The sequence below is a fragment of the Streptococcus equi subsp. zooepidemicus genome (genome assembly GCF_015689395.1).
In the GTDB taxonomy this organism is placed as follows: Bacteria; Bacillota; Bacilli; order Lactobacillales; family Streptococcaceae; genus Streptococcus; species Streptococcus equi.
Map to the genome: position 1 here is coordinate 346,029 of NZ_CP065054.1, position 115,343 is coordinate 461,371.

Annotated in this window: 102 protein-coding genes (2 of these 102 cut by a window edge); 76 read left to right on the forward strand and 26 right to left on the reverse strand. The window is 43.5% G+C overall.

From position 1 onward, the window contains the following. The 6 genes from glnA to I2432_RS01815 all read left to right on the forward strand — a co-directional run. On the forward strand, positions 1 to 1,040 hold the 3' portion of the coding sequence (glnA, locus tag I2432_RS01790; protein WP_206158964.1) for a type I glutamate--ammonia ligase. 307 nt of this gene lie to the left of the window's left edge; 1,040 of the gene's 1,347 nt are visible here — the last part of the coding sequence; the start codon falls outside the window, past its left edge; its stop codon occupies positions 1,038 to 1,040. A gap of 232 nt (positions 1,041 to 1,272) precedes the next feature. After that, entirely contained in the window at positions 1,273 to 2,931 is a 1,659-nt protein-coding gene (locus I2432_RS01795) for a peptide ABC transporter substrate-binding protein (RefSeq protein ID WP_206158965.1), read from the forward strand. A 167-nt stretch (positions 2,932 to 3,098) separates the two neighbouring features. Further along, positions 3,099 to 4,013, forward strand: a complete 915-nt coding sequence (locus tag I2432_RS01800) for an ABC transporter permease (protein ID WP_115250569.1) — start codon at positions 3,099 to 3,101, stop codon at positions 4,011 to 4,013. A 9-nt stretch (positions 4,014 to 4,022) separates the two neighbouring features. After that, positions 4,023 to 5,054: an ABC transporter permease gene (locus I2432_RS01805; RefSeq protein ID WP_012678545.1), complete on the forward strand. Its 1,032-nt coding sequence runs from the start codon at positions 4,023 to 4,025 to the stop codon at positions 5,052 to 5,054. Positions 5,055 to 5,066: 12 nt separating this feature from the next. Further along, on the forward strand, positions 5,067 to 6,113 hold the full coding sequence (locus I2432_RS01810; RefSeq protein ID WP_012678544.1) for an ABC transporter ATP-binding protein: 1,047 nt from the start codon (positions 5,067 to 5,069) through the stop codon (positions 6,111 to 6,113). Then, a complete protein-coding gene (locus tag I2432_RS01815) occupies positions 6,113 to 7,048 on the forward strand; it encodes an ABC transporter ATP-binding protein (RefSeq protein ID WP_012514940.1) in 936 nt (311 codons plus the stop codon). Before I2432_RS01810 ends, I2432_RS01815 begins: the two co-directional genes overlap by 1 nt. Before the next feature lie 629 nt (positions 7,049 to 7,677). On the opposite strand, the gene rnjA is transcribed toward I2432_RS01815, so the two are convergent. Both rnjA and I2432_RS01825 read right to left on the reverse strand, forming a co-directional pair. Beyond that, positions 7,678 to 9,360 carry a ribonuclease J1 gene (gene rnjA, locus I2432_RS01820; protein ID WP_012514941.1) on the reverse strand — a complete coding sequence of 561 codons (1,683 nt, stop codon included), beginning with the start codon at positions 9,358 to 9,360 and terminating at the stop codon, positions 7,678 to 7,680. Position 9,361: 1 nt separating this feature from the next. Next, a complete protein-coding gene (locus I2432_RS01825; protein WP_014622279.1) occupies positions 9,362 to 9,592 on the reverse strand; it encodes a DNA-dependent RNA polymerase subunit epsilon in 231 nt (76 codons plus the stop codon). Between the two features lie 284 nt (positions 9,593 to 9,876). Here I2432_RS01825 and tsaB point away from each other — a divergent pair, with 284 nt between their 5' ends. The 4 genes from tsaB to I2432_RS01845 are packed head-to-tail and all read left to right on the forward strand — an operon-like array spanning position 9,877 to position 13,059. After that, entirely contained in the window at positions 9,877 to 10,575 is a 699-nt protein-coding gene (gene tsaB, locus I2432_RS01830; protein ID WP_206158966.1) for a tRNA (adenosine(37)-N6)-threonylcarbamoyltransferase complex dimerization subunit type 1 TsaB, read from the forward strand. 2 nt (positions 10,576 to 10,577) lie between these two features. Next, complete coding sequence (rimI, locus tag I2432_RS01835; protein WP_115250574.1) at positions 10,578 to 11,003, forward strand: ribosomal protein S18-alanine N-acetyltransferase; 426 nt, start codon at positions 10,578 to 10,580, stop codon at positions 11,001 to 11,003. Next, positions 10,993 to 12,009: a tRNA (adenosine(37)-N6)-threonylcarbamoyltransferase complex transferase subunit TsaD gene (gene tsaD, locus I2432_RS01840; protein WP_115250575.1), complete on the forward strand. Its 1,017-nt coding sequence runs from the start codon at positions 10,993 to 10,995 to the stop codon at positions 12,007 to 12,009. Before rimI ends, tsaD begins: the two co-directional genes overlap by 11 nt. A 21-nt stretch (positions 12,010 to 12,030) precedes the next feature. After that, positions 12,031 to 13,059 (forward strand): YdcF family protein, encoded by a 1,029-nt coding sequence (locus I2432_RS01845; RefSeq protein WP_043030445.1) that lies wholly within the window; start codon positions 12,031 to 12,033, stop codon positions 13,057 to 13,059. A gap of 392 nt (positions 13,060 to 13,451) precedes the next feature. On the opposite strand, the gene rpsN is transcribed toward I2432_RS01845, so the two are convergent. Together rpsN and aao are read right to left on the reverse strand one after the other, a co-directional pair. Beyond that, complete coding sequence (gene rpsN, locus I2432_RS01850) at positions 13,452 to 13,721, reverse strand: 30S ribosomal protein S14 (RefSeq protein WP_012678537.1); 270 nt, start codon at positions 13,719 to 13,721, stop codon at positions 13,452 to 13,454. A 196-nt stretch (positions 13,722 to 13,917) separates the two neighbouring features. Further along, positions 13,918 to 15,087, reverse strand: coding sequence for an aminoacetone oxidase (gene aao, locus I2432_RS01855; RefSeq protein WP_115250576.1), 1,170 nt, complete (start codon positions 15,085 to 15,087; stop codon positions 13,918 to 13,920). A gap of 125 nt (positions 15,088 to 15,212) precedes the next feature. Between aao and I2432_RS01860 the strand changes: the two genes are divergently transcribed. The 3 genes from I2432_RS01860 to I2432_RS01870 all read left to right on the forward strand — a co-directional run bounded on the left by I2432_RS01860 (position 15,213) and on the right by I2432_RS01870 (position 17,191). Further along, positions 15,213 to 15,743, forward strand: coding sequence for a DUF536 domain-containing protein (locus I2432_RS01860; RefSeq protein ID WP_115250577.1), 531 nt, complete (start codon positions 15,213 to 15,215; stop codon positions 15,741 to 15,743). 44 nt (positions 15,744 to 15,787) lie between these two features. Beyond that, positions 15,788 to 16,378 (forward strand): 3'-5' exonuclease, encoded by a 591-nt coding sequence (locus I2432_RS01865; protein ID WP_115250578.1) that lies wholly within the window; start codon positions 15,788 to 15,790, stop codon positions 16,376 to 16,378. A gap of 90 nt (positions 16,379 to 16,468) precedes the next feature. Then, entirely contained in the window at positions 16,469 to 17,191 is a 723-nt protein-coding gene (locus I2432_RS01870) for a MerR family transcriptional regulator (protein ID WP_115250579.1), read from the forward strand. 41 nt (positions 17,192 to 17,232) lie between these two features. Here the strand turns inward: I2432_RS01870 and I2432_RS01875 are convergent, their stop codons facing one another. After that, positions 17,233 to 17,532 (reverse strand): YbaB/EbfC family nucleoid-associated protein, encoded by a 300-nt coding sequence (locus I2432_RS01875; protein ID WP_012678533.1) that lies wholly within the window; start codon positions 17,530 to 17,532, stop codon positions 17,233 to 17,235. Positions 17,533 to 17,926: 394 nt separating this feature from the next. On the opposite strand from I2432_RS01875, the gene I2432_RS01880 reads away from it, so the two are divergent. The 3 genes from I2432_RS01880 to I2432_RS01890 all read left to right on the forward strand — a co-directional run bounded on the left by I2432_RS01880 (position 17,927) and on the right by I2432_RS01890 (position 20,250). Then, positions 17,927 to 18,379 (forward strand): hypothetical protein, encoded by a 453-nt coding sequence (locus tag I2432_RS01880; RefSeq protein ID WP_234991596.1) that lies wholly within the window; start codon positions 17,927 to 17,929, stop codon positions 18,377 to 18,379. Positions 18,380 to 18,518: 139 nt separating this feature from the next. Then, the gene (locus I2432_RS01885; protein WP_206158967.1) at positions 18,519 to 19,205 is read left to right on the forward strand and encodes a response regulator transcription factor; all 687 of its coding nucleotides are present in this window, start codon (positions 18,519 to 18,521) and stop codon (positions 19,203 to 19,205) included. Between the two features lies 1 nt (position 19,206). Next, on the forward strand, positions 19,207 to 20,250 hold the full coding sequence (locus I2432_RS01890) for a sensor histidine kinase (protein WP_115250581.1): 1,044 nt from the start codon (positions 19,207 to 19,209) through the stop codon (positions 20,248 to 20,250). Positions 20,251 to 20,627: 377 nt separating this feature from the next. On the opposite strand, the gene I2432_RS01895 is transcribed toward I2432_RS01890, so the two are convergent. Further along, positions 20,628 to 22,268, reverse strand: coding sequence for a thioester-forming surface-anchored protein (locus I2432_RS01895; RefSeq protein ID WP_249093326.1), 1,641 nt, complete (start codon positions 22,266 to 22,268; stop codon positions 20,628 to 20,630). A gap of 253 nt (positions 22,269 to 22,521) precedes the next feature. Between I2432_RS01895 and I2432_RS01900 the strand changes: the two genes are divergently transcribed. Next, a complete protein-coding gene (locus I2432_RS01900; protein WP_115250583.1) occupies positions 22,522 to 24,033 on the forward strand; it encodes a helix-turn-helix domain-containing protein in 1,512 nt (503 codons plus the stop codon). Positions 24,034 to 24,349: 316 nt separating this feature from the next. Then, the gene (locus I2432_RS01905) at positions 24,350 to 25,027 is read left to right on the forward strand and encodes a CPBP family glutamic-type intramembrane protease (protein ID WP_206158969.1); all 678 of its coding nucleotides are present in this window, start codon (positions 24,350 to 24,352) and stop codon (positions 25,025 to 25,027) included. 321 nt (positions 25,028 to 25,348) lie between these two features. On the opposite strand, the gene I2432_RS01910 is transcribed toward I2432_RS01905, so the two are convergent. After that, positions 25,349 to 25,717 (reverse strand): helix-turn-helix domain-containing protein, encoded by a 369-nt coding sequence (locus I2432_RS01910; RefSeq protein ID WP_115250585.1) that lies wholly within the window; start codon positions 25,715 to 25,717, stop codon positions 25,349 to 25,351. A 178-nt stretch (positions 25,718 to 25,895) separates the two neighbouring features. On the opposite strand from I2432_RS01910, the gene I2432_RS01915 reads away from it, so the two are divergent. Then, the gene (locus I2432_RS01915; RefSeq protein WP_200831601.1) at positions 25,896 to 26,117 is read left to right on the forward strand and encodes a helix-turn-helix domain-containing protein; all 222 of its coding nucleotides are present in this window, start codon (positions 25,896 to 25,898) and stop codon (positions 26,115 to 26,117) included. A 184-nt stretch (positions 26,118 to 26,301) separates the two neighbouring features. Then, the gene (locus tag I2432_RS01920; protein ID WP_115250587.1) at positions 26,302 to 26,694 is read left to right on the forward strand and encodes a pyridoxamine 5'-phosphate oxidase family protein; all 393 of its coding nucleotides are present in this window, start codon (positions 26,302 to 26,304) and stop codon (positions 26,692 to 26,694) included. A 127-nt stretch (positions 26,695 to 26,821) separates the two neighbouring features. On the opposite strand, the gene I2432_RS01925 is transcribed toward I2432_RS01920, so the two are convergent. Both I2432_RS01925 and I2432_RS01930 read right to left on the reverse strand, forming a co-directional pair. Next, positions 26,822 to 29,122, reverse strand: a complete 2,301-nt coding sequence (locus I2432_RS01925; RefSeq protein ID WP_115250588.1) for a Xaa-Pro dipeptidyl-peptidase — start codon at positions 29,120 to 29,122, stop codon at positions 26,822 to 26,824. Between the two features lie 20 nt (positions 29,123 to 29,142). Continuing rightward, positions 29,143 to 29,802 (reverse strand): Crp/Fnr family transcriptional regulator, encoded by a 660-nt coding sequence (locus I2432_RS01930; protein ID WP_012514975.1) that lies wholly within the window; start codon positions 29,800 to 29,802, stop codon positions 29,143 to 29,145. A 168-nt stretch (positions 29,803 to 29,970) separates the two neighbouring features. Here I2432_RS01930 and I2432_RS01935 point away from each other — a divergent pair, with 168 nt between their 5' ends. From I2432_RS01935 to I2432_RS01955, 5 genes are all read left to right on the forward strand, one after another. Continuing rightward, entirely contained in the window at positions 29,971 to 31,170 is a 1,200-nt protein-coding gene (locus I2432_RS01935) for an MFS transporter (protein ID WP_115250589.1), read from the forward strand. Between the two features lie 19 nt (positions 31,171 to 31,189). Next, positions 31,190 to 31,642 (forward strand): universal stress protein, encoded by a 453-nt coding sequence (locus I2432_RS01940; protein WP_012678520.1) that lies wholly within the window; start codon positions 31,190 to 31,192, stop codon positions 31,640 to 31,642. A gap of 100 nt (positions 31,643 to 31,742) precedes the next feature. Further along, positions 31,743 to 32,591 (forward strand): aquaglyceroporin Gla, encoded by an 849-nt coding sequence (gene gla / locus I2432_RS01945; RefSeq protein ID WP_037580303.1) that lies wholly within the window; start codon positions 31,743 to 31,745, stop codon positions 32,589 to 32,591. A 489-nt stretch (positions 32,592 to 33,080) separates the two neighbouring features. After that, the gene (locus tag I2432_RS01950) at positions 33,081 to 33,833 is read left to right on the forward strand and encodes a CppA family protein (RefSeq protein ID WP_043038541.1); all 753 of its coding nucleotides are present in this window, start codon (positions 33,081 to 33,083) and stop codon (positions 33,831 to 33,833) included. After that, positions 33,830 to 34,771 carry a serine hydrolase domain-containing protein gene (locus tag I2432_RS01955; RefSeq protein ID WP_115250590.1) on the forward strand — a complete coding sequence of 314 codons (942 nt, stop codon included), beginning with the start codon at positions 33,830 to 33,832 and terminating at the stop codon, positions 34,769 to 34,771. The genes I2432_RS01950 and I2432_RS01955 overlap by 4 nt, the downstream gene beginning before the upstream one ends. A gap of 163 nt (positions 34,772 to 34,934) precedes the next feature. Here I2432_RS01955 and I2432_RS01960 read toward each other — a convergent pair whose 3' ends face one another. Both I2432_RS01960 and pflB read right to left on the reverse strand, forming a co-directional pair. Further along, positions 34,935 to 35,213, reverse strand: a complete 279-nt coding sequence (locus I2432_RS01960) for a hypothetical protein (RefSeq protein WP_115250591.1) — start codon at positions 35,211 to 35,213, stop codon at positions 34,935 to 34,937. Between the two features lie 292 nt (positions 35,214 to 35,505). Then, positions 35,506 to 37,830, reverse strand: coding sequence for a formate C-acetyltransferase (gene pflB / locus I2432_RS01965; protein WP_012678516.1), 2,325 nt, complete (start codon positions 37,828 to 37,830; stop codon positions 35,506 to 35,508). Between the two features lie 208 nt (positions 37,831 to 38,038). On the opposite strand from pflB, the gene dinB reads away from it, so the two are divergent. Next, on the forward strand, positions 38,039 to 39,142 hold the full coding sequence (dinB, locus tag I2432_RS01970) for a DNA polymerase IV (RefSeq protein WP_043025192.1): 1,104 nt from the start codon (positions 38,039 to 38,041) through the stop codon (positions 39,140 to 39,142). A gap of 75 nt (positions 39,143 to 39,217) precedes the next feature. Then, a protein-coding gene (locus tag I2432_RS01975) for an IS3 family transposase (protein ID WP_115250806.1) occupies positions 39,218 to 40,566 on the forward strand; the annotation gives its coding sequence in 2 pieces (ribosomal slippage) (positions 39,218 to 39,659 and positions 39,659 to 40,566; 1,350 coding nt in all). Positions 40,567 to 40,720: 154 nt separating this feature from the next. Here I2432_RS01975 and I2432_RS01980 read toward each other — a convergent pair. The 4 genes from I2432_RS01980 to rnhC all read right to left on the reverse strand — a co-directional run bounded on the left by I2432_RS01980 (position 40,721) and on the right by rnhC (position 45,462). Continuing rightward, entirely contained in the window at positions 40,721 to 41,206 is a 486-nt protein-coding gene (locus I2432_RS01980; protein WP_115250592.1) for a hypothetical protein, read from the reverse strand. A gap of 95 nt (positions 41,207 to 41,301) precedes the next feature. Beyond that, positions 41,302 to 43,701 carry an SF1B family DNA helicase RecD2 gene (gene recD2 / locus I2432_RS01985; protein WP_115251467.1) on the reverse strand — a complete coding sequence of 800 codons (2,400 nt, stop codon included), beginning with the start codon at positions 43,699 to 43,701 and terminating at the stop codon, positions 41,302 to 41,304. Positions 43,702 to 43,929: 228 nt separating this feature from the next. Beyond that, complete coding sequence (gene lepB, locus I2432_RS01990) at positions 43,930 to 44,529, reverse strand: signal peptidase I (RefSeq protein ID WP_012514985.1); 600 nt, start codon at positions 44,527 to 44,529, stop codon at positions 43,930 to 43,932. Between the two features lie 24 nt (positions 44,530 to 44,553). Then, on the reverse strand, positions 44,554 to 45,462 hold the full coding sequence (gene rnhC / locus I2432_RS01995) for a ribonuclease HIII (protein ID WP_115250593.1): 909 nt from the start codon (positions 45,460 to 45,462) through the stop codon (positions 44,554 to 44,556). Between the two features lie 117 nt (positions 45,463 to 45,579). Here rnhC and I2432_RS02000 point away from each other — a divergent pair, with 117 nt between their 5' ends. The 3 genes from I2432_RS02000 (at position 45,580) to I2432_RS02010 (ending at position 48,846) form a co-directional block, all read left to right on the forward strand. Next, on the forward strand, positions 45,580 to 45,891 hold the full coding sequence (locus tag I2432_RS02000) for a hypothetical protein (protein ID WP_037580269.1): 312 nt from the start codon (positions 45,580 to 45,582) through the stop codon (positions 45,889 to 45,891). Continuing rightward, the gene (locus tag I2432_RS02005; RefSeq protein ID WP_200831602.1) at positions 45,891 to 46,436 is read left to right on the forward strand and encodes a CvpA family protein; all 546 of its coding nucleotides are present in this window, start codon (positions 45,891 to 45,893) and stop codon (positions 46,434 to 46,436) included. Before I2432_RS02000 ends, I2432_RS02005 begins: the two co-directional genes overlap by 1 nt. 73 nt (positions 46,437 to 46,509) lie before the next feature. After that, complete coding sequence (locus tag I2432_RS02010) at positions 46,510 to 48,846, forward strand: endonuclease MutS2 (RefSeq protein WP_115250595.1); 2,337 nt, start codon at positions 46,510 to 46,512, stop codon at positions 48,844 to 48,846. A gap of 330 nt (positions 48,847 to 49,176) precedes the next feature. Here I2432_RS02010 and I2432_RS02015 read toward each other — a convergent pair whose 3' ends face one another. Continuing rightward, positions 49,177 to 50,496 carry an FAD-containing oxidoreductase gene (locus I2432_RS02015; RefSeq protein ID WP_115250596.1) on the reverse strand — a complete coding sequence of 440 codons (1,320 nt, stop codon included), beginning with the start codon at positions 50,494 to 50,496 and terminating at the stop codon, positions 49,177 to 49,179. A gap of 180 nt (positions 50,497 to 50,676) precedes the next feature. Between I2432_RS02015 and trxA the strand changes: the two genes are divergently transcribed. Next, on the forward strand, positions 50,677 to 50,991 hold the full coding sequence (gene trxA / locus I2432_RS02020) for a thioredoxin (RefSeq protein WP_115250597.1): 315 nt from the start codon (positions 50,677 to 50,679) through the stop codon (positions 50,989 to 50,991). A gap of 243 nt (positions 50,992 to 51,234) precedes the next feature. On the opposite strand, the gene I2432_RS10275 is transcribed toward trxA, so the two are convergent. The 4 genes from I2432_RS10275 to mutY all read right to left on the reverse strand — a co-directional run bounded on the left by I2432_RS10275 (position 51,235) and on the right by mutY (position 54,096). After that, positions 51,235 to 51,651, reverse strand: coding sequence for an LPXTG cell wall anchor domain-containing protein (locus tag I2432_RS10275; protein WP_249093331.1), 417 nt, complete (start codon positions 51,649 to 51,651; stop codon positions 51,235 to 51,237). 119 nt (positions 51,652 to 51,770) lie between these two features. Continuing rightward, on the reverse strand, positions 51,771 to 52,157 hold the full coding sequence (locus I2432_RS10280; protein ID WP_249093334.1) for a hypothetical protein: 387 nt from the start codon (positions 52,155 to 52,157) through the stop codon (positions 51,771 to 51,773). 217 nt (positions 52,158 to 52,374) lie between these two features. After that, on the reverse strand, positions 52,375 to 52,659 hold the full coding sequence (locus tag I2432_RS02030; RefSeq protein WP_115250599.1) for a hypothetical protein: 285 nt from the start codon (positions 52,657 to 52,659) through the stop codon (positions 52,375 to 52,377). A 288-nt stretch (positions 52,660 to 52,947) separates the two neighbouring features. Further along, positions 52,948 to 54,096, reverse strand: a complete 1,149-nt coding sequence (mutY, locus tag I2432_RS02035; RefSeq protein ID WP_115250600.1) for an A/G-specific adenine glycosylase — start codon at positions 54,094 to 54,096, stop codon at positions 52,948 to 52,950. A gap of 1,376 nt (positions 54,097 to 55,472) precedes the next feature. Here mutY and rpsF point away from each other — a divergent pair. The 3 genes from rpsF (at position 55,473) to rpsR (ending at position 56,668) form a co-directional block, all read left to right on the forward strand. Beyond that, positions 55,473 to 55,763, forward strand: coding sequence for a 30S ribosomal protein S6 (rpsF, locus tag I2432_RS02040; RefSeq protein ID WP_012678504.1), 291 nt, complete (start codon positions 55,473 to 55,475; stop codon positions 55,761 to 55,763). 18 nt (positions 55,764 to 55,781) lie between these two features. Beyond that, complete coding sequence (locus I2432_RS02045) at positions 55,782 to 56,270, forward strand: single-stranded DNA-binding protein (RefSeq protein ID WP_038674547.1); 489 nt, start codon at positions 55,782 to 55,784, stop codon at positions 56,268 to 56,270. A gap of 158 nt (positions 56,271 to 56,428) precedes the next feature. After that, on the forward strand, positions 56,429 to 56,668 hold the full coding sequence (gene rpsR, locus I2432_RS02050; RefSeq protein ID WP_002983142.1) for a 30S ribosomal protein S18: 240 nt from the start codon (positions 56,429 to 56,431) through the stop codon (positions 56,666 to 56,668). Between the two features lie 266 nt (positions 56,669 to 56,934). Here rpsR and I2432_RS02055 read toward each other — a convergent pair whose 3' ends face one another. After that, complete coding sequence (locus I2432_RS02055) at positions 56,935 to 57,585, reverse strand: DUF1129 domain-containing protein (RefSeq protein WP_111689846.1); 651 nt, start codon at positions 57,583 to 57,585, stop codon at positions 56,935 to 56,937. Positions 57,586 to 57,839: 254 nt separating this feature from the next. Continuing rightward, a complete protein-coding gene (locus tag I2432_RS02060; protein ID WP_014622324.1) occupies positions 57,840 to 58,784 on the reverse strand; it encodes a magnesium transporter CorA family protein in 945 nt (314 codons plus the stop codon). A gap of 195 nt (positions 58,785 to 58,979) precedes the next feature. Here I2432_RS02060 and uvrA point away from each other — a divergent pair, with 195 nt between their 5' ends. The 11 genes from uvrA to I2432_RS02110 all read left to right on the forward strand — a co-directional run bounded on the left by uvrA (position 58,980) and on the right by I2432_RS02110 (position 67,970). Next, positions 58,980 to 61,802, forward strand: a complete 2,823-nt coding sequence (gene uvrA, locus I2432_RS02065; RefSeq protein ID WP_115250601.1) for an excinuclease ABC subunit UvrA — start codon at positions 58,980 to 58,982, stop codon at positions 61,800 to 61,802. Between the two features lie 289 nt (positions 61,803 to 62,091). After that, on the forward strand, positions 62,092 to 63,168 hold the full coding sequence (locus I2432_RS02070) for a M24 family metallopeptidase (protein ID WP_111710310.1): 1,077 nt from the start codon (positions 62,092 to 62,094) through the stop codon (positions 63,166 to 63,168). Positions 63,169 to 63,211: 43 nt separating this feature from the next. After that, positions 63,212 to 63,673: a deoxycytidylate deaminase gene (locus I2432_RS02075; protein WP_012678498.1), complete on the forward strand. Its 462-nt coding sequence runs from the start codon at positions 63,212 to 63,214 to the stop codon at positions 63,671 to 63,673. Between the two features lie 93 nt (positions 63,674 to 63,766). Continuing rightward, positions 63,767 to 64,324, forward strand: coding sequence for an elongation factor P (gene efp, locus I2432_RS02080; RefSeq protein ID WP_012515004.1), 558 nt, complete (start codon positions 63,767 to 63,769; stop codon positions 64,322 to 64,324). Between the two features lie 42 nt (positions 64,325 to 64,366). After that, a complete protein-coding gene (locus tag I2432_RS02085) occupies positions 64,367 to 64,756 on the forward strand; it encodes an Asp23/Gls24 family envelope stress response protein (RefSeq protein WP_012515005.1) in 390 nt (129 codons plus the stop codon). After that, positions 64,749 to 65,201 carry a transcription antitermination factor NusB gene (gene nusB / locus I2432_RS02090; RefSeq protein WP_115250602.1) on the forward strand — a complete coding sequence of 151 codons (453 nt, stop codon included), beginning with the start codon at positions 64,749 to 64,751 and terminating at the stop codon, positions 65,199 to 65,201. Before I2432_RS02085 ends, nusB begins: the two co-directional genes overlap by 8 nt. A gap of 233 nt (positions 65,202 to 65,434) precedes the next feature. Beyond that, positions 65,435 to 65,716, forward strand: coding sequence for a TIGR04197 family type VII secretion effector (locus I2432_RS02095; RefSeq protein ID WP_115250603.1), 282 nt, complete (start codon positions 65,435 to 65,437; stop codon positions 65,714 to 65,716). Next, entirely contained in the window at positions 65,698 to 66,072 is a 375-nt protein-coding gene (locus I2432_RS02100; protein WP_231146773.1) for a hypothetical protein, read from the forward strand. Before I2432_RS02095 ends, I2432_RS02100 begins: the two co-directional genes overlap by 19 nt. Next, positions 66,063 to 66,200, forward strand: a complete 138-nt coding sequence (locus I2432_RS10500; RefSeq protein ID WP_231871326.1) for a hypothetical protein — start codon at positions 66,063 to 66,065, stop codon at positions 66,198 to 66,200. Before I2432_RS02100 ends, I2432_RS10500 begins: the two co-directional genes overlap by 10 nt. 199 nt (positions 66,201 to 66,399) lie before the next feature. Continuing rightward, positions 66,400 to 67,473, forward strand: a complete 1,074-nt coding sequence (locus I2432_RS02105; protein ID WP_249093338.1) for a polymorphic toxin type 44 domain-containing protein — start codon at positions 66,400 to 66,402, stop codon at positions 67,471 to 67,473. Next, positions 67,470 to 67,970 carry a hypothetical protein gene (locus I2432_RS02110; protein WP_115250604.1) on the forward strand — a complete coding sequence of 167 codons (501 nt, stop codon included), beginning with the start codon at positions 67,470 to 67,472 and terminating at the stop codon, positions 67,968 to 67,970. The genes I2432_RS02105 and I2432_RS02110 overlap by 4 nt, the downstream gene beginning before the upstream one ends. Positions 67,971 to 68,344: 374 nt before the next feature. Here the strand turns inward: I2432_RS02110 and I2432_RS02115 are convergent, their stop codons facing one another. Beyond that, on the reverse strand, positions 68,345 to 69,310 hold the full coding sequence (locus I2432_RS02115) for a LacI family DNA-binding transcriptional regulator (RefSeq protein ID WP_115250605.1): 966 nt from the start codon (positions 69,308 to 69,310) through the stop codon (positions 68,345 to 68,347). A gap of 4 nt (positions 69,311 to 69,314) precedes the next feature. Continuing rightward, positions 69,315 to 70,754, reverse strand: a complete 1,440-nt coding sequence (locus tag I2432_RS02120) for a sucrose-6-phosphate hydrolase (RefSeq protein WP_115250606.1) — start codon at positions 70,752 to 70,754, stop codon at positions 69,315 to 69,317. A 277-nt stretch (positions 70,755 to 71,031) separates the two neighbouring features. Between I2432_RS02120 and I2432_RS02125 the strand changes: the two genes are divergently transcribed. The 19 genes from I2432_RS02125 (at position 71,032) to recG (ending at position 100,319) form a co-directional block, all read left to right on the forward strand. Beyond that, a complete protein-coding gene (locus tag I2432_RS02125) occupies positions 71,032 to 72,915 on the forward strand; it encodes a sucrose-specific PTS transporter subunit IIBC (RefSeq protein ID WP_206158970.1) in 1,884 nt (627 codons plus the stop codon). Between the two features lie 229 nt (positions 72,916 to 73,144). After that, positions 73,145 to 75,652, forward strand: coding sequence for an EndoS/ChiA family endoglycosidase (locus I2432_RS02130; protein WP_115250608.1), 2,508 nt, complete (start codon positions 73,145 to 73,147; stop codon positions 75,650 to 75,652). Between the two features lie 306 nt (positions 75,653 to 75,958). After that, the gene (gene scrK, locus I2432_RS02135) at positions 75,959 to 76,843 is read left to right on the forward strand and encodes a fructokinase ScrK (protein ID WP_115250609.1); all 885 of its coding nucleotides are present in this window, start codon (positions 75,959 to 75,961) and stop codon (positions 76,841 to 76,843) included. Positions 76,844 to 76,959: 116 nt separating this feature from the next. Then, entirely contained in the window at positions 76,960 to 77,904 is a 945-nt protein-coding gene (gene manA / locus I2432_RS02140; protein WP_115250610.1) for a mannose-6-phosphate isomerase, class I, read from the forward strand. A 375-nt stretch (positions 77,905 to 78,279) separates the two neighbouring features. Further along, positions 78,280 to 80,808, forward strand: a complete 2,529-nt coding sequence (gene secA, locus I2432_RS02145) for a preprotein translocase subunit SecA (protein ID WP_115250611.1) — start codon at positions 78,280 to 78,282, stop codon at positions 80,806 to 80,808. 113 nt (positions 80,809 to 80,921) lie between these two features. After that, positions 80,922 to 81,278: a holo-ACP synthase gene (acpS, locus tag I2432_RS02150; protein ID WP_037580207.1), complete on the forward strand. Its 357-nt coding sequence runs from the start codon at positions 80,922 to 80,924 to the stop codon at positions 81,276 to 81,278. Continuing rightward, positions 81,275 to 82,375, forward strand: a complete 1,101-nt coding sequence (alr, locus tag I2432_RS02155; protein WP_115250612.1) for an alanine racemase — start codon at positions 81,275 to 81,277, stop codon at positions 82,373 to 82,375. The genes acpS and alr overlap by 4 nt, the downstream gene beginning before the upstream one ends. 269 nt (positions 82,376 to 82,644) lie before the next feature. Then, on the forward strand, positions 82,645 to 84,060 hold the full coding sequence (locus I2432_RS02160) for a CHAP domain-containing protein (protein WP_115250613.1): 1,416 nt from the start codon (positions 82,645 to 82,647) through the stop codon (positions 84,058 to 84,060). 200 nt (positions 84,061 to 84,260) lie between these two features. After that, positions 84,261 to 88,010, forward strand: coding sequence for an NEAT domain-containing protein (locus I2432_RS02165; protein WP_115250614.1), 3,750 nt, complete (start codon positions 84,261 to 84,263; stop codon positions 88,008 to 88,010). Between the two features lie 252 nt (positions 88,011 to 88,262). Next, complete coding sequence (locus tag I2432_RS02170; RefSeq protein ID WP_231191928.1) at positions 88,263 to 89,144, forward strand: heme-binding Shp domain-containing protein; 882 nt, start codon at positions 88,263 to 88,265, stop codon at positions 89,142 to 89,144. Then, on the forward strand, positions 89,128 to 90,012 hold the full coding sequence (gene isdE, locus I2432_RS02175) for a heme ABC transporter substrate-binding protein IsdE (RefSeq protein ID WP_037580194.1): 885 nt from the start codon (positions 89,128 to 89,130) through the stop codon (positions 90,010 to 90,012). The genes I2432_RS02170 and isdE overlap by 17 nt, the downstream gene beginning before the upstream one ends. A 1-nt stretch (position 90,013) precedes the next feature. Further along, positions 90,014 to 91,036 carry a FecCD family ABC transporter permease gene (locus tag I2432_RS02180; RefSeq protein ID WP_115250616.1) on the forward strand — a complete coding sequence of 341 codons (1,023 nt, stop codon included), beginning with the start codon at positions 90,014 to 90,016 and terminating at the stop codon, positions 91,034 to 91,036. Continuing rightward, positions 91,033 to 91,815 (forward strand): ABC transporter ATP-binding protein, encoded by a 783-nt coding sequence (locus I2432_RS02185; protein ID WP_115250617.1) that lies wholly within the window; start codon positions 91,033 to 91,035, stop codon positions 91,813 to 91,815. Before I2432_RS02180 ends, I2432_RS02185 begins: the two co-directional genes overlap by 4 nt. Before the next feature lie 45 nt (positions 91,816 to 91,860). After that, entirely contained in the window at positions 91,861 to 93,624 is a 1,764-nt protein-coding gene (locus tag I2432_RS02190; protein WP_115250618.1) for an ABC transporter ATP-binding protein/permease, read from the forward strand. After that, positions 93,617 to 95,299 carry an ABC transporter ATP-binding protein gene (locus tag I2432_RS02195; protein ID WP_115250619.1) on the forward strand — a complete coding sequence of 561 codons (1,683 nt, stop codon included), beginning with the start codon at positions 93,617 to 93,619 and terminating at the stop codon, positions 95,297 to 95,299. The genes I2432_RS02190 and I2432_RS02195 overlap by 8 nt, the downstream gene beginning before the upstream one ends. Next, the gene (locus I2432_RS02200) at positions 95,280 to 95,873 is read left to right on the forward strand and encodes an MptD family putative ECF transporter S component (protein WP_012679055.1); all 594 of its coding nucleotides are present in this window, start codon (positions 95,280 to 95,282) and stop codon (positions 95,871 to 95,873) included. The genes I2432_RS02195 and I2432_RS02200 overlap by 20 nt, the downstream gene beginning before the upstream one ends. Beyond that, positions 95,870 to 96,550 (forward strand): energy-coupling factor transporter transmembrane component T, encoded by a 681-nt coding sequence (locus I2432_RS02205; protein ID WP_115250620.1) that lies wholly within the window; start codon positions 95,870 to 95,872, stop codon positions 96,548 to 96,550. Before I2432_RS02200 ends, I2432_RS02205 begins: the two co-directional genes overlap by 4 nt. Then, a complete protein-coding gene (locus I2432_RS02210) occupies positions 96,487 to 97,941 on the forward strand; it encodes an ABC transporter ATP-binding protein (RefSeq protein ID WP_196820084.1) in 1,455 nt (484 codons plus the stop codon). The genes I2432_RS02205 and I2432_RS02210 overlap by 64 nt, the downstream gene beginning before the upstream one ends. Positions 97,942 to 98,303: 362 nt before the next feature. Then, complete coding sequence (gene recG, locus I2432_RS02215) at positions 98,304 to 100,319, forward strand: ATP-dependent DNA helicase RecG (protein ID WP_206158971.1); 2,016 nt, start codon at positions 98,304 to 98,306, stop codon at positions 100,317 to 100,319. Positions 100,320 to 100,437: 118 nt separating this feature from the next. On the opposite strand, the gene I2432_RS02220 is transcribed toward recG, so the two are convergent. Then, entirely contained in the window at positions 100,438 to 101,403 is a 966-nt protein-coding gene (locus tag I2432_RS02220) for an asparaginase (protein ID WP_154804109.1), read from the reverse strand. A 71-nt stretch (positions 101,404 to 101,474) separates the two neighbouring features. Here I2432_RS02220 and I2432_RS02225 point away from each other — a divergent pair, with 71 nt between their 5' ends. Then, positions 101,475 to 102,863 (forward strand): Cof-type HAD-IIB family hydrolase, encoded by a 1,389-nt coding sequence (locus I2432_RS02225; RefSeq protein WP_012678470.1) that lies wholly within the window; start codon positions 101,475 to 101,477, stop codon positions 102,861 to 102,863. 286 nt (positions 102,864 to 103,149) lie between these two features. On the opposite strand, the gene I2432_RS02230 is transcribed toward I2432_RS02225, so the two are convergent. Next, complete coding sequence (locus I2432_RS02230) at positions 103,150 to 103,602, reverse strand: universal stress protein (RefSeq protein WP_041785288.1); 453 nt, start codon at positions 103,600 to 103,602, stop codon at positions 103,150 to 103,152. A gap of 275 nt (positions 103,603 to 103,877) precedes the next feature. Between I2432_RS02230 and I2432_RS02235 the strand changes: the two genes are divergently transcribed. The 11 genes from I2432_RS02235 to I2432_RS02285 all read left to right on the forward strand — a co-directional run. After that, entirely contained in the window at positions 103,878 to 105,092 is a 1,215-nt protein-coding gene (locus tag I2432_RS02235) for a pyridoxal phosphate-dependent aminotransferase (RefSeq protein WP_037580165.1), read from the forward strand. A 171-nt stretch (positions 105,093 to 105,263) separates the two neighbouring features. Then, positions 105,264 to 106,046 carry a GTP-sensing pleiotropic transcriptional regulator CodY gene (codY, locus tag I2432_RS02240; RefSeq protein ID WP_012678467.1) on the forward strand — a complete coding sequence of 261 codons (783 nt, stop codon included), beginning with the start codon at positions 105,264 to 105,266 and terminating at the stop codon, positions 106,044 to 106,046. A 627-nt stretch (positions 106,047 to 106,673) separates the two neighbouring features. Further along, on the forward strand, positions 106,674 to 107,231 hold the full coding sequence (locus I2432_RS02245; protein ID WP_206156410.1) for a cysteine hydrolase family protein: 558 nt from the start codon (positions 106,674 to 106,676) through the stop codon (positions 107,229 to 107,231). 474 nt (positions 107,232 to 107,705) lie between these two features. After that, positions 107,706 to 108,008 carry an Asp-tRNA(Asn)/Glu-tRNA(Gln) amidotransferase subunit GatC gene (gene gatC / locus I2432_RS02250; protein ID WP_043052757.1) on the forward strand — a complete coding sequence of 101 codons (303 nt, stop codon included), beginning with the start codon at positions 107,706 to 107,708 and terminating at the stop codon, positions 108,006 to 108,008. Then, a complete protein-coding gene (gatA, locus tag I2432_RS02255) occupies positions 108,008 to 109,474 on the forward strand; it encodes an Asp-tRNA(Asn)/Glu-tRNA(Gln) amidotransferase subunit GatA (protein ID WP_206158972.1) in 1,467 nt (488 codons plus the stop codon). The genes gatC and gatA overlap by 1 nt, the downstream gene beginning before the upstream one ends. After that, the gene (gatB, locus tag I2432_RS02260) at positions 109,474 to 110,913 is read left to right on the forward strand and encodes an Asp-tRNA(Asn)/Glu-tRNA(Gln) amidotransferase subunit GatB (RefSeq protein ID WP_165622797.1); all 1,440 of its coding nucleotides are present in this window, start codon (positions 109,474 to 109,476) and stop codon (positions 110,911 to 110,913) included. Before gatA ends, gatB begins: the two co-directional genes overlap by 1 nt. 228 nt (positions 110,914 to 111,141) lie before the next feature. Next, on the forward strand, positions 111,142 to 112,086 hold the full coding sequence (locus I2432_RS02265) for a DMT family transporter (protein WP_206156408.1): 945 nt from the start codon (positions 111,142 to 111,144) through the stop codon (positions 112,084 to 112,086). Between the two features lie 50 nt (positions 112,087 to 112,136). Beyond that, positions 112,137 to 112,376 carry a GlsB/YeaQ/YmgE family stress response membrane protein gene (locus I2432_RS02270; protein WP_014622354.1) on the forward strand — a complete coding sequence of 80 codons (240 nt, stop codon included), beginning with the start codon at positions 112,137 to 112,139 and terminating at the stop codon, positions 112,374 to 112,376. A gap of 220 nt (positions 112,377 to 112,596) precedes the next feature. After that, a complete protein-coding gene (locus tag I2432_RS02275; protein ID WP_206156407.1) occupies positions 112,597 to 113,820 on the forward strand; it encodes a KxYKxGKxW signal peptide domain-containing protein in 1,224 nt (407 codons plus the stop codon). Between the two features lie 264 nt (positions 113,821 to 114,084). After that, positions 114,085 to 114,351: an ACT domain-containing protein gene (locus I2432_RS02280; RefSeq protein ID WP_014622356.1), complete on the forward strand. Its 267-nt coding sequence runs from the start codon at positions 114,085 to 114,087 to the stop codon at positions 114,349 to 114,351. Between the two features lie 14 nt (positions 114,352 to 114,365). Further along, a protein-coding gene (locus I2432_RS02285; protein WP_206156406.1) for a PFL family protein crosses the window boundary here: on the forward strand, positions 114,366 to 115,343 show its 5' portion. It continues 360 nt past the right edge of the window; the window shows 978 of its 1,338 coding nt (coding positions 1-978); its start codon is at positions 114,366 to 114,368; its stop codon lies off the right edge, out of view.

The window sequence follows — 115,343 nt, forward strand, 5'->3', positions numbered from 1 at the left end:
AGCCCTTTGCTGGTGACCCACGTGGAAACCTAAAAAGAGCCTTGAAGCATATGAATGAGGTTGGCTATCAGTCCTTTAACCTTGGTCCAGAGCCAGAATTTTTCTTGTTTAAAATAGATGAAGCTGGAGAACCAACGCTTGAGGTCAATGACAAGGGAGGCTATTTTGACCTTGCTCCGATTGACCTAGCAGACAATACACGTCGTGAAATTGTTAATGTCCTGACTAAAATGGGCTTTGAGGTCGAAGCCAGCCACCATGAGGTAGCTGTCGGTCAGCATGAAATCGACTTTAAATATGCAGATGTCTTGAAGGCTTGTGATAATATTCAAATCTTTAAGCTTGTCGTCAAGACAATTGCTCGTGAGCATGGGCTCTATGCTACCTTTATGGCAAAGCCAAAATTTGGCATTGCTGGATCTGGTATGCACTGCAACATGTCCTTATTTGATAAAGAGGGCAACAATGCCTTTTATGATGAAAATGATAAGCGTGGCATGAAGCTATCAGACGATGCCTATTATTTCTTAGGTGGGCTGATGAAGCATGCTTACAATTACACCGCTATTACAAATCCAACAGTTAATTCTTACAAGCGCTTGGTTCCTGGCTATGAGGCTCCTGTTTATGTTGCCTGGGCAGGAAGCAATCGTTCACCTCTTATTCGTGTTCCTGCTTCTCGTGGTATGGGGACTCGTTTAGAATTGCGCTCGGTTGATCCAACAGCCAATCCTTATTTAGCACTTGCAGTTTTACTAGAGGCAGGCTTAGATGGAATCATTAATCGCATTGAGGCACCAGCACCGATTGAGGCCAACATTTACATGATGACAGCAGAGGAGCGTAATGCTGCTGGTATTGTTGATTTGCCATCAACACTCCATAATGCTCTAAAGGCTCTTCAAAAGGATGAGGTCATTCAAAAGGCTTTAGGTGACCATATTTACACCAACTTTTTAGAGGCCAAACGGATTGAATGGTCCTCCTATGCGACCTTTGTTTCGCAATGGGAGATTGATAATTACTTACACAACTATTAGAAAAACAAAACTCACTCAGCTTTTTGAGTGAGTTTTTTATGCTTTTATTCAGTAAATATGGTTATTTATGATTATCGTTCCTTTTATACGCTATGATGACAGAAGTGTCTGGTTTATCTATTTATAAAAATAAAATCAAAAATTTTCAGATAAATCTATTTCCTTTTTTCAGAATTATGGTATAATCTAATTTAATTATTTTAAATAACTATTTTGTTAGGAGGAAGGTTATATGACAGTACTAGGAACAAAAGCATGTAAGCGTCTGGGCTTAGCGGCAGTTACGCTAGCCTCTGTTGCTGCCTTGATGGCTTGTGGAAGTAAGCAATCAGCGTCAACAGACAAAAAGAGTGAGATTAATTGGTATACGCCAACTGAGATCATCACACTTGATATTTCAAAAAATACAGATACCTATTCTGCTTTGGCTATTGGTAATTCTGGCAGTAACCTTTTGCGTGCTGATGCTAAAGGGAAATTACAGCCTGATTTGGCTGAAAAGGTTGATGTGTCAGAGGATGGCTTGACCTATACAGCAACCCTGCGAGATGGCTTGAAATGGTCTGATGGTAGTGATCTAACAGCAGAGGACTTTGTGTACAGCTGGCAGCGAATGGTCGATCCTAAGACAGCCTCAGAGTACGCTTACTTGGCAACTGAGTCACATCTGAAAAACGCAGAGGACATTAATAGTGGGAAAAATCCTGATCTAGACTCTCTAGGGGTAAAGGCTGATGGAAATAAGGTTATTTTTACCTTAACGGAGCCAGCACCACAATTTAAGAGCTTGCTGTCCTTCTCTAACTTTGTTCCTCAAAAAGAATCCTTTGTCAAGGACGCTGGCAAGGACTATGGGACAACATCAGAAAAACAAATTTATTCTGGTCCTTATATTGTCAAGGGCTGGAATGGCACTAGCGGAACCTTTAAGCTAGTAAAGAATAAAAACTATTGGGACGCCAAAAACGTCAAAACTGAGACAGTTAATGTTCAAACGGTTAAAAAGCCAGATACAGCTGTTCAACTATACAAGCAAGGTAAGCTAGACTTTGCGAATATTTCTGGTACGTCAGCTATTTACAATGCTAACAAAAAGCATAAGGACGTTGTTCCAGTTCTTGAGGCAACAACAGCTTATATCGTATATAACCAGACAGGAGCTATTGAAGGTTTGAGCAGTCTTAAAATTCGTCAAGCCTTGAATTTGGCAACAGACCGTAAGGGAATTGTATCTGCGGCTGTTGATACAGGATCAAAGCCGGCTACAGCGCTTGTTCCTACAGGTCTTGCTAAATTATCTGACGGAACAGATCTAACAGAGCATGTAGCACCTGGCTATAAATACGATGACAAGGAGGCAGCAAAGCTCTTCAAGGAAGGCTTAGCAGAGCTGGGCAAGGATGCCTTGACAATCACCATCACAGCTGATGCTGATGCGCCGGCTGCCAAGTCTGCAGTGGATTACATCAAGGAAACCTGGGAAACAGCTCTTCCTGGCTTGACCGTTGAAGAGAAATTTGTTCCTTTCAAGCAACGTCTTGAGGATACTAAAAACCAAAACTTTGAGGTTGCAGTTGTTCTTTGGGGTGGTGATTATCCAGAAGGGTCTACCTTCTATGGCTTGTTTAAATCAGGGTCTGCTTATAACTATGGTAAATTTACGAATGCAGACTACGATGCGGCCTACAACAAGGCTCTAACAACAGATGCCTTGAATATTGATGCGGCTGCTGATGACTATAAGGCAGCAGAAAAAGCCCTTTATGACAATGCCCTTTACAATCCCCTTTACTTCCGTAGTGGTGAGGGCTTGCAAAATCCAAGCATCAAAGGTCTTATCCGTAATTCAACTGGTCTAAATGTTGACTTTACTTACGCTTATAAGGAATAACAATAATATTATCGTAAGCTTATACTGACCTAGCAAGGCCACAGCTCCTTGATGGGAAGTGTTTAAGAGAAGCTTAGGGCTAGCTAGGAGTGTCTATCCTGTAGGCCTTGGCAAGCATATTGCAAGAATTGGTCTTAACCAGTTCTTGTTTTGGTTAGAGGAAAAATATGATTAAATATCTTTTGAAGCGAGTTGCTATTTTAGTAGTGACACTTTGGGTGGTGATCACCTTGTCCTTCTTTTTGATGCAGGTGATGCCTGGAACACCCTATAACAGTCCTAAATTAACTGATGACATGATTGCTATGCTGAATCAGCAGTACGGCTTAGATAAGCCTCTTTGGCAGCAATATTTAAAGTATTTGTTTGATATTCTTCATGGTGATTTTGGCACCAGCTATCAGTCGATTAACCAATCAGTGACAACCCTGATCTCGCAGCGTCTGGGGGTATCTGTACACTTAGGAGTACAGGCGCTTATTGTTGGTATTAGCTCTGGTTTAGTTGTTGGTGCTGTCTCAGCGCGGAATAAAAATAATATCATTGATGCCATTTTAAGTGTTATCTCAACGCTTGGTATTTCTATGCCGTCCTTTATCATTGGTTTACTGCTGTTGGATTATTTGGGCTTTAAATGGAATTTGCTTCCCTTGTCTGGCTGGGGAAGCTTTGGGCAAACGATTTTGCCGACGCTTGCTTTAGCTATTCCGGTCTTTGCTCAGGTGACCCGTTTTTTCCGTAGCGAGATGATTGAGACCTTATCGACAGATTATATTCAGCTAGCTAGAGCGAAGGGCTTGACTAAGCGTCAGGTGACTCGTCGGCATGCTTACCGCAATTCGATGATTCCTGTGTTAACCTTGGTTGGTCCGATGGCTGCTGGTATTTTGACGGGATCAGCCCTGATTGAGCAGATTTTTTCCATTCCGGGGATTGGGCAGCAGTTTGTGACCTCTATTCCCACCAAGGATTACCCGGTGATTATGGGAACAACGATTGTCTATGCGCTAATGCTGATGGTTGCTATTTTGGTAACTGATATGATCATTAGTATCGCAGATCCACGTGTTCGTTTGGGATAGGAGAGTGCTATGCTAGAAGAAACAAAATCATTTAAGCTTGTTGGAGCAGGGAGCTTAGCGACACAAGAAAAAATTGAAAAGCCGGCGCTTTCCTTTCTTCAGGACGCTTGGCGTAGGCTAAAGCACAATAAACTAGCTGTTATAGCGATGGGGTTTTTAGCTGTGCTGCTTTTGTTTTCTATTGGTTCTTTATTTGTTGTGTCTACAGATGATGCCAATAGCTTTAACAGTAAGGAGGTAAGCATATACCGTAACCTGCCGCCAAAGCTAAGCAGCAGCTTGCCATTTTGGAATGGGACCATTACCTACGCTGGTAATACAGAGCCCAATGACGCTTATGCGGATCAAGGGGTCCCAGAGGACAAGGCCTTCTTACTCGGGACGGATAATCTGGGGCGCAGTATTGGAAAACGTATTACGGTAGGGATTCGTATTTCTCTTTTGATTGCTATTGTCGCAACCCTGATTGATCTAGTGATTGGGGTAACCTATGGCTTGGTCTCAGGCTTTGTTGGTGGCAAGACTGACATGGTGATGCAGCGGATCATTGAGATTATCTCCTCTATTCCAAACCTTGTTATTGTGACCATGCTTGGTCTTTTGCTTGGCAATGGTGTGACTTCAATTATTATTTCAATTGCGATTGTAGGCTGGACCTCAATGGCTAGGCAGGTCCGCAACCTAACCCTGTCCTATCGAGAGCGTGATTTCGTCCTTGCTTCTCGTGCCTTGGGAGAAAGTAATATCAGGATTGCCTTTAAGCATGTATTGCCAAATATTTCAGGGATTATTATTGTTCAAATCATGATGACTGTTCCGAGTGCTATCATGTATGAGTCAGTGCTATCTGCGATTAATTTAGGTGTTAAGCCACCGACAGCTTCGCTTGGTTCATTGATTACTGATGCACAAGAAAGCCTGCAATATTATCCTTATCAGGTGCTGCTGCCGGCTTTTGCCTTGGTGCTAATTTCGTTGGCCTTTATTCTGTTGGGTGATGGCCTACGTGACGCTTTTGACCCAAAATCAAGTGATGAGTAGAGGGGAGATAAAATGACGAATGAAACCATTTTAAGTGTCAAAAACCTCCATGTTGATTTTAAAACCTATGCTGGAGATGTTAAGGCGATTCGTAATATCAGCTTTGAGCTAAAAAAGGGAGAGACTCTTGCTATTGTGGGAGAATCAGGCTCAGGGAAATCTGTAACCACTCGCACGCTGATGGGGTTGAATGCTAAGAATGCAAGTATTTCTGGAGACATTTGCTTCAAGGGCAAGCAGCTCAATGAGCTGAAGGAGGAGGAATGGGTGAAGGTGCGTGGCAATGAAATTGCGATGATCTTCCAGGATCCGATGACCAGCCTTGATCCTACCATGACAATTGGCATGCAGATTGCAGAGGCAATAATGATTCATCAAAGTATTCATAAGACAGAAGCCTTGAAGCGTGCTTTAGACCTGATGCGTCAGGTTGGTATTCCAAATGCTGAGGAGCACCTTAAGGATTACCCACATCAGTGGTCTGGGGGCATGCGGCAACGGGCTGTTATTGCCATTGCTCTAGCTGCCAATCCTGATATTTTGATTGCAGATGAGCCGACAACAGCTCTTGATGTTACCATTCAGGCCCAGATTTTGAAGCTGATGAAGGATATTCAGTCTCAGACCGCATCATCGATTATCTTTATTACGCATGACCTTGGTGTTGTTGCTGGAATGGCAGATCGCGTTGCTGTCATGTATGCTGGAAAAATTGTTGAATATGGAACGGTTGATGAGGTATTTTACCACCCACAGCACCCTTATACCTGGGGATTGCTCAATTCGATGCCTACAACAGCTACTGCAGCAGGTAGCTTGAGGTCTATTCCCGGAACGCCACCAGATTTATTAAACCCTCCAAAGGGTGATGCATTTGCTGCCCGGAATGAGTTTGCCCTAGACATTGACCATATCAAAGAGCCTCCAATGTTCAAGGTAAGTGACAGCCATTACGCGGCAACCTGGCTGCTAGATGAGCGCGCTCCTAAAATAACCCCTCCATTACCAATCCGCAAGCGTTGGGCAAAATGGCAGGAAATGGAAGAGAGGAAGGCTTAATGACAGAAGCTCGTAAAAAATTAATCGAAGTAAAGAATGTTTCCTTAACCTTTAACAAGGGGAAGAAAAACGAGGTTAAGGCTATTGATCGCCTTAGCTTTGACATTTATGAAGGGGAAGTATTTGGCCTTGTTGGGGAATCAGGCTCAGGCAAGACAACAGTTGGTCGAGCTATTTTGAAATTGTATGATATTAGTGATGGCGAGATTATCTTTAATGGAGAAAACGTCTCCCAATTAAAGGGGAAAAAGCTGCATAGCTTTCGTAAGCATGCGCAAATGATCTTCCAAGATCCTCAGGCTAGTCTGAACGGTCGCATGAAAATCAGAGACATTGTTGCAGAGGGCTTAGACATTCATGGCTTGACAGCCTCAAAGGCAGAGCGTGAGGCAAGAGTCCAAGAGCTGTTAAAGCTTGTTGGGCTTAATCAGGATCATTTGACGCGGTACCCACATGAATTTTCTGGTGGCCAACGCCAGCGGATTGGCATTGCGCGTGCCCTGGCTGTGAAGCCGACCTTTATTATCGCAGATGAGCCGATTTCAGCGCTTGATGTGTCGATTCAAGCACAGGTAGTGAGTCTCATGCAGCAATTGCAAAAGAAGCGCGGCTTGACCTATCTCTTTATCGCACACGATTTGTCTATGGTCAAATACATTTCAGACCGTATTGGTGTGATGCATTGGGGCAAAATGCTTGAGATTGGAACATCTGATGAGGTTTACAATCACCCGATTCACCCTTATACGAAAAGCTTGATCTCGGCCATTCCTGAGCCGGATCCTGAAAAGGAGCGTAGGCGCATTGCAGAGGTTTATGATCCTAGTCAAGAGCTAGATGGCCAAGAGCGGCAAATGTATGAAATCACTCCTGGGCATTTTGTCTTAGCGACGCAGGCCGAAGCCGATCAGTATCGAGCAGAGCGTGGCCTCTAAGGCATTAGCATAACAGTAGCCTGCTAAAAAGCTGATGTGATCTGGTCTTTTTAGACTTGACCGACCAAAAGTTGTATGACCTTTGCCGATCAAAAGCAGGTGCCATGCGATTTTGTTGGTATGGTGGGGCTTTGTCAGCCAACCTAGACTGTACAAAAAACTCCTTATGATAGAATTTGTAGCATGAGGCTGGGACACAAGTCTACCCTAAAATAAACCAAAATAAAACAACCGAACAGGTCTAGCTTTCTGAGATTTTAAAAGCCAGACCTGTTCGCTTTTTAATGAATGAGACTAGATCATAAAGTATCTTAGTTAAGATTGTCTAAAGTGCAGCTCTTTTTGCTGTGCTTGCTGCTGTTTTTATAAAATGACTTGTGGGAATCAATCAGCCTGTAGTCAAATGTTATCGCTCTCTTTTTGAGGTGTGGTTTGACAGGTTTGCTAAGCTCAGCAGGCTATTTTTAGTAGTATAGCTAGACAAGGCTCTTAAGCTAGCTCAGCACGTCACTCTGTTAAGCTTAGCTAACAGCACGTGTTGGGCAAGTAGTATGCCTCATAGCCTTGTACATCAGTCATTGACGTTGACGCAACAAAAAAACACGAGCCTCTAAGCTCGTGTCAAAGATCTATTGGCTATCAGGTGTTAGAACCATTGGAATGATAATGGGCTCGCGCTCTGTCTTTTCGTAAAGGAAGGGACGAAGCGCATTAACGATAGCACCATTGACAGACTGGATACTAGCGTCCTTATTTTTCAGAGCGATACGAATCGCATTGAAAAGCACACGCTGACTCTCTCTGATGAGCTCGCCTGACTCGCGCATGTAGATAAAACCGCGGCTGAGAATATCTGGTCCGGCCAAGATCATCTGTGTCTCAAAATCAACAGTCGCCACTGCAAGGACAACCCCGTCTTCTGAAAGATCACGACGATCGCGAAGAACCGCTGTCCCAATATCTCCAATGCCATTGCCATCTACGTAAATGTCCTGAGCATTGAAATGACCGGCTATACGAGCGCTATCGCTGGTCAAGGCCAACACGTCACCATTTTCCATGATAAAGATATTTTCTTCTGGAATCCCAATGTCAACAGCAAGCCCAGCATGAACCTTCTGCATACGGTACTCACCATGAACAGGCATAAAGTATTTTGGCTTAATAAGGCTAAGCATCAGCTTTTGCTCCTGTTGGCCACCATGACCGGAGGTGTGGATATTGTTGACCTTTCCATGAATAACGTCAACTCCAGCCTCCTGAATCGTATTGATTAGCTTATTGACGCTGACGGTATTACCAGGAATTGGACTTGATGAAAAGATAACAGTGTCTCCAGGCTGTAAGCTGACCTGTCTGTGGGTACCATTGGCAATCCTAGCAAGGGCGGCCATAGATTCCCCTTGACTGCCGGTACACATGATCAAAATCTCACTAGCGTGGTAATGTTTAATCTCATTAGGCTCAATAAAGGTTCCCTTTGGGACCTTGATGTAGCCAAGCTCAATACCGTTAACAATAGCCTTTTCCATTGAACGACCAAATACGGCAATCTTACGCCCTGTCTTAACAGCGGCTTCTGCAGCCTGCTGCAAGCGGTAGATATTTGAAGCAAAGGAAGCAAAAATGATACGTCCATGAATGCCTTCAATAATGTTCATGATTGACTGACCAACGACCTTTTCAGAATTCGTAAAGGTTGGTATCTCGGCATTTGTCGAATCGGACAATAGACAAAGAACTCCGTCCTTACCAAGAGCAGCCATGCGATGTAGATCAGCCGGATCACCAACAGGTGTAAAGTCAAACTTGAAGTCGCCAGTACAGATGACCTTCCCTTGTGGGGTGTGGATAACAATCCCAAGTGGCTCTGGAATAGAGTGAGTTGTTTTAAAGAAGGTAACGCTCATATGCTTAAAGGTGAGCTCGGTATTGTGATTGATCTCATAGAGCACAGCATCGCGTAAGAGACCATGCTCCTCCAGCTTTCCTCGGATAAGAGCTAGGGCTAAGGGGCCTGCATATATAGGCACATTAGCTTGCTTTAGTAAAAAAGGAATACCGCCAATATGATCCTCATGACCATGAGTAATCACAAGAGCCTTGACACGCTCCAAATTGTCAACAATATAAGAGTAATCGGGGATAACATAGTCAATCCCTAGCAAATCGTCCTCTGGGAATTTGATACCGGCATCAACAATGATGATTTCATCTTGATACTCAATACCGTAGGTGTTTTTGCCGATCTCTCCCAGACCACCAATCGCATAAACCCCAACCTCATTAGGCCTTAAACTGATATTTGTCATGTTAAAACTCCGTTAATGTGAAAACACCAGTTTCTTTTTCGTAGTCTAGGTGCTTGTCTGAGAGCAGCTCGATGAATTCGACATTGTAATTGGTGTGCTCTTCAACCATCTTGCGGGCCTTGATACGCCCCTCAAGCTCACTTGCAGCGTCTATATCTAGGTATAGGGCCTGTGTGTTTTCACGACGCGGACTGCGTTCCTTTGTTTCTTGGTAGAAAACTTTATAGATCATTGATGATATCTTCCTTTCATGATGAATCGATTATCCAAACAATAACAAATAGGTCAAAACGAGAAGGCCTCTGTTTTGACGATTACCTATCATGTGATTATTGTGTAATAGATTTAAACCTGATTCTGTGCAATTACTAAGATTATATCATACTATCAGCTTTTAGTAAAAAGTTTCGATAAAATTATTCGCTTGACCTGTGATGAGACTGTAGGTGTCTCTTTTTCATGGCCTTTATTTTATGTTATAATTGTGGAATAGAAATGACTTGAGAAGGACTTAATATGAAGACACTTGCATTTGACACATCAAATAAAGCATTATCTGTTGCTTTATTAGACGATGACACATTATTGGCTGATCTTGCGATTAATATTAAGAAGAATCACAGCATTAGTCTGATGCCGGCTATTGATTTTTTAATGTCCTCAGTTGGCTGGAAACCAAAGGATCTTGATCGGATCGCAGTAGCAGAAGGACCAGGCTCATATACTGGCTTACGTGTTGCCGCTGCTACAGCAAAAATGCTTGCCTATAGCCTAAGTATTGACCTTGTTGGCATATCAAGCCTCTATGCTCTAGCGGCCTCTGTTTGCCGCGAAAATCCTGACAGCTTGGTTGTTCCTTTGATTGATGCTAGACGACGCCATGTTTATGTGGGCTATTATCACCATCAAAAAGCTGTGAAACAGGATAAGTATGCGTCCTTTGATGCTGTCTTAGCAGATTTGGTCTCTTATAACAATGTAATTTTTGTTGGAGAGGTGGAGGGCTTTGTAGAGGATATTCGAGTGGCCTTGCCAGAGGCTAAGATAAAGCCAAGTCTGCCATCAGCCTTTGAGCTTGGTCTGCTAGGTAGCAATCTTTCAGCTGATAATGTGGCAGCCTTTGTCCCACAATATTTGAAGCGGGTTGAGGCAGAGGAAAATTGGCTCAAAACTCATGCTGTCGGTGATGACAGCCAGTATGTCAAGCGAGTTTAGCGATGATTTCTATTCAAGAAAAAGCAGCAGCTGTCTATCAGGTGCTAAAAGAGGTCTATGGTCAATCCCCTTGGACCTTAAAGCAGATACTGTCTGATATGCAACAGGAGCATGTTGATTATTTTACCTTTTATCATCAAGAAACCCTGCTTGGTTTTTTAGCGATTCAACAGCTGCCAGGAGAAATGGAAATCACTAATCTAGCTGTTTTGCCAAGCTATCAGGGGCAGGGTATTGCCTCTTGGCTCATGGGACAGCTAGATGGCTTTGAGGGAAGGATATTTCTTGAGGTTAGAGCGTCAAACCACAGGGCGCAGCAGCTTTATCTCAAGCATGGCTTTGAGGTGATAGGCCAGCGTAGCAATTATTACCATGATCCAATAGAAGCAGCCTTGATCATGAGGCGGGAAGGAAAGAATGACAGATAGATATATTTTAGCAGTAGAGAGCTCTTGTGATGAGACAAGTGTTGCTATCTTAAAAAACGATAACGTCTTATTGACCAATATTATTGCTAGTCAGGTTGAAAGTCACAAGCGTTTTGGTGGGGTGGTTCCTGAGGTAGCAAGTCGTCATCATGTGGAGGTGATTACGACTTGCTTTGATGACGCACTCAAGGAGGCTCAGCTTGAGGCTGCTGACTTGACTGCGGTTGCGGTTACCTATGGACCAGGTCTGGTGGGGGCATTACTAGTCGGCCTAGCAGCAGCCAAGGCCTTTGCTTGGGCTAATGATTTGCCCTTGATTCCGGTCAATCATATGGCAGGTCACCTGATGGCGGCCCGCGAGCAAGGAGAGCTGGAATACCCTCTTATGGCCCTCTTGGTTTCCGGTGGGCATACAGAGCTTGTCTATGTGACAGAGCCAGGAGAGTATCATATTGTCGGAGAAACACGTGATGACGCAGTTGGTGAAGCCTATGACAAGGTAGGACGCGTGATGGGCTTGACCTATCCTGCTGGTCGTGAGATCGATCAGCTAGCGCATCAAGGGACAGATACTTATCATTTTCCTCGTGCCATGATTAAAGAGGAGCATTTGGAGTTTTCTTTTTCAGGCCTAAAATCAGCCTTTATCAATCTGCACCATAATGCGCAGCAAAAGGGTGAGGAGCTTGTGCTTGAGGATCTCTGTGCTTCCTTTCAGGCTGCGGTGTTAGATATATTATTAGCAAAAACCAAGAAGGCACTCAAGCAATACCCATCAAAAATGCTAGTCGTCGCTGGTGGAGTAGCAGCCAATCAGGGGCTTCGTGAGCGTTTAGCCAAGGAAATCAAGGACTTAGATGTGGTTATGCCTCCTTTAAGATTGTGTGGGGATAATGCTGGTATGATTGCCTTAGCAGCAGCTGTTGAGTACGATAAAGGGCATGTGGCAGGCTTGGACCTAAATGCTAAGCCAAGTCTAGCCTTTGAGAGCTTTCATCAGCAGTAGCATTGGTATGAGGAGATTGTCATGTTTTATTTATTGCTTCTTCCATTGATTTGCAGCGTGGTGTTTTTGGCTGTTTATGTTAAGGAGCCAAGAACCCTGTGGCTAGGAGCCAGCTTTGTAGCAACACTAGGTGTTAGTCTCTTGTGTGCTATGATTTACATTTTTTCAATCGAAAACAGGCTTCAGGGTGTTGGTATCCTGGTGCTAGGTGTCATTGGCTTTCTTGCGATTGTATGGTTGATGTCAAGTCCCTTTATACTCTTGCTCTTTCTAAGCTTTAATGGCATTAGGCTCATCAAAAGAGAAGGACTTTCCTTGCGGAATTTATTGCTGATTGGCTCAGCGGTCTTGTTGTTTGTGCACCCTTTTGTCAGCAGACTATTGTTAGAGAGTATCGGTGACTCAAAGCTTTTAAGGATCATGTATGAGACTAGTGATTTGTTAATCCTTTACCTCTTGCTAATCGTATCAGCCTACACCATCTCAAGCATACTGAATACCTTTTACCTCAGAAAAACCAAGGAAGACTATATTATTGTGCTGGGGAGCGGTCTAAATGGAGACCAGGTCACTCCCTTGCTAGCCAGCCGTATTAATAAGGGCATTCAGGTTTACCGGAAAAATCCTGGCAGCAAGCTGATCATGTCTGGTGGCAAAGGGGCTGATGAGCTAATAGCTGAGGGTGAGGCGATGTGTCGCTATGCAGTCCAGCAAGGAATCAAAAGCGAAGATATATTAGTTGAAAACCAATCCAGAAATACCAGAGAAAATATCCTGTTTTCTAAGCAATTAATACCAGCTGGGGCTTCCTTTTGCTTGGTCACCAATCGTTATCACCTGTTTAGAGCCTTATTGCTGGCCAAGGAGCTAGCCTTGCCTTGCAGGGGCTACGGGGCAAAAACAAAGCTCTACTTTAGTATGAATGCCTTTATCAGAGAGATTGTTGGCTATCTCCAATTAAAGAAAAAGCAGCACCTACTGGCAATGCTCATCTTAACAGTAGGCTATATAGCCATAAGAGTGGTGATGATCTATATGCTGCATATTTGATGTCATTGGCAAAAAAGCTAAGGCTAGTCACCTCGTCTTGGGCTGAAAAAGTCTCTCTTAGGTCCTTTTCTTAGATGCTATGAGCAAGCAGCCTTTTTAAAAAGGCTACATCTAGGATTTTATGGAGCTTTAGAGCTTGTTGTAGGAGATATTCACTGGAACCAATCACTGCTGTCACAGCAAAAACAGGCCTTTAGGAGCGTTTGCTTTGCTTGAGGGCTCTTTTCCTTGCAGAGGCTAACTGTACCAGTCAAAGGCTAAGGTAAGTGATTTAGCCTGTGATGATTAAGGAGTTTTAAGACGTAAAAAAATAGCTCGGTATCTTGGCATACCGAGCTATTATGATAAATTGGCTTCTATGATTACTAAATCTTAAACAAGGTGAGTCAAGCTTACCAGCTAGCCTTAGTGATTCCTGGTAGTTGGCCTTTGTGAGCTAGCTCACGAAAATTGATACGGCTGACACCAAACTTACGCATGTAAGCATGGGGACGACCATCAATTCTATCACGATTTTTCAAGCGATTTGGGTTTGAATCACGTGGCAATTTGCGCAGTGCTTCATAATCACCCTTTGCTTTAAGCTCGCGACGAAGGTCAGCATACTGTTCAATCAGTTGGAGCTGCTTATGGTATTTAGCAATTTTTGACTTCTTTGCCATTGCTTTCTCCTTCTTAATATTTAATAATCTCAGAGCGTTATCAGCGCCCTGAATTTCCTCAACTAGTCATTAACCAGTTAAGGAAACATAGTCTTATTATACACCAATTTCAGCCAAATGCAAGAAAAAGATGCCCTGATTAAGGGGATAATGACAAATAAGCCTATCAGTCAATCAGCTAATAAGCTTATCTTAATCAATGTGGGCTTCCTGCCACCCAGCCAGAGCAGAGAGCAGCTGTAATGTTAAAGCCACCTGTATGAGCATTAATATCTAAGACCTCACCAGCAAAGTAAAGTCCCGCGACCTTCTTGCTTTCGAGGGTTTTAGGGTTGATTTCTTTTAAGTCAATGCCGCCCTTGGTTACAAAGGACTTGGCCAGAGACATTTTTCCTGTGATTGGAATCGGTAATTGCTTAATCTTGTTGACGAGCTCCTGGGTCTGTGTGGGAGTTAGCTGCTTTCCTTTTTCCGGATAGCCCTTTGTTAAAAAGTCAGCAACTCGCTCAGGCATTAGAACCTTGAGTGCATTTTTTAGGGCTTTTTCCCGGTGCTGCGCCAAATAGCTGAGCAGCTCAGCTACAGAGGTTTGCGGCAGCAGGTCAAGCTCTGCTATGTCACCTCCCTTAACAAAGGAAGAAAGCCTTAGAGCAGCAGGACCTGACAGCCCAAAATGGGTAAAAAGCAAATCGTGGGTGATCTGATGCTTCTCATAGCTAAAGGTCACATCATCAAGGGAAATTCCCTGTAAGGCCTTATGTGGAAAGTCTGTTAATAAGGGACTTTCGGCAGCCTCTAGCTCGGTGACAGCTATGTTGAAGTGGCGAGCAATATCATAGCCAAAGCCTGTCGATCCAGTAGATGGATAGGATTTGCCTCCTGTTGCCACGATAAGTCTCTCGCAGCTGAAGGTCTGATCAGCTGATTTGAGGTAAAAAAGGTTGTCTCGCTTTTTGACCGAGACAATCTCGGTACTGGTCAGCACCTGAGCTCCCAGCGACTTGATTTTTTGCTCCAGCGCATTAATAATCGTCTTTGATTGATCGGTTGTAGGAAACATGCGTCCATGATCCTCTTCTTTGAGGGTCACGCCGTTTTCTCTAAAAAAAGCAATGATGTCATGATTATCAAATTGGGAAAAGACGCTATAGAGAAAGCGGCCGTTACCTGGAATGCCAGCGATTAGCTCATCAAGGCTTCCGCTGTTGGTGACATTGCAGCGTCCTCCTCCAGTCCCAGCCAGCTTTTTGCCTAGGCGTCTGTTTTTGTCAAGCAGGAGTGTCTTGTGGCCATAGTAGCTGCTAGAGATGGCTGCCATCATACCAGCAGGACCACCTCCAATAATAATCGTATCGTATGGTATCATGTGCTTATTTTAGCATAACATCAAGCGATTTAACAGTAATGTAAACTAGGCTAAATTGACAGAATTCTGGTATTGTGTTACTATTTTTAATAAGAATATTCAGTTACAGTAATAAAGAGGAAATTATGGCAATAGAAAAGACAGTTAGTGAACTAGCTGACATTTTGGGAGTGAGCCGTCAGGCTGTCAATAATCGTGTCAAGTCCTTACCAGAGGAGGACCTTGATAAAAATGATAAAGGAGTCACTGTCGTTAAACGTAGTGGCTTAGTTAAGCTAGAGGAAATCTACAAGAAAACGATTTTTGATGATGAGCCAATTAGTGAAGAGACCAAGCAGCGTGAGCTCTTAGAGATTCTGGTTGACGAAAAAAACACTGAAATCACTCGCTTATATGAGCAGCTAAAGGCAAAGGATAGCCAGCTGGCTGCTAAGGACGAGCAGATGCGTATTAAGGACGTTCAGATTGCCGAGAAGGACAAGCAGCTGGATCAGCAGCAGCAGCTGACAGCCAAGGCTATGGCAGACAAAGAGACCTTGAAGCTGGAGCTTGAGGAAGCAAAGGCTGAGGCTGATCAGGTACGATTGCAAGCAGAGGAGATACAGTCTGAGATGGGACCTAAAAAAGGTTTTTTTAATCGTTTATTTGGTAAATAACAGCATACCAAGACCCTCTAAGGGTCTTTTTTGAGGAGATAAGAATGAAACAATTAGAAGCTTATATTGCCTTTGATATGGAATTTAATACTGTCAATGAGGTTAGTCATATCATTCAGCTTTCAGCGGTCAAATGGCACAAGCATCAGGAGGTTGACAGCTTTGACAGCTATGTTTACACTGCTGTTCCCCTGCAAAGCTTTATTAATGGCTTAACAGGCATTACCTCAGATAAGATTGTATCAGCACCCAAGGTTGATGAGGTGCTTGCTGCTTTTAAGCAATTTGTTGGTGATACACCTTTGATAGGCTATAATGCACAAAAGTCTGATTTGCCTATTTTAGCAGCAAATGGCTTGGATCTGTCAGCGCAATATGCAGTCGATGTCTTTGATGAAGCCTATGAGAGACGCAGTAGTGACCTAAATGGAATTGCTAATCTTCGCCTGCAAACAGTTGCTGATTTTTTAGGGATAAAAGGAAGAGGACATAATAGCTTAGAGGACGCTCGTATGACAGCGCGTGTCTATGAGGCATTTGTGGAATTTGACGATAACAAGTCTTACCTAGATAAGCAAAAAGAAGCGATTACAGACAACCCCTTTGCAGCTTTGGGAGGGCTTTTTGACGAATAGCCTTTGCCATGCTCTAAAAAGTTTAGCCTTAGGGCTTGCTTGTGACCTTGGGTCATGTCCTATAATGAGGACAGAAAGGAGGTGACAAGAATGTCTGATATCTATTCAACCGGTGAGCTAGCAAAAGCAGCAGGTGTCACTATTAGGACGGTGCAATATTACGATAACAGAAACCTCCTATCCCCATCTGCTATCACAGAGGGAGGAAGACGCCAGTACACGAGTGCTGACTTGAGCCAGCTCAAGCGTATCCTCTTTCTTCGAGAGCTAGATTTTTCAATCGAGAGGATCAAAAGGATCTTTGCCGAGGATAATACAGACCAGGTCTTAGAGCTCTTGCTTCAGGAGCACATCAGGCAGCTAAGAGCAGAAGCTGCTGATAAAAAGGCTAAGCTTGACAGGGCTGTCAAGCTCTTAAAAGAGGTTGAAAAGGACGCTTGTCAATCACTTGACGATCTTTCAGACCTTGCCTTGAGGATAGAAAATCAAGAAAGCTGGCGTCAGCTCCAGCGCAGAACTTGGCCACAACTCATTTTGGCAATCATAAGCTATGTTCTAGTCATGGTATTAGCTACTTGGCTTCGTCAGATCTGGTTGATCTGGCTTGGAATGTCACTGTTTATCTTGGCAGTGAATGGTCTTGTTTGGCATTACAAAAAGCAGGTGCTCTACCTTTGTCCCAACTGTCACAAGATCTTTGAGCCTACCTATAAAGCCTTTAGCTTGGCAGGACACACTCCAAAAACCAGAAGATTACGCTGTCCTCATTGCCAGCAAAAATCTTTCTGCCTTGAATTGGCCAAGGAAAAATAATTAAAAATCTCCGCTGGATACCCAGTGGAGATTTCTTGCTATTAAAATGGTAGCTTGCCGGCAAAGGCCCCCAAGCTTTTCTTGGTTGCCTCATCAATTTGAGTAAGGGCGTCATTGATGGCTTGAGTGGTCATGTCTTGAAGCGTTTCGATATCCTCTGGATCCACAACAGCCTCCTTAAAGGTGATATTGACCAGGCGTTTGTCACCAGTAAAGGTTGCTGTTACCAGCTCTTGGGCAGATTTGCCTGAAAATGAGGTAGCAGCTAGATCAGCTTGCTTTTGTTCCATTTGCTTTTGAAGCTTTTGCGCTTGCTTCATCATGTTTTGCATATTCATCATAAGTTCCAATTCTCCTAAGTTTTGATACTTAACTATTATAACACATCAGACAAGACTTCAAAAATGTGACCTCTTAAAGCTAGCGAAAAGGCTGTGCTGGTCTGCAATGCTTTGATGAGCTAGTGATTAACAAATAGGTCATCTTTTTTAAATAGTGTTTTCTTGTTGGGGGTTATAGCTGGTGCTTGTTTTTGTGATGAGCTTACGTGAAGCTGTCCTTAGCCTTGTCATCATTTTTGAGGTAGTTTGATGTCATTATTAATCAAAAAAGATCATTTTATACTTTTATAATAACAACTTAAGAATTAGTTTAACTTTAGCTTAATGTTGTTTTATATTTGATTGCTATACTTAGTCCATAACATTGATAATCAAAAAGAAAGAGGTAATTGTTATGACAACAATGACTACAGGAAAACAATCAAAAACAACTTTAGCTGCTAACGCTTTGAAGCTTGGTCTTACTTCAGCACTGTTTGCTGGAGGTGCCTTTCTAGCTCTGGGCCAAGCACCGGCCGTCTCTGCATCCACCCATGCTGGTAATGAGCAGTCAGTAACTCAACGCTTAACTGACCAAGAGATCTATGAACGCGCTCAAAAGCTTGAACTACCAGACTACATCAGCGGCTCAATCTACGGTATCCTTAACCAAAACTCAAGTATCACTTATCCAAAGGATATAGCTGGTCAAGCGCAGCCGATAGCCTATCAATCAGAAGAACGACCATTAGCTGATCAAGAGATCTACGAGCGTGCTCAAAGGCTTGAACTGCCAGACTACATCAGCGGCTCAATCTACGGTATTCTCAATCAGAATTTAAGCACTATTTATCCGAGCGATTATTAAGCACCTAAGATGATTAAGGTGCGACAATCGACGATTAAAATGATTGATGAGTTAATGAGATTAGAATTATTTGGCTAAGTTAAGAATTAGTGTTATACTTGAGAGAGTGTAGCACTAATTTTTTAATCAAGGAGGAAGCATGACCTACAAGATATTATTAGTGGACGATGAACCGGAAATCACTGATATTAACAAACGTTATTTGCAACAGGCCGGCTATAGTGTGACCGTCGCAAGCGATGGTCGTCAAGCCTTGGGGCTCTTTGCCAAGGACCAGTATGCTTTGATTATCAGTGATATCATGATGCCCAATATGGATGGCTATGATTTTATTGGGGAGGTGTTGCTGGAAAAGTCTGACCAACCCTTTCTTTTTATCACAGCAAAGACATCTGAGCCTGACAAGATTTATTCGCTGAGCTTAGGGGCAGATGATTATATTTCCAAGCCCTTTAGTCCACGTGAATTGGTCTTACGGGTCACCAATATTTTACATCGGATTTATGGCAAGGCTAACCAAGACCAGCCCTTAGTTATTGGGGATTTGCTCATGGATCATAGCACCCGGAGGGTGACGGTAGCCAATCAAGACCTTAATCTGACCAATAAGGCTTTTGATTTGTTGTGGATTTTGGCCAATCATCTGAATCATGTCTTTTCAAAAACAGAGCTATATGAGCGTGTGTGGGAGGAGGAGTATCTGGACGATACCAATACCTTGAATGTTCACATTCATTCCCTGCGCAATGACTTAGCAAGATACAGTACTGACCAAACACCAACCATTAAAACGGTTTGGGGACTGGGCTATAAATTAGAGGGGTAATATGCGACTAAGAACATACATTGTGATCGGCTATGTCATGTCTATGCTGATTACCATTGCAGGCCTGATTGTTGGTTTGAACCAAATGCTCATTACAGTTGAGGACATTTCCTATATTTTGGTAATAGCTCTGATTGCCTCAATGGCAGGAGGGGTAGTGAATATGATCCTCTTGAGTAATGTCTTTTCATCACTTAATACCTTAAAGAAAAAGATACAGGCTATTTCTCAACGAAACTTTGACAGTGGTCATCTTATCACATGCCCTTTGGAATTTAAAGATTTGGAAGAAAGCTTTAATCAGATGTCATTGGAGCTGGAAGCCAGCTTTGCGTCACTGAGTGAGAGTGAGCATGAGAAATCCATGATGATTGCTCAGCTGTCGCACGATATTAAGACACCCTTGACCTCTATTCAAGCAACTGTAGAGGGGATTTTAGATGGCGTTATTCCAAGGGAAGAGGAGAGGCACTATCTAAACACCATCTCACGACAGACCAACCGTTTGAATCAATTAGTTGAAGAATTGCATGTGGTCAGCCTGAATAATCAGCAGCAAGAACAGCGCCCCCTTCAAATCATCTATCTTGAAGAGCTTTTGATTAACATTTTATCAGAATTTCAATTGACCTTAGAGCAAGAAAAGCGTTCCGTCCACATTGAAGTGGCACCAGAAGTGGTTAAGATCAGCAGCAGATATGATGCCTTGTCTCGGATTATGCTGAATTTAGTCAGCAATGCGCTTAAATATTCAAAGTCCAATACTGCCTTGACCATTAAGGCCTACCGACAGGCTCAGTCTATTCGAGTTGATGTTATTGATCAGGGGCAAGGGATCAGAGCGGAGGATTTGCCCTTGATTTTCAAGCGCCTCTACCGCGTCGAAGCCTCTCGCAATATGAAAACCGGTGGTCATGGGCTGGGGCTCTATATTGCTAGGCAGTTGGCTCACCAATTAGGTGGGGATATTGCTGTTGAGAGCCAGCTTGGAAAGGGGAGCTGCTTCTCCCTGCTTTTGCCAGCTAGCCCGCTATTAGGAGACTAGACCCTCAGGTAAAAGGCATGTGGTTATACAGCTAGGACATCACAAAAAATGTATCAGTAGGTTCGGAGCAAGCATCAGCAGCAAGGCTGGTGCTTGTTTTTTGTATCAGCTTTTCTCTAGGGCTGCACGACGAGTTGATAGCTTATGGTAGCTGCGCATACCGCTAGTGTCAGTAGAGATAGGGCAAAAAGGAAGCGGTACTGTTTAGTGTCTTCTATTATAATGTAAGTGTCAAAAAAGCCCCCCAAGAGTTAGAGCGCTTGTCTAATCTTTGGGGAGCAGTTTATTTCTAGGCATTTTTGTTGTAAGGTGTTCTAAGAGGGTGTGAAGCCCACTTGAGATGGACCTTAATGCCTTATGCCACCTGTCAGTGTGGGTTAGTCTTTTTTAGATGGTCGCTTGAACAGTGAAAGGCCTAGAACCAGTAGCATTGACATGGCGCCGATGATGCTTAGGGTTAATTGCTTGAACTCACTTGTCTGTGGCAGATGAGTGCCTTTGTTAGGCTTTTCGTCATTAACAATTGGTGCAGGTTTAGGCTTAGGTGTAGGCTTCTTGGTGTCTTCGACAATTGTAGTGTCACCAGACTGTCCAGACATACCCGGTTGGGTGTTTTCAGAGAAGTCGATGATTTGCCCTTGCCCGCCAATGATTATCTCAGACTTCTTGGTGTCTTCAACAATCGTAGTGTCACCAGACTGCCCAGACATACCTGATTGGGTGTTTTCAGAGAAGTCGATGATTTGTCCCTGACCACCAATCATGACCTCAGGTTTCTTAGTGTCCTCTGACTCGATAGTACCGCCAGATTGTCCAGACATGCCTTTTTGTGTGTCCTCTGTTGTCTCGATGGTTTGTCCCTGACCACCAATCATGACCTCCGGCTTTTTGGTGTTTTCTGACTCGATAGTACCACCAGATTGTCCCGACATGCCTTTTTGTGTATCCTCTGTTGTCTCGATGATTGGTCCATGACCACCGGTTTGTCCTGGTAAATCAGGTTGTTCTCCTTCAAGCCCATTTAATGGTTTATCATTTTTACCAAAGGTACCAGGTTTATCAGGCGCTCCGGCCTCACCGCCTGATTCTGGTAAATTAGGTTGCCCTCCTTCAAGCCCATTTAATGGTTTATCATTTTTACCAAAGGTACCAGGTTTATCAGGCGCTCCGGCCTCACCGCCTGATTCTGGTAAACTAGGTTGTCCTCCTTCAAGCCCATTTAATGGTTTATCATTTTTGCCAAAAGTACCAGGTTTATCAGGCGCTCCAGCTTCACCACTTAATCCTGGTAATTCTCCTTTAAGACCATCTAATTTATGGTGATTCTGACCACCAAAACCATCTACTTTAGGAATTAAGGTAGAGCCAAGAAGATTTTGGTATCCACCACTATATCCTGTTCCACCTGATTTATAAATATACAAATCTAAAGTCTGTTTCTTTTGAGCTTCACTTAAATCAGGATTTTCTCCAGCCTTTATTAAGTTTTGTAGTGCTTGATCTTCTTCAGAAGTTAAACTATAAGTTGTTCTAAAATGTTCTTTTGAAAAGCTGTCACTAAAATACCAGATAGCTAATTGGGTAATCTTTCTACTTTGATCTTCGCGAAGATTCTCGATATGCTTAACGTTAGGATAACCTTTGCTTAAAACAACTATCAATGATTCTATTAGCTTATCGCTTTTCTTAGGTGTAGTTGCTGTTTTTTTAAATAATTCGTTTGTACCTACTTCTTTATTGTATAGTGGTAAAGAAGTAGGTGAAGTTCTGCTAGACTCCCAATTGTCTGGCCAATGATTGTTTCTATTAAAACAGTATACAATAGTTTCTAGTTTTCTTTGGCTTTCAGTAGTAGGCGTTGCATATAAAAAGAACGGTGAATCTTGTCTCGTTCCATCATTCCACCCATAATAAAGCTGCTCTGCCCAGACGCGTAGGGTTCCTCCGGCAAAGCTTGTTGCCAGCACAATACAGGTAGCTGACGTCGTCAGTACCTTTCTAAATGATTTTGTTTTCAACTCTCTTCTCTCCATTATTAAGTTTTTAATGTGTTTTCCGTTAGGAAACCTGAATAACTATATCATATGAGATGAGAATGTGTAATAGTTTTAAGCTGATTTCTTTATCGTTTTACCTGGCTCAAGCTTTTGTGTTATAATAAAGGGTATCAGAAAAATCGTCCTGACATTAAATATTTTTTGTCGCTTTTTTTTTGGTGAAAACTGTTATGATAATGACGCTAACAAAATGGTTTGAGGAGGGAAAAGTGTTTTGCTTGAAGAGTATTTGGAACCAGTGATTAATCATCAGGCTTTGCTGCTGACCATACTACTTGCTAAAAAAAGGATCAGTTTCCACGCCATTCAGCAAAAAACAGGCTTTAGCCTAGCTAACATAAAGCGCTATATCCACCAATTAGAGGAGCTTTTCCAAGGAGATATTGCTTTTGAGTGGGATAGCACTATTGTCCGCTGCACCGTTTTGAAAAGGGGCAAGCCGTTTTTGAAGACGATTTACCGCCAATCGGTACGGCTTCACATTCTTAAATTTCTCTTGATGAAGGCACCTTGCTATAAGGTTAAATCTGTCTCAGGCTTTGCTAAGGAGCATTTTATTTCCACACCGTCAGCTTATCGGCTGATTCAGCACATGAAGCCCTTTGTTGAGGAGTGCGGCTTGGCCTTAGAGGATAATAGTGTTGTTGGCGAGGAGTGGCGTATCCGCTATTTGATTGCCTTATTGCATGACAAGTACGGGATTGTCATCTATGAGCTGACTGATCATGATTTGGATATTGTGCATGATGTTATCTTCACCATTAAGCAGCAAAAAACGCCTCACCCGTTACTGGATAAGAAGTTTCGCTTTTTTGATGTGCTCTTGTCGCTGTCTTGGAAGCGTAGAGAGTTTGACATTGCTATCCCTCAGGAAGGGATTTTTAAACGTTTAAAGGCCTTAACGCTCTATAGGGATTTGGAGGACTTTTTCAAACGCAAGGGGAAATTACTGCTTGATATGGACTTTCCCAGTAGCGAGATTGATTATCTTTTTCTTGTTTATCTGACGGTTAACAACTCTTTTTCGATCACAGAATGGTCCGAGGAGGATTCTTCGGCCTTATTGACGATCATTCAGGAGGATCCTGCTTACCAAGAGCTGCTGGGTGAGCTACGCCACTTATTTGACCACTATATCGTCTTTGACAAGGCCTGTATCCAGACCTTGATTCCTTATTTTCGTAAGACCCTGTTTGATTTGCAGCTGCTTATCCCGCAAAAATATTATTATGCTGAGGAATATCAGGGCAGTAAGCCCTTAGCTAATCGTATCGAAGGCCTGATTAATAGCTGGGCAGATCGGGTCTCTGGTCGAGGTCGGCTGACAGGCTCTAATTTGCATTTGCTTTGCACGCGACTTGAGCAGCTTGTTAGAGAAGGGCTGCCGCCTTTAGCCATAGCAGTGATCGAAATCAATAAGAAAAACATTGATATTTTATATAGCTTGGTCCTGCAACAGGTGAGTCCTTGTGTTGCAACGGTCTGTCGCTTTAATATTTTGTCAGAGGCTGAATTGCTTTGGGCAACTGATTTTGACTTGATTGTGACAACAGCTGAGATGACTGCTTTTATCAAGGAGAAGCTATCACTGAATGATAACACCAAAATTCTGGATTTCAATTTTGACTTTGTGATGTATCAGGCAGAGTATCTATCGCAGGTGATCAGAGAATTACGAGACAAGCAATATCAAGAGTCCTTGGTGGCGTCTGATTGGTGTTTTTAAGCTGCTTTTTTGCTGTTAGTACTCAAATAGGTCAGGTTAGGGGCTTTTATAGTTGGCAGGGATATGGTAAGATGGTCTTGTTCTGTGTGATGTTGGATTGATAAGTCTGTTGACTCAGCTGGGTCAGGCCTTTGACAGTTCTGATGAGCGCAAGGACTATTAGAAGATAGCTTTGTTGAAGCTAGAGTAGGGCTGTCTGTCAGCTTTACCAATTCAAAAGTTGAGTGCTTGTAAATTAGTCACATTTAAGATCAAGATTAGCTGATGGCAATACAGCCTAACTAATCTGACAATTATTAGAATTGAGGAAGAGTAATTGGATACCATAAAACGTCATCGTGCAGCTGTACTGGTCGTGCTGTATATCATTGCTGTGTACCTTTACAGACAAGTTAGCAATGCAATCGAGCTTCCACCCGTATTGAATACCTTTTTATTTTACGGGCGCCATTTGCTTATGTTTGCGCTTGGGATCTGTTGGCTTTATCGGGCAGATTATCAGAGGGACTGGCAGCAGTTTTCAAAGAAATGGGTCAAAAATACCCTATGGGTCTTGGTGATTTTTGCGGTGCTTTATGCTGCAAATATTGTGCTTAGCAGCCTTTCCTTGCAAGCAAGCAGCAATGCGGCTGTTTTAGCTAATCGCTACAATGCTAGTGAGGGCTTAGAGACTGTTCTCTTTATTTTGGTGGTGAGTGTTATTGGCCCCTTTAATGAAGAGCTTATTTTCCGCAAGATTATCATTGGTGAGGAAAAGACCAGCACAGGCTTGGTGCTTGCCCGCCTGTTGCTATCAACACTCTTATTTGGTTTGGTTCATATTTATTCCTTTGCTGATCTGTCATCTATTGTGGTGTACAGTGGCTTGGGGCTTTTACTAGGCTTGGTTTACATTTGGAAGAGAAATATCTATTTTTCAACAGCAGCTCATATCTTAAACAATGGCATTGCTTATGTCTTTGTCTTACTAGAGCTGTTGGGTGTCCTTAGATAAGCTTGCTAAAGCTCGCAGCGCAGCTAGCTTATCGCAAAAGGCTTAGCTGATCTATTTGATCAATATGAAAAAACAAAAGGCTGTATCAGACTAATGCATTTAAAGCATTAATCTGGTACAGTCTTGTTATGTGTGCTGGTATGGCAGGTGTGCGTGTAAGTCTTAACATCGGCTAAGCAAGAATGAGCAGTGAGGGGAAATAGGCAGACAGCCCACCAAGAGCATAGCCTGTTGTGTCTGGGATTGAACACTAAGCAAGTAAGCCTAGGTGCCAGCCTAGCTAATCTTCAGATCCCCTCAAAAGGGCTATAGTGATCAGGATTAGTCCTTGCTCTTTTCTTCTTTATCCTGATGAGATAAGAGATCCTGACCAAAATCCAGCCATTTGTTATAGTTGTTTTCAGATAGCTGCTCTGAAATCATTACTAAATCTCTTTGGGGAAGCTGATAAGTCACTCCCTTATTTTCCAGTGTTAAATCCTTTTCCATGAGGTCTGTCAGGCTGACATCAAAGATGGCAGCAATATCACTCAGGAGACCAGATTTTGGAGTGTACTTTCCTCTTTCCCATTCGCTGATTGAGGAAGAGCTTTTTCGTCCTAAAAGGTTAGCAAGTTCTAATTGTTCCATATTCTTTTTTAGCCGAAGATATTTTAAATTAGTTGCAAAAAATGTTTTCTTTTCGGACATTTCCATTCTCCTTTATTTCTATATAGGATATGATACCACAAATCAAGCTAAATCAAAAGATTTAGAAAAAGAAGTGGGGAAAGTGCTGTAAAAGACTTGACTTCATAAAAACCGAAGTCTATAATAAACTTATCATCTGTCATTAATATTACCTGAGATGAGAGGCGGAGGAAAAATATTGTCAAAAGCAACGTTAAAGGAATTGAGGATTGCTCAAAAAAAGACCCAAAAGGAACTGTCAGCTTTAACTGGGATTTCTGTTAGAACACTAGCCAGATATGAAAAGGATATTCAAAAGCTTAGGCGAGCTAAGTATGAAAAATTAAGAGGTATTGCAGAGGCATTGACCATATCAGTTGATGATATTTTTTTGGGCGACGATTCGGATTTTATGAAATAAAGAGTGCTTGCTAATCGCTTTTTTACTGTGATCAAGGATGATGGCTAGATAGCGAGAATCATTCTAATCTTAAGTAAACTGTAAAACTTTTTTAAGCTAACCTATTTTTGTCGGCTTTTCTGCTTAACTATGCTATAATCAAAGCGTAGTCAGCTGACTATAGTAACGATTAAGAGGAGATTATATGTTAACAGAGGAAATGAAAGACATGATTGCTGAGCAATTAGCAATGGTCGCAACTGTGGATAATGATGGTAATCCCAACATTGGTCCAAAGCGTTCGATGAGACTATTAGACGATGAAACCTTGGTTTACAATGAAAATACTGGCGGCCAAACCTATTCAAATATTCAGGCTAATGGCAAAATTGAGGTCGCTTATGTCAATCGTGAGCAATTGCGTGGTTATCGCTTTGTAGGACGTGCGGAAATCATTACAGAGGGTCCTGTCTTTGAGGCTGCCAAGGAATGGGCAGAAGGTAAGATGGGCGCACCAAAGGCAGCCGGCTTGATTCATATCGAGTCAGTCTATAGCCTGCATTCTGGTGCTGAGGCCGGTAAAAAGGTTTCCAAATAAGGAAAAGAGCCTAGAGACTTTTGTGTAGAGCTCCCTAAGAGGTTAGACAGGAAATCTAACGTTTTTGGGGGGCAGGTCACTTTTGTCTCTGGCCTCTTTTTTTATGGTTGGCTAAAGGGCTGCTGACTTAGACGCTTTGTCTTGAGGAGTCCTCATCGGTAGGGATTAGGAGATATGATTGCTCCAAATCTAGGGTTAGGGCATAGTTGCTATTGTCGCGGATTGTATGCTCAAAATCAGTCGTGTAAAGAACGACTCTTAGGGTGTCTCCCTTGGCCATATGATAGATGGTTGGCTGCAAGTGGAAGGTTATGCTTATCCATTGGTCATTTGGAATATCCTCGATGGTCAATAGGCCGCTGCGGTGCTGTAGGTTTAGGACACCCTTGGTAACCACACGATAGGGACTGTCCTTGAAGGGAAGCTCCTTGAGGGCTTCACGCGCAAATTGTTGCCCGTTGTCAATACTGTCTAGCTCAAGAATGGCAGGTAAATCACCAAAGCGCTTTTTCTTGCCATAATCTAGGAGCTGTGCAGATAAAATCCCTTTGTTTTCACTTGATTTTAGCTTAAGCTTAAGGCAGGCTTGCCCGTTGATTGGTAGATCCTCTTCTAACAGAATATCAATGACTGCTTGATTTGCCTTGCCTTCAAAAAGCTCAGCTTTAAAGGCACGAAAATCCTTGCCATAGCGCTTAAAGTCCTCTTCGCCATAGTGATTGTCAATCAAGACATGATCCTCGCCTAGGGCAATCTGACGCTTGCTGTGACCGCCAAAGGCTGTTAGCTCTTTCCAGGTTTGTTCTTTTTGGTTATCCTGCCAGATGATTGTTGGTAGGGTAAAGCCATTATTTTGTCCTAGCATTTTTTGACAGAGCAGGGCATTCATGGCCTCACGAAAATCAATTGACTGCCAGTTGTGCATGTAGACATGCTCACCATGATGTAGGAAAAGGTGCTTTCCAAGGCTATCAGGCAGGGCATTGAAGATATTGTAGACCTGTCTAGGCTTCACATTCCAGTCCTGTAGGCCATGCGTGTAGACGACCTCACACTTGATGCGATCAGCCTGTGGCAGGTAGTTGCGGTCATGCCAAAATTGATTGTAGTTGCCTGATTGGCGCTCGAGAGCTTGAGATTGTTGGCTCAGCAGCTGTTGATAATGGTCGTTGTGACGTAAGTAATCACCTGGCAGCAGGTTACGCGAGTAGGTGAGCTCTGTCAGCACATCGAGATCCTCTCCTGGGTAGCCACCAGGACTGCATACCAGCCCATTTTCACGATAATAATCGTACCAAGAAGAAATGGCAGCTTCAGCAATGATGACTGCTAAGCCATCAACACCTGTTGTAGCCAGTCCTGTTGACATGGTACCAAGATAGGATTTTCCAGTTGTTGCGACTAAGCCATTTGACCAATCAGCCTTGATTTGATAGTCACGCTTGTGGCTCGTGTAAGCAGTAGCTCTGCCATTTAGCCAATCGATAACAGCCTTAAAGCTTTCGATCTGGGCGTAGTCACCACTTGTCATAAAGCCAGTTGAGCCTGCTGTTCCCACTCCTGAGACATAGAGATTGGCAAAGCCACGCGCTAGAAAATAATCATTTAGTGTGTAGGAGCTGATATGGCTGAAGGTCTCTTGGCACTCATTGACAGGAAGCCTTGAGGGCTTGGTGGCAAGCGGCTGAAAATCAGTTGGCTCAACGGTAATCCTACGAGGAGCCTTAGGGCTAAGCTCACCTTCCATGCTATGGAGCTTTTTATCGTTGGCGGTCTCATTAATTCCTTGGTGATAAGGGCTGGCTGTCATCATGCTTGGTATAGCAGTGCTGGCCTTGGGGCGGATAATGTTGACCTTGATAAGGTCCAGCTGTCCGTCTTGGTCGGTGTCTAGTGGAGCTTCGACATAGACCACCTCGCGAATGAGGCTAGTAGTGTCAAAGGTTGCTAGGGCTTTTCCATTGAAGTAGTGGTAGCAATTATCCATAGGAAGCAAGCCCTGACTAACAAGGCTATCAATCAAGGTCACACCGGACTTCTGCCGGGTTGCAAGCAGCTGATGTAAATTGAGTAGTAATTGCTGGCTGTCAAAAACAATCGGAAAGCCAATCTTTTGTATAAAGTCCTGTGTATCGGTAAAGTCAACAGCAGGAATAAAGCCAAGGACCTGTAAGGCCACTAAATCAAAAACCTCTTTTGTCAGCGTTGCATCAGATGTTAAAAAGGTCAAGAGGTCGAGATCCTTGCTTGCAATCATATGGCTCAAGGGATAATCGGTATCCTGAAAATGAAAAAATAGCTTTCTAAGGAAAATAGCGAAGCTCTCCTTGGGTGCTTGCTTTTGCTGGACAGCAAAGCCCAGGGCCTGAAGCTCAGCTACAGCTGTTTCTAGACTGGTGGGAATGTAAGATAATTGATTATAGCGCATGGGACGTCCTTTCTAAATCATTAAAAAACAATATTATCCTTTAGCTTCTCTAAATTGGTAATGATGATATGCTGGTCATTGATTTGAATAATGCCCTCTTTTTTGAGCTGCTTTAGGAGACGACTGACACTGCTGGCAGTCGAAATGCCGCAGAATTTGCCCAGCTCCTCATTTGTGATGATAAAATCAATAAGGATATGGCCATTAGCCAAGGGGCGTCCAAAAAGGGTCATTAAATCGTAAATCTGAGTAGAGATAGCGCCGATACGGCCATTTGTCAGCATACACTGCATTTTTTTCATTGATTTTTGGAGGCGGTAGTGATAAAAGTCCTTGACATAGCCCTGCAGCTCGATATCCTCGCTAATATCCCTTAAAAAGGTAGAATGACGAACCTTATAAAAGCTGGCAGTCTCAGATTCGATGCGAACATTGTAGGGCTCTCTCATGTCCTTGGAATAGCCGGTATTAAGCACAGAGGTGATCTCAAGGCCTGTGACGTACCTGAGGTTAAATTCCATGCCATATTTTGACAGAACGCTTTGCTTGACAATGCCCTCCTTTAGGATATACGTAAAATCCTCCTCTAAGCTTTCAAAGGTCAGGTATTTGTGGTAGCCCTTTTCGATAATAGGAAAGTTATGACTGTCAATATAACGCTGTAAGATTTGATGGTTCACGCTTTTCTCCTAGAGGTGTTTCTGATATCATTATATAATTTGTTGTTGCAGCAATGCTTAGCATTTGCTAATGTCGTTTAATAGTATCACCTATATTATACCATTGAAATGGGGCATTATCTGATTTTTTTGTAAAATGTTAATGAAATAGAGAGGAGCTCATTTTCAGTGGAAGACAAATTATTTAACAAGCATTTTATAGGGATCACAGTATTAAATTTTATTGTGTATATGGTCTATTACTTGTTTACGGTGATCATTGCCTTTGTTGCGACTAAGGAATTAGGAGCTAAGACCAGTGAGGCAGGTCTGGCGACGGGGATTTATATCCTAGGAACCCTGCTGGCTCGACTGATCTTTGGCAAGCAATTGGAGGTTTTTGGACGACGCTTAGTGCTAAGAGGGGGCGCCATTTTTTACCTCTTGACCACTTTGGCCTACTTTTTCATGCCAACGATTGGCATGATGTATCTTGTCAGGCTGCTAAACGGCTTTGGCTATGGTGTTGTCTCAACAGCGACCAACACTATTGTTACGGCCTATATTCCAGCTAGAAAGCGTGGGGAGGGGATCAATTTTTATGGCTTATCAACTAGTCTAGCAGCAGCTATTGGTCCTTTTGTGGGTACCTTTATGCTGGATAATCTGCACATAGATTTTCGATTGATTATTGTCTTGTGTAGTGTCTTGATTGCAGTGGTTGTGGCGGGGGCTTTTGCCTTTCCTGTGACAAATATTAACCTTAACTCAGAGCAGCTAGCTAAAACGAAATCCTGGACGGTTGATAGCTTTATTGAGCAGAAGGCTCTGTTTATTACCCTCATTGCTTTTTTGATGGGGATTGCCTATGCGTCTGTCCTAGGCTTTCAAAAATTATACACAACAGAGATTCATTTAACGACGGTAGGGGCTTATTTCTTTGTGGTTTATGCCTTGATCATCACGATAACTCGCCCTGCTATGGGACGCTTGATGGACCTAAAGGGAGACAAATGGGTGCTATACCCTAGCTATCTCTTTTTGGCGCTGGGGCTTTTCTTGCTTGGTAGTGTGACAAGCAGTGTCCCTTATTTGCTTTCAGGTGCTTTGATAGGCTTTGGCTATGGGACCTTTATGTCCTGTGGGCAGGCTGTGTCCATTAAAGGGGTTGAAGAGCATCGCTTTAATACAGCTATGTCTACTTATATGATTGGGCTAGATTTGGGCTTGGGTGCGGGACCTTATCTGTTGGGACTCATCAAGGATATGCTTCTTGGGTCTGGTGTGCAGTCATTTCGCCAATTGTTCTGGCTAGCAGCGGTCATTCCAGCTGCCTGCGCAGTCATGTATTTCCTAAAGACACAAGCAAAGGCTATTGAGAAAGGCTAATCAACGAAAGGAGACAAAGATGATAAGCAAATATAAACGGATTCTGGCTGCTGTAGATGGCTCTTACGAATCAGAATTAGCTGTTGAGAAGGCCATTAATGTTGCCCTTCGCAATGATGCGGTCTTACTGCTGGTTCATGTTATTGATGTTAAGGCCTATCAGGGTGATGCAATGGTTAGTGACTATGTCTTTGACACACAAGAGGAGCACGCCAAGGAGGTGTTGCGCTATTACGAGAAAATGGCTAGGGATCGGGGCGTTAGCAGCATTAAAAAAATCATCGAAAGAGGTAACCCTAAAAAGCTCTTAGCCAGTGACATTCCTGAAAAGGAAGAGGCTGATTTGATCATGGTAGGAGCAACTGGCTTAAATACCTTTGAGCGGCTACTGATTGGATCGACCTCAGAGTATATCCTGCGGCATGCTAAAAAAGACTTATTAGTTGTCCGTAATTGTGAAAAAACACTGTAAAAATTAAGTAGGGAATATCTTAATAATAGGCTTTACAATAACTAGTATCCTTGATAAAATGGTATCTGTTATACTTATCATTTGGAGGAAACTAGAGAATATGGAAATAACATGGACTGTGAAATACATCACAGAGTTTATTGCCACTGCATTTTTGATTATTTTGGGAAATGGAGCAGTTGCCAATGTTGACCTAAAGGGAACAAAGGGCAATCGCTCAGGCTGGCTTGTTATTGCCTTTGGCTATGGCCTTGGTGTGATGATGCCGGCACTTATGTTTGGTAATGTATCTGGAAATCATATTAACCCAGCCTTTACCTTTGGCTTGGCAGTTTCAGGCTTGTTCCCTTGGGCACACGTTTTACAATATGTTCTTGCTCAATTGCTAGGGGCCATGTTTGGTCAATTAGTGGTTGTTGCAGTGTACAAGCCTTATTTTGTTAAGACAGATAACCCTAACAATATTTTGGGATCCTTCTCAACGATTTCAGCTGTTGATGATGGTGACAAGAGCAGCCGTAAGGCAGCCTATATTAATGGCTTTTTGAACGAGTTTGTTGGTTCCTTTGTCCTCTTTTTTGGAGCAATGGCCTTAACAAAGAATTACTTTGGGGTGGAGCTTGTTGGTAAGCTAGTAGAGGCTGGTTATGACCAAACAACAGCTGCAACGCAAATCTCTCCTTATGTGACAGGCTCACTTGCAGTAGCTCACTTGGGGATTGGTTTCTTGGTGATGACCCTTGTGACCTCTCTTGGTGGTCCTACTGGTCCAGCGCTCAATCCAGCGCGTGACTTGGGTCCTCGTTTGGTTCACCACTTCTTACCAAAATCAGTCCTTGGACCAGCCAAGGGCGACTCAAAATGGTGGTACTCATGGGTACCGGTTGCTGCCCCAGTGCTAGCAGCAGTAGCAGCAGTAGCAGCATTCAAATTCCTTTATATCAAGTAAAAAAGAAGGCTTAGGCCTTCTTTTTTGTGATAAAAGCTTGCCAGCAAGAGCCAGCTGAATCTGGTCTGAGCTAAGCTGGTAGTATCCTTACTAATGCTGAAGATAAGGTGCTTTTGAAGTTGCGCGTGGATAAGAAAATCTGGGCAATTTCAGTTATCATCTGTTATTGAGGAGAGCGAAATCACATTTCAAGAGTGTGATTGTTACTGTGAGAACTAAAAAAGGTTCTCACTTTTGGTTAAGGAAAAGTCAGATTAAAGAGATACTTCATGTGCTATTTTGAAAAAGTCGCATTTACCAATATGTGCATGAGTTACGCTAAGAAAAGGTGCTTGTGATAGAGCGCACGAAGAAAGAGTGGACTGGCTAAGCCTGGTGGTTATGAGCTCTATCTTGCCTTAGTAGCGCGTGATAGGCGGTTAGAAAGCATATAATTCCTTGTCAAAAATTGGAATTTTGTCTATAATAGCAGAGGATTAGGAGGAATATATGACTTTATTTGACAATATTGTCTTTAAAACCCCAGTATTACGTGTTAACAATCGCGACCTTAATATTGCCTTTTACCAAAAAAATTTAGGCTTAAGGCTAGTGTCAGAGGAAAACGCGATATCAATTTTTTCATCTTGGGGTCAAGGACAAGAACGCTTTGTAATTGAAGAATCTCCAGCAGCAAGAACACGCGCTGTAGATGGTCCTAAGAAAGTAAACACGATTGTTATCAAAACAACTGCCCCTAAGGACATTGAGCAGCTCCTGGCTCATGGCGCTGACTATGATCTGGTTTTCAAGGGGAAAAAAGGCTATGCCTTTGAAGTCACCTCACCAGAGGGAGATCGCTTCTTACTCCATGCAGAGGACGATATTAAAGAGCTTGACATTATTGATTTCCCTGCAATTGACAAGGAAGCTGACTTTAGAGGGCTGAGTCAATTTAGCTTTGATCTGATTGCCTTAAATGTTTTAGATGATGAGCAGTCCAGAGCCTTTTACCAGTCTATTTTTGGCGATTGCCTACCAATCACGCTTGAGTTTAATAAGGAGACTGGTCAGGATTTGACCATTGCACCGCATGTCACATGGGATTTGGAGATTTTAGAATTTCAGGTGCCAGACAGCTATGACTTACTTGCCTTAAAGACCTATCTTGAGGACAAGGGGTGTCAGGTTTATTTAGACAAAAAGGCTAGAGTGCTTGTCTTTTCAGACCCAAGTCAGCTCGAAATTTGGTTTGTCAAATGACACTAGAGGTCATAGAGAAAGTAAGCCAGCAGATTCAGAAAGGCTTGTATCATGGGGCTAGCTTAGCCCTTTTTCGCTCGGGCAGCTGGCAGGAGCATTATATCGGCACTCTTGATGGTCAAAGACCTGTTACCAAAGGCTTGGTTTATGATCTAGCCAGTGTCTCTAAGGTTGTTGGAGTAGCGACTGTTTGTGTAGATATGATCAATAGTGGTGCTTTAGCTCTTGATAGTCCCCTAAGGCATTATTATCCTGACGCTCAAAAGCTAGAGGTCACACTGCGGCAGCTACTCACCCATACTAGTGGCCTTGACCCTTATATTCCCAATCGAGACCAGCTCAATGCCCAGCAATTAAGACGAGCGATGCATCAGCTCCAGGTCAAGGAGGATAAGACCTTTCATTACACAGATGTGAATTTTTTACTGCTTGGCTTTATGTTAGAGTACCTTCATGGAAAGTCTCTTGATAAGCTCTTTCAGGAGATGGTTTTTACCCCCTTTGGAATGACTGAGACCTCCTTTGGTCCAAGGCCAGAAGCAGTTCCAACAGTCAAGGAAGTGACTGGTGGAGAGGTACATGATCCCAAGGCTAAGGTTTTAGGGACAGCCGCAGGATCAGCAGGCCTATTTTCAACCCTGAGAGATTTGGAGCTGTTTATTGAGCATTACCTGAGGGAGAGCTTTTCAGATAGACTTTTTCAAAGCTATAGCAGACAGGAAAAGCCTAGATCTCTGGGCTGGAGCCTAGAGGGTGACTGGATTAGTCATACAGGCTATACAGGCCCCTTTATCATGCTCAACAAAAAAGAGCAGCTGGCAGCGATTTTTCTGACCAATAGAACCTATGACAAGGATGACAGGGCTTTGTGGATCAAAGAGAGACGACAACTTCGGGACGTTATTTATAGGGCCTTTGACACCGATAGTCCAAAATAAGAACGAGAGCACAAGCAGGCTTTTCAGGTGATATACTTGATAGGCCTGCTTGTTTTTGGTGTGCTTGTCTCTTGGTTTTTACTTATCAGAATAGCAAAAAGCCCTTAGAGCTTAGTTCTCTAAGAGCTTATTTTTGCTATTTGAGGATTAATTGAGCTAAAGCTTAAAAAAGCCTACTTATAGCTCCCCATAGAGACAAAGCAAAGCCCAACAATCCTCCCAAAAAGGACTGCTGATTTGACTTATAATTTTCGTCAAAATGCCAAGTCCACCCTCCATGTCCATCGGGACATTTAAACCATCCGTTACCAGTGTTCGTACAAAGATTTTGATGGTTTTCACTAGCATATACGGTCTGTGTTGTTGTCTGGCTTGTGCTGATAGGAGCTAGGGTTAGGGTTATAGCAGTAGCTAACAAGTATAGGGTTTTTAGTCGTTTCATTGTTATTCTCCTTAATAGATAATTGTTTAGCTTAGCAGTTAGTTATTGTTAACGCTTCCTAAGAAGAATTTAACATGTTGACTGATAGCCTTAAAGAGCTCCTCATCAGCTTTTCTCCGTAGTTTCGTTTTTTTTTTTTTTAATGAAAAGGTTAATCGTCTGATTTTCACAATGATAATGATAGGCTTGCTAGTAGTTTCAACCAGCTCTGCTGGTTATTTAGCTGCTGAGGTGCATGTGTGATAAAAAAAGAACCTGTCAACAGACAGGCTCTTAGCTAGCTAAGATTAGCTTATTTTCCTGAAATAGCTTCAGCGGCATCGTCCATTGAAAGCACTTCGTGGAAGACACGTTGAGTTAATTCAGTTTTTTGTTCTGGTGTAAGGTATTTGGTATTGACACAGTATCCAGAGATACGGACAATAACGTCTTCACCAGCCATGATTTTATCGTAAACGTCGTTTAAGTCCATAACGTTTAGGTTGACGTGTTGACCACCATTTTCAAAGTAACCATCAAGGATAGTAACAAGGTTTTCAACCTGTTCGTCATGTGTCTTACCAAGCGCACGAGGTGATACCTGAGTAGTTAGTGAGATACCATCTGCGGCATATGAGAAGTCAAGGCTTGCAAGTGAGTTCAAGTTTTGCAGCCAGCCACCCTTAGCCTTGTTAGATGGGTTAGCACCTGGTGAGAAGAATTCAAGCTGTGATAGGTTAGTTGTACCATCTTCGTTGAGGTAAACACCGCGGTGAACCGGAGAGTTACCAGTTTGCTTAGAGTAAGCAACGTTTGAAGTGATGGTAAGCAATGACACAGTTGCTTCAGCGTTTTTGTAAAGCTTGTGGCTGCGTAGGCGTGTAGTGTAAGCCTCAATCAACCACTCAGCTAGCTCGTTTGAGCGAGGGTCGTCTTCACCCCAACGTGGGTAGTCGCCGATTGTTTCGTAGTCATAGATGTAACCATCTTCGTCACGAATTGGCTTAACAGTTGCATACTTAATAGCTGATAGGGTATCAACAGTATTTGCGAAGCCACAGATACCAAATCCCATGTTAGCACGTTGATGTGATGGTAAGAATGCCATTTGAACAGCTTCGTAGTTGTACTTGTCAGTCATGTAGTGAATGATATTAAGCGCATCTACGTAAGTATCAGTCAACCAATCAAGTGATTTTTCAAAGTTAGCCTTAACAGTATCAAAGTCAAGGACATCATCAGTAACAGGGTCGATGTCAAATACCTTGTAGTCCTTGTGCACATCATCGTAACCACCGTTAAGTCCAGTAAGAAGGGCTTTAAGCACGTTCACACGAGCACCGAAGTACTGAATGTTATGACGTTGCTCTTCATTTTCTGGGTCAAGTGGTGACACACAGCATGAGATACATGACATTTCACCGTAGCCGTCCTTAGCCATTGTTGTCACACCCTCATATTGGATTGAAGAGTGCTTGTGACTCATGTGCATACAGTAGCGACGGAAAGCATATGGTAATTTATCAGTCCAAAGAACGGTTAGGTTTGGCTCTGGAGAGTTACCAATATTGTCAAGTGTGTTTAAGAAGCGGTAGTCCATCTTTGTAACGCGGTGACGACCGTCATTACCCATACCAGCCATAGAGGTTGTGATGAAGGTTGGGTCACCTGAGTAAAGAGCGTCGTAAGCTTTTGTACGAGCAAACTTAACGGTACGAAGCTTGAGGACAAAATCATCAACGAATTCTTGAATTTCTGATTCGGTGAAGGTACCACGCGCAAGGTCACGCTCAGCAAAGATATCAAGAACGATCGGCACACGTCCAAGAGAGGTAGCAGCACCATTGATCACGCGGCAAACAGCCATAAAGGCAATGTTAACCCATTGGATAGCTTCTTTGACATTTTCAGCAGGACGACGAACATCAACACCGTAAAGATCACCTAACTTAACCACTTCGCCAAGTGCTTGGTATTGCAGGTTGATTTCTTCACGTAGGCGGATTGATTCTTCGTCGATTTCAGTGATGGCATTCCAGTCGTTGACCTTTTCTTGCATCAGGTAGTCTGCTCCGTAGAGGGCAAGACGTGCGTAAACACCGATGATACGACCACGTGAGTAAGCATCTGGCAGACCAGTTACAGTGTGGGCATGGCGCGCACGACGAATGTTTGACGTGTAAGCGCGGAAAATACCGTCATTAACCGTTGTCACATGCTTAGTGAAAATCTCATGTACAGCAGGATCTGGCTCATAGCCGTTTTCCTTAAGCGTTGTTTCCGCCATACGGATACCACCCTTTGGCATGAAGTTCAATTTGAATAGCTCATCGTTTTGGATACCAAAGATTAATTCCTTATCCTTGTCAATAAATCCGGCAGGAATGTCAGCAATTGAGGTTGGACGAGTATCGTATGGGAAGCGTGTTGCTTCGTAGTGAGCTTTAGTCTCCTCAATGACCTTTTTGATGTGCAATGAACGCTCAGTAACACCTGCTAGGAATGACTCATCACCATCATAAGGTGTGTAGTTAGCCTGTACAAAACGAGATATACTTGCTTTTTCCTTCCAGTCAGTTCCCTTAAAGCCTTCCCAAGCTTTTTCAAAAACATCTGCATTAGTTTTAACAGTTGCCATAAGTTTCTCCTTAAAATCTAGTAACAAGTCCAATCTGTTACATTTACAATCTAAGTTTACCATAGGGGAAACGTTTTCCCAAGCAAAAATCTTGACAAATACAAGATTCTTTTATATTACAGTTTGCTGAAACAGTTGAAAACTGTAATACAATGCGCTATCTTGGCTTTAAAGGCCTAAAGGAGTATAATGTAGGAGGGAGGGACCTATGCTTATTTTTCCGCTGATTAATGACACCTCACGCAAGATTATACACATTGACATGGATGCTTTTTTTGCTGCGGTGGAAGAAAGAGATAATCCCGAATTAAAGGGCAAGCCGGTGGTGATCGGTAAGGACCCTAGAGAAAGTGGTGGACGGGGCGTTGTATCAACCTGTAACTACGAGGCAAGAAGGTTTGGCATTCACTCTGCAATGAGCTCAAAGGAGGCCTATGAGCGTTGTCCTCAGGCTATTTTTATCTCTGGAGATCATGCTAAGTACCGTAGGATTGGCTATGATATCAGAGAGATTTTCAGGCGTTATACGGATCAGGTGGAGCCTGTGTCTATTGATGAGGCTTATTTAGACGTGACAACCAATAAGCTGGGCATCAAGTCTGCCTTAAAGATTGCAAGGCTGATTCAGTATGATATTTGGAACAGTCTGCATTTGACCTGCTCTGCAGGTGTTTCCTATAACAAATTTTTAGCCAAGCTGGCTAGTGATTTTGAAAAGCCACATGGTCTGACCCTAGTGCTTCCTGATGATGCTCTGCCATTCTTAGAAAAGCTTCCGATTGAAAAGTTTCATGGCGTTGGTAAGCGAACAGTTGAAAGGCTGCATGAGATGGGGATTTACACTGGGCAGGACCTCTTGCGTGTTCCTGAGATGACCCTGATTGATCAGTTTGGGCGCTTTGGCTATGAGCTTTATCGAAAGGCTAGGGGGATTAGTCATTCGCCAGTCAAGCCTAATCGTATGCGCAAATCCATCAGCAGTGAGCGTACCTATGCTAAGCTCCTCTACCAGGAGGCTGATATTAAGGCAGAGCTTTCTAAACATGCAAGACGGGTGGCTGATTTGCTTGAGGCGAATAAAAAGCTAGGAAGGATCATTGTTTTGAAGGTTCGGTATGCGGACTTTACCACCTTGACCAAGCGAGTCAGCCTACCTGAGTTAACAAGAGATGCTAGGATCATTGATCAGGTGGCTAGAGAGCTTTTTGATAGCTTGGAGGAGCATAAGGAAGGAGTCCGCTTATTAGGAGTCACAATGACCGGACTAGAGGACAAGGTGACAGATATTTTGTTGGACCTGTCATTCAACTAACAAAAAAAGCAAGAGGACATTATGAACTGCACCCCAAAAGTTAGACAATAAATCTAACTTTTGAGGTGTTTTTCTATGAAATTAAGTTATAACGATAAAATTGAAATCTATCAAATGAGACAATTAGGGTGGACTTGGTCACGTCTCAGTCAAAAATTTGGTGTCCATGACTCTCTTCTTAAATACATGATCCGTCTTATTGATAAGCACGGACTAGAAATTGTTCACAAAGGGAAAAATAGGTACTATCCTCCCGAACTAAAGAAGCAAATGATTAATGAGGTCTTAATGAATGGGAGGTCAAAATTAGAAGTTGCTCTAGATTATGGTTTACCTAATTGGGGGACACTTGTCAATTGGATAGCGCAATACAAGAAAAATGGGGATACTATTGTTGAGAAAACAAGAGGGAGAGCTGCTAAAATGGGACGTCAACCAAAGAAAACTTTAGAAAAGATGACAGAATTGGAGCGTCTCCAATATGAAAATGAATACCTTAGAGCGGAGATTGCTGTGCTAAAAAAGCTGAGAGAATACCGCTTGAGGGACGAGGCAAAGCTCGAAGAGCAACGGAAATCATTCAGGGATTGATCAAAGAATTTAACCTAAGAATATTGCTTGATATTCTGAATCTATCTCGTTCAACGTATTATTACCACCTTAAACGGTTAGCTCAAAAAGATAAAGATAGCGACTTAAAAGAAACAATTCAAGATATCTATGCCGAGCACAAAGGGAGATATGGCTACCGTAGAGTACATCTTGAGCTTAAAAATCGAGGGCTTTATGTTAATCATAAGAAAGTTCAGCGTTTAATGACTGAACTTGGTTTGAAAGCTCGGATTCGTGCGAAACGTCGCTATAATTCCTATAAAGGAGAAGTTGGTAAGAAAGCTGATAATCTGATTAAGCGTCAATTCAAAGCTACACAACCACTTCAGAAGTGCTACACAGATGTGACTGAATTTTCCATTCCTGCTAGTGACCAGAAGCTCTATCTCTCACCAGTTCTTGATGGCTATAACAGTGAAATTATTGCTTATAATCTCTCTGTATCACCGAACTTACAACAACTACAAACAATGCTTAACGAAGCCTTTCCTGAAAAAACTTATCAAGATACTATTTTGCATAGTGATCAAGGTTGGCAGTATCAACATGTTTACTATCATAATTTTCTTGAGAACCGTGGAATGAAACCTTCAATGTCTCGTAAGGGAAACAGTTTAGATAACGGTATGATGGAATCATTCTTTGGAACGCTGAAGACAGAAATGTTTTATGGATTTGAGAAAGAGTTTACTTCTCTTGAGGATTTGGCAATAGCTATTTCAGAGTATATTGATTATTACAACAACAAACGAATCAAACTAACATTAAAAGGACTGAGCCCTGTACAATACAGAACTCAATCCTTAGCTTAACTATTTTGTCTAACTTTTGGGGGTCATTTCATTATCAATTTTCCTCTTGCTTTTTTAGTGGTTAAAAAAGACCCTTTGTCAACCGTAGTGGGCTGACAAAGAGCCATATTTGAAGGCAGACAGGAAGTCTTGTTATCATACCTTTATGGCCTGCTTATTCTTCAATGCTTTGGGGCTTGTCCTTGTCTTTTTCATTAAGGGTTTTAGCCTTGTAAAAGGCAAAGCCGTAAAGCGCAAGCTCAGCTAGGACAATGATTATTGAGACAGGCTCAATTTGGCTAAATAGTTGGCTTACGATACTAATAAGATAGAGCACAATCCCTATAATGTAAGGAACATAGCTGACAGTGGTGCCTTGTTTGATTTTTGAGAGGTTAAAGCCACAAAGCACAGTGGTCAAAACAACCAATCCAAGGCTAATCACTGACATAAAAATAGTAAAGGGTGATATGCCAACCTCAAATAGGCTTAGCTGCTCAGCTGAAAATTGTGCACGAAATTCAGGTTTATCCAATTGAGACTTCAAAAAGAAAATGCCAGCAAGTCCAAACAAGGTGATAACCATGCTGATAGCATTGATGATAATGATCGTAATAGTTGATGTTCTGAGTGCTTGTCGTACTTGTTCGTATGAAATCATATAAGTCTCCTTGAATGTTATGTTATTGTACTTTTAAGATGATACATGGATATTATAGCATAGGAATAAGGATTGTGCCTTACTTTTTTAATATATTATGATTTTTTCTTAAAAAAGGTTAACATATCATCTTCGGTTAGACCAATCATGGGGTCTATAGCTAGGAAATTATGAGGGGTGAGCAGATAAGGAGGCTGCTCTTGTTCCTTTTGTGGGCTGGTAGCTGGCATTACAGATAGGCTAGACTCATTTGATTCATTTGCTGAAGCAGCTGCTATATGGTTATCAGCTTCCTCAGCTTGAAGCCTTTGTACGAGATAGGTGTGTCGCTTGTCGCCTTCTTTTTTGATAGCCTCCTCAAAGGCGGCTATTTCTCCAAGCATGATGAGCTTACTTTTTGATCTGGTGATGGCAGTGTAGATGAGATTTCTCTGCAAGAGCCGACCACTCTGGCGGGTGACAGGCAGGATCACCACCTGAAATTCACTGCCTTGAGATTTGTGAATACTCATGGCATAGGCAAGGGTGATTTTTAACCATTCATTTCTTGGGTAGACAATCTCTGTACCATCAAAGTCCATGACAATTTCGTCCTGTTTGGATTCGGTATATTTGGCTGGAATGAGGTCTGTGATATAGCCAATATCACCATTGAAGACATTAAGCTGAGCGTCATTGACAAGGTGAAGTACCTTGTCTCCCTTACGAAAGGCCGTCTCGTTAAAGAGAAATTCTGTCTGATCAGCTAGAGGATTCAGGAGATTTTGCATGAGCTGGTTGAGGCTGTTGATGCCTGCTAGTCCTTTGTACATAGGGGCTAGGATTTGAATTTCCTCAGCTGGGATGCCACTTTTTAGGGCAGCCTGTACGATCTTTGTCATCATGCCGGGAATGAATGGCGCTTGCGCTTCAAAGTAGGAGCGATCAGCCTTTTTCTGACAAAAGTCAGGGGCAAGAATGCCTTGACGTATGTGATTGGCTAAATCAACAATGGTTGACTCCTCTGATTGACGAAAAATCTTATCAAGGGTAATGTGAGGGATCCGATCAACCCTTAGCAAGTCAGCTAGTACCTGTCCAGGACCGACAGAAGGCAGCTGGTCGCTATCTCCTACGATGATCAGCTGGGTGTTAGAGCTGATCGCTGTTAGCAGCTGATTGGCCAGCCAGGTATCAACCATGGAAAACTCATCAACAATCAGCAAATCACAATCTAAATAATCCTCCATTGCCTGGTAATCATTGTCTCCGTTTAACCCAAGATGGCGGTGGATCGTCGCGCTTGCTAGACCGGTCACTTCATTCATGCGACGAGCAGCTCGACCAGTTGGAGCTGCTAGGATAATGGGAATATCCTTTTTTTTCAGGTCAATCTGATGTAGGCTGGCATAGGCCTGTAAAATGCCCCTGATAACGGTTGTTTTTCCTGTACCTGGGCCTCCTGTTAAAATGAAAACCTTACTGGTCAGTGCCTGGCTGATGGCCTGCTTTTGGATCTCGTCATAGGCTATAGCAAGCTCCTCTTGTATGGCTTGGATTTCTTGGTCGATGGTATCTTGACTAAGCTCCTTGGTCAGGGGCTGCTGCAATAAGCGTGTCAGGTGCTTTTGAATGCCCTCTTCAGCATAATAAAGGCTGCTGTCAAAGACACGCGTGCCAATGGTCATAACCTTGCCCTCGTCGATGAGCTGGGTTAGCTGATTGGCGACAATAGCCGGGTCGCATTCGACTGGCCTTGTATTCTCCAATAGGCTAATGGTCAGCGCTAAAAGCTCACGTGCTTGGATATAGGTGTCGCCTCGCTTGATGGATTGCTCCAACAGGCAATGAAGCAGGGCTGCACGAAAGCGCTTGGGGGAGTCACTCTCGATCCCCAGCTGCTCAGCTAGGCTATCAGCCATCTTAAAGCCAAAGCCCTGAATGTCCTCAATGAGCTGATAAGGATTGTCCTTGACAATATGAACAGCCTCTTCCTTGTATTTGTCAAATAGCTGAAAGGCAAAGCGATTGGCTAGTCCTAGCTCAGCTAAGGCAGCAATCACCTGCTCAGTGCCATAATTGGCTTTGAGCTTTGCCACAAAGGCTTCACGATTAGCCTTAGAAAGGCCAGAGATCTCATTAAGCCGACTGGGATTTTTTAAAATGTCATCAATAGGGTTATTACCGTAAAGGGCAATGATTTTTTCAGCTGTTTTTTGACCAATGCCCTTGAAATGCTCGCTCGAAAAATAACTAACAAGACCTGCTGAGGAGGGCTTAGCCTTTTGATAGCGGCTTAGGCGCAGCTGCTGACCATATCTTGGGTGCTGGGTCAGCTCACCCCAAAAGGTATAGGCCTCGCCCTCTATGATCTCAGCCATAGTGCCTGTAATGACAATGTCAGCCTCATCAAAATCACTATCAGTATCCTCTATAGCCAGTAATAGAATTTTGAAAAAATTTGACGCATTGTCAAAGATAATCCGGTCAACAGTGCCCGTAAAAAAATGTTCCATGACAGTACCTTTCTGTGCAAGATAGTCGAAAACCTGCACAGCGGCAGGTTCTAGAACGTTAACAATAGCTGCTTCTCTAAAGCTAGCTGAGTGCTTGGATAGCACATCAAGCCTCTTGGTATGGATAGATAAGCAGATATAGATAGAGGCTATTGCTGCCCTGAGTCTTTACTGCTGTGGGCATAGAGCCTATATCAGCCCTGCTAGAAAATAGCTTTAGCTTGCCTGCTATCTAGGGAAGAGATTGATTTTATTGAGTGGCCAAAAGCGGAACTTAACCTCACCAACGATGTCCTGCTTTTTAAAGGAGCCGACCTCGCGGCTGTCACGAGATACAATGCGGTCATCACCCAGTAGGAAATATTCGCCCTTTGGAACAGTGATGTCAAATTCTGTTTTTCCTTCGGAGTTGACGGTAAAGGCAGCAGCATTTTCAGCCAGCTCTTGGAAGAGATCACTGTAAGCATAGGTTGATTGTAATTTGTCCTTTTTAAAACTTGTCAGGTAGGTATCAAGATAAGGCTCTTTTGTTTTCTTGTTGTTGATATAAAGAGTGTCATTTCTATAAGACAGCTTATCACCTGGCATGCCAACAACACGCTTAACAATCTCTTTTCTCTGTCCGTTCTCGTCCTCCTCACTGGCAACAACAATATCAAAGCGATCAATCTTAGCCTTGTTGAAGATAATGAGCCTCTCGCCATGTGCTAGGGTTGGGTCCATTGAGTGGCCATCAACCTTGACAGGCTGCCATAGGAATAAACGTGAGAGTCCAAAAAGTAGGATAAAAAGGGTAAAAGCTCCCCATTCTTTAATAAATTGTTTCATGACTTTTCCTTTATTTTTCTAAGATTATTGGTTTTTTAGCAGCACTTGGGCTTTTTTGGTGTTTGCAAAGTGCAGCTTAGCGCAATGCTCTAAACCTGCCATACCATAGGCGGCTAAGACTTGACTGGCAATCTGATCAGATGGACGCCCAGCACCACTAGGCAATCGGTAGCCCAGATCTTGACTGAGCTTGTCAAGATTGTCTAAAAATAGCTGCCTAGCAATGATAGAGCTGACAGCAACTGCCAGATATTTGCCTTCGGCCTTCTCCTCAAAGGTCAAGGGATTACGAAAGTGATTTTTTTCTTGCTGTAGGTATTTGTCATAATTGGCCTGACTTGTGAAGGCATCAATGACAATTTTTTCTGGTCTTGCTCCGTCGTTTAAGAGCAGAAAAATCGCTTGATTATGAAGAGCAACCTTGACAGAAACAGCGTTGTAGGGCTTCCCCTTGCCTACCATTTCATTGTATTTTTTAGGCGACAGCAAAAGTGCCCTGTGTTGAATATGCTTTTTTAGGACAGGAGCTATCTGGACGATGCTCATATCACTGAGGTTTTTAGAATCATCAACACCGAGCTGTCTGAGCAAGGCGTGATCCTCTGGCCGCACAAAGCTGGCAACAACAGCAATGCCTCCAAAATAAGAGCCATTTCCCACCTCATCACTGCCAATTAAGGGCATATCCTGTGCGCTAGAGGGTGCGGGTCTTTGATCAGCAGCAGTCTCTTGTAATCCAAGCTCCTGAGCCAGTCCTGCCGCTTGTCTGCCCTGCAGCACCAGCTTGCCTGAGCTATACAGCATCAGTGTGACACCATCTTTTTTGGCAGCTAGCCTAACGTAGGGGCTGGCATTGCTTATGCGGTATGGAGCTAGCTGCTTGATCAGGCTGCTGCTCACTTGGGAATTGATTTTGAAAACTAAGGTGTCCATGAACATTATTTTAACATAAAATGTCCTGTTATGGGAAATCATTCCCTGCAATCTCAGATTAATTTCACAATTTTACGAAAAGTCATTTTTAGGGTATAATGCTAAAGAGGTGAGCCTATGAAGAATATTAATCGTTACAAATTAACATTTGGTGAGAAGACATTAACATTGACAACGGACAAAGACAACCTCTTTATGGAAGAGGTTGATCGTGTGGCAAAGGAAAAATATCAAGCCATCAAGGAGCGTCTACCAGAAGCAGACGACGAAACCGTTGCTATTTTGATGACCATCAATACCCTGTCAGCCCAGCTGAGTAGAGAAATTGAGATTGAGAAAATCGAGGCTGAGATTGTCGAGCTGCGTGAGAAGGCGCTGGCAGGTATTCAGGAAAAGGCTAATCAAGCAGATACAGATGAGGTGTCATAATGCTCTCAGTGCTTATATTGTTGCTGCTTTCATGGAGCTTTTATATCGGCTACAATAGAGGGATTATCCTTCAGACCTTTTATTGTCTTGGGGCCTTGGTGTCGCTCTTGTTTGCTCATCATGGCTATAAGGCACTAGCTGGCAAGCTAGCTCTATGGGTGCCTTATTCCAATCCTGCTGAGGGAGTAGCTACCTTCTTTTTTAAGGACATTCCTATTTTTGAGTTAGATAAGGTTTATTATGCAGGGATAGCATTTTTTGCTCTGTTTATAGTAGGCTATGCTGTGGTTCGGCTGGTGGGTGTCTTGGTGCACCTTGCGCCGGTGGATTATTTTGATGGCTTTGAGGCTAAGCTAGCCAGTGGCTTGCTGGCGGTGCTGGTTTCGGTTTTGTTTTTAAGTATGGCGTTGACCATTCTTGCTACCATTCCTATGCCTTTGATTCAAGGGCGCTTACATGGCAGTCTTTTGTCTCGCCTCTTGGTTGAGCATTGTCCCTTTATCTCAAGCATTATCAGGCAATTATGGGTAACAGCTATTCTTTGAGGTCAGAGTCTCTCTGGTCTCTTTTTTGTTTAGTGTCCCACATTTTAAGTGATTTTTAGGTATAATAAGAACTATGGAAAAAAAGATTTTAGAACAGTTAGAATTTGAAAAGGTTAAAGAGCAATTTTGGCCTTACTTACAGACAGAGCAGGGACAGCTTGAGCTTGATTTGCTGGAGCCTATTGCTAATAAAGACAAAATACAGGCTTACTTTACAGAGCTTGAGGAAATGGCGGCTATTTTTGTAGAGCACCACCATTTTGCCTTGGGAGGGCTGTCAGATGTGTCACAAAGCATGCAGCGCTTGGATTTGGCGGCAGATCTGAGCATTCAAGAGCTTTTAGCAGTCAAAAAGCTCCTGCAGGTGTCGGCAGAGGCCTGTCGTTTTTATGCCGATTTGGAAAATGTTGATTTAGTTGCTCTAAAAGCACTCTTTGAAAAAATAGAGAGCTTTCCTAGCCTACAGGGGAGTCTTCAGGCAATTAATGACGCAGGCTTTGTTGAAGGCTTTGCTAGTCCTGAGTTGGAGAGCATTCGTCGCCAGATATCAAACAAGGAACATGCCAGTCGTCAGCTCCTGCAGGATATCCTAAAAAAGCAGGCGGCTTATCTGTCAGAGAGCTTGATTGCTAGTCGTAACGGCCGAAGTGTCCTGCCTGTCAAAAACACCTATCGTTATAAGGTAGCAGGAGTTGTGCATGACATGTCAGCATCTGGCAGTACAGTCTACATTGAGCCTAGAGCGCTTGTAAGTCTCAATGAGGAGCTGACTCAGCTACAGGCAGATGAACGCCATGAGATCGGAAGAATCTTGCATGAGCTGTCAGAGCAGCTGCGTCCGCATAGCCGATCTCTTAGGAATAATGCTTGGCTACTAGGACATCTAGATCTTGTAAGAGCAAAATACCTTTATATGCAGGCCAAGCAGGCAACTGTGCCAGTGATTTCTAACGATAAAAGCTTACAGCTGCTCAATGCGCGCCACCCCTTGATTCAAAATCCTGTGGCAAATGACCTGCATTTTGCAAATGACCTAGCGGTAATTGTGATTACCGGTCCTAATACAGGTGGTAAGACCATCATGCTAAAAACCTTAGGGCTGGCTCAGGTGATGGCCCAGTCAGGGCTGCCTATTTTGGCTGACAAGGGCTCCAGGGTGGCAGTTTTTAATGGTATTTATGCTGATATTGGAGATGAGCAATCCATTGAGCAAAGCCTGTCTACCTTTTCCAGTCATATGACTCACATTGTTGAGATTCTCAAACAGGCAGACAGTGACAGCTTGATCCTCTTTGACGAGCTAGGAGCAGGGACTGACCCGCAGGAAGGAGCCAGCCTTGCTATGGCTATTTTGGAGCAGCTGCGTCTGACCAATATCAAGACGATGGCCACCACCCATTACCCAGAGCTAAAGGCCTATGGGATTGAGACAGCCTATGTTGAAAATGCCAGCATGGCCTTTGACAATGTCAGCCTAAAGCCTACTTACCGCTTTATGCAAGGAGTGCCTGGTCGCTCAAATGCCTTTGATATTGCAAGACGATTAGGCTTGGCAGAGCATATCGTCAAGGAAGCTCAGGCAATGACCGCAACTGATCATGATGTCAATCGTATCATTGAACAGCTGGAGCAGCAAACGCTGGAGAGCCGCAAGCGCCTTGAGCATATCAAGGAAGTCGAGCAGGATAACCTCAAATTCAATCGTGCTGTCAAAAAGCTCTATAATGAGTTCTCCCACGCTAAGGACAAGGAATTGGAAAAGGCAGCCCTTGAAGCGCGTGAGATTGTGGATATGGCCTTGGCCGAAAGTGACAGCATTTTAAGTCAGCTGCATGAAAAAGCAGAGCTAAAGCCGCACGAAATTATCGAAGCCAAGCATCGCCTAAAGCAGCTTGCGCCAGAGCAAAGCCTGTCGCAAAATAAGGTGCTGAAAAAAGCGAAAAAATGGCGGGCTCCTCGTGTGGGTGATGACATCATTGTTACCGCCTATGGGCAAAGAGGCACCTTGCTTGCCCAGTTTAAGGACAAGAGGTGGGAGGCTCAGGTTGGCCTGATCAAGTTGACCCTCAAGGAAGACGAATTCAGCTTGGTTAAGCTAAAAGAAGAAGCGCAGCAGCCTAAGCAAAAGGCTGTTAAGGTCATCAAAAAAGCAGCTACAGGAAAGGGACCACGCGCTCGCTTGGACCTTCGAGGCAAGCGCTATGAGGAGGCCATGCAGGAGCTAGATGCCTTTATTGACCAAGCCTTGCTTAACAACATGAGTCAGGTTGACATCATACATGGTATTGGTACAGGTGTTATACGTGAGGCAGTGGGCAAATACTTGCGACGCAACAAGCATGTCAAAAGCTTTGGCTATGCCCCGCAAAATGCCGGTGGATCAGGCTGTACCATAGCTAATCTAGGCTGATTGATCCTCTTGATTCAAATAAAGCCCCTTTTTACTCAAACTGATTGAGCCCTAGGCCCCAAAGAAAGCTGCTCTGTGCTTGCTGCTGGTGTCTCAAAGGAGGCTTCTTCATTATGGCAGCAGCTAGCGAGTCTTGCTTAGCTTTTGCTGCCAACGTGTCCCAGCCTGGCTAGTTCCTTTAGACCATGAGCAGTTGCTAGCCTGCTGATTGGATAGCAGAAAAAACAAGCCCTTTTTGCTAGCCGTAGCCAAGTGGTCGGCAACCAAAGAGGAGCTTGTTTTTTATAGCTTAGCTGTTGTCCCTGCTATGCAAGTAAGGTTGAGGTTCCTTTAAAGGTTAAAGATATCATTAAGATTTTCAGCCATTGACGGGTGGGTAAAGAGCTGGTTTTTGAGATAGGTATATGGAATCTGGTTATCCATAGCCATCTTAATCAGGTTAATGTATTCGTGAGAATTGTTAGCAAATAAGGTTGCCCCTAGAATTTCATTAGTCTCTGTATTGACAATGACCTTAAAAATCCCCCTGAGGTCGTTATTGACATGGGCGCGTGGCATATTGGCAACCAAGAGCTCATTAGCCTTGTAGGGCAGTCCCTGCTCTTTTGCTTCTTTTTCTGTTAACCCGATTTGTGAGAGCTGTGGCTCGATAAAGACTGTTGTTGGCAGATAGCCCCGATCCTTGTGGCTGTACTGGCTTGTCCCTGTTAGCTGCCCAAACACAATCCTAAAATCATCTAAGGACGTATAGGTAAATTGAGGCCCGCCATTAACATCACCAACCGCATATACCCCCTCGACAGTGGTTTGACAATAATCATCTACCACGACAGCATAGCGATCATCAAGCTTAATGTCAGTGTTTTCTAAGCCAAGCCCTTGAGTAGCAGGCCTGCGTCCCATAGCATAGAGGAGACAATCAAAGGCTTCTGTCTCGCCATTCGCTGTTACTAGAACCTTGCCATTGTCATCATTAGCAATCAAATCAACAGCTGCAGAAAGCTTAAAGGTAACCCCAGCTTTTTCCAGATAATCCTGTGCCAGCTCAGCGACAACCGGCTCATAGCGCCCTAAAATAGCAGGGGCAGCCTCATACATAGTAACCTTGCTGCCTAAGCTGGCATAAAGACTGGCAAACTCTAGCCCGATATTACCCGCACCGATAATAGCCAAGCGCTGAGGCTGCTCAGTGAGAGCCAGAATCCCTGTGCTATCAACCACATGCTGACTATCTGCTAGACCAGGTATCGGAAAGCGATTTGAAACAGCTCCGGTATTGATCACGATATGCTTGCCCTCTAAGAGGATCCGCTCCTGCCCAGCCTCTACTTGGATGATCTTATTAGAAACAAAGCTTGCCTTACCGTTGTAAAGTGTCACGCCAGACTGAGTCAGCAGCGACTCATTTTTTTGGCGAAGACGATGAACGACAGTGTCCTTGTGCGCCATAGCCTCTGCAAAGCTAGCCTTGTGCTCAGCAGCAGTGATTAGGGCCTTTGTTGGAATACAGCCGATATTAATACAAGTCCCGCCATACATAGTAGGACTCTGCTCAATAAGAGCAACTCTTTTTCCTAGCTGCGCCATTTTGGCAGCCAAGGTTTTCCCAGCCTTACCAAATCCAATCACAATAAGCTCGTATGCTTTCATAATAGCCTCCTTTTAATGGTTAAGATAAGGTCATTGTAGCAAAGGCTAGCGCATTTGTCTTAAAATGGCTACGCCAGATTTTTCCTAAATCATAAGACCAAGTGCTTGCATATCAGATTCTTGCATTATCAGTCGTTTTCCCCTAAAATAGGCTTATAAACTATAAGAACGGAGATTACAATGGCACATATCGTAACAGATGCAACATTTGAAGCAGAAACTAATGAAGGCCTAGTCCTTGTGGACTTTTGGGCAACCTGGTGCGGCCCTTGCTTAATGCAAGCGCCAATCCTTGATCAATTAGCAGCAGAGATGGACGAAGATGAGCTTAAGATTGTCAAGCTAGACGTTGATGACAATCCTAACACTGCTCAACAATTTGGCATTATGTCTATCCCAACCCTGCTGTTCAAAAAGAACGGTAAGGTTGTCAAGCAGGTAGCAGGCGTCCATACTAAGGATCAAATCAAGGCGATCGTCGCAGAATTAAGCTAAAGCAGTAAGCCAACAGTCTCTTAGAGGGGCAGCAAGCCTCAAGAGCTGCTGTTGGTTGTATGACCAAAAAAAGATTGAAGACCTAATAGGCTGTGTCTTCAATCTTTTTTGTTGTCAGCTGCTATCAGAGCTGGTGTAAAAAGTATAGTAAAAGCAGTAGCCGCGCGACTGGCTACTGCTTTTGAGGTAGACACAAGTAGGGGCTTGTGTATCATTGTTGAAATATGGGGATTGTTAATTTGTTTAGTCTTCTTTCTTGCGTTTTGGAATGGCAATGGTACCTGCTGCGATCATAATAGCAATGGCTGCAGGTGTGAAGAATGGATTTCTGATGTCACCAGTTGATGGAAGTGATTGCTCAGGCTTCTTAGCTCCTGGTTTAGTCATTGGTTTAGGTTGTTCAGGCTTTTTAGCTTCTGGCTTAGGCTCTGGCATTGGTTTTGGCTCAGGCTTAGGCGTATCTTGACAGTGCTTGAGCTTCTCAATCTGAGCCATCAATTCATCAATTTCTTTTTGAAGCTTAGCGTTAAGCTCTTCCTGCTTAGCTAATTTTGCTTGTAACTCAGCATTAAGCTTTTCTTGATTATTTAATTTTTCTTGTAATCCATTTTTTTCAGCTGTTAGTCTATTTATTTCAGCTTCAGCTGTGCTCTTTGCCATTTCAAGCTCTTTAATCTTTTGATTTGAAGCCTCAAGTTGTGCTTGTAGCTCTAATTTCTCTTTTTGATGTTTTTCATCAAGGTCATGAATTTTTTGTTGGCTTAGTTGTAGCTCAGCTTCTAGTTTTTCTTTCTTTTCTTTTCTTTTTCAGACTGATAAAGTTTATCAGTAAGAATTAACTGTTCTCCATAGAAATTTTTAGTTTTTTCTGTAGTAGCTAAGTCTTGTTCTATTTGCTCCCTAATATTTCTGTACCCATCAAGTATAAGGGAAAGTTCTTGCAAAGTAATTTGACCAGATTTCTTTTGCTTTGCGTAATCTTTAAGCTTATTAGCGAATTCTTCAACTTTAGCTTTATCTTTCATATTTAAGGTTAGAACCTCAGCCCGTACTTCTGTTTGTCCTGCTAGGGTAGCTGCTGCGCCCACACCCAGGGTTAAGGCACTTGTCATCGCAAGCTTCGTGATAAGATTCTTACGCCTGCGTTTTGCTGATTTTTTGTTCATTTCTCTCTCCTTTAATGATAGACATATTAATTTTGACTGAAGATATTTTAACACAGTCATCAAGATAGAGAAATAGTTGTCCGCTACTTTCTCTCCTAGATTCGTTTGGTTTTTGATTTTAATGAAAAGCCTAATTGTCTGATTTCTAGTGATTCAGCAGCCATTAGCAGAGCTGGTAAGAAAAGCAGGCCGATATTAACACGACCTGCTTTGCTAATTATTTGAACACTCTATTCAAGGTACTCCATACAGAATAAAAGGTATAAAAGGATCGACTAACCCATGAGTAGAGTGAATTTTTATCATACTTTGGATGATAATATATCTTGTCACCACATTGAATGTGTCCATGACCAAGAATGGTACATTTGCTTTCATCAATAGGTTGCTTTGTCCGTTGCCTTGCTAAAACAGTGTTTGTTTGTCCATTGCTTGTATTGATTGGTGCTAGGGCTAGGGCTGCAGTAGCGGCTACTAGGCATAGGGTTTTTGTCAGCTTCATTGGTTTTCTCCTTTATTAGTTATCATTGCCACAGCTTTTTGTTGTGACTGGTTTCTAAGGCCAGTGTAGCACGATAGCTGACGACAAGACATAGCAGTGCCCCAATTTGTCTCCGTAGTTTCGTTTTTTTTTTTTTTAATGAAAAGGGTAATCATCTGACTTTGTTACGATAATAGCAGAGGTTTCTTGTGTGATTCAGGCCAAGTAGGCCACAAGTAAGTTCCTTGGTTAAGCAAAAAAGCCCCTAAAGCTCAGCCTTAAGGACCTTATCTGATTGCTATGAGCCGCTTAGCTTTGTTTGCTTAGGTAGGTCTCTAGCATTTTCTTTTGCGGTGTTGCCATTGGATAGGCAGCCATATCCTCTGTTGCGACCCAGACAAGCTCTCTGTCAGGGGCTAGGGGCATGCTGTCTGCAAAGCCCTCGCAAAGCTCAATGGTCCATTTTTGGTGACTAAAGGTATGCTTGACCTGAGGAAAGGCCACCTGAGACCAGTCAGGCACAAGCCCGTAACGCTCCTCAAAAAGGGCTGTCTGAGACATGGTCTCAAGCACGACAGGATTGTCCTCAAAGAGGGTCAGCTGTTGGCTGACAAAGTCAGTCTCTATCAATGGAAAGGACCAAAAGCCACCTAGCAAGCGCCCTTGCGTATTTTTTTCGAGCAAAAGCCGCCCTTGGCTGTCACGAATCACAAAGGCCTGCACCTGAATAGGCCGGGGCTTTTTCTTTGGCTCCTTGATGGGGTATTTGTCGTAGGTGCCATGTCGGTAGGCTGCACAGAAAAAACGAACAGGAGACTCATCAGGTCTGGGATTTTTAGCCGCTTCAATATCAGTCCCCAGATCCATCAAGGCTTGATTGAAATCTCCGGGTCGCTCCGGATCGATAAGCACCTCCATAACAGCTTGAAAAATCTTGCGGTTCTTTGGGTCTCCAATATCGTAGTTAATCTCAAACAGTCTGGCCATGACTCGCATGACATTGCCATCAACCGCAGGCTCAGGCAGATCAAAGGCAATGCTTGAGATAGCGCCAGCTGTATAAGGGCCAATGCCCTTTAGCTTAGTAATATCAGCGTGTGAGCTTGGGAAAATCCCGCCAAAGTCAGTCATGATTTGCTGCGCAGCCTTTTGCATATTGCGTACACGAGAGTAGTAGCCCAGTCCCTCCCAAGCCTTGAGCAAGCGCTCTTCGTCAGCGCAGGCGAGGGCCTCTACCGTTGGAAACCAATCCAAAAATCGCTCGTAATAAGGAATAACGGTAACGACCTGCGTTTGCTGGAGCATGATCTCTGAGACCCAGATATGATAAGGGTCCTTTGTGCGACGCCAAGGCAGGTCTCGCTTTTCCTGATCGTACCAAGCCAGCAGCGTACGACGAAAGGAGGCAATGGTATCTTGATCCCACATGGTAATGCCATAATCATTTAAATCTATCATAATCCTATTGTAACACAGATTGTCTGAATTGGTTGAGCCCTATGTCTGATAGGATTTGTTAAAGCATGCTTTGTGATTTATACCTTATGAAGAGGCTGTGACAACTGCTCATGACATGTTAGAAAATGTTCTTGCTGCTTATATTGGTTATAGTCTGGATTTACCAGTTTCTACAAGCTGATTCAACACCATTTATCAAAAATAATAAAGCTATTCGTAAAATGACACCGTTTTTAGAGTGATTGGCTAGATTAGCCGTCCGCGAAAAAGGTTAATTAGTCTGAGGTACTAACAAAGGCACTTAAATGTAAACGACAAGTATAACAAGGTTCTCAGTTTTTGCTGAGGGTTTGTGTCTTATCGTGGAGTTTTAGTTGCTGATATTTTATCAAAAAAGGAGCAAAAAGCTTGACTTTAGTAACCGCTTACATTATAATAAAGATGTAGATAAGGACGACCGATGACACTGGAGTTATAGGAGGATATCTGATGATAACAAGACATGTCGCGCGGTACAAAAATGGAGATTAAGAGCTCCAACAAACGGTAGGCAAAACCAATTTTACAATTTAATATGTGATCACATGTGAAGGCTTATCAAGATTACCAGCTTTGGCCAAAGGAGCGCTCTAAACAGTATAAGCTTGAAATTCCCGTTATTGAAAGGACGTATGCTATGCTAAGATTCAATAAAGGACGCTATAAAAATGGAGACTAGTTGCTGTGTCACTAGTCGTCCTTGATATTGTTATTGGCACTCAGGGTAAAGGATTGAGCTTATTTGAAAGGTAGCTATCATCAGATAGCTAGTGAGCTTTTCTAATAGGAGGATCTTATGTACATCGCAAGATATAAAAACGGAGACATTGAGCACGACAGCAAAAAATAGCTGAAGGAGTGAGTCCAATGTAAGCTGAAATAGCATAGTGCTAACAAACGAAACTCAAGAACAGTCATATTCCTTTAATAACCGTTCATTTTGTTAAACAGAAAGGAGACGACTGATTAGACAGATAAGTATGTGTTCCTCTTTAGAGGAACAATTGACAGGTGAGTCCTTATGAAATGGCAGATAGAAGGGAGAATAGCACTCAAGACATGATAAGGACACCCGGTTGGGTGTCCTTTTTGCTGGTGTCTGGATTTGACCTTGCCACTAAGACCTGCAAGTCAGGTGACTAAAGGTCATTTCTATAGAAGTGGCTTTGCTTTTTATGGAGCTACGAAGGGATCTAAAAAGGTCTTTTAGTCAACAGAAAGGTCAACATTTTGCTTGCTTTTTACCTTTGTTTATTGTATACTGTTAATCTGTGAGCATACCTCACTTACCTAGATGTGATCGTCTAGGTCATTAGACCAAAAGGAGGAAACTATCAATGGCTAAATACGAAATTCTTTATATCATTCGTCCAAACATTGAAGAAGAAGCTAAAAACGCTTTGGTAGCACGTTTTGACTCTATCTTGACTGACAATGGTGCAACTATTGTTGAATCAAAAGATTGGGAAAAGCGTCGTCTTGCATACGAAATCAATGATTTCCGCGAAGGCCTTTACCATATCGTAAACCTTGAAGCGACTGACGCTGTAGCTCTTAATGAGTTTGACCGTCTGTCAAAAATCAACGGTGACATTCTTCGTCACATGATCGTTAAGCTTGACGCTTAATTGTAAAGTAGGTAGTTTATGATTAATAATGTAGTACTAGTTGGTCGTATGACCAAGGACGCAGAGCTTCGATACACTCCAAGTCAGGTGGCAGTTGCTACGTTTACACTTGCTGTTAATCGCGCCTTTAAGAGCCAAAATGGTGAGCGCGAGGCAGATTTCATTAATTGTGTGATCTGGCGGCAGCAGGCTGAAAATTTAGCTAACTGGGCCAAAAAGGGTGCCTTGATTGGGATTACAGGACGTATTCAGACCCGTAACTACGAAAACCAACAGGGGCAGCGTGTGTATGTAACCGAGGTTGTTGCAGATAATTTCCAAATGCTGGAAAGTCGTGCTACACGTGAGGCGAACTCGTCTGGCTCATATGGTGGTGGTTTTAATAGCTCACCGGCAACCAATAGCTATTCAGCGCCTGCTCAGCAAACACCTAACTTTGGCAGAGATGAAAGTCCATTTGGCGGCTCAAATCCAATGGATATTTCAGATGACGATCTTCCATTCTAAGCAATGGAAAGTGGACTGACATGAATTGCATAGATTTGCTGGTAGCTTGGGAGACAGAGGAGTTGCTTTCAAGCACAAAAGATTGAGGCCTCTTTCTGGCGTCGGTTTGCTTATTAGGCGGCAAATTTATCGTTTGAATAATATAAAGGAGATAACACATGGCTCAACAACGTCGTGGCGGCTTTAAGCGCCGTAAAAAAGTTGACTTTATCGCAGCTAACAAAATTGAATATGTTGATTACAAAGATACTGAGCTTCTTAGCCGTTTCGTTTCAGAACGTGGGAAAATCCTTCCTCGTCGTGTAACAGGAACATCAGCTAAAAACCAACGTAAAGTAACAACAGCTATCAAACGTGCTCGCGTTATGGCACTTATGCCTTACGTAAACGAAGACTAATATCTGAAACAGTCCTTAAGGGCTGTTTTTTATGTGGTCTGAAGTCAGCTGAGCAGCGTCGTCAAGCCTTAGCCTGTGATCTGATTGAGAGTGTGGTATCTGGTGGTGTTTGATGAAGCATAGGGCTAAAGAAAAACTCCTCATCTAAGGGATTGAGGAGTGTCGATTGTAGATCAGTGTCTGGTGTTGCCAGCAATATGGTATGAAAAGGCTAACTGCCCTCAAGAGAGAATAGGGAAGTGCTTCCTCAGGCAGTGGAGCTGCTGCTAGCGCTGTGGTGCCATAGTGTTTTGGATATTGTATTTGCGCTGCAAGAGGTAACGCAGTCCGATAGCTAAGGCACCGGTAATGAGAAGCACTACAGGAGGTAATTGTGGGTTGAGCGCCTTTGGTAAAAAGGCCGTAGCGGAATAGAGGGTTATCCAGGCCAGCATTGCAAGTGTCAGAGCACCAATAACCTTAAACCAGCTTGGACGAAGGCTCTTGTCCTTGCCCATATGGCGATAAACAAAATAGTAGGTGGCGTACATGGAAGCACCCCCTCCAAAGCCAAGAGCAAGTAAGGATACAAGTCCGGTAACGGTAGCGTTGGTGTTAAAGAAGGTCATGACACTGTTTAAAAGAGCAACAATACCGATGAATAGAAGCGAGGTATCAAGCCACATCAGCCATGGATTGGTGTTTTTTGGTGTGGCTTCTTTTTGATTTGCCTCTTTGCTAAAGGAAGCTGCCCAGGTGGTTGGAGCACCATATAAGCTTCTTGCAGTGATGCCTTTTTTCTGGTTTTCTAAAATGGTCGGAATGACCTCCTCAAGAAGTGTCTTGATGTCCTCATCAGTTTTACCGTCTTTGATGAGCTGATTGGTGGCGATATGAATAAATTCTTGATTTTTTTTGGTAAGCTGTTGTAGGTCCATGACAGGGGATTCTCCTATATGATGTGATGATTGGAAGCAAGGCTAGCCTGAGCAATGCCTTAAGAGCGCCTTGCTGGATTGCTTTGCCAGCTAGTTAGTATGGTAGCTGATCTGTTGCGGTTGATTATACTACCTAGCAGTAGTAGCTATCATTACTTGCTGGGGTGATTGTTTGCTTTAGCAGCAGTAGTGCTTGCTTTAGCTGCTGAGCAGCTGTCTACAGGTAGTAGCTTTTTCAGCTGGAAATGGGGTTATTAAAACCATTTTTTTCTAATAAAATAAATAACAACAAAGCTGCTGAGCAGGGTTGCCAACAGGACAATATACCAGAAGGCATGGCTAAGCCCATTGAGTGGCAGCCAATTATCCTGAAAGTTCATGCCATAGGCTGAGAAGATCACCGTCGGAATATCTAGGGCCATCGTCATCAGTGCCAATGTTTTCATGATGGTGTTCTGATTGTTGTTAATGATTGAGGCGGTTGTTTCGGTCATAGCATTCAAGACATTTTCGTAAATGCCAGCCATCTCAATAGCCTGTTGGGTCTCAATCAAGGTATCCTCAAGCAGGTCCTCGTCCTCAATATATTTTTTGAGTGAGCTGGTTGAGCTGGATAATTTCTTGACAATGCGCTCATTGAACTTTAGGGAGGCTTTTAGGTAGACGATGGATTTTTCAAGCTCCATCATGTCGATTAATTCTTCGTTTCGGGTTGCCGCTTCAAGCTGAGCCTCCAAGCGTTCGCTTTGTCGGTCAATTGTTCTTAGTGCGGTTAGGAAAAGCTCGGCATTGCGGTAGAGAATTTGAAACACAAAGCGTGTCTTCATAAAGGTATAGAAGTTTTTAACCTTACGCTTATGAAAATGATCAAAAAGTGTCATGTCATGCAGGCAGGTAGTGATTACTGCGCTTTCAGTGACGATAATTCCCAAAGGCATGGTCACATAGTAGCTTTTGTTGTTGCGCTCCTCATAGACTGGAACGTCGACGATAATCAAGGTGTAGTCGTCCTCAACAGCAATACGTGAGGTTTCTTCAACGTCCAAAGGGGCACGCAGGTCAGAAATATCAATGTTAAATTGATCGGCAATGGCGATTGACTCTTCCTGGGAGGGGTTGACCAATTTGATCCAAGCACCTGGCTCGAATGTTTCGATTTCTTTGAATTCAATTGCCGATGAAAGAAACATTTGTTTCATGACAAGCCCTCCTTTTGGTGATTAGTCGGTATTGGAGCGGTATCATTTCGGTCAGGCAGCTGGAGCCTTTTTGAAAAACACTCAATACCTGTCTATTATACTACAAATTCATGGTGTTTGGGGCAACTGATTATTAGAAATTTTTGTTATAATGGAATAAATCTCGATGAGGAGGGTGCCTGAGGGCACAAGAGCATGCAAGATAAATTGATTATTCGTGGGGCGCGTGCCCACAATTTAAAAAATATTGATGTGGAGATTCCGCGTGATAAGCTCGTTGTGGTGACCGGCTTATCAGGATCTGGAAAATCTAGCCTTGCTTTTGATACCATCTATGCTGAGGGCCAAAGGCGTTATGTGGAGAGCTTGTCAGCCTATGCTAGGCAATTTTTAGGCAACATGGAAAAGCCTGATGTGGACTCTATAGACGGGCTTAGTCCTGCTATTTCTATTGACCAAAAAACAACCAGTAAAAATCCCAGATCAACCGTTGGTACGGTGACAGAAATCAATGATTACCTCAGGCTTCTTTATGCGCGTGTGGGGATTCCCTATTGTATCAATGGGCATGGGGCTATTACGGCTTCTTCGGTGGAGCAGATTGTTGAGCAGGTGCTAGAGCTGCCTGAGCGGACGCGTATGCAGATTTTGGCGCCTCTTGTCCGTCGTAAAAAGGGTCAGCACAAGACAGTGTTTGAAAAAATTCAAAAGGACGGTTATGTGCGCGTGCGTGTTGACGGAGAGATTTTTGATGTGTCAGAGGTACCAGCATTATCCAAAAGCAAAATGCACAATATCGAGGTCGTCATTGATCGCTTGGTCAATAAGGACGGGATCCGCAGTCGTCTTTTTGATTCGATAGAGGCTGCGCTTCGCCTGGGAGATGGTTATCTGATGATTGATACGATGGACGGCAATGAGCTGCTGTTTTCAGAGTATTATTCCTGTCCGGTATGTGGTTTTACAGTGCCAGAGCTAGAGCCTCGTCTTTTTTCATTTAACGCGCCCTTTGGCTCTTGTCCTACCTGTGATGGCTTAGGGATCAAGCTGGAGGTGGATTTAGATCTAGTTGTTCCTGATCCTAGTAAGACCTTGAGAGAGGGGGCTCTTGCTCCTTGGAATCCTATCTCGTCAAATTATTACCCAACCATGCTTGAGCAGGCAATGCAGAGCTTTGGCGTTGATATGGACAAGCCCTTTGAGCAATTGAGCGAGCAGGAAAAGGAGCTGATCCTGTATGGCTCAGGTGATCAGGAGTTCCATTTTCACTATGTCAATGATTTTGGTGGCGAGCGCAGCATTGATATTCCCTTTGAAGGGGTTGTGACAAATATTAACCGCCGTTATCACGAAACCAGCAGTGATTACACCCGCAATGTCATGCGAGGCTATATGAACGAATTGACCTGTGCGAGCTGTCATGGCTATCGCCTCAATGATCAAGCCCTGTGTGTGCGTGTTGGTGGTGAGCATGGCTTGACGATCGGTCAGGTGTCAGAGCTATCTATTGCAGACCATCTGCAGCTGCTAGATCGGCTTGAGCTGTCAGACAACGAAAGCACCATTGCAAAGCCAATTATCAAGGAAATACATGATCGGCTGACCTTTTTGAATAATGTCGGTCTGAATTATCTGACCTTGTCTCGCTCGGCAGGCACCTTGTCTGGTGGAGAGAGTCAGCGTATCCGTTTGGCAACGCAAATTGGCTCTAATCTTTCGGGCGTCCTTTACGTTTTGGACGAGCCTTCTATTGGTCTGCACCAGCGAGATAACGATCGCTTGATTGATAGCTTGAAAAAAATGCGTGACTTGGGAAATACCTTGATTGTGGTTGAGCACGATGAGGATACCATGATGCAGGCAGATTGGCTGATTGATGTGGGACCTGGTGCTGGGGACTTTGGTGGACAGATTGTTGCCTCTGGAACGCCTCAGCAGGTTGCTCGGCATAAAAGGTCTATCACTGGTCAATACCTATCTGGACGCAAATCAATACCCGTTCCTCTAGAGCGACGTGCTGGCAATGGCCGATTTATTGATATCAAGGGAGCAGCCCAAAACAATCTGCAGAATCTTGATGTGAGGTTTCCTCTGGGGAAATTTATTGCAGTGACTGGGGTCTCTGGCTCAGGAAAATCAACGCTGGTTAATAGCATTCTCAAAAAAGCAGTGGCTCAAAGGCTAAACCGTAACTCTGAAAAGCCAGGCAAGCATAGGTCTATCACTGGCATTGAACATTTGGAACGGTTGATTGATATTGATCAAAGCCCAATTGGGCGGACACCGCGCTCTAATCCTGCTACCTATACCGGTGTGTTTGATGATATTCGAGAGCTCTTTGCCCAGACTAATGAAGCCAAGATTCGTGGCTACAAAAAAGGGCGCTTCTCCTTTAATGTGAAGGGTGGGCGCTGTGAGGCCTGCTCTGGAGATGGGATTATCAAGATTGAGATGCATTTTTTACCAGATGTCTACGTTCCATGTGATGTTTGTCATGGCAGACGCTATAATTCAGAGACGTTGGAGGTCCATTATAAGGGCAAAAACATTGCTGAAATCTTGGATATGACGGTAGATGATGCTCTGGTATTTTTCTCAGCTATTCCAAAGATTGCTCGTAAAATTCAGACCATTAAGGACGTTGGGCTTGGCTATGTTACTCTAGGGCAGCCAGCGACAACCCTATCAGGTGGCGAAGCCCAGCGCATGAAGCTGGCTAGTGAATTGCACAAGCGTTCGACTGGTAAAAGCTTGTATATTTTAGATGAGCCAACGACAGGGCTGCATACAGATGACATTGCGCGATTACTGAAGGTTTTAGAGCGCTTTGTTGATGATGGCAATACTGTTTTAGTGATTGAGCACAATTTAGATGTCATCAAGTCGGCAGACCATATTATTGACCTTGGTCCAGAAGGCGGTGTTGGTGGAGGTCAATTGGTTGCAGCTGGGACTCCTGAAGAGGTTGCCGCTGTTGAGGAAAGCTACACAGGGCAGTACCTGAAGCTGAAATTGTAAAGTTGCAGGCCTGAAATCAATTGACAGAGTGATCTTCGAATGAACGATGATAGGGCATGGATTGAAATGAGGGGTGATTTTAATTTAAATAATAGATAGCCAGTAGCTCTTTTCGCAGGAGTGCGGGGTGATATTTAAAAGGTATTTTTGGTAGTGGCGGCTAAGCTGATTAGCCTTTTGGTCCACTGTCAGAAATGCTTTTTTGTTGGCTGTCTCTAATGGGTCTTGCTTTTAAAAGCGTTGAAATCATGGTAAACTTAAGGTAGTTTTGTCGATAAAGGAGATTACCATGTCATCATTTTTAGCACAGCGCTTAAGCAATTGCCAAGCATTACTGGAAAAAAAGGGCTTGGAGGCTATTTTAATTACTAATCTGACTAATATTTATTACCTGACAGGCTTTTCAGGGACCTCAGCTACGGTCTTTATCAGTCCAAAGCGGCGTGTTTTTATTACAGATTCGCGTTATACCTTGATTGCTAAGGCTAGTATTGAGGGCTTTGATATCATTGAGAGCCGCACACCGCTGGCTGAAATTGCTGCAATCCTACAGGCGGACAAGCTTAGCAGTCTAGCCTTTGAGGATCAGGTGTCCTTTTCCTTTTATCAGCATCTCCAGGCTACTTTTGCTGGGGTGAGCTTGCTGCCGCAATCAGGCTTTATTGAAGCGCTTCGTCTGATTAAGGACGCTTCTGAGATTGACATTATTGCTAAAGCCTGCTCGATTTCAGACAAGGCCTTCTGTGATGTCTTGGACTTTATTAAGCCGGGGCAGACAAGTGAGCTTGAAGTGGCTAATTTCTTGGATTTTCGCATGCGTCAATACGGTGCCTCAGGCATTTCCTTTGACACCATTGCAGCCTCAGGCTATCGTTCTGCCATGCCTCATGGTCGTGCTACAGATAAAATCATTCAGCAGGGAGAGACTTTGACGCTTGACTTTGGCTGTTATTACCAGCACTATGTCAGTGATATGACAAGGACTATTCATATCGGACAGGTGACAGATCAAGAGCGTGAGATTTATGAGCTGGTTCTTGCAGCTAATCAGGCTTTGATTGCAAAGGCTGGTGCAGGCATGACCTATCGTGAGTTTGATGCTATTCCTCGTCAGCTCATTACTGAGGCAGGATATGGCAGTCACTTTACACATGGCATTGGTCATGGGATCGGACTTGATATTCATGAGGATCCATTTTTTGCTAAGACAGATCAAAGGCTTCTAGCTGGTATGGTGGTGACAGATGAGCCAGGTATCTATTTAGACGGCAAATACGGTGTGCGTATTGAGGACGATCTTGTCATCACAGAGACAGGCTGTCAGGTCTTAACTCAGGCACCAAAGGAATTGATTGTTTTAACGTAGGCTTGTTAGCTGCTGTGAGTTAGAAGGGATTAGGAGACAAAGCATGACAGATAGGCTATCATGGCAAGATTATTTTATGGCAAATGCAGAGCTGATATCTAAGCGATCAACCTGCGATCGAGCATTTGTCGGTGCAGTCTTGGTCAAGGACAATCGCATTATTGCAACAGGCTATAACGGTGGCGTGTCGGCGACTGATAACTGTAATGAAGCCGGTCATTATATGGAAGAAGGGCATTGTATCAGAACTGTTCATGCAGAGATGAATGCTTTGATTCAATGTGCTAAGGAGGGCATTTCAACTGCTGGAACAGAGATTTATGTCACGCACTTTCCTTGTATCAATTGCACTAAGGCTCTCCTTCAGGCCGGTATTTGCAAGATCACCTATAAATCCCATTATCGTCCCCACCCTTTTGCCATTGAGCTAATGGATAAAAAAGGGGTTGCTTATGTTCAGCATGACGTGCCTCAGATTATCTTGGGTGGTGCTGTTGAGCCTTAGGCCGAAGGCCGATAATGGTCAGAAAACATTTGAGCCTACAGCCCTTTTGTGGTAAAATAAGACGATAACTATTTTAGTAAGAGGTAATAACAAATGATTGAAGCAAGCAAGCTTAGAGCAGGTATGACGTTTGAAGCAGAAGGAAAGCTAATTCGCGTACTTGAAGCAAGCCATCATAAGCCAGGTAAGGGAAATACCATCATGCGTATGAAATTACGTGATGTTCGTACTGGCTCTACATTCGACACAACCTATCGTCCAGACGAAAAGTTTGAACAGGCTATTATTGAAACAGTGCCGGCTCAATACCTTTACAAGATGGACGACACTGCTTACTTTATGAATACTGAAACCTATGACCAGTATGAGATTCCAGTAGCCAATGTTGAGCAAGAGCTATTATATATCCTTGAAAACTCTGACGTGAAAATCCAGTTTTATGGAACAGAGGTGATCGGAGTTCAGGTACCGACTACTGTTGAGTTGACTGTTACAGAGACCCAGCCATCAATCAAGGGAGCAACTGTTACAGGCTCTGGTAAGCCTGCAACCCTTGAAACAGGACTCGTGGTAAACGTTCCAGACTTTATTGAGGTAGGACAAAAGCTAATCATCAATACTGCTGAGGGGACTTACGTTTCTCGCGCTTAATTCGCTTTCCGGAATTAGTCTAAGAGAAAGAAAGGAAATGCTATGACAACTGAAAATATCGGTGAAATTGTTATTTCGCCACGAGTTCTTGAGGTTATTACGGGAATTGCTACGATGCAGGTCGAGGGTGTTCACTCGCTTCACAATAAAAACATGGCAGATACCTTTAATAAAGCTAGTCTTGGTAAGGGCGTCTATCTTCAGACGGAGGAAAATGGAACAGTCAATGCAGACATCTATGTTTACCTGCAATATGGTGTAAAGGTTCCTGCGGTGTCAATGGCTATTCAAAGGGCTGTTAAGTCAGCTGTTTATGACATGGCTGAGGTTACCATTTCTTATGTTAATATCCATGTTGAGGGGATTGTTCCTGAAAAGACACCAAAGCCAGAAATGAAATCATTGTTTGATGAGGATTTTTTGGATGACTAAGCATTTTCAACATTCGAGAAGAGATTTGCGTGAGCGTGCTTTTCAAGCTTTATTTGCTATGGAGATGGGCGGAGATTTTCTGCCTGCCTCACAGTTTGCCTATGACTATGACAAGGAAGCAGCTGATGACAAGCAGCCTTCTGAGCTTCCTGTTTTTCTGTTAAATCTTGTCAATGGCGTTATGGATCATAAGGCTGAGCTTGATGAGGTTATCAAGAAAAACCTTAAAACGGGCTGGTCCATTGAGCGCTTGACAGTGGTAGACAAGACAATGCTGCGTCTTGGGCTCTTTGAGATGACCTTGTTTGAGGAGACACCAGATCGTGTAGCCCTAAATGAAATCATCGAAATTGCTAAAAAATATTCTGATGATACTTCAGCTAAGTTTATTAATGGCTTACTTAGTCAGTTTGTTTCTGATGAGTCAGTTGCAGTGACAGACTAACAAGCTAATGACAGCTTCTTAAATTACTAAAGCCCTATAGTTCTGTAGTAAAATCACCTACTACAGAACTATAGGGCTTTTTGAATACGCAAAAACATCTCATCTGGTTGACAATGTCAATGAATTCCCAAAAAAATTCGGTCAGTTGCTCTTATTTAGGTAAGAGCTGCAACCACAATGGCTACTATCCTGTGATATAATGAAAGACACAATGGTTATAAAGGAGAGATTGTATGAGTGATACCATCACATCAAGCCCTGTGGCTGCCTCTGCCGCTATTAGCGAATTGGTAGGTGTAGACACCAGTAGGGTTCACCAACAGTCCGTTGCATTTAGTGTGACCAGCGGTATTGCAGGAATAGAAAAGGGACGTCAGGTCTCTAATCAACTGCTGCAGGCTGTTAGCGACTTTAGTCAGGCAGTCCTTATTCAGGCCAATAAATTTCCTCAGCTTGCGGCCAAACTAGAGAAAAGAGACCTAGAGGAAGCAACAAGATGGGGGAATCAGTCATGATCAAGGAAGAATCTGAAGACAAATTTCTTGCCCTAACCCAACAGATCAACCAGCTGGAGTGGCTAGAGGAGGATCTTTTGTCAATGAAACGGCAGCATGAACAAGCAGTCTCGGAGCTCCAAGCAGACTGTCGGCACCTCTCTTTTGCCCTTGAGTCCCTATTGAACCATATGCCTGAGGACTATGCTGGAAAGTACGCAGAGCAAGAGGCCAATGACCATTTGCTCAGACAAATGGATCGCTATGTTGATGAGCATCTGGATCACGTGTCGACCTATATCATGGGAGTCCGTCGTCAACTAGAGAGGGACCAAGAAAAGCTTATCGGTGAAAGGAGCCGTTTACGATGGGAGTAACCTACAGTGCAGCAGAGTCAAAGGCCTTGATTCAAGCTATGACAAACAATATCCAAATAGCCAATGAGATAACGGACAGGTTATCAAGTGGTTGCGACCATCTCATTGCTAGTCTGGATTCGGGATAGCTACAGGGAGCAGCCTATACAGCAGGTAAGGGACTTTTTACAGCGATCATCATTCCCTCTATCAAAAAGTTACAAGCAGCGATTGATGCTATCCAGGTGGAGTTGACCACCTATTCAAAGGGCAGATGCTCAGATTTCCAGATACGGAACCCTGGATCGTGATCAATTAACCGAGCTGAAGAGGCTAAGAGAACGGCAAGTGCAAGTGATCCAAGCACAGATTGATGAAAACGAATCGTTTATGAAGCAGGTCAGTAGTCTTTTAACCGGAGACTATGGCACCCTTTGGTCTGATACCTCTACACTATACCATGCCCAAAACCAGCTGGAAATAGGGATTCGAGAGGTTACGACCAAATTGGAAAGCCTTGAATGGTTTCTAACTCAAACCTCAGACTGCTTTAGGGACAGCTTAGTTATTTTGCAGTTAGCCATTCAGGGCGCAACACAGCTCAGTCAGGTCTTCATGAGCAGCGACGGCAGCTACTCGACTGCCGGCCTAGATATGAGCTGGGTGGCTAGCCTGAGGAATCAAGAGATTAGCCCTGTCAATGCCTCAAAGTACACTCAAAACCATTATCACAACATACTGACTCAGACCATTAAAGCCATCAAAAGCAGCTCTGAAAGGCCGCTACAAAAATCAGAGCGACTTGTAGCTGCCTATGAGGATTACCTCTATTTTCTCAATAAGCCAGCCTTTGATGACTATTGGAAGGTGAGAAGCAATTATGATGGAGAGTGGGATCCCAGTGTGAAAGGAAGTTATGCAAAGAAAATTGAGCGACTTCTAGGGCTAAAATTACAATCGTCGGGCATTGATTTTCGTTTGATTATCAACAAGATGGGAGATGATATCTTATCGGTTAATGTTAATGCTCCCTACCTTTCACAGGTAGCTGGAAGTCAATTAAGTGCTATAATACTTGACAACAAGCAATTTTATGATCTTGTCAATACGGGTCAGCCCTTGGATTTGAAGTCAAGAACCTATCATGGCCATAACTATTCTGTCTGGTCAAGACAGTGGGAATCAGAATTGCCAGGCGACTACGCTGGGAACTACCTCTATGGTTATGTTGGTACAGGCTTTTTAGATGCTTCAGGGACTTATTTAAAAACGGCAGCCGGGATTGCCCAGGTCTTTTCTGATAAGGATATACCAAAGTGGTTTGAGAATTTATCATCAGGTCACTATGGAGACAATGAGGGTGATACTCAAATGATCCAAGCCGGTATAGATGGTTATATGGAAAGGAAGAAGTCAAAATGAAGCGAAAAATCCTGTTATTAATGATGTTGCTGGTAGGTGTTTTCATCTTCTCAAAACGCTATGAGCTTTACTATTTCTTTCAGGGAAAGAAATATCTAAGGCCAAATGAGAGTATAGAGCTTGCGGTGAGACCAAAGTATGAACAAATAGAATATTCCTCTGATCTATACCTAGAAAGCGACGAAAAAGTGCTACTGAAGCTAGAAGGTCGTGATACATGGCACGAAAATTGTGGTTGGACATATAAGAATATGGGAGATATAGGATATCGGTATTCTATAACAGAGCGTGTTATTAAAAAATACGACTCCAATACAGATAATGGCATAATCGTAGCCACTGGACACAAGGGAGCTACTATTGATGGAGATGGCCTCATCGTTCCCTTGAAGGGGAAGAGAAAATATAGTGTGACAGAAGACCATGATTATACTATCACCATTACCAACCTGTCCGATCAGCCTGTTGCTTTTTATGCGAGAGTGTCAGATAGGTAGTATGTGCGAATGAACTGCTTTAGGTTTTTCTGTTATTGATTTTAGATTTTTGTTAGGCATAGAAAAGCTCCCCTTATAGCTTCTAGTGATGGTTTGTTGGGTCACTGTTTGCTATAGGAGGAGTCTGTCACTTGCTGTTACATGTGTTTTTGGTGGCATTGTTAGGAAAAGGGGGCAGAGGACAGCTTGAGGAAGCTTTCCTTGTGTGCAGGTTTTGTTAGGTGGTCAGGCTTATCAAGCTTTCTTTTGGGGCCTATCTGGGTGTATCCTAGCGATATAGGTTTTCTCACTTTGTGCTTTGGTTTTTACTTTAGTGCCCTAGTAAGGGAGAAGCTAGAGGAAAGCTGCCAATCACAGAAGAAGAGCTACTACCCTTAGAGGCTTGCTCCTGGCAGGAGGGTAATTGGTAGAACATAATCCTTGCTGGTCTTTTCTTGCCTTATTTTTTTGAGGAGGATTTCTACGGTTAAGCTGGCAATTTCCTTGATCGGCTGTTTGATGGTGGTGAGCTGTGGGAAATAATGCTCAATAAAAGCCGTACCGTCATAGCCGATAAGCTTCAGGTCATCTGGAATTGCTATGCCAAGCTGGCCAGCAACCTTCATGATGAGGATAGCTGTCAAATCATCAGAAGCAAAAATGCCGTCGGGCTTTCTTGTTGCCAAGATAGACTTGATTTCCATTTCGCGGCGAATACTGGAAAGATCATTTGGTAGTTTTATAATATCAGCACTTTTTTTGAGCTGGTAATTAAAGCCTAACTGTCTAAGACCTGTTGGAGAGTCAGAATGATCATTTCCTGTAATCATGATCATTTTTTGGCAGCCATGCTTTTGCAGGGTTTTTGCGGCCAATTTCCCTCCTTCAAAATTATCAGAGGATATGATGGGAATATGAGGAGCGAGGTTTCTATCAAAGGCGACGATGGGTGCCTCGACACGCTCATAATCATCAATACCTAGGTTATGGCTTGATGAGATAATGCCATCAACCTGATTGGCAGCCAGCATTTCTAGATAATCTCGTTCTTTGATCGGGTTGTTTTCACTGTTGCAGATGATGGCTTTATAGCCTTGCTTGAAGAGCTCGATTTCTAAATGCTCAATCAATTCCGCGTAAAAAATATTACTAATGTTAGGAAAGATCAGCCCAATGAGCTGAGGAGATTTGCCCTGCAGGCTTCGTGCGAGGTTATTTGGCTTGTAGCCAAGCTCTCGCATGGCTTTGTTAACCTTATCAATGGTTTTCTGGGACAGATAGCCCTTTTTGTTAATCACACGTGAGACTGTTGTTGGGCTAACACCGGCTAATGCTGCAACATCTGTTAACTTTGCGACCACTTGTCTAGTACCTCATTTCATAATAGTAGCCACTCACCTGGCCCTTTAGCAGCTCAATGCCAGACTGCTCCTCATTGGGAAAGACACGACTCGTGAGGACTGCTTCGCCTTGATTGACAAAAATCTCTAGAATAGACTTGTCTACGTAGATATTAAGTGTAGCACGATTGACAGGAATTTGGCAAGACCGCTTTGCTCCAAATTCTTGGGCATACTGGGCGCCTGCCTTGCTGCGATCAATTGTTAGCTGTCCTTTGCAGGTGTCAACGGTTAGTTTCAGCCCCTTGTGCTGTGTATCGGCAAAGAGCAAAAGCTCTGCTGCTTGCTGTGCTTCAACGGTCAAAGCCAGCTCATAGCAGTTTGAGCTGTTTTTTTTGTTCTGAAAGGGCTGGGCTTTGTCTCGTAGCTTACTGAGATCAGGTACTGGTGCTTGGTGTAGCCTTCCATTTTTGAGTCGTAATTCCTTGACTAGACTAAGCGCTCCCTGGTAGGCATATTTATCGGTTGGGTAGTCGATGTCCGGTAGGCCAATCCAAGAAACTGCCAGCACCCTACCATCAGGGCTATTAAAGGCCTGTGTCGCATAAGCTTCAAACCCAAAATCAAGGTTTTGAATTGGACCTCCCCCAAGGAGCCTGCCTCTTTTAGGATCAAAGGTCTGAAACACCTTATAGGTATTGGGATAAATGTTTTGGTAATCAAGCTCTGATTTGGCAAGCCCCTGAGGACAGAAGATAAGCACAGGCTTATCTTCGATGAAAACCAGGTTAGGGCATTCGATCATGTATGCAGTGCCTGAGTCATCAAAGTCCAAGTCAGCAACAAACTGCCAGCTGGTGACATCATTGTTGTTAGCCTTGTAGAGCTTGATTATACCTTGGTTTTGCAGGTTTTGCGCACCGATGATGGCATAAAGCTGATCTTGGTAGGTAAAGATCTGGGGGTCACGAAAATGCTCTGTGACATCATCTGGCTTGTCAATAAGCACCTGCTCATATTTTGTGATGTGGCCTGATTGGTCCATCCAGGCACCAATTTGTAGTGGGTGGCGTACCCAATCCTTGCTGCGGACATTTCCTGTATAGCATAAAAAGAGTTTGTCACCAATAGGATAAGCAGAGCCGGAATAAGCGCCATGACTATCGTTTTGATGATCCGGCAGCAACCGAGTTTTGGTTTCTGTAAAATGCACCAAGTCAGTTGATGTGGTGTGTACCCATTGCTTTAGACCATGAGCTGCTCCAAAGGGCCAATTTTGATAGAAAAGCTGAAAGCTGCCAGCAAAGTAAGAAAAGCCATTTGGGTCATTGAGGAGACCTGTACGAGCTTCTATATGGAAATGGCTGCGCCATAAAGACTGGGCCACCTTTTGTTGGATTGCTTGATAGGCTTCCTTGCTCCATTCTTGATATGGTCGGTAGCGAATAGATCTTGGTAAATCCATGTGAGGTCTCCTTAGGTATTGGTCATTGTTTTATTCATATGATAAACGTTTTCTGTTTAAAAATCAACTTTTTGATGGCATTTAATAAAATATATGTCAAACGATTGACATAAAAAATATTAGTGTTAAAATGATAGCAAGAAGTGAAGCGGATTCACAATAGTAGATTGAAGGGTCATGTTGAGCTAGCCAGCAGGATAGGTCAGTTGATGTTGGATAGGCTCAAGAAAAGCTATTTCAATAGACTATAATAGACAAAAAAGGAGATGCTATCGGTATGGATAATCATCAGATTGCAAAAGAGGTTATTGAGGCCTTGGGTGGTCGTGAAAATGTCAGAAGTGTGGCTCATTGTGCGACGCGGCTGCGGGTTATGGTTCATGACGAGAGTAAGATCAATAAGGAAAAAGCAGAAGCTATTGATAAGGTTAAGGGTGCTTTTTTCAACTCAGGCCAATATCAGCTGATTTTTGGGACAGGTACGGTTAATAGCATTTATGATGAGGTTGTAGCTCTAGGGCTTCCGGCTGCTTTGGCAGGTGAGCAAAAGGAGCAAGTGGTCAAGTCTGGAAATGCCTTTCAACGGGCTATTCGTACCTTTGGTGATGTCTTTGTTCCGATCATTCCTGCTATTGTGGCGACTGGGCTGTTTATGGGTGTACGGGGTCTCTTGACGCAGCCAGCTGTTATGGAGTTCTTTGGCATTCATGACTATGGCAACAATTTCCTCATGTACACTCGGATCTTAACAGATACGGCCTTTGTTTACCTACCGGCCTTGGTTGCTTGGTCAGCCTTTAGGGTATTTGGTGGCAACCCTATCATTGGGATTGTCCTTGGCTTGATGCTCGTCTCCAATGAATTGCCAAATGCTTGGGTTGTAGCCTCAGGAGGTGATGTTAAGCCCTTAACCTTCTTTGGTTTTGTTCCAGTTGTTGGCTATCAAGGAACGGTACTGCCAGCCTTCTTTGTTGGTCTGGTTGGTGCCAAGCTGGAAAAGTGGCTGCATAAGCGGGTGCCTGATGCACTTGATTTGTTGGCAACGCCGTTTTTGACCTTTGCTATTATGAGTGCCTTGGGGCTCTTTGTGATTGGGCCTATCTTTCACTCCTTGGAAAACCTTGTTCTTGCAGGGACACAAGCAGTTTTAGGCTTGCCTTTTGGGATTGCCGGTCTTGTTATTGGAGGTGTTCAGCAGCTAATTGTTGTGACAGGTATCCATCATATTTTTAATTTCTTGGAAGCGCAGCTAGTTGCCAATACAGGAAAGGATCCCTTTAATGCTTATTTGACAGCTGCTACAGCCGCTCAAGCAGGGGCAACCCTAGCAGTTGCTGTTAAAACCAAATCTGTAAAATTAAAGGGTTTAGCCTTTCCATCAGCTCTGTCAGCTCTTTTAGGGATTACTGAGCCAGCTATCTTTGGTGTTAATCTCCGCTATCCAAAGGTATTTGTTTCAGGACTTATCGGGGGCGCAGCTGGAGGCTGGGTTGCAGGGATTCTTGGCATTGCTGGTACCGGCTTTGGGATTACTGTTTTGCCTGGTGCACTGCTGTATCTTAATGGTCAGCTGCTACAGTATTTTGTGACGCTGCTGGTTGGGCTTGGTTTAGCCTTTGCGATTGCCTATATTTGGGGATTCAAGGACAAGAGTGACCAGGCAGCACCGGCTACCCAAGCAAAATCAGAGCCTGCGCAAAAAGTCTCTGCTGCTGAGGAGCTGCTTAGTCCAGTGGCAGGAGAGCTGATTGATTTGTCAGAAGTTGCTGATCCTGTCTTTTCGTCAGGAAGCATGGGCCAAGGCATTGCCATCAAGCCTGAAGGGCGCATTCTCTACTCACCGGTAGATGGCAGGGTAGAGGCTGCCCTTGAGACAGGTCATGCTTACGCTATTAAATCAGATAAGGGAGCAGAAATCTTACTGCATATTGGTATTGACACTGTTTCAATGGCGGGTGATGGCTTTGAAGCCTTTGTTAAGGTTGGTCAGACAGTCAAGGCTGGTGATGCCCTTGGGAGCTTTGATATTGCAAGGATTCAGCAGGCAGGCCTTGACGCTACAACCATGCTGCTTGTCACCAATAGTGCAGATGTTCATGCCGTTCAAGTGCTGGCACAGGGTAAGGTGGCTGTCGGCAGTCCAGTGATCCTTGTAAAATAACTTGAAAAGAGTTGATGATTTCAGCTCTTTTTACATGTAAGATTAAAATATTCGACATAAAATTACAGAAATTAAAAGACCTTAAGTTTCTTTTATTTTACCTATACTTTGTGCATTGCTTTTGATCATGAGGTCTACTATACTTTAGATGAACACAGAGAATGTGCTTACATTTTTGGTTAAACAAAGATTTGGCCATTCTTTGGTATCAAAATAAAGGAGTGTCCCAATGGAAAAACAGGTGTTAGTCAAGAAAACACTGAAATGTGTTTGTGCTGCAGCGTTAATGGTGGCTATATTAGCTGCCCAACATGATTCACTCATAAGGGTCAAGGCGGAGGATAAGCTTGTGATAACAGCCGCTAAAAATGTGGGTGCAAAACTAGTTCACGAGATTCGTGAAGGTAGACGTGGTCCACTTTATGCAGGCTATTTTAGAAGTTGGCATGATAGTGCTTCAACAGGATTAGACGGCAAACAACATCACCCAGAAAATACAATAGCCGAGATTCCTAAAGAGGTTGATATTCTATTTGTCTTTCCTGATCATACAGCTCCAGAGAGTCCATTTTGGTCAAAATTAAAAGATGGTTATGTTCATAAGCTACATGAACAGGGAACGGTTTTGGTACAAACAATTGGTGTTAACGAATTGAATGGTAGAACAGGCTTATCAACAGATTTTCCTGATTCTCCCGAAGGTCATAAAGCCTTGGCTAAGGCCATCGTTAAAAAATTTGTCACTGATCGTGGCGTAGATGGCTTAGATATTGACGTTGAGCGTGATTTTGAGAAACCAAGGACGGAAGCTGAAGACCTTCGTGCGCTAAATGTTTTTAAAGAAATCGCTAAGATAATTGGTAAAAATGGATTAGATACCTCTAAGTTTCTTATTATGGATACTACTTTAAGTGTTGATAAGAATCCAATATTTAAAGGTGTTGCCTCGGATATTGATTTTCTTCTTAGACAGTACTATGGGCCACAAGGTGGTAACGAAGAAGTGGATATTATCAATTCAGAGTGGCTTCAGTATCAAAAATTTATTGATGCAAGTCAATTTATGATTGGATTTTCTTTCTTTGAAGAGTCGGCGCCTAAAGGAAATTTGTGGTTTGATGTGAACGAATATGACCCTAATAATCCTGATAAAGGCAAAGATATTGATGGAACTAGAGCTAAAAAATATGCTGAGTGGCAACCTAGCACAGGTGGCTTAAAAGCAGGTATTTTTTCCTACGCTATTGATCGTGATGGAGTAGCACATGTGCCATCAGCTTATAAAAACAGGATAGATTCCAGCCAGCGGCATCCTGTTGTAGATAATATTTCACATACTGATTATACTGTTTCACGAAAGTTAAAAAATCTAATGACTAAGGATATTCGTTATGGCTTGATTGATCAGCAAGATATTCCTGATGCAGCTCTGAGGGCAGAGGTTATTAAACAGGTTGGGCAATATAAAGGAGACTTAGAACGTTATAACCAATCCTTAATTCTGACAGATGAGAACATTAAAAATTTAGAAGGATTAAATAGGCTCAAAAAACTACAAAAACTTGAACTTCATAATCTTTCTAAAGTGAAGGAAATAACTCCAAGTCTTTTGCCAGAAAGTATGAAGCAGGATGCTGAATTGCTGATTACAGGTTTGACTGGCTTAGAAAGACTCGATCTTAGAGGATTAAATCGTCAGACTCTTGAAGGGATTTCTGCTGATGGTTTAGTAAGTCTTAAAGCTTTTGATTTATCTCATAATAGTCTTGATTTATCTGAGCAAAGTGCAGATCGTGATATTTTGATAACCCTGATGCAACAGGTGAAAAAGAAAAATCATCAGGGTTATTCCGAAAATACTGCTTTTGAAAATCAGAAGCCAAAAGGATATTATCCAAAAGAATATGAGACTAAAGAAGCTCACTATGATGTTGACTATAGAGAACATGACATTTTAAGAGATTTTGTTTTTGGAACAGTTACTAAGCGAAACACTTTTATCGGAGACTCATCAGATTTTGAGGATTATAAAAAGGGAACGATTGATGGTCGACAGTACGTTGCAAAAGACTATACGTATGAAGCATTTCACAAGGATTACAAAGGATACAAGGTTCACCTAACGGCTTCCAATTTAGGAGAAACAGAAACTGCCAGACTAAAAGCCTATAGAGATGAAACTTATTCAGTAGTTGTTTCTAACGGTGAGAAAACCGTCCATACAATGACTATTAATATTGGTATCGGTGCACCAATAATGGAAAATCTTGCTAAAGATGCTAAAGTAATCGGTACATCCTATAATTCCAAGGATGTTAATGAGTTAGCTAATAAGGTGTTTGATGGTTTTTATCAAAATAGCTTTAGGACGTGGGATCCAACTAACTGGATAGTGTTTGAAATAGAGAAACCTGTATTGATTAAGGAATGGAGACTATTTAATGGTGAAACTAATCCTCAATTTAGAAGAAGTAGTGACAATGTTAGTCAAGGACGACTTCAGGTTTTAAAAGACACAAGTATTGATTTAATGAGTTTGAATAGTGATGATCTAAATAATTATTTGAAAGACGAACAGAACTGGCAAACTGTTTCTGAAATTACAAGCGCTCAAAAAATTTATAATGGAATAGTTGGAAATGTTAGTTCACGCTATTGGCGTTTCTGTGTTGATAGTCCAAATACTTCATACACTGAGCTTCAAATTCTTGGTTATCGTTTGCCGCTAGTACATTAAGCTTTAGAGATAAGGCGATGAACACACCATTAAAAGCAATTGTTTGTGCTGCTTCTTGGTGGCAGCTCCTGCTGCCAAGGCTTCCCTCCTAAACGCAATTGCCTTGTCTTTTAAAGGTATGCTAAAAATCTGAGATCGCGCTATCCCAGATTTTTGGTCTTTTAGCGCCCTTGACAGCAGGTTAGTAAGGCGTTAATGTTATGAGCTCTTAGCGCTTTGTATGCTAAGGCAGGTATGAGGTGGTATGATTTTTTGAGCTGGGTTAGTCTGACTAAGACAAGACGCATCATTTACTAAGGAGAAAAGATGAAAACATTATTTGGAAGTATTGAAGCAGGCGGAACAAAATTTGTCTGTGCTGTTGGTGATAGGGATTTTGCGGTTGTGGATAAGGTGCAATTTTCAACGACAAGTCCAAAAGAGACTATTGGGCGTACAATTGCTTATTTTAAGCAATTTGAGGCCGACTTGGCTAGTATTGCTATTGGCTCCTTTGGACCGATTGACATTGATCCTAAGTCAGCTACCTATGGCTATATTACCACAACACCAAAGCCTGGCTGGGCAAATGTAGATCTGTTAGGGCAGCTAGCAGCAGTCTTTGCAATTCCTTTTTATGTGACAACTGATGTTAATAGCTCTGCTTATGGAGAGGTCATCTCTCGGCCTGATATTGATAGTCTTGTGTATTATACGATTGGAACGGGTATTGGTGCTGGAGCCATTCAAAAAGGCGAGTTTATCGGTGGGCTAGGTCATACAGAGGCGGGACATACCTATATGATGTTACACTCTGATGATGTGGCGAATGCATTTTTGGGCGTTTGTCCCTTTCATCAGGGCTGTTTAGAGGGCATGGCAGCAGGTCCAAGCCTTGAAGCAAGGACAGGGATTAAGGGTGAGCTCCTTGATCAGAAGGCAGCTGTTTGGGATATTCAGGCCTTCTATATTGCTCAGGCTGCTGTACAGGCAACGCTGCTTTATCGACCTCAGGTTATTGTGTTTGGTGGCGGCGTGATGGCACAGGAGCACATGTTGGCGCGTGTTCAGGAGGCGTTTACCAGACTGATTAATGGTTATTTACCAGTACCTGATGTTAGAGAATATTTGGTCACACCAGCAGTTGCAGGTAATGGCTCAGCCACTCTTGGGAATTTTGCCTTAGCAAAGCTGATTGCTGAAAAGAGCTAGATACTTGAGCTTATCTGATAAAAGTCCTAGAGTCATTTGCAAAATGTGCCTGAAATTGGTAGAATTGGGGCAACGAACTGTAACCATAGGCTAATGAAAAAGGAATGAGGATTATTATGTCAGAACCGTTATTTCTAGTATCATGCATGCATGACAAGATCTGGGGCGGAACAAAGCTAAGAGAGGTGTTTGGGTATGAGCTTCCAACCGAAACCACTGGGGAGTACTGGGCCATATCAGCCCACCCTAATGGGGTATCAAGGGTGAGTAGTGGCAGCTATCAGGGACAGCGGCTAGATCAGCTCTATGCAGAAAAGCCTGAGCTATTTGGATATCCAAAGGAAAAGGTCTTTCCGTTGTTGACGAAGATTTTAGATGCTAATGATTGGCTCAGTGTTCAGGTCCACCCAGATGATGCTTACGGACTTGCGCACGAGGGGGAGCTTGGAAAGACGGAATGCTGGTATATTATTTCGGCTGAAGAAGGCGCTGAGATTGTTTATGGTCATCATGCAAGCTCTAAACAAGAGCTTCGTGCGATGATTGAGGCGGGGAACTGGGAAGAGTTGTTGACGCGAGTTCCGGTTAAGGCTGGTGATTTCTTCTATGTTCCAAGCGGCACGATGCATGCCATTGGTAAGGGAATTTTGATCTTAGAGACGCAGCAATCCTCAGACACGACCTATCGCGTTTATGATTTTGATCGTCGAGACGCTGAAGGTCAGCTTCGTGAGCTCCATATTGAGAAATCTATCGATGTCCTAACTATTGGCAAGCCTGAGAACAGCACGCCAGCCACACTAGAACTTGAGCACTTGGTCTCTACCTGCTTAGTATCTAATCCCTTCTTTACAGTTTACAAATGGGAGATTGATCAAGCAGTCAGCATGAAGCAATCAGCCCCTTACCTGCTTGTCAGTGTGCTAGCTGGTCAGGGAAGCCTTACGATTGATCAAGCTGTTTACGAGCTTCAAAAGGGTATGCATTTTATCCTGCCAAATGATGTGACGTCATGGAGCTTTGATGGTCAGCTGGAAATGATTGTCAGTCATCCTAATTAAGTACAGAATACACGAAAACACCAAGAAAGACTGTTTGGACAAGCGGCCTTTCTTTTTCTGATATCTTATCACGACAGACGCATGAAGAAAAAATTTCCAAGATATTTCTGAATGCGAAAACTTATTCTGAAAAATAGGAAAGCCATAGCGATAGTTGCAGAAAAGAAATTTTTCAAGAAAAGTTTATAGAGGGAGAATATAACAATTCAGGAAACACTCTGTCAAATACCCTAAAATGGCTATTTTGCTATTTTCACAACTTTTTCAATAAATGATTTTCTTCATGCGTCTGTCATGGATATCTTATGATCATTTCTTGAACTGCCTGCCTATTTATGTTAGAATAAAATGATTAGTCGATCGAAAGGAAAGAGAATGAGCAATATTCTACGCAAAGTCATTGAAAATGATAAAGGCGAATTACGAAAATTAGAAAAAATTGCGAAAAAAGTAGAGTCCTATGCTGACTATATGGAGTCCTTGTCAGATAAAGACCTACAAGCAAAAACGCCCGAATTTAAACAACGTTATCAAAATGGGGAAACCCTTGAGCAGTTATTACCAGAAGCATTTGCGGTTGTCCGCGAGGCGGCTAGACGTGTGCTGGGACTTTACCCTTATCGTGTTCAGATCATGGGGGGGATTGTCTTGCACAATGGAGATGTCCCTGAGATGCGTACCGGTGAAGGTAAGACCCTTACAGCGACCATGCCTGTTTACCTTAATGCCCTTGCTGGCGAAGGGGTACACGTTATCACTGTTAATGAATACTTGTCAACTCGTGACGCGACAGAGATGGGAGAGGTGTATAGCTGGCTAGGGCTTTCAGTCGGTATCAACCTAGCAGCCAAATCACCAGCTGAAAAGCGTGAGGCTTATCTATGTGATATTACCTATTCAACCAACTCTGAGGTAGGCTTTGACTACCTGCGTGATAATATGGTGGTTCGTCAAGAGGACATGGTTCAGCGACCACTGAACTTTGCCTTGGTCGATGAGGTTGACTCTGTTTTGATTGACGAGGCAAGAACACCTCTGATTGTATCTGGTGCTGTGAGCTCAGAAACGAATCAGCTCTATATTCGTGCAGACATGTTTGTCAAGACCTTGGATTCAGTGGATTACATCATTGATGTTCCGACCAAGACGATTGGCCTAAGCGACTCAGGTATCGATAAGGCAGAAAGCTATTTCAACCTCAGCAACCTATACGATATTGAAAATGTTGCCTTGACCCACTTCGTGGATAATGCCCTTCGTGCTAATTATATCATGCTTTTGGATATTGATTATGTGGTTAGCGAGGAAGGCGAGATTTTGATTGTAGACCAGTTTACAGGTCGTACAATGGAAGGACGACGCTTTTCAGATGGCTTACACCAAGCTATTGAGGCAAAAGAGGGCGTTCGTATTCAAGAGGAATCAAAAACAAGTGCCTCTATTACCTACCAAAACATGTTCCGTATGTATAAGAAATTGGCAGGTATGACCGGTACAGCAAAAACAGAGGAAGAGGAATTCCGCGAGGTTTACAACATGCGTATTATTCCGATTCCAACCAATCGTCCTATTGCTCGTATTGATCACACAGACCTTCTTTATGCAACGCTGAATTCAAAATTCAAGGCAGTGGTTGCAGATGTTAAGGCTCGCTATGAAAAAGGGCAGCCCGTTCTAGTTGGTACAGTTGCTGTTGAAACCAGTGACCTGATTTCTAAAAAGCTAGTAGAAGCAGGCATTCCGCATGAGGTCTTAAATGCTAAGAACCACTTTAAAGAAGCACAGATCATTATGAATGCTGGTCAGCGTGGTGCGGTAACGATTGCGACCAATATGGCTGGTCGTGGGACAGACATTAAGCTCGGTGAGGGTGTCCGAGAGCTCGGTGGGCTTTGTGTTATCGGGACAGAGCGTCATGAGAGCCGTCGTATTGATAATCAGCTTCGTGGGCGTTCAGGTCGTCAGGGAGATCCAGGGGAGTCACAATTCTACCTCTCTTTAGAGGACGAGCTGATGAGGCGCTTTGGTACAGACCGTATTAAGGCCTTCTTGGATCGTATGAACAATGATGACGAGGATATTGTCATCAAGTCCAGAATGCTATCACGTCAGGTGGAGTCAGCTCAAAAACGTGTTGAGGGTAATAACTATGACACACGTAAGCAGGTCTTGCAGTATGATGATGTGATGCGTGAGCAGCGTGAGATTATCTACGCTAACCGTCGTGATGTTATTACAGCAAATCGTGACCTAGGTCCTGAAATTAAGGCAATGATCAAGCGCACGATTGATCGAGCGGTTGATGCACACTCACGTACTAATCGTAAGGACGCCATTGATGCCATTGTGACCTTTGCAAGAACATCACTTGTCCCAGAGGAAACGATTGGCGCTAAGGAATTGCGTGGCCTCAAGGACGATCAGATCAAAGACAAGCTCTATCAGCGTGCCCTTGAGATTTACGATAAGCAATTGTCAAAATTGCGCGATCAGGACGCTATCTTGGAATTCCAAAAGGTGCTGATTCTGATGATTGTTGACAACAAATGGACAGAGCATATTGATGCCTTAGACCAGCTGCGTAATGCGGTTGGCTTGCGTGGCTATGCGCAAAATAATCCAGTTGTTGAGTACCAAAGTGAAGGCTTTAAGATGTTCCAGGATATGATTGGTGCTATCGAATTTGATGTCACACGTACCATGATGAAGGCACAGATTCATGAGCAGGAGCGTGAGCGTGCAGCTCAGTATGCGACAACAACTGCAGCACAAAACATTCAGTCGCAGGCTGTCGGTACTGATTTTGACGCGTCGACTGATTTCTCAAGAGTCGAGCGTAATGATGCTTGTCCTTGTCATTCTGGTAAGAAGTTTAAAAACTGTCATGGTCGTAAGGCTTTTTAGATAGCGTGATGGCCATGTTGAAAACCTGTGAGAAGCTGAGATTTGTTCTCGGCTTCTCCTTGTTTAGGATTTGTTTCCCTAAATTAAAGTGAAGGCTGGTAAAATAAAGGCAAATGATTGTTGGACATGGGATAGATTTACAGGATATTTCGGCTATTGAAAAGGTTTATTTGAGAAATGCTAGATTTGCTAGAAAGGTTTTGACGGACAAGGAGCTAGCGCTGTTTGAGCAATTTTCCCATAATCGAAAAATGACCTATCTGGCCGGCCGCTGGGCTGGTAAAGAGGCCTTTTCAAAGGCAATGGGGACAGGGATTGGCCAGCTAACCTTTCAGGATATTGAAATTATCAATGACAGCAAAGGGCGCCCTATTATTACGAAATCTCCCTTTCAGGGAAAGGCCTTTATCAGTATTTCACATAGTGGGGGCTATGTTCAAGCGAGTGTTATTTTGGAGGATTTGGCATGATTTCGAGCTTACATCGGCCAACAGTGGCTAAGGTTGACTTAGAGGCTATTCAGGCAAATATTGATAAGATTCAAAGGCATCTCCCTAAAAAGGTAAAGACATATGCTGTCGTCAAGGCCAATGCTTATGGTCATGGTGCAGTTGCGGTGTCAAAGGCAGTTGAGGATCAGGTTGATGGCTATTGCGTATCAAACCTTGATGAAGCCTTGGAATTACGTCAGGCAGGCATTGATAAGGAAATCCTGATTTTAGGAGTGATTTTAGCAAGTGAATTGCAGCTAGCTATTAAGCATCAGCTGACGATAACGGTGGCCAGCTTAGAGTGGCTAGAGCTTGCCAAAAAGGAATCGGTTGATTTTAGTCAGCTTCATGTGCATGTCAAGGTTGACTCAGGAATGGGGCGCATTGGTGTCAGATCACTTGTTGAGGCCAATCAGCTCATCTCAGCCTTATCTGATATGGGGGTGCAGCTTGATGGGATTTTCACACATTTTGCAACCGCAGATGAGTCTGACCATACCATGTTTGATAAGCAGCTGACCTTTTTTAAGCAGCTGGTGGCGCAGCTGGATAAGAAGCCTGCATTAGTGCATGCAAGCAACTCTGCAACAAGCCTTTGGCATAGTGAAACAATTTTTAATGCCATTCGCCTTGGTATTGTTATCTATGGGCTCAATCCAAGCGGCAATAGCTTGAGTCTACCTTGTCCCTTAAAGGAAGCCTTGTCCTTAGAATCACGTTTGGTTCATGTGAAGCAAATTCAGGCAGGGGATAGCGTTGGCTATGGAGCTAGCTATGTAGCAGCAGAGCCAGAGTATGTCGGGACCTTACCTATCGGCTATGCTGACGGTTGGACTCGAAATATGCAGGGCTTTAAGGTATTGGTAGAAGGGGAATTTTGTGACATTATTGGTCGTGTGTCGATGGACCAATTGACCATTCGTTTGCCTAAAGCCTATCCTATCGGCACTAAGGTGACCTTGATTGGGCAGCAGGGTAAACAAGTGATCACAGCAACCGATGTTGCCGATTATAGAGGTACGATTAATTATGAGGTTCTTTGCTTGCTGAGTGATCGTATTCCTAGAGAATATTAGGAAATTGAGCCTAGGCTCAACTATTGACTGGCCTCAAGGCTGTCTTTCAAATGATCAGCCATGTAAAGGTCTTGAGACCTCAGGCTAACAGCATAGATAGAACAGATTAAGGCAGGTCTTGTTTTTCTGCCGGTTAAGAAAAAGAATAAGGAAAGGCCCTTACCTTTATCCGAGTATTAAGGCATTAATACAAAAAATCTTGCATTTTATTTTGCTTCAATGTTATAATGTAAGTTAGAATAGAGCAGAAAGAAGTGATTGAATACTAAATGAGAAAAAATAAATTATTAAGAATGATAATGCTGATGACTCTTCTGGCACCTCATTTAGAGACTGCAAGAGTATTGGCAGAGGGTACAGGAGCTGAAGCCAGCCAGGTTTCAGGCACTGCTAATGAGGCTGCAATCGCTCAGACTGGTGATTCTACTTCGACAGCAACAGCTACCTCAGCTACTGACAATTTCTCATCAACCACTGAGACTACTACCAACAGTGGAGAATCTGGAGCAACAGGGTCATCAAATAGTACAGCTAGCTCTGGATCAGCTTCTAGTTCTACTGGACAGCCGACTCCTACTAGTCCAGCAGCTAGCCCTCAGCCAGCCCCTGAAGCGGCTACACAGGCATCTCAGCCGGTACTGAATATTGTTCCTGCTGCTCCTACAGTTGATTTGTCCTTGACTCTGGCCCTGCCTTCTGTAAATACCTATGCTGCTTATGTGGCGCATTGGAGTGGTCAGAGTGCTTATACCCATAACCTCCTGTCTAGGCGCTATGGAATCAAGGCAGAGCAGCTTGATAGCTTTTTAAAGTCTACCAAGATCAAGTATGATGAGAAGCGAATTAACGGTGCTGCCTTGCTGCAATGGGAAAAAAAGAGTGGGCTAGATGTGCGGGCGATTGTAGCCATTGCAATGACAGAAAGTGAGCTAGGAACCAAGGGAAATGCAACCTTACTAGGCTCTAACATGTTTGGCTATGCGCTTTTTGACCTTGACTCGAAAAAGCCAAATCAGTTTAATGATGAGCTTGCTATTGTTAAGCTGACACAGGAGACGATTATCAAAAACAGCAACCTTAGTCTTGAGCAGCAGGATCAAAAGGCTGATAAATTTGCCAAAAAGCAGCTGAACTTTGCTAGTGATGGCGGCCTTTACTTCACAGATACCAATGGCATTGGCAAGCGTCGCGCTAAGATCATGGAAGAATTAGACGCTTGGATTGATCATCATGGAGGTACGCCAGAGATTCCGGCTGAGCTGAAAATTCAATCCTCTTCAAGCTTTGCTGTTGTTCCTACAGGCTACAAGCTGTCTAAGAGCTACGATATTTTAAGCTACCAGGCGTCAAGCTATGCTTGGGGGCAGTGTACCTGGTATGTCTATAATCGCGCTAAGGAGCTAGGCTATCAGTTTGATTCCTTTATGGGAAATGGTGGTGACTGGAGGTTTAAGTCAGGCTACAGTATTTCTAAGGAGCCAAAGGTAGGCTATGCGGTTTCCTTTGCTCCGGGTCAAGCGGGTGCTGACGGTCTTTATGGTCATGTCTCTATTGTTGAGGATGTCAGAAAGGACGGATCCATCCTGATTTCAGAGTCAAATTGTCTTGGCTTAGGTCAGATTTCATACCGCACCTTTACTGCTGAGCAGGCCAATCAATTGACTTATGTTGTTGGCAAATCATAAGTATTCTTCTTGCTTTAAAGGCAAAGGAGTAGAGGACTTCTATAAGAAAAATCCAGCTCTGTTGAGGGGCTGTTTTTTCTTTGCCTTATTGTGAAAAAAATCTCAAAATCAATCTTGACAAAGACTTGACAACATGATAAATTAAGTGAGATTAATAAAATAATTAAATGGCTAATAACATTTTTAGAAGGTTTGAAATCATGAAAAGTATCAATAAGTGCGCCATTCTTGCTTTATCAACGCTGGCTCTTGCTCAGTCTGCCCAGACGGTCCGCTCAGAGGCTGCTCAAGTCTCTTCGAGTCTAGTGACGACTGTCAAGCTTAAGGATAATATTTTATTGTTCGAGGAGATTGGTCCCTATGCGGATAAGTCAGAAGGGAAGGTCTATTATAAAAATATTGAGAAAATTATCATTGATGATAAAGAGTATGTCAATAAGCTGGAGGGTGACTATAGCTATGACATCAACTACCAAGGGATCAAGGTAAATGCTAAGGACATCAAAGAAGGACAGCATCAGCTACGCATCGTCAATAAGACCAACGGAGGCATTCTTGTGGTCTTTGACAAGAAAGGAAATGATGTCACCTTTGTTTCTGCCAAGCCTTCAGATGATACTGCTGCTTCACTGCAGGCAGCTGCTAAGACAGAAAAGCCTGCTAAGGCAGCTAGCCATGATGGTCTAGCGACCCTATCATTTATCACTAAGCTGGAAGCAACAGAAGGAGAGCTGCTTTTTCCGGAAATTGATCGTTATTCCAGCACAAAGCAAATTAAGGAATTAGCTCATCAAATCACAAAGATCAAGGTCAATGACCAGGACTATAAGGATTTGGTCTATGATTCAGTAAAGGACAAGTCTGGCTATGTGTCTGACCTGAAGGGACTTCATCTTGGGACGACAGCTTTCAAGGAGGGAGAAAACAAGATTGTCATCTCCTCACAAAGCTTTGAAGATGTCATCATTACAGTGAAAAAAGAGGATAAGCAATACACCTTTGTTTCTGCTAAGCAAAAGCAGGGACAAGGATCCCAGCAGGAAGTACCGCAGGGACTTGATTTTACTAAGCTGGAAAGTGCGATCAAAGAGGCTGAGCGTATCATTGCTAGCGAGGCCAATAAAGAACAGGTCAAGGACTTGTCTAGCAAGCTTCAGGTGATCAAGGAGTCCTATCGTCATATTGATAATGAAAAATTGCTCAAGGAGACCTATGAGCTTTTGATGGATAGTATCAAGTCCTATCAGGGAGCTGATCTGGCTGTTACTGATTTGAAGGCAGGAACCTATACCTTAACCTTTAAGGCTAATAAGGAAAATACAGAGGAAGCCTCAATGCTGCAGGGAGCATTTGACAAGAAGGCCAAGCTGGTCGTCAAAGAAGATGGCAAGATGGAAATTTCATTGCTCAATACAGCTCTAGGGCAATTTTTGATTGACTTTTCTATTGAGAGTAAGGGACAGTATCCAAGCTCTGTTCGCACTCAGGTTGGTGAACGCGATATTAACAATAACTACATTAGAAGTGAATTTACCCTACCGATTGAGGAGCTGGACAAGCTTCACAAGGGGGCTGTGCTAGTATCAGCTATGGGTGGTCAGGAAAGCGACCTACATCACTATGACAAATACACCAAGCTGGACATGACCTTTAGCGCTACAGCAAGTAAGGGCTGGACAGGCTATCAGGCTGAAATCGACGACAAGGAAAAAGGAATCGGCTCTGAACGTCTTGAAAAGGTTTTGGTTAAGCTTGGAAAGGATCTTAATGGTGATGGAAAAATGTCACCTGAAGAAATCGCAAAGATTGAAGGTGAGCTGCGCTTAGACCACTATGATCTGACAGATATTTCACTCTTAAAGCATGCTAAGCATATTACTGAGCTGCATTTAGAGGGCAATCAGATTTCAAGCATTCCAAAGGAAACCTTCAGTCAAATGAACAATCTAAGGTTCTTAAATCTTCGCAGCAATGTGATTACAACCCTAGATAAGGATACCTTTGCTCATAACAGCCAGCTAAAAGAGCTCTATCTCTCAAGCAACTATATGCCAAGTCTGGAGGAGGGGCTGTTTAGAAATCTTGCTCAGCTGGACCAGCTAGACCTGTCAAAAAATAGAATCAGCGTGATTCGAGATGGTGTCTTTAATGGTCTATCTCGCTTGACCTCCTTGGCCTTGGCTGAAAATATCATTACTGAATTTTCAGAAAATGCTCTAGCTTCACTTGATAATCTAAACTTCTTTGATGTTTCTGAAAACCAGTTGGGCAGCCTGCCAAGCTCCTTGAGTAAGCTAACTAAGCTTTCTTATATCGTTGCCAATCGAAACCAGATTTTAGATATTGCTAATATTGACTTTAGTCATATGCCAAACTTATTAACCGTTGACTTGGCATCAAATGAGCTAACTAAAATCCCACAGGGAGCCTTCAAGGCCAATAAGCAGCTATCAAAGCTTAATGTCTATAATAACCTTTTAACGAATATTAGCGAAGCTGATTTTGCAGATCTAAAGGCATTGGATCTTGATCTTAAATTTAACTGCCTAAGTGGCGTTAGTGATAAGCTTAGACAGCTCATGGGGACAAATAAGCTAAACCCACAAAAGCAGCTGGCTAATCTGTCTGCGGCCTTAAATCACCAAGCAATTACCTATCATCAAGGGTTTAGCTTGCTTGATTTGTACTATTGGGAGCAGCAGACACTCTCAAGCACCGAAGCAGAAATTAGCTCTATCGAGGATTACAATAAACGCTTAAAGGCAAGCTCGTCAGACGTCATTGCCTTATTAAATGAGCGTTATGCTGACTGGGATATTGTCATACAGCTACAGAAAAAAACATCAACCGGTCAATATGTCACAGTTGATGAGAGACGTCTGAACAACGATCCACAAGATGAGCTTCAAGGCTCCTTTGACCTAAAGGGAGCAGGCGTTTATCGTGTGCGTAAGGCTCTTATCACCAAGGAATTTGCTAAGAAGCGTGAGCATATCTATCTGACCTCTAATGATGTTGAGGTCAAGGAGGACCAGCTTGCAGGCAGTGGCCAGTCTAAGGGCTTGGATATTAATAAGCTTGAAGATGGTATCTACTATATTAAGGCAAGCATGCTTAAAAATGATTTGCAGTCAGAATCAATGTCTAATCAGGCGATTGACCACCGCGTCAAATTGATTGTGAATAAGGGTGTCTATGACCTAGAGGTGACCTTTAAGGGCATGAAGGTTGGTAACCTGACAGGGTATCTCGGAGAATTGAGCTACTTTGTTGATGGCTATCAAAGGGATTTGACTGGCAGACCGGTTGGTAAGACAGAAAAAGCAGAGGTTGTGTCCTACTTTACAGATGTCACAGGCAAGCCTTTATCAGATGCTTATGGTAGCAATTACCCACAGGTGTTGAGATTTAGGCTGATTGATCAGGCTAAAAAGGATGGCTTGGTACCCCTTCGCGTCTTTGTGCCAATTATGGACGCTATCTCTAAGGGAACAGGCTTCCAGACAGTATTTATGAAGCTGGATCTTCAAAGCCTGACAAAGGATAAGGCACAATTGCCACAATCAGAGGACAATCATGGACATGGCACTATAGGTGAGCTCTTGCAGCCTCATACAGATATCATTGGTGGTCATACAAGTCCTGCTATTCCTAATTTGACCAATCTTTTGGCTAAGAAGTCAGCTACACCAAGCAGTAATGCCAAGGAGGCTACTAAGACTGGTACAGATAAGCTTAAGAGCCTGATTTCTTCACATAAGGCGTCTAAGGCTGGTACAGGCAAGGCCTCTAAGCAGGCTGCCAAAGCCAGAGCTAAGGCTAAATCTAAGGCTGCTAAACATAGCCAGGAGCAGATGAAGGCTGATCATCGCGGCCATATCATTATCGGTCTAGCAAGCTTTATTGTCATAGCAGTTGGTCTCATTCTTGGTAGGAAAAAATTATTTTAAGTCAGTAGAGAGCCTGTTTGATGCACTAAGAGCTTGGTTTAGTCGCTTGTAGTCATCAAGGCTTATCAACGATACGTAAAGGCATGCCTGTTTCTAATGATTTCTTAAGCTTACCCTTGGTAAGTGAGGAATGGGTATGCTTTTCGTATTTGAGGTGTTATAATAGTCAAATAAGAGTAGGTCTTGGCCTGTGTCTAAATCTATGCCTTATTTGATTGTCGTAAGGAAATGAAGATCATTAATGAGGAACATATGATAAAGAGATTATTCAAAAAATTAGTGGGTGGCTTGGCGGTATTGCTCATTTGCCTAGCAGCTGTAGGAGGTAAGACCTATGCTGATAAGGGTGAGCTTTATTCCTGTGTGATTAGGCGAGATTATCGCCACCCAGTTTCAGGGCAGATTGAAGATAGCGGTGGTGAGCACGCTTTTGAGATTGGCCAAGGCATGGTGGAAGGAACAGTCTATAGCAATGGTATGCTAGAGGTAACCTCGGCGGGGGATTTGTATCTGACCTTTCGCATGAGTCTAGCTGATTTTTCAGGTAACTACCAATTTTGGGTTCAGCCGGGTGGTACAGGGACTTTTCAGGCGGCAGCCTACAGTGTGACTAAGGTTGGCACTGATACCAATGGCACAACAAAGGATATTGCGATTGCTTTGCCTGATGTCAATACGGTTGTTAGAGGTAGCATGTACGTAGAGCCTATGGGCAGAGAGGTTGTCTTTTACCTTTCACCTTCTGATCTACAAGAAGGCTACAGTGGAGATATGGTAGCTAGCTTTGCAGCAGGAGAAGCCAAGGCAGATCATGCGGTGACAGCTCCTGCAAAGGCAGATGAGAAGAAAGCTCCTAGTAAACCGGACTCAAAAGACGACAAGTCAGCTCCTAATCCATCAACAAGGCCAATTGGTCAATCAAGTACTCTAAAAAAACAGTCAAGTCCCTCTAAGAAGGGTCAGGCAGCTGGCTTAACCACTTCGCTAGATAAAAGTAAGCCAGAGTCGTCTCAAAAACCAGTAAACAATCCATTGTCAGTTCTGGTTTACTATATACCAACAGCTCTTCTGCTGTCAGGAGCCTTGGTCTTGTTTATAAAGAAAAAGAGAAAAAACAATGAAGAAAGTCATTAAGCTTATCGGATTAGCTGTTTTGTCCTTGGTACTATCTGCTTGTGTGGATCAGCATCCTAAGGCAGAGAAAAAGGCTGATAAGGAGAGAATCGTTGCCACCTCTGTGGCTGTTGTTGATATTTGTGATCGGCTAAGCCTAGATTTGGTTGGGGTCTGTGACAGTAAGCTATACCAATTGCCAAAGCGTTACGATGCTGTCAAAAGGATCGGTCTGCCGATGAATCCTGATATGGAGCTTATTGCTTCTCTAAAGCCAACGTGGATACTTAGTCCCAATTCTCTGCAAAATGATTTAGAGCCTAAATACCAGCAATTGGATACGGAATATGGCTTTTTGAATTTAACTAGCCTTGAAGGCATGTACCAGTCGATTGATGATTTGGGGGACTTGTTTGATCGCAAAAAGGAAGCTAAGCGCTTGCGGGCTGATTATGAGAAGTTTTACCGGGCCTTTAAGAAAAAGCATAAAGGGCAAAAAAAGCCTAGGGTTCTTATTTTGATGGGGCTTCCTGGCAGCTATCTGATTGCTACAAATAAATCCTATGTTGGCAATCTGCTTGAGCTGGCTGGTGGTGAGAATGTTTATCATTCTGAGGACAAGGAATTTTTGTCTGCCAATCCAGAGGACATGCTTCAGCAGCAGCCTGATCTGATTTTGCGTACTGCCCATGCCATTCCAGATAAGGTTAAGGACATGTTTGATAAGGAATTTGCTGAAAATGATATTTGGAAGCATTTTGAAGCTGTCAAATCTCAGCAGGTTTATGATTTGGATAATACCCTTTTTGGCATGAGTGCTAAGTTTAACTACAAAGAGGCTTTGAATCATCTGTCACAAATCTTTTATGGAGCAAAGGAAGTCAACTAAGATGCAGCAAGGTAGTCAATATTCTGATCAAGTCACAGCAGCAAGAAAAAGAACCACTAGACTGGTTTATATGATTCTATTACTCATGCTGCTGTTTGGCTTAATGCTATATGCGGTCTCTGTTGGGGGCTTATCTGTTTCTTATCAGAGGATATTTAGCGGCTTATTTGTAGCATATGATCCAGAGGTAGCCCTTATTTATGATTTACGCTTTCCAAGGATTGTGATTGCTTTACTGGCTGGGGCAGGTATATCAACATCTGGGGTCCTGTTTCAGGCGATTTTAAAAAATCCTATTTCAGATCCGGCGATTATTGGGGTTTGCAGTGGGGCTAGCTTTATGGTCTTGTTATCTAGCCTGCTATTGCCGCAGCTCTTGTTTTATGGTCCTTTGTTATCATTTGTGGGAGGCTGTGTTTCTTTTTTGATGATTTATACCTTGTCCTGGAAGAAGGGCTTGCAGCCGATACGTATCATTTTGACAGGAATAGCTATCAACGCCTTGTTTTTAGGCTTGTCTCGTGCGATTACTGATTTTTCAAAAACCAGCAATCCCTTTGTCAATGCGCTGCTGTCAGGAAATATTAGCCAAAAAACCTGGGTAGATGTCGGTGTGCTGTGGCCTTATACAGTGCTTGGCTTGCTGCTTGCGATAGGTCTAGCAAGGCAGTGTGATTTGTTGCTGCTAAACGATGGCTTGATTCGTAATTTAGGCATTGATAGTAATTACCTGCGCTTAGGAATCTCACTGGTAGCGGTCTTACTGGCTGCTGTTTCTACCTCAATTGTGGGTGTGGTGTCGTTTTTAGGCCTGATTGTGCCGCATATTGGCCGCCTTTTAGTTGGTAGTAAGCACAGCTATCTCATTCCTTTTTCTGCCCTGCTTGGCGCCTTTGTCTTTTTGCTGGCAGATACCTTAGGAAGACAATTGTGTTATCCTTTGGAGATTAGCCCAGCTGTTATCATGAGCATTGTCGGGGGACCTTATTTTATTTATCTGTTAAGGGGGTCTGATCTGATATGAGGCATGAGCAAGGCTTGATTAGTGTAGAGGATTTGTCCTTTACTTATCGTGATAGGCTTATTTTAGATAGGCTGAGCTTTACCATTCCAAAAGGCAAGATAACGACAATTATGGGGGCAAATGGCTGTGGCAAATCAACCCTACTGGGGTTGCTGACTAAAAATATCCCCGTTAAGTCTGGGCAGATTTTCCTAGAGGGACAAGCTATTAGCTCCATTAGTCTTAAGCAGTTTGCCCAAAAAGTGGCTGTTGTGCATCAGGATAATCAGGCGGTAGCAGATCTTCTGGTGGGTGATTTGGTGGCTATGGCAAGACAAGCCCATCGGCGTTTTTTTAAGGGCTCAAGTCAAGAGGACGATGACATTGTTGCTTGGGCCTTAGAGGTGACTAATCTAAGGGAATTGGCCTTTAGGGAAATGCAGGAGCTATCTGGTGGTGAAAAGCAAAGGGTCTGGATTGCTATGGCGCTTGCCCAAAAAACAGGTGTTTTAGTGCTTGATGAGCCAACCACTTATCTTGATATTAAGTACCAGCTGGATATCTTAGCCCTCATCAAAAAAATCAATCAGGAGCTAGGAATGACGATTATCATGGTGCTGCATGATATTAATCAGGCCTTGGCTGTTTCGGATTGTGTGATTGGGCTGCAAAAGGGTGCCATCTATGCTCAGGGCAGTCCACAGGAGATTCTTGATCAGGCTTTTGTGGAGGCAGTTTTTGGGGTGAGCTTGCCCTTTATTGAAAAGCAGGATAGGCGATTTGTCCTTACTACTTTATGAAACAAAGAAAAAATGAATGATAGATAGGAATAAGGCGACGATTATATGAATGATACAACTGAAAAAATATCACGCGCAAAGAAAAAAATGCTTTTAAGGCGTTTAAAGGAGCGCATTGCTCCTAAGCGGTTTTTGCTTTATTTGTCGGCCTTTTTATCTTGGCTGCAATTTTTGATGCGTTTAATGAGCTTTTACTTAATTGCTAAGCAATTCACAGCCTTTTTAGCAGGTCAAGCCCTGCAATTGACAAGGCTTCTTGTTATTCTTTTGATTTTAAATGCTGTTGGCTTTGGCTTGGCAATGATAGCAAAGCAGCTACAGGGCTTGGCTTCGCAGTTTGCGCGTGACTCGCTCAAGCAATCCTTTTTTGATGCCTTTATTGCTATGGACGGGCAGTTTGATCAGCAGTCAACAGTGGCTGATGTGTTAACGGTTGCTTCACAGGGGATTGATAGCCTGGATACCTATTATTCCTATTACCTATCGCTTGCGATGCGAACAGCTTTTAATTGCACAACGGTCCTGCTGCTTGTTTTTTTGATCTATCCTATAGGGGGCTTGGTCTTTATCTTGTCATTGCCCCTGATTCCCATATCCATTGTTGCTATGCAAAAGCGCTCTAAAAGGATCATGAACCATTACTGGTCAACCTATATGGACGTTGGTAATCTGTTTATGGACGATCTCAAAGGGCTAAATACCCTCTATTCCTATCAGGCAGATGAAAGGTATGAGGAGAGCTTTGTCAATAAGGCAGAGGCCTTTCGTAAGGCTACCATGCAGCTCCTGGGCTTTCAGCTGCAGGCGGTTGGCTATATGGACGCTGTCATGTATCTGGGAATTGGTCTGTCTGGCTTTTTAGCGGTTCAAGCTCTATCAGCTGGCGGTATCTCCTTTTTTGACTTTCTCTTTTTTATCCTGATTGCAACTGAATTTTTTGCCCCTATTAGGGAGCAGGGCTATGGCATGCACCTAGTCATGATGAATACTAAAATGGCAGACCAAATCTTTGGCTTTTTAGATAGTGTTGAGGCTGTTGACCAAGACAAGGGATTGGCCCTACCGGCCTTTGATCGTATTGGTATTCAAGATTTGTCCTTTTCACATGGGGAAAAGGCTTTGCTAAGGGACATCACGATGACTATCAAAAAGGGGGAGCTGACAGCTATTGCAGGTGTTTCAGGGCAGGGTAAAACTAGTCTTGCACAGCTCCTGTTGAAGCGCTATCAGGCAGATAGTGGCCAGATATTCCTTGGCGATGTAGCGATTGATCTGGCTTCTAAACAGGCCATCAACCAGGAGATACTCTATGTTTCTGATCAGTCAACGCTGCTTAACATGAGTATTTATGAGAACCTTGCTATGGCAGCTCAGCTGACAAGAAAGGAGCTGCTTAGCTGGATTGATGAGCATGGCATTTTAAGCTTTATTTACTGGCTACCTGATGGGATTGATACCATTGTTGGAGAAAATGGCTGTCATTTATCGGCAGGGCAAAGACAGCAGGTGATTTGTGCTAGGGCTTTACTAAGTCAGCGCTCTTGTTATATCTTTGATGAGGCGACCTCTAGTCTTGATGCTGACAATGAGACTGCTATTTACAAGCTGCTTCAGCAATTGGCTAAAAGGGCTATTGTGATTGTCATCACCCATAAGATGAAATATTTAAAGCAGGCAGATCAGGTGCTCTTTTTAAGTCCTGGGCAGTCTGCTAGCTTGGCTAGCCCAAGAGAACTTTACCGACACCATTTGGCCTATCGTCAATTGGTTGACACACAAGCAGAATTGGAGGCAAATCTTTATGGTTAAGAGTGATTACAGCACCTACCGGCTTGTTTTACGCTTACTTGCTATGATGAAGCATTTGCTGGCCTGGATAGCTTTGGCAGTTGTGTTTGCGGTGTTAGGCTTTATGCTTACGGTCAGCATTCCTACCAGCTTAGCCTATTTGGGATTAGAGGTGATGGCAGGCCATGCTATAGACCTTAAATGGCTTTATCTATTTATTGCTATGGCACTGCTAAGAGGACTTTTTCGTTATGGAGAGCATTATTTTGGGCATTTTGTTGCCTTTCATAGCCTAGCGGCCTTTCGCAGGATTGTCTTTAAAAAGCTAAGGGCACTCTCGCCAGCTCGCTTAGATAGTCAAGACAGTGGGCACCTCTTAAAGATGATTGGCGAGGATATTGAGGCCTTGGAGGTCTTTTTTGCCCATACGCTTGCGCCTATTTGTACAGCTCTTGTTTCAGCTAGTCTGATGGTCTATTGGTTTTTGCAGGTTAGCTGGAAGCTGGCCTTAGGGGCTATTGTGACCTATGTGCTTTTGGCTGTCATCATTCCAGTATATTTTTCAAATGTCCTTCAATCACTGCTCAAAAAGCAAAATGAAGGGCGCAGGACTTATGTGTCAAGCTTTTTAGAGAGCCTCAGGTCTGTCAAGGATTTGCTGCAATTTCAAAGCATTGAGAAGCGCTTTAAGCTCTTGGCTGATCAGAGCAAGCATGTTAATGCGCTTGATCGTCAGGTGGCACAGGCTCAATTTTTGCAGATGGCGATAACCTTTTTAGCTCTTGGTTTGTCTATTTTGACCTTTGCTTATGTCACCCTCTTTGAGCTGAGTCAGCAGACAGTGACATTTGCTGGTGGGCTACTGGCTTTTGTCGCCTTTACAGCCTCCTTTGCCCCCTTTTTAGAATTAGGGCGTCTGCCGCTTGGTTTCAAGCGTGCCATGAATGCTGCTAGGAATGTCTTTCAGCTTTTAGATGAAGAAGCGTTAGTAGATAAGGGTGATCAGCGTATATCGTCGGTCACAAGGATTGCTATTGATGATCTGACCTTTGCTTATCCCAAGCATCAGGAGATTGTTTACCACCACTTATCCGTCGCTTTTGAAAAGAAAGGCATTATCGGTATTCAGGGAGAGTCAGGCTCTGGGAAGTCAACCCTGATGAAGGTTATTATGAAATGGTACAGCTGGCAATCTGGTCATATTTTCCTGAGTGAGGTCGACAGTCAACTGTTAAATGCTGCTTCTCTACAGGCTAACTTTGCCTATGTCCCGCAGAATGCGCAGCTATTTCAGCAAACGCTTCGCGAAAACCTCACACTTGGTCGTAAGGACATTTCAGATGATGATATCATGGAACTTGCTGAGGCCTGTGGCATGAAGGAGCGTATCCTAGCCTGTGATGAGGGGCTAGATACCCTAGTGAGAGGATCAGCAGACTTTTCAGCTGGTGAAGCCCAGCGCTTGGAATTGATGCGAGCCTTGCTAAAGCGGGCAGATTGTTATATTTTTGATGAGCCAACGTCAAACTTGGATTCGCTGAATGAAGCCATCTTTATTGATTTGATTAAAAAGCACTGCCTGGGAATGGTCTTTTTGATTTCACACCGGCCGTCTACCTTGGCCTGTGCAGACCAGCTATTTTGTGTGAGAAATGGTTTTTTGAAGGAGGTAAATAATGAAAGGGTTAACCATTAAAGATATCATGACAACAGGCGCCTTTGCCGCCCTTTATTTCGTTTGTGTGGGGCTTGGAGCTATGCTGAGCATTCTGTTTGATCGCTCAGGCAATATGCTCTATGCGCCAGCCTTTGCGGCCTTGCTTGGCGGGCCTGTTTATATGCTATTAATCGCTAAGCTGCAGACCTTTGGACCGATAAGCCTAGTAGGGATTATTATGGGAAGCTTCTTCTTTTTGACGGGTCACTTTTTTGCTTCAATGCTGCCAGCTATTCTTTTTGGTTGTTTGGCAGATGGCATAGCCCTTTTAGGAAAATATCAATCTAGACTAGTGAATCTCTTGTCTTATCTTGTTTTTGCCTTTGTTAACAGTGGTCCTATTATTTTAATGTGGCTGTTGAAGGACGCCTATATCCAGAGTCTTTTAGCGCGTGGTAAGGACATGGCATATGTTAACCGTATCATGTATGACTTTACCGTTGCAAATGTCAGCTGGTTTGTTGGTGTTGTCCTTCTTTGTGCCTTAGTAGGTGGCCTTTTTGGTCAATACTTGCTGAAAAAGCATTTTGCTAAGTCAGGAATGCTTTTATGAGGCTTGATGTTCGCACAAAATTGCTCCTGTTAATTCTAGCTAATGCCTGCTTCTTTTTTCGGATTGATGGCTGGCTGGGGACGATGATTATAGGCGTTTTGCTTGGTATTTTGTTTTGGCTTGGTCAAGGGCGTCTGGCAATCGGTATGGCACTGCTTTATGCCTTATTGCTTGGTTTGTCTGTATTGCCGCTTCATGTGCTGCCAGCCTATCTGTTTAGGCTGCTGAGCTTTGCAGCTGTTGCTGGTCAATTGCTTTACCCATCTGTGCTTGCTGCCTTGATTTTTGTTAAGACAACAAGTGCCTACGAGCTTGTGCATGGGCTGCGAAAATGGCATGTGCCAGAGGTTTGTCTGTTGACCCTCGCTGTCATGTTGCGCTTTTTACCTAAGATCAGGCAGGAAGGAAAGGTTATTCGGCAATCTCTGAAAATCAGGGGCATTTTCTTGGACAGCTGGGCTATTGTCAGGCAGCCGAGGCGGTATATGGAGTATCTCTTGGTACCACTGTTGATGTCATTGCTGAGAAGCAGTCAGGACTTAACCATTGCTAGCCTAACAAAAGGGCTAGCAATCAAAAAGGGAGCAAGTGAGTGCTTCGTATCACATCTATCATGGAAGGATTGGGGGGTACAGATTTGGATATTTGTGACGATAGCCTACATGGTTCTCCAGTGATCAAGGCAAAGCAGCTGCAGTTTTCCTATACCAATCGTAGGCAGACTGCCTGTGAGCTCAGGGATTGTCAGATAGAGGCAGGTCAGTTTATCGTGCTTTGTGGTCAGTCAGGCTCAGGCAAGTCAACCTTTCTTAAGCTGCTCAATGGCTTGATTCCAGACTATTTTTCAGGACAATTACAAGGAAGTCTGAAAGTACTGTCTCATCAGGCTGGTCAGGCTAGTGTTGAAGTGCTGTCAAGGCAGGTTTCCTCTGTCTTTCAAAACCCAGCCAGTCAGTTTTTCTATCGTGAGGTCAAGCATGAGCTTGTCTTTCCTTGTGAAAATCAGGGCTTAGAGCCAGCTCTTATCCTTGAGAGGCTGGAGACCTTAGCAGCTGACTTTGACATCAAGGACTTACTAGAAGCAGATATGCTTAAGCTATCTGGTGGTCAAAAGCAGCGGGTGGCTATTGCAGCAGCTATCATGCAAGGGACAGCTATCATGGTTTTTGATGAGCCAACAGCCAATTTGGACCATGCTGGTGTAGCAGCAGTCAAGGCTTATTTAAAGCAGCTTAAGGCTGCTGGCAAAACGATTATTGTCGCTGAGCACCGCTTGCATTATTTGCTGGATTTGGCAGACCATTTTTACTATTTTTCAGCTGGTAGACTAGAGCGCGTATTAAGCCCTAAGGAATTGCTAGCTTTGCCAGATCAGGAGCGTGAGGCATTAGGGCTAAGACGATGTGATTTGGCCGCTGTGACTAAGGCTTTGCGGGCAAAGACTGTTTTTGAGCATTATGATCCAAAGTATGCCCTGCAAATCAAGCAGCTAGAGGTCAGGGCAGGCAGCAGGGTTTTGTATCACCTCAATCAGCTCAGCTTTGGTGCAGGACAAATCACTGGCATTACCGGAGCTAATGGGTTGGGAAAATCACAGCTGGCTTTATATCTGGCAGGTATTTTTGAAGCAAAAGAGGCCAAAATCAGCTATCTGGGCGTCCCTCTGTCTGCTAAGGAAAGGCTTTCAATCACAAGCCTAGTGCTGCAGGACGTTGGGCTACAGCTATTTGCAGAGACGGTAGCAAGGGAGCTTAATCTGGGGCATCATAGACATCAGGCTACTGATGATCTGGTGAATAGGCTTGGGCTTTCTCAGCTTCTAGACAAGCACCCTGCCAGCTTATCAGGTGGTGAGCAGCAAAGGGTGATGATTGCTGCTAGCCTCTTGTCTGATAAGGAGATTTTCATTCTTGATGAGCCAAGCAGCGGCTTGGATCTGCTTCAAATGCAGGCTCTGGTTAGTCTTTTAAAGGAGCTAAAGCAGCAGAAAAAGGTAGTGATTGTCATCTCTCATGACGAGGAATTACTGGATCAAGCCTGTGATAGTATCTATCAGTTGAGCAGGTAAAGGCCTAGCCTTGCTCAAGCGGTCTGGTGCTGTATTGGTGATGGCTTTATCGCTCCTTGGAGCAGCAGGTGTTCCTGCTTGATCTGATAACCACTAGCTGCGATTGACCAATCACAAGCCTGAGGCTTTTTTAGCCAACTCTTGACAAGCTAGCAGTAGCTATCACAGTGCTAGGGCATATCTTGGCCTAGCAAGCAGTGCTGAATTGTTTATATGCTGTTTTTTATCTTTAATGAGGTAGCCCTAGCGTGTGCTAGGACTGGCTAATATCTCAAGGCACCTACAATAAGAAAACGAGCCTCTTCCTTTTTGGAGAGGCTCTTGATTTTTGATATAATAATGAAAAAGAAAGCGAGGTTGAGATGCTGTTAAAGAGTTCGATTGCTAATTTGAAGGGTCTTGGTCCAAAGTCAGCTGAGAAATTTCAAAAATTAGGCATTTATCAGATCAAGGACTTGCTGCTCTATTATCCTTTTCGCTATGAGGATTTTAAGAGCAAGTCAGCCTTAGAGCTTTTAGATGGTGAAAAGGCTGTCCTTACAGGTAGAGTTGTGACCCCACCAAGCGTTCAATACTATGGATTTAAGCGTAATCGCTTGAGCTTCAAATTGAAGCAGGGAGAGCTTGTGATTAGTGTCAGCTTTTTCAATCAGCCTTACCTACTTGAGAAAATCGTCTTGGATCAGGAAGTGGCTATCTTTGGCAGGTGGGATCAAAAAAAGGTGGCCTTGACAGGCATGAAATTACTCATGACCTTAGAAGATGATTTGCAGCCAGTTTATCATGTGGCGCAGGGGATTAGTCAGCCCGCCCTGATTAAGGCGATCAGATCAGCCTTTGATAGCGGTGCCTTAGCTCAGCTGGAAGAAAATTTACCAGAGCCCTTGATTCAGAAATACCGCCTGCTGCCGAGACAAGCTGCTGTTTATGCCATGCATTTTCCTAAACATATAGAGGATTATAAGCAAGCCCTGCGTCGTATAAAATTTGAAGAATTTTTCTATTTTCAGATGAATCTGCAGGTCTTAAAGCTTGCTAACAAGGCAGAGGGCAACGGGTTAGCTATTGCCTTTCATCAGCAGGCAGTGGCAAAAAAGATTGCTGATTTGCCCTTTTCACTGACCAGAGCTCAACAAAGAAGCTTGGAGGAAATCCTAGCAGATATGGCATCAGCGGCTCATATGAACCGTTTGTTGCAGGGTGATGTCGGCTCTGGTAAGACCGTAATCGCAAGCCTTGCCATGTATGCTGCCCAAACAGCGGGATTTCAATCGGCACTCATGGTGCCAACTGAGATTTTGGCTGAGCAGCATTACGATAGCCTTTGTCAGCTGTTTCCGGATTTGTCTATTGCTCTATTGACATCGGGTATGAAAGCAGCTGAAAAAAGAGCAGCTTTATCAGCTATTGCTGATGGGTCTGTAGATATGATTGTTGGGACACATGCCTTGATCCAGGACACAGTAACCTATCATAAGCTAGGGCTAGTGATTACTGATGAGCAGCACCGCTTTGGGGTCAACCAGCGTCGCTTGTTTCGCGAAAAAGGCAACAATCCAGATGTTTTGATGATGACAGCTACTCCCATACCTAGAACCCTAGCCATAACTGCCTATGGTGAGATGGACGTTTCCATTATTGATGAATTACCGGCAGGGCGAAAGCCAATCATCACTCGCTGGGTCAAGCATCGGCAATTAGATAGTGTGCTGGCCTGGGTAAAGACCGAGCTTGCTAAGGGGACACAGGCCTATGTTATCTCTCCTTTGATCGAAGAATCTGAAACGCTGGATTTGAAAAATGCGGTAGCTTTAGAGGTTGAGCTGAAGGATTATTTTAAAGCTTCAGCTAGCATTGCCTTGATGCATGGCAAAATGAAGGCAGACGACAAGGAGATGATCATGCAGCGCTTTAAGGCTAAGGAGATTGATGTCTTGGTGTCAACAACTGTTATTGAGGTTGGTGTCAATGTGCCAAATGCCACCATCATGCTGGTCATGAATGCTGATCGCTTTGGCCTTAGCCAGTTGCATCAGCTGCGTGGTCGTGTTGGGCGAGGCAGCAAGCAATCCTATGCTATTTTAGTGGCAGATCCTAAGACAGACTCAGGCAAGGAGCGTATGACCATTATGACAACTACTAATGATGGCTTTGTGCTGGCAGAGGCTGACCTCAAGCTGCGTGGCTCAGGAGAGATTTTTGGGACCCGTCAATCAGGTTTACCAGAGTTCAAAACAGCTGATATTGTAGAGGATTATCATATCCTAGAGGAGGCAAGACGAGTAGCTGCTGAGATTGTTGCAGCTAAGGATTGGCAGTTAGATCCTAGATGGGCTCCGATTTTGGCTAATCTTCGTGTTGCTGATCAGTTTGATTAGATGTGAGGCTGACTTGCTAGACAGAGCTAATATAAAAACACGACAAGAGGTTCTTAGCTGACCGAGTCGTGTTTTTTGCTATAGCTGAGGAGTAGTAGCCTTGCGATTATGGTAGAGCTTAGCCTTCAATGTAATTCTTCAGCTCTTGACCTGTAAGTCCGGCGTTGAGGGCGATGAGCAATTTTAACCTGGCCTTAGGAGCATTTAGCTCCTTGACAAACATGACACCAGCCCTTTTTAAGCTGGCACCGCCTCCACGATAAGCATAAACTGGCTCTGCTATGCCATTGAAGCAGCGCGAGACCAAGACAACAGGAATCCCAGAGGCGATTAATTTTTCGAGTTCAGATACTGCTAGGGGAGGAACATTTCCAGCGCCGAGGGCTTCAATCACTAGTCCCTGAATCCTATCAGGTGTCAAAAGGCTTAAAATACTTCCATCTCCCATACCAGCATAGGCCTTGATAATCGGAACTGTTCCAGAAATATGACGAAGCTCAAAGCGAACCCTTGGCTCAGCAGTCTTAAAGAACAGTAAATCGTCCTTCATGACGATTCCTAAAGGGCCATGAGTCGGTGTTTGAAAGGTCGAAACATTGGTGGTATGTGTTTTGGTGACATACTTAGCAGCATGAATCTCATCATTCATGACAACCAGCACTCCCTTGCCCTTGGCTTTCTCATGGCTGGCTACCCTAAGTGCTGTTAGGTAGTTATAGATACCGTCGCTTCCAATCTCGTTGGCCGAGCGCATAGCACCTGTGATAACAATAGGCAGCTCTACAGGCAGCACCATCGTGTCTAGAAAATAAGCAGTCTCTTCTAAGGTATCTGTACCATGTGTGATGACCACTGCATCAAACTGACTCACCCTTTGTTGAATGTAATGATACATCTTGAGCATGTGGTGAGGGGTGATGTGTGGGCTTGGCAGATTTAAAAAATCCACAACAGTTAAGTGGATATGCTCCAGGCTAAGGCCAACCTGAGTCATTGGATTGTTTTGATTCGGGCTCACCTTGCCTGCTTCATCGGCCTGCATTGAAATAGTGCCGCCGGTATGTAAGACGAGGATTTCTTTCATTTGATACTCATACTTCTTTCAATTTGTGATATAATTTATTCTATCACAAATAGAAGAGAGAACAGAAGGATTTGACAATAAAAGCAGTCTTTTTCGACATTGATGGCACCCTGCTTAATGATCGAAAAAATGTTCAAAAAACGACGCAAAGGGCTATTCAGCAATTAAAAAAACAAGGTATTATGGTTGGGCTGGCAACTGGTCGTGGACCTGCTTTTGTGCAGCCCTTTTTAGAAAATTTTGGCTTGGATTTTGCAGTGACCTATAATGGGCAATACATTTTATCGCGTGATAAGGTCTTGTATCAGAACCAACTGCCAAAGTCAACCATTTATAAAATCATTCGCTATGCTAGCGACAAAAAGCGTGAGATTTCCCTAGGAACAGCTTCAGGTCTTGCTGGGTCTCGGATTATTGATATGGGGACCAGTCCATTTGGTCAGATGGTTAGCAGTATTGTGCCAAGGAGTTTGGTCAAGACAGTTGAGGGCAGCTTTAAAAATCTCATCAGGCGTTTTAAGCCGCAAAGCTTCAGCAATCTTGTTACCATTATGAGAGAGCCCATTTATCAGATTGTCTTGGTTGCCTCTGTTGATGATACCCAAAAAATCAAGGAAAAATTTCCGCATATCAAGGTAACCAGAAGCAGCCCTTATTCCTTAGACTTGATTTCTAGCGGGCAGTCTAAAATCAAGGGCATTGAACGCTTGGGCGAGATGTTTGGCTTTGAGCTCTCAGAGGTCATGGCCTTTGGAGACTCTGACAATGACTTAGAAATGCTCTCAGGCGTTGGTGTCGGTGTTGCGATGGGAAATGCCGAAGCAGTGGTTAAGAGCGGAGCGCATTTTACAACAGCTTCAAATAACAATGATGGTATCTCTAAGGCGCTAGCGCATTATGGCTTGATTCATTTTGATGTGGAAAAAAGCTTTAAAAGTCGCGATGACAATTTCAATAAGGTCAAGGATTTCCACCGTCTAATGGACGGAGACACGATTGAAACACCAAGAGGCTATTCCTTAAAGGAGGCTGGTTATCGAGCGGATTTCAAGGTTGAGGAGCTTGTGGAATTTCTTTATGCAGCCAGTCAAGGAGATAAGCATCGCTTTTCTCAGGCTTTGATAGACCTCCATGCAGCCCTTGATAAGGCAGCTAAGAAGGTGCAGGCCAAGGAGCACCCAGAGTCACCCCTGGTTGGGCAGGTTGATGCTTTGACAGATCTGCTTTATTTTACCTATGGCTCATTTGTATTGATGGGAGTGGACCCTCAGCCTATTTTTGAGACCGTCCATGAAGCCAATATGGGGAAAATTTTCCCTGATGGGAAAGCGCATTTTGATCCCATAACGCATAAAATTCAAAAGCCAGATGACTGGCAGGAGCGTTATGCACCAGAGTCAGCCATCAAAAAAGAGTTGGACAAGCAGCTCCAAAAATCATTGCAGCGCTTGGAAAAATAGGATTGTCTTTATTTTAGAGGCATTAAAAAGCACCTTGAGCTGTGAGTTGATCTCCTAGCTGTTAAGCATTTGGCCTAACACTTGGGGTCACTTCACTTATTAGCTCAGGGTGCTTTTTGATGTAGACTAGACACCCTCAATAAAAGGGCACTTAAAGTCTAGCTAGTGGTAACTAGTATATGAGAGCAGTGGTCCTTTAGCAGCCTTGTGAGCTGAGGCTAAGGGCTAGGTATGGTTACTTCACTTAGGCTGCAAATGCTTCTGACAGCTGAGAGAGTTCGTCTTGCTACAGGGTTTTGTCATGCTCTCGAACCACTAATAGGTCAACCTTGGCATGACGAAGGATATATTCAGATGATGATCCAATAAGCAACCGCTCAAAGGTGTTCAGACCAGTTGCGCCAACCATAATCAAGTCTATCTTTTCTTTGTCAGGAATATCGTGAGCCAGCAAGGTTTTGGGATTGCCAAATTCAATCACCTGCTTCACCTCAGTTAGTCCAGCCTCACGTGCTTGTTTTTCAAAATCCCCCAAGACCTCTTTAGCTTCCTGCTCCAACTTGTCATAAATGTAGCTATCAAAGGTTGCAACGCTTTGCAGCGCACGTGTATCAACAACATGGGTCAAAATCAAGGCAGCACCATTACGCAAAGCGACATTAACCCCCTTGTGAAAGGCTAATTCGGAGCCATGAGAGCCATCAATAGCGACCATGATACGTTCATATGTTTGTGACATCGGTTTATCCTCCTTTGAACTTTATCTCTATAGCTATTATACCCTTTTTGAGGAGAAATTGAAAACGTTTTAATGATTTTCTGAGCTATTGTTCACCAAATAGCCCAGCTATTCCCTGAGGTGAGGATACCTTGAGCTAGAAGCTAGCTTAGATAGCCTTATTAATAGCTGCTGCTTAGCTTGCTTAGAGCTTTTGGCGCTCTTTAAGCTAATAGAAAAGTGCTTTCTATTTTAATTGTTTTGGTTTATAATATGGGTTACGAGGTAATGAGACTATGAAAATAATTGAAAAATCATCAAAATTAGAACACGTAGCCTACGATATTCGAGGTCCAGTCTTGGACGAGGCTAATCGTATGATAGCTAATGGTGAAAAGATCCTTCGATTAAATACAGGTAACCCGGCAGCCTTTGGCTTTGAGGCTCCGGATGAGGTTATTCGTGATTTGATCCTCAATGCTCGCTCTAGCGAGGGCTATTCTGATAGCAAGGGGATTTTTTCAGCCCGTAAGGCCATCATGCAATATTGTCAGCTAAAGGGCTTTCCTGATGTTGACATTGATGATATTTATTTGGGAAATGGTGTCTCAGAGCTGATTTCGATGTCTCTTCAGGCCTTGCTGGATAATGGTGATGAGGTGCTGGTGCCAATGCCTGATTACCCCCTTTGGACAGCCTGTGTCAGCCTAGGTGGTGGGCATGCGGTGCATTACCTGTGTGATGAAGAGGCTGAGTGGTATCCTGATATTGCTGACATAAAAGCCAAGATCACTGAGCGTACAAAGGCTATCGTCATTATCAATCCTAATAACCCAACAGGTGCTCTCTACCCTAGAGAGGTCTTAGAGGAGATTGTTGCGATTGCCAGAGAGCATCAGCTCATCATTTTTGCAGATGAGATTTATGATCGTTTGGTCATGGACGGTGGTGAGCATATTGCGATTGCCAGCCTTGCGCCTGATGTTTTTTGTGTGTCAATGAATGGGCTGTCAAAATCACACCGTATTGCCGGCTTTCGAGTGGGCTGGATGGTTTTGTCAGGTCCTAAAAGACATGTCAGAGGCTACATTGAAGGCTTGAACATGCTGGCAAATATGCGCTTGTGCTCCAATGTGTTGGCGCAGCAGGTAGTGCAAACCTCCTTAGGAGGACGTCAGTCTGTTGATGAGCTTTTACTGCCTGGCGGTCGTATCTTTGAGCAACGTAACTTCATTTACCAGGCCATTAATGCCATTCCTGGTCTATCAGCTGTAAAGCCTAAGGCAGGCCTCTATTTGTTTCCGAAAATTGATCGAAATATGTACCGCATTGATGACGACGAGGAATTTGTCCTACAGCTTTTGAAGCAAGAAAAGGTCATGCTGGTACATGGGCGTGGCTTCAACTGGAAGGAGCCTGATCATTTTCGCGTGGTCTATCTGCCAACAGTAGAAGAGCTAGCTGACGTGCAAGAAAAGATCACGCGTGTTCTCAAGCAATACAAGCGCTAATATGATTCTCATACAAAAATTGGATCGCGAGATCCTTTTTGTTTTTCAGCAAAATAAGGCTCTGGCCTCATCCGAATTGTAGGTATAATAGCCAATTTTCTGATAATTCCTTGCAAAAGCTAGGGTCCTTTGATATAATTGTAACGCAAATAATTAAAAGGAAAAGAAAAAATGCCAAATTTATTAGAAAAAACTCGTAAGATTACTTCTATTTTGCAACGTTCTGTAGACAGCTTGGAAACAGAGCTACCATATAATACGATGGCTTCACGCTTAGCAGATATTATTGATTGTAATGCTTGTATCATCAATGGTGGTGGCAGCTTACTTGGCTATGCGATGAAGTACAAGACCAACACAGACCGCGTCGAGGAATTTTTTGAAACAAGACAGTTCCCAGATGCTTATGTCAAGGCAGCTAGTCGTGTTTATGACACTGAAGCAAACCTTTCTGTGGAAAATGAACTAACGATTTTTCCTGTTGAGTCAAAGGATATCTATCCTGATGGTTTAACCACGATTGCCCCTATCTATGGTGGCGGCATGCGCTTAGGTACCTTGATCATCTGGCGTAACGACAATGAATTCAGTGATGATGACCTTGTTTTAGTTGAAATCTCAAGCACTGTGGTCGGTATTCAGCTGTTAAATCTTCAAACAGAAAACCTAGAAGAAACCATTCGTAAGCAGACAGCTGTTAATATGGCAATCAACACTCTATCTTACTCTGAAATGAAGGCTGTTGCAGCTATCCTTAGTGAGCTAGATGGCAATGAAGGACGCCTGACCGCTTCAGTGATTGCAGATCGTATTGGAATCACACGATCTGTCATTGTTAATGCCCTTAGAAAGCTAGAGAGTGCAGGTATCATTGAGAGTCGCTCTCTAGGAATGAAGGGTACCTATCTCAAGGTGATTAACGAAGGTATCTTTGACAAGCTAAAGGAATTTTAATAGCTCAGATGTCGGCAATCGTCTGCTAAGCCCAAGGCTTGCCTCTAGCTCTGCTAGCTGTGATGAGTCAGAGCAAGTAGAGAAAGCTCTGACACTATGTTTAGCTATGATCAAAGCCTTGCTGTCTATAGCGCAAATCAGTCAGGGCTCTGCTTGGTAAGGGCTAGACTTGGTTTTTAGGATAGCTTATCGGTGTTTCTTAGCAGCTGTGGAGGACTTCACACATTATTATAGCGCCCCCTCAAAGGTTCTAGCATTGGCTGGCTTTTGAGGGGTATTTTTTGTATTTTTGCTGTGATTCAGCATGAGATGAACATGACAGACGCATGAAAAAGTTTTAGCAAGAAAATAAGGCTTTCTGTATTTCAATGTTCAGCTATTTCAGGAATATATCTTATTTTCATATAGAAAAAACGTTGAAAGTGTCTACTTAAATCTATACTATAGTTCAGAAATAACTGTTTTTCGCCTTTATCGTGTATAAATCAATCTACTGTCTTGACAGCTGTCGTGTTTAGTGGTAAACTATAAGTGTCTAATCATACTGAATATTAAAAGCAGGCTTAGTTCTTATGGCTTGCTGTCATGCAGCTAAGAGAGCATAAGCTTTTTGGGGAGGGATAAGCTGTGAAGGCCTTGATTTCTATTGATTACACGAATGACTTTGTAGCTGATGATGGTAGCCTGACGGTAGGAGCACCTGCTCAGGTGATTTCAGAGGCGATGGCTAGCGTTGTTGAGGCTGCCTTCGAGGCCGGCTACTATATCTTTTTTGCGATTGATGCCCACGAGGAGGGAGATAGCTTTCATCCGGAGGCAGCCTTGTTTCCACCGCATAATATTATCGGGACAAGGGGTCGGGACCTGTATGGTCCTTTGATGACTGTATATACCAGATACCAGCAAGATCAGCGGGTCTTTTGGCTGGATAAGCGGCATTATTCTGCCTTTTCGGGGACTGATTTGGATATTCGTCTTCGTGAGCGTGGCGTCACGACGCTGGTCTTGACAGGTGTGCTGACGGATATTTGTGTCCTTCATACAGCGATTGATGCCTATAAATTGGGCTACAAGCTTGAGATTATCACATCAGCAGTGGCGAGCAATTCAACAGAAAATCACCAGTGGGCGCTGAACCACTGTAGGACTGTCCTAGGAGCAAAGCTTCTTGATCGGCTTTCTTAGGCGATCATTCGATCAGCTGGGATAGGCTAATCAAGTAAGGCAGTATTAGCTGCTGCTTGGCTCAGCGCTGATCTTAAGGGCTTCTTAGTGAGATCTTTTGGTCTTGGCTAGGAGGCTTTTTGTTATTAAGTTTTTCGCTAATCCCAGCTACGCATACACGTGAATAAAATGCAGGTAGCTATGCTCTAGCCACATTGCCCTTTTAACCTCATCAATTGCTCAAATGCAGTTTAGTTATAGCCTGGCTGTTCTTGAAAAAAGCAGGTTGAGCTTATGAAAAACGTTATCAGAAAACGTCAGTTGCCACATGCATTTGACGTGAAATCCCAGCAGTCCGCTATGGTAAATAAAGCTAATTATGATATAATGGTTAAGACTATGTAAAATTGGGTTATTCAGGCTATTATCAAGCGTTTGAAACAGCAAGGCCTTTGTGGCTGATGATGGTCTGCTTTACCTTGGATAGGAGAATTCATGAAAATTTCTGAAGAAGAGGTCCGCCACGTTGCGGCCCTATCAAAGCTATCCTTTTCAGAAAGTGAAACAACTGAGTTTGCGACAACATTATCAAAAATCGTTGACATGGTTGAATTGCTGAATGAAGTGGATACGACAGGTGTTGCCATTACCACCACAATGGCAGACAAGAAAAATGTCATGCGAGCTGATATCGCTGAGGCTGGAGTGGATCGCAAGCTCCTGTTTCAAAATGTTCCTGAAAAAGAAAATCATTTCATCAAGGTACCAGCTATTCTTGATGATGGAGGAGATGCCTAATGTCTTTTAATCATCACACTATAGAAGAATTACATGAGCTTCTTGTTGCAAAGGACATTTCTGCAGTTGAGCTAACAAAAGCAACCCTTGAGGATATCAAGGCGCGTGAAGAGGCTGTGGGTTCTTTCATTACCATTGCTGAGAAGGCAGCCTTGAAGCAGGCTGCGGCACTTGATGCCAAGGGGATTGATCCTGACAATGTGATGTCAGGAATACCACTAGCTGTCAAGGACAATATCTCAACCAAGGGAATCCTGACAACTGCTGCCTCTAAGATGCTTTATAATTATGAGCCGATTTTTGATGCGACAGCAGTAGCTAATGCCTATGATAAGGATATGATTATCATCGGTAAGACCAACATGGACGAGTTTGCTATGGGTGGCTCAACAGAAACGTCTTATTTCAAGAAAACCAAAAACGCTTGGGATCATAGCAGGGTTCCTGGAGGCTCATCGGGTGGCTCTGCAACAGCAGTAGCTTCAGGTCAGGTTCGCTTATCCCTTGGCTCAGATACTGGAGGCTCTATTCGTCAGCCAGCAGCCTTTAATGGTGTTGTCGGGCTGAAGCCAACCTACGGGGCTGTTTCTCGCTATGGCTTGATTGCCTTTGGCAGCTCGCTGGATCAGATAGGGCCTTTTGCGCCAACGGTCAGAGAAAATGCTCAGCTGCTGACTGTCATAGCAGGGAGTGATCGTAAGGACTCAACCTCTGCACCTGTGCAGATTGCTGACTATACCAGTAAAATTGGCCAAGATATCAAGGGCATGAAAATTGCACTACCTAAAGAATATCTAGGCGAAGGCATTGATCCTAAGATTAAAGAGACGGTTTTAGCTGCTGCTAAGCATTTTGAGAAGCTGGGAGCTATTATTGAGGAGGTCAGCCTGCCGCATAGCAAGTATGGGGTGGCTGTCTATTATATCATCGCTTCATCTGAGGCCTCGTCAAACCTACAGCGCTTTGATGGGATTCGCTATGGCTTTCGTGCTGATGATGCCAAGAGCCTTGAGGACATCTATGTCAAGACGCGTAGTCAGGGCTTTGGTGATGAGGTCAAGCGTCGTATCATGCTGGGTACCTTTAGCTTATCATCAGGCTATTACGATGCTTATTTCAAAAAGGCTGGTCAGGTGCGTACCTTGATCATTCAAGATTTTGAGAAGGTTTTTGCTGATTATGACTTGATTTTGGGACCAACAGCACCGACAGCAGCCTTTGAGCTTGATACGCTGAATCATGATCCTGTTGCTATGTATTTGGCTGATCTTTTGACCATTCCGGTGAATCTAGCAGGTTTGCCTGCGATCTCTATTCCAGCAGGCTTTGCAGATGGCTTGCCTGTCGGGCTTCAATTGATCGGTCCAAAATATAGTGAAGAGGTCATCTATCAGGCAGCGGCAGCCTTTGAAGCGACTACTGACTACCACAAGCAGCAGCCTATGATTTTTGGAGGTGACAGCTAATGAATTTTGAAACCATTATTGGACTTGAGGTCCATGTTGAGTTGAATACCAATTCTAAGATTTTCTCGCCTTCATCAGCTCATTTTGGAGAGGATCCCAACGCCAGCACTAATGTGATTGACTGGTCTTTCCCAGGTGTCCTCCCAGTGATGAACAAGGGAGTCATTGATGCGGGAATCAAAGCAGCACTTGCTCTTAACATGTCTATTCATCAGCACATGCATTTTGACCGTAAGAATTATTTCTACCCAGATAATCCCAAGGCCTATCAGATTTCACAGTTTGATGAGCCGATTGGCTACAACGGCTGGATTGACATTACTCTTGAGGACGGCTCAACCAAGAAAATCCGTATTGAACGTGCTCACCTAGAAGAGGATGCCGGCAAAAATACGCATGGTACAGATGGCTATTCCTATGTTGACCTCAATCGTCAGGGAGTGCCCTTGATTGAGATCGTCTCAGAGGCTGACATGCGCTCTCCAGAGGAGGCCTATGCTTACCTGACTGCCCTAAAGGAAATCATTCAGTATACTGGTATTTCTGATGTTAAGATGGAAGAGGGGTCCATGCGTGTGGACGCCAATATCTCCTTGCGACCATACGGACAAGAGGCCTTTGGTACAAAAACAGAATTGAAAAACCTGAACTCATTTAGCAATGTGCGTAAGGGGCTTGAGTTTGAGGTAGAGCGTCAAGCCAAAATCCTACGCTCTGGCGGTGTTATTCGTCAGGAGACACGTCGTTATGACGAGGCAAGTAAGGGAACGATTCTCATGCGTGTCAAGGAGGGGGCAGCAGATTATCGCTATTTCCCAGAGCCAGATTTGCCCTTGTTTGAGATTGATGACGCATGGATTGAGGATATGCGTGCAGAGCTCCCAAGATTTCCAGCAGAGCGTCGAGCAAGCTATATCAATGAGCTCGGTTTATCAGCCTACGATGCAGGTCAGCTGACAGCAACAAAGGCTTTATCTGATTTCTTTGAGCAGGCTGTGGCACTTGGTGGTGACGCAAAGCAAGTGTCCAATTGGCTACAGGGTGAGGTGGCTCAGTTCTTAAATGCTGAGGGCAAGACGATTAATCAGCTTGCCTTGACACCAGATAGCCTTGTGGAAATGATTGCGATCATCGCTGATGGCACGATTTCATCAAAAATAGCTAAGAAGGTCTTTGTTCATTTGGCAAAGTATGGCGGCTCAGCGCGTGCTTATGTGGAAAAAGCAGGTCTGGTTCAAATTTCAGACCCAGCTGTCTTGATTCCAATCATTCATCAGGTGTTTGCTGACAATGAGGCTGCTGTGGCAGATTTCAAATCAGGCAAGCGTAATGCTGATAAGGCCTTTACTGGTTTTCTGATGAAGGCCACAAAGGGGCAAGCCAACCCACAGATAGCTCAGCAATTGTTAGCCAAAGAATTGCAAAAATTGCTGGATTAAGGAGTCGTTATGACTGGCATTGAGTCTGAAACAGAGTTTTCAGGCTCTTTATGATGGTAGGCTCTTTAGGACAATTCTGTGATAATACCTCGCTATCCGAAGCTGTAAGAGGTAGCTTATCGGTCTGTTGTTAATGACTGTTAAGCAGGCTTGGTGAAGTCTAGGCTAGAGCTATCAAGGTATTATGAGTGGCCTTATCATGGCATGGATTAAAAAGAGGAAGATAATATGTCAAGAAATGGAAAAGGCAGTACCATGATTTTACTAGCCGGAATCGCCTGGGGTCTCTCAGGGGTGTCAGGGCAATATTTAATTGCTCATGGGGTCGGCATCAATGCCTTGACCTCACTAAGGCTCATTATTTCAGGGCTTGTGCTATCAAGTATGGCCTATATGCGACAGCGAGACGCTGTTATCCGACTGCTCAAGGACAAAAGGCTTTTAAGAGAGCTATTGATTTATAGCCTATTTGGCCTCACGCTGAATCAATATGCCTATTTGCTGGCTATTCGTTACTCTAATGCTGGTACAGCCACAGTCCTGCAATACCTTTCCCCCATTTTGGTGCTGGTCTACCTATCGTTCAAATCAAGACGCCTGCCGGCTGTGGGAGAGAGCTGTGCTATTTGCCTAGCGATCCTAGGAACGGTTATCATGGCCTGTCATGGTGATCTTTCCCATCTGGCAATCAATCCTATTGGACTTTTCTGGGGGCTTTTTGCAGCGGTGACCTATGCTTACTGTGTCATCAAGCCTGCTAAGCTGATTGCCGACTGGGGGAGCTTGCTGATTGTTGGTCTTGCCATGCTGATGGGAGGAGTGATTTTTCCGATCCTGACAAGAGCATGGCAGTACCCATTGGCAATGACTTATGGGAATCTACGGGCCCTGTTTGGCATTATCGGTATTGGGACAATTTTTGCCTACACCTTTTTTCTAAAGGGGGCTTCAATCATTGGGCCGATCAAGGCTACCTTGCTGGCTTCAATTGAGCCGGTTGCTTCAGTCTTTTTTGCGATTATCCTGATGAAAGAGACTTTTCACCCTATTGACCTGTTAGGGATGGCATTGATTTTAATAGCAGTGCTTGTGATATCGCTGAGAGACTTACTGCTTGCTCAAAGAAAAAAGCAGCTAGCTCTTAAGCCCAAGCGACTACCATCATCTGACTGATATAGAGCAAGGGTGTGCTATAATAAGAAAAAGAACAAAGGAGATTTGCGATGATTTGGTCATTAATTGTTGGTGCCATCATTGGTATGATTGCAGGCAGGATAACAGAAAAAAGCCATTCGATGGGCTGTTTGACAATGACTGCTGCTGGTTTGATAGGCTCTGCAGTTGGTCAAAAGCTGTTTGGCGACTGGGGTATTCAGCTGGCAGGAATGGCTGTTTTCCCTTCAATTCTAGGAGCAGCTATTGTGATAATTGTTGCTTCAGCGCTCTTTGGCAAAAAACAATAAGCCAGGAGTACTTGTGACGTTCAAATATATAAAAATCCTTGTATCAGTATGATACGAGGATTTTTTGGTTATCAGATTTGTAAAAACAATCGAATATATCAGATGATAAAAATTTAAAAGAAATATGATAAAGTCTTGACAATATATATATATATATATATATATATATATACTATTTCTTGGTATTTTTACCAAAAAATATGGAGAGAGTTAAAAAAGTATGAGAAAAACAGAAGGACGTTTTCGCACATGGAAGTCCAAAAAACAATGGCTATTTGCCGGTGCAGTGGTGACCAGCTTGCTGCTGGGAGCTGCACTTGTCTTTGGAGGTTTATTAGGAAGTCTTGGTGGCTCATCCCATCAAGCGAGGCCAAAGGAGCAGCCAGTCAGCTCGATTGGAGATGACGATAAGTCGCACAAGAGCTCATCAGATTCAATGGTCAGTCGGCCACCGAAAAAGGATAACTTGCAGCCTAAGCCTTCAGATCAGCCTACTAATCATCAGCATCAGGCTACTAGCCCGTCCCAGCCGACAGCAAAGAGCTCAGGTCATCATGGGAATCAACCTCAGTCTCTCAGTGTGAACAGCCAAGGAAATAGTAGTGGACAGGCCTCAGAGCCTCAGGCTAGTCCTAATCAAGGGCCTTCCCAGCCACTGGGGCTGAGAGGAGGTAACAGCTCTGGTTCAGGTCATCACCATCAGCCACAAGGAAAGCCACAGCACTTAGATCTAGGTAAGGATAATTCTAGCCCGCAGCCTCAACCAAAGCCTCAGGGCAATAGTCCCAAGCTGCCAGAAAAAGGCTTGAATGGTGAAAATCAGAAGGAACCGGAGCAAGGTGAACGAGGTGAGGCTGGTCCCCCACTTTCAGGGTTGAGTGGTAATAATCAAGGCCGTCCTTCGCTTCCAGGCTTGAATGGCGAGAATCAGAAGGAACCAGAGCAAGGCGAACGAGGTGAAGCCGGTCCCCCACTTTCAGGGTTGAGTGGTAATAATCAAGGTCGTCCTTCGCTTCCAGGCTTGAATGGTGAAAATCAGAAGGAACCAGAGCAAGGCGAACGAGGCGAGGCTGGTCCACCATCAACTCCGAATTTAGAAGGAAATAATCGTAAAAATCCTTTAAAAGGATTAGATGGAGAGAATAAGCCAAAGGAAGATTTAGACGGTAAAGGCTTAAGCGGAGAAAATGATGAATCACCAAAACTTAAAGACGAACACCCCTACAATCATGGTCGTCGTGATGGTTACCGAGTTGGCTATGAGGATGGATATGGTGGCAAAAAGCACAAAGGAGATTATCCTAAGCGGTTTGATGAGTCTAGTCCAAAGGAATATAATGACTATAGTCAAGGGTATAATGATAATTATGGAAATGGCTATTTAGATGGTCTAGCTGATAGAGATGGTAAGAGAGGATACGGCTATTCTTACAATCCCGACTAATCTTCTGCTATCCCTTAATTAACCTACAAAAAAGCTGGTATCCTTTTAGGCCCAGCTTTTTTGGCAGCTTCAAACGTCTTATCTTTTATTAGCTGCTATTATATTATAAAGTCTAAATATTAATAAACGGTATCAATTGGATAACAAACTCTTTTTTCTGGTACCCATTGTTCTATTTTTGCAAGGGGCTACCAGACCTCTTATCTCTGATAGCTTTCTCTTTTTGTTTGTGATAAAATATAACACATATTGAGGAGGTGTGCCATGAAAGCTATCATTACAGTTGTTGGTAAGGACAATCAAGGGATTGTCGCAGGTGTTTCAGGACAAATTGCTGCATTAGGGTTAAATATTGATGACATTTCACAGACCGTTTTAGATGATTATTTTACCATGATGGCCATTGTCTCAAGCAGTGAAAAGCAGGATTTTGCCCATTTGCGTGAGGTGCTTCAGGCTTATGGAAAGCAATTGCAGGTGACGATTAATATTCAAAGCGCAGCGATTTTTGATGCTATGCACAACATATAAGGAGCTTGACCATTATGGATATTAGACAGGTTCGTGAAACGGTTGAGATGATTGAGGAGCAGCATTTTGATATTCGTACCATTACGATGGGGATTTCCTTGCTGGATTGTATTGATTCGGATATTGATAGAGCTGCCGCTAAGATTTACCAAAAGATTACGACAAAGGCAGCCAATCTTGTGGCGATTGGTGATGACATTGCAGCAGAACTAGGTATTCCCATTGTTAATAAGCGTGTCTCTGTAACTCCGATAGCCCTTATTGGGGCGGCAACAGACGCAGAAGACTACCTGCCGCTTGCAAAAGCTCTGGATCAGGCTGCCTGTGATATCGGAGTTGACTTTATCGGTGGCTTTTCAGCTCTTGTGCAAAAAGGCTATCAAAAGGGTGATAAGATTTTGATTGAGTCTATTCCTCAGGCTTTGGCTCAAACACAGAAGGTCTGCGCTTCGGTTAATGTTGGATCAACAAGGTCTGGTATTAATATGACAGCAGTTGCAGATATGGGGCGTATCATCAAGGAAACCGCCAAGGCTTCTGAAATGGGGGCAGCAAAGCTAGTAGTCTTTGCTAATGCTGTTGAGGACAATCCTTTTATGGCAGGAGCCTTTCATGGTGTCGGTGAGGCGGATACGGTGATTAACGTTGGTGTTTCAGGACCTGGTGTGGTCAAAAGAGCCTTGGAAAAGGTTCGTGGTGAAAGCTTTGACGTTCTAGCCGAGACAGTCAAAAAAACGGCCTTTAAAATCACGCGTATCGGTCAGCTAGTGGGACAGATGGCAAGTGAGCGGCTAGGTGTGGGCTTTGGTGTTGTGGATCTGTCGCTAGCTCCCACTCCAGCAGTTGGTGACTCTGTGGCACGTGTCTTAGAGGAGATGGGACTTGAAATGGTTGGTACACATGGCACAACTGCTGCCCTAGCTTTACTTAATGACGCAGTCAAAAAGGGTGGTGTTATGGCTTGCAACCGAGTGGGCGGGTTGTCAGGTGCC

Bases quoted from the DNA above. Each gene is read 5' to 3' on its own strand.
- pflB (WP_012678516.1), bottom strand. From the start codon at position 37,830: ATGGCAACTGTTAAAACTAATGCAGATGTTTTTGAAAAAGCTTGGGAA.
- I2432_RS02195 (WP_115250619.1), top strand. From the start codon at position 93,617: ATGGTTAAGAGTGATTACAGCACCTACCGGCTTGTTTTACGCTTACTT.
- I2432_RS01980 (WP_115250592.1), bottom strand. From the start codon at position 41,206: ATGATTTCATACGAACAAGTACGACAAGCACTCAGAACATCAACTATT.
- I2432_RS02100 (WP_231146773.1), top strand. From the start codon at position 65,698: ATGGGGGAATCAGTCATGATCAAGGAAGAATCTGAAGACAAATTTCTT.
- I2432_RS01800 (WP_115250569.1), top strand. From the start codon at position 3,099: ATGATTAAATATCTTTTGAAGCGAGTTGCTATTTTAGTAGTGACACTT.
- dinB (WP_043025192.1), top strand. From the start codon at position 38,039: ATGCTTATTTTTCCGCTGATTAATGACACCTCACGCAAGATTATACAC.
- I2432_RS10500 (WP_231871326.1), top strand. From the start codon at position 66,063: ATGGGAGTAACCTACAGTGCAGCAGAGTCAAAGGCCTTGATTCAAGCT.
- I2432_RS02110 (WP_115250604.1), top strand. From the start codon at position 67,470: ATGAAGCGAAAAATCCTGTTATTAATGATGTTGCTGGTAGGTGTTTTC.
- recG (WP_206158971.1), top strand. From the start codon at position 98,304: ATGCTGTTAAAGAGTTCGATTGCTAATTTGAAGGGTCTTGGTCCAAAG.
- I2432_RS02055 (WP_111689846.1), bottom strand. From the start codon at position 57,585: ATGGACCTACAACAGCTTACCAAAAAAAATCAAGAATTTATTCATATC.
- I2432_RS01875 (WP_012678533.1), bottom strand. From the start codon at position 17,532: ATGATGAATATGCAAAACATGATGAAGCAAGCGCAAAAGCTTCAAAAG.
- I2432_RS02275 (WP_206156407.1), top strand. From the start codon at position 112,597: ATGAGAAAAACAGAAGGACGTTTTCGCACATGGAAGTCCAAAAAACAA.
- manA (WP_115250610.1), top strand. From the start codon at position 76,960: ATGTCAGAACCGTTATTTCTAGTATCATGCATGCATGACAAGATCTGG.
- I2432_RS01960 (WP_115250591.1), bottom strand. From the start codon at position 35,213: ATGAAACGACTAAAAACCCTATACTTGTTAGCTACTGCTATAACCCTA.
- I2432_RS01795 (WP_206158965.1), top strand. From the start codon at position 1,273: ATGACAGTACTAGGAACAAAAGCATGTAAGCGTCTGGGCTTAGCGGCA.
- I2432_RS01865 (WP_115250578.1), top strand. From the start codon at position 15,788: ATGAAACAATTAGAAGCTTATATTGCCTTTGATATGGAATTTAATACT.
- gla (WP_037580303.1), top strand. From the start codon at position 31,743: ATGGAAATAACATGGACTGTGAAATACATCACAGAGTTTATTGCCACT.
- I2432_RS01870 (WP_115250579.1), top strand. From the start codon at position 16,469: ATGTCTGATATCTATTCAACCGGTGAGCTAGCAAAAGCAGCAGGTGTC.
- tsaB (WP_206158966.1), top strand. From the start codon at position 9,877: ATGAAGACACTTGCATTTGACACATCAAATAAAGCATTATCTGTTGCT.
- rnjA (WP_012514941.1), bottom strand. From the start codon at position 9,360: ATGACAAATATCAGTTTAAGGCCTAATGAGGTTGGGGTTTATGCGATT.
- nusB (WP_115250602.1), top strand. From the start codon at position 64,749: ATGACTAAGCATTTTCAACATTCGAGAAGAGATTTGCGTGAGCGTGCT.
- efp (WP_012515004.1), top strand. From the start codon at position 63,767: ATGATTGAAGCAAGCAAGCTTAGAGCAGGTATGACGTTTGAAGCAGAA.
- I2432_RS02165 (WP_115250614.1), top strand. From the start codon at position 84,261: ATGAAAAGTATCAATAAGTGCGCCATTCTTGCTTTATCAACGCTGGCT.
- I2432_RS02180 (WP_115250616.1), top strand. From the start codon at position 90,014: ATGCAGCAAGGTAGTCAATATTCTGATCAAGTCACAGCAGCAAGAAAA.
- gatA (WP_206158972.1), top strand. From the start codon at position 108,008: ATGTCTTTTAATCATCACACTATAGAAGAATTACATGAGCTTCTTGTT.
- I2432_RS01955 (WP_115250590.1), top strand. From the start codon at position 33,830: ATGACACTAGAGGTCATAGAGAAAGTAAGCCAGCAGATTCAGAAAGGC.
- I2432_RS01810 (WP_012678544.1), top strand. From the start codon at position 5,067: ATGACGAATGAAACCATTTTAAGTGTCAAAAACCTCCATGTTGATTTT.
- I2432_RS02220 (WP_154804109.1), bottom strand. From the start codon at position 101,403: ATGAAAGAAATCCTCGTCTTACATACCGGCGGCACTATTTCAATGCAG.
- I2432_RS02230 (WP_041785288.1), bottom strand. From the start codon at position 103,602: ATGTCACAAACATATGAACGTATCATGGTCGCTATTGATGGCTCTCAT.
- I2432_RS01920 (WP_115250587.1), top strand. From the start codon at position 26,302: ATGTTAACAGAGGAAATGAAAGACATGATTGCTGAGCAATTAGCAATG.
- I2432_RS02190 (WP_115250618.1), top strand. From the start codon at position 91,861: ATGAATGATACAACTGAAAAAATATCACGCGCAAAGAAAAAAATGCTT.
- aao (WP_115250576.1), bottom strand. From the start codon at position 15,087: ATGATACCATACGATACGATTATTATTGGAGGTGGTCCTGCTGGTATG.
- I2432_RS01805 (WP_012678545.1), top strand. From the start codon at position 4,023: ATGCTAGAAGAAACAAAATCATTTAAGCTTGTTGGAGCAGGGAGCTTA.
- I2432_RS01940 (WP_012678520.1), top strand. From the start codon at position 31,190: ATGATAAGCAAATATAAACGGATTCTGGCTGCTGTAGATGGCTCTTAC.
- I2432_RS02125 (WP_206158970.1), top strand. From the start codon at position 71,032: ATGGATAATCATCAGATTGCAAAAGAGGTTATTGAGGCCTTGGGTGGT.
- I2432_RS01890 (WP_115250581.1), top strand. From the start codon at position 19,207: ATGCGACTAAGAACATACATTGTGATCGGCTATGTCATGTCTATGCTG.
- acpS (WP_037580207.1), top strand. From the start codon at position 80,922: ATGATTGTTGGACATGGGATAGATTTACAGGATATTTCGGCTATTGAA.
- I2432_RS01910 (WP_115250585.1), bottom strand. From the start codon at position 25,717: ATGTCCGAAAAGAAAACATTTTTTGCAACTAATTTAAAATATCTTCGG.
- rnhC (WP_115250593.1), bottom strand. From the start codon at position 45,462: ATGGACACCTTAGTTTTCAAAATCAATTCCCAAGTGAGCAGCAGCCTG.
- I2432_RS02170 (WP_231191928.1), top strand. From the start codon at position 88,263: ATGATAAAGAGATTATTCAAAAAATTAGTGGGTGGCTTGGCGGTATTG.
- scrK (WP_115250609.1), top strand. From the start codon at position 75,959: ATGAAAACATTATTTGGAAGTATTGAAGCAGGCGGAACAAAATTTGTC.
- I2432_RS02095 (WP_115250603.1), top strand. From the start codon at position 65,435: ATGAGTGATACCATCACATCAAGCCCTGTGGCTGCCTCTGCCGCTATT.
- I2432_RS02120 (WP_115250606.1), bottom strand. From the start codon at position 70,754: ATGGATTTACCAAGATCTATTCGCTACCGACCATATCAAGAATGGAGC.
- I2432_RS01885 (WP_206158967.1), top strand. From the start codon at position 18,519: ATGACCTACAAGATATTATTAGTGGACGATGAACCGGAAATCACTGAT.
- I2432_RS02200 (WP_012679055.1), top strand. From the start codon at position 95,280: ATGAAAGGGTTAACCATTAAAGATATCATGACAACAGGCGCCTTTGCC.
- I2432_RS01925 (WP_115250588.1), bottom strand. From the start codon at position 29,122: ATGCGCTATAATCAATTATCTTACATTCCCACCAGTCTAGAAACAGCT.
- I2432_RS02160 (WP_115250613.1), top strand. From the start codon at position 82,645: ATGAGAAAAAATAAATTATTAAGAATGATAATGCTGATGACTCTTCTG.
- rpsR (WP_002983142.1), top strand. From the start codon at position 56,429: ATGGCTCAACAACGTCGTGGCGGCTTTAAGCGCCGTAAAAAAGTTGAC.
- I2432_RS02210 (WP_196820084.1), top strand. From the start codon at position 96,487: ATGGAAGGATTGGGGGGTACAGATTTGGATATTTGTGACGATAGCCTA.
- secA (WP_115250611.1), top strand. From the start codon at position 78,280: ATGAGCAATATTCTACGCAAAGTCATTGAAAATGATAAAGGCGAATTA.
- I2432_RS02265 (WP_206156408.1), top strand. From the start codon at position 111,142: ATGTCAAGAAATGGAAAAGGCAGTACCATGATTTTACTAGCCGGAATC.
- I2432_RS02205 (WP_115250620.1), top strand. From the start codon at position 95,870: ATGAGGCTTGATGTTCGCACAAAATTGCTCCTGTTAATTCTAGCTAAT.
- I2432_RS10280 (WP_249093334.1), bottom strand. From the start codon at position 52,157: ATGAACAAAAAATCAGCAAAACGCAGGCGTAAGAATCTTATCACGAAG.
- rpsF (WP_012678504.1), top strand. From the start codon at position 55,473: ATGGCTAAATACGAAATTCTTTATATCATTCGTCCAAACATTGAAGAA.
- lepB (WP_012514985.1), bottom strand. From the start codon at position 44,529: ATGAAACAATTTATTAAAGAATGGGGAGCTTTTACCCTTTTTATCCTA.
- mutY (WP_115250600.1), bottom strand. From the start codon at position 54,096: ATGATAGATTTAAATGATTATGGCATTACCATGTGGGATCAAGATACC.
- I2432_RS02000 (WP_037580269.1), top strand. From the start codon at position 45,580: ATGAAGAATATTAATCGTTACAAATTAACATTTGGTGAGAAGACATTA.
- I2432_RS01845 (WP_043030445.1), top strand. From the start codon at position 12,031: ATGTTTTATTTATTGCTTCTTCCATTGATTTGCAGCGTGGTGTTTTTG.
- I2432_RS02085 (WP_012515005.1), top strand. From the start codon at position 64,367: ATGACAACTGAAAATATCGGTGAAATTGTTATTTCGCCACGAGTTCTT.
- I2432_RS02070 (WP_111710310.1), top strand. From the start codon at position 62,092: ATGTCATCATTTTTAGCACAGCGCTTAAGCAATTGCCAAGCATTACTG.
- I2432_RS02235 (WP_037580165.1), top strand. From the start codon at position 103,878: ATGAAAATAATTGAAAAATCATCAAAATTAGAACACGTAGCCTACGAT.
- I2432_RS02185 (WP_115250617.1), top strand. From the start codon at position 91,033: ATGAGGCATGAGCAAGGCTTGATTAGTGTAGAGGATTTGTCCTTTACT.
- I2432_RS02015 (WP_115250596.1), bottom strand. From the start codon at position 50,496: ATGAAAGCATACGAGCTTATTGTGATTGGATTTGGTAAGGCTGGGAAA.
- I2432_RS02060 (WP_014622324.1), bottom strand. From the start codon at position 58,784: ATGAAACAAATGTTTCTTTCATCGGCAATTGAATTCAAAGAAATCGAA.
- I2432_RS02010 (WP_115250595.1), top strand. From the start codon at position 46,510: ATGGAAAAAAAGATTTTAGAACAGTTAGAATTTGAAAAGGTTAAAGAG.
- I2432_RS01880 (WP_234991596.1), top strand. From the start codon at position 17,927: ATGACAACAATGACTACAGGAAAACAATCAAAAACAACTTTAGCTGCT.
- trxA (WP_115250597.1), top strand. From the start codon at position 50,677: ATGGCACATATCGTAACAGATGCAACATTTGAAGCAGAAACTAATGAA.
- I2432_RS02030 (WP_115250599.1), bottom strand. From the start codon at position 52,659: ATGAAGCTGACAAAAACCCTATGCCTAGTAGCCGCTACTGCAGCCCTA.
- uvrA (WP_115250601.1), top strand. From the start codon at position 58,980: ATGCAAGATAAATTGATTATTCGTGGGGCGCGTGCCCACAATTTAAAA.
- gatC (WP_043052757.1), top strand. From the start codon at position 107,706: ATGAAAATTTCTGAAGAAGAGGTCCGCCACGTTGCGGCCCTATCAAAG.
- I2432_RS10275 (WP_249093331.1), bottom strand. From the start codon at position 51,651: ATGGCAAAGAGCACAGCTGAAGCTGAAATAAATAGACTAACAGCTGAA.
- codY (WP_012678467.1), top strand. From the start codon at position 105,264: ATGCCAAATTTATTAGAAAAAACTCGTAAGATTACTTCTATTTTGCAA.
- I2432_RS02045 (WP_038674547.1), top strand. From the start codon at position 55,782: ATGATTAATAATGTAGTACTAGTTGGTCGTATGACCAAGGACGCAGAG.
- I2432_RS02005 (WP_200831602.1), top strand. From the start codon at position 45,891: ATGCTCTCAGTGCTTATATTGTTGCTGCTTTCATGGAGCTTTTATATC.
- recD2 (WP_115251467.1), bottom strand. From the start codon at position 43,701: ATGGAACATTTTTTTACGGGCACTGTTGACCGGATTATCTTTGACAAT.
- I2432_RS01860 (WP_115250577.1), top strand. From the start codon at position 15,213: ATGGCAATAGAAAAGACAGTTAGTGAACTAGCTGACATTTTGGGAGTG.
- isdE (WP_037580194.1), top strand. From the start codon at position 89,128: ATGAAGAAAGTCATTAAGCTTATCGGATTAGCTGTTTTGTCCTTGGTA.
- rpsN (WP_012678537.1), bottom strand. From the start codon at position 13,721: ATGGCAAAGAAGTCAAAAATTGCTAAATACCATAAGCAGCTCCAACTG.
- tsaD (WP_115250575.1), top strand. From the start codon at position 10,993: ATGACAGATAGATATATTTTAGCAGTAGAGAGCTCTTGTGATGAGACA.
- I2432_RS01950 (WP_043038541.1), top strand. From the start codon at position 33,081: ATGACTTTATTTGACAATATTGTCTTTAAAACCCCAGTATTACGTGTT.
- I2432_RS01825 (WP_014622279.1), bottom strand. From the start codon at position 9,592: ATGATCTATAAAGTTTTCTACCAAGAAACAAAGGAACGCAGTCCGCGT.
- I2432_RS02270 (WP_014622354.1), top strand. From the start codon at position 112,137: ATGATTTGGTCATTAATTGTTGGTGCCATCATTGGTATGATTGCAGGC.
- I2432_RS02130 (WP_115250608.1), top strand. From the start codon at position 73,145: ATGGAAAAACAGGTGTTAGTCAAGAAAACACTGAAATGTGTTTGTGCT.
- I2432_RS02075 (WP_012678498.1), top strand. From the start codon at position 63,212: ATGACAGATAGGCTATCATGGCAAGATTATTTTATGGCAAATGCAGAG.
- gatB (WP_165622797.1), top strand. From the start codon at position 109,474: ATGAATTTTGAAACCATTATTGGACTTGAGGTCCATGTTGAGTTGAAT.
- rimI (WP_115250574.1), top strand. From the start codon at position 10,578: ATGATTTCTATTCAAGAAAAAGCAGCAGCTGTCTATCAGGTGCTAAAA.
- I2432_RS01815 (WP_012514940.1), top strand. From the start codon at position 6,113: ATGACAGAAGCTCGTAAAAAATTAATCGAAGTAAAGAATGTTTCCTTA.
- alr (WP_115250612.1), top strand. From the start codon at position 81,275: ATGATTTCGAGCTTACATCGGCCAACAGTGGCTAAGGTTGACTTAGAG.
- I2432_RS02280 (WP_014622356.1), top strand. From the start codon at position 114,085: ATGAAAGCTATCATTACAGTTGTTGGTAAGGACAATCAAGGGATTGTC.